We start from the raw sequence: 113,564 nt of genomic DNA, 5'->3' as shown, positions 1-113,564 counted from the left end.
CGAACGGTACGCACGGTGGTGTGAGAGGACGGCGGTTAGTCACCGCCTCCTACTTGATTTTTCAAAACTTTTTTGAAAAACTTTTCTATTCCGTTTGGCAAATTTGCGGCACGTCCGTGGAAGGCAGCCGAAAGGGGATAAATAACCCGCCCCCGGGACGAAAGGGGGTGAGAACATGGATTACCCTAATCGGTTGGAATGGCAGACGAGATGTGAGTTTAACGCGTACTGCAAACACACGCTACGCAACGAACTGATTGACGCCTGCCGGGAAAGCAAAAGTCGGCGAAAGCACGAAGTCAACTTTTCAGACCTTGCCCCGCATGAGGAAAAGCAGCTTTATATCGTTGACAGATATTTTGTCAATGAGGACGAGGACGCTTTTTGTGCGGGCGGTTTGAAGATTACGGCGAAGCTGCTTGCCGAAGCAATGCACTCCCTGCCGGAAGAAAAACGGCAAGCCGTTTTACTGTATTACTTTTTCAGCATGACCGACGCTGAAATCGCGGAGCTTATGAAAGTACCCCGCAGCACAGTACAGTATAGACGGACAAGCTCTTTTGAACTGCTAAAACGATATTTGGAGGAACGCGCTGATGAATGGAACGAATTGTAATGACAATGAGCGCGGCTTATTACCCTACCCGGTCATTTTAGCCGCGACAAAGGGCGACCCCGACGCCATGAAAATTGTGGTGCAGCACTACCAAAGCTACATAGCCCACCTGTCTATGCGGAAAATCCGTGACGAAAGCGGCAATACCTATTACGGCGTAGACGAGGACTTGCGGGAACGGCTGCAAGCAAAGCTCATGCGGGCTGTCCTATCCTTTAAGACAGAGAAGTAAAAACGCGAAGTGTTCCACCCCTTTCCGCTTTGCGTATTCCTGTCTTTTGAACCTTGAAAAAGAAAGCGACGCAAGATAACGGCGACGCAGCATAGGGCAAATCAGATACGTTCCTTTTGCGTCGAGCCATGCGGCGGGTGCGCCATGACGCATTCCCGGCGGGATTTCCCCGCTCCGGATTGCTGAGCGATTAACACCGACACCGGAAAACAGGTAAAGCAGCCTGTCGGCGATAACGCGCAAAATACATAATGATACTCCCTTATCGCCATAGTCCGAGCGTTAGAAGCGTCGCAGGCAATGGGTAGGGCTGCGCGAGAACCGCGCAGGGGTGCAATTCCCGTGAGGTTAAGAAACTAATTGACCGTCTGATTAAAGCTCCTTTATAAATTACCGGGAATAGTGGACTTGCCACTATTCATAAACTGAACTATTAAACGAGCGAAAGAAAGGGGGCTTTTCTTTTGTCGCAAAATCAATCTTCCGTTACCACAACGGAACACAAAATTGGAAAAGTTACTTATCTTGTATGTTCGGCGCAGAGTGAACGAGCGACGGATACACTCGATAAAAAGATAAAAAAGCTCATTCGTAAAGATATGGAGCTAAACGCCGCAAACGCCCGAAAATAGGGCGTTTTTTCATATTTAGGACATGACTTTAGCAGCGGTTCATGGTATAATTTTATCAGTACAAATACCATGCTTGTCTGCTGTCAGAGAGGAGGACAAAATGTTACAGGCAGACAAGATAACCGCTTTATATTGCAGATTAAGTCAAGAGGATATGCAAGCCGGAGAAAGCGAAAGCATACAGAACCAAAAGCTAATTTTACAGAAGTACGCAGACGACCACCATTTTTTCAATACGCGCTTTTTCGTTGATGACGGATTTTCCGGTGTAAGTTTTGAGCGTGAGGGGCTTCAATCCATGCTCCGCGAGGTAGAAGCCGGAAACGTGGCAACGGTCATAACAAAAGACCTCTCCCGTCTTGGACGTAACTATCTTAAAACCGGGGAGCTTATCGAAATTGTTTTCCCGGAATACGAAGTGCGCTATATCGCCATTAACGACGGTGTAGATACAGCAAGGGACGACAACGAATTTACCCCGCTGCGAAACTGGTTTAATGAGTTTTACGCTCGCGATACTTCAAAGAAAATTCGGGCGGTCAAACAGGCAAAGGCGCAGAAAGGCGAGCGCGTCAATGGCGAAGTGCCTTACGGCTACATAGCTGACCCTAACGACCGCAATCATTTATTGCCCGACCCGGAAACAGCACACGTTGTAAAACAGATTTTTGCTATGTATGTGCGCGGCGACCGTATTTGTGAAATACAGAACTGACTGCGAGAGCATGAAATACTGACCGTTTCCGAAATGCGTTATCGTCGTTCCGGGAGCTGCCGCCACCCGCGCCCACACCCGAACTGTATTTACAACTGGCCGGATAAGACGCTGTATGACATTCTTAGCCGTAAGGAATATTTGGGGCATACTATTACAGGCAAAAGCTATAAGGTATCTTACAAATCAAAAAAGACAAAGAAGAACCCGGAAGAAAAGCAATACTTCTTCCCTAACACACATGAACCTTTGATTGATGAAGAAACCTTTGACCTTGCACAGAAACGGATTGCTACCAAACATCGCCCTACGAAAGTAAACGAAATCGACATTTTTTCGGGACTTCTCTTTTGTGGAGATTGCGGCTACAAAATGTATTTGCAGCAGGGAGCCGGAACATTGGAACGCAAACACGCTTACACTTGCGGGAAATACCGAAACCGTATCAGAACCGGGGAGCTTTGCACCACGCATTATATCCGTAAAAGCGTATTGAAAGAACTTGTCCTTGCCGACCTGCAACGGGTACTGTCCTATGTGCAGACCCATGAACAGGCATTTATCCAAACGGCGAATGAGTGCAGCGAGCAAGCCATGAAGAAAACAATGGCGCAGCAGCACAAGGAGCTTGACAAGGCACAGGGCAGAATGAGCGAATTAAACGTCTTATTCCGTAAACTGTATGAGGACAACGCTTTAGGGAAACTCTCTGATGAACAGTTTGCTTTCTTGACTTCCGGCTATGATGAAGAAAAAAAGACGCTGACGCGACGTATCGCGGAATTGACACAGGAGCTTGACACCGCCGCCGAGCGCAGCGCAGACGTGAAAAGGTTTGTTACCCTTGTCCGTAAATATACGGCGATTGAGGAATTGACTTACGAGAACGTCCATGAATTTATCGACCGTATTCTTATTCACGAACTGGATAAGGAAACGAACACCCGAGAAATTGAAATCTTTTATAGCTTTGTCGGCAGAGTTGATACAGGCGACAAGCCAACCGAAAGTATCTCCTATTTCAGACAGATAGGAGCCGACGTAAAGAGTTATGCTATCTAACATATATCAAAAAGAGGTAAGATAACCGCCCCTACAAAAAAGGTTACGTTATCTTACCTCAACAAAGTTACGCCCTGTGTAACCGTCATTTTTCAAAAGATTGTTTGTAAAAAATTTGTAATTCTAAAAATTCATATAAACTGTAATCTATGTTATTCTATAGAAAAGTAAAAATACTGATGAAGAAAGCAGGAGGAAATTTATGAATATTGAATTAAATATTTTGGATTGGATCCAGACGTTGCATACGCCTTTTCTGGATAAAATCATGGTATTTATCACAAGACTTGGGGATGCAGGAATTATATGGATTGTGTTGAGCATAGTATTGCTTCTGATTCCTAAAACGAGAAAAAGCGGTGCGGTTATGGTGGTTGCTTTAGTAGTAGATGTATTACTTTGCAATATTGTCTTGAAAAATCTTGTAGCACGGACAAGACCATATGATGTGAATACAGGTGTACACCTTCTGGTAGCAAAGCTTCATGATTATTCTTTTCCGTCCGGACATACGGCAGCTTCGTTTGCTTCGGTAACAGCTTTGTACCTGGCAGGTGAAAAGAAGCTTTGGAAATTTGCGCTTGTGCTGGCATGTCTGATCGCAATATCGAGGTTATATCTGTATGTACACTATCCGACAGATGTTCTTGGAGGAATTCTGTTCGGTGTGATTTCAGGATATTTGGGATATCGCAAAGTATTGAAATGAAGATGACCAAAGATTACCGACCGGGAATTATATGGAAGTCAGTTGGTATAAGCATCATTTTACATGAATTTTACAAAAACAGTTCTTTAAGAAGGTAGATATGAAAGCGTATTCAGATGTATAATTAATTCTTAAGCGTAGCTATAAAATATTCAAATTAGCAAAAAGAGATAAGTAGACAAATGAAAAAGAAGCAGTTAAAACCAGAACCATATATGATGAACAGGGAACTGTCATGGTTAAAATTTAATGAGAGGGTATTAAATGAAGCAGGGAATCCGAGAGTACCTTTAGCAGAACGACTTACTTTTGCGTCTATTTATCAATCTAATCTGGATGAATTTTATATGGTGCGGGTAGGTACACTGATGGATCAGATGGAATCATCGGAAGTAGTCCGTGAGAATAAAACCAATATGACCAGCAAAGAGCAGGTAAAAGCGATCATTGATGCAACAAGAGAGCTTGATATAAAGAAAGCAGTTATTTACGAGCAGTTAATGGGAGAATTGGAACCGCAGGGAATCCGGATTATCAATTTCAACAAGCTTTCAGGAAAAGAAGGGGAATTACTGGAAACTTACTTTGATAATGAAATTGCACCATATCTGTCTGCAAATATCATCAGCAAACAGCAGCCGTTTCCATTCTTACAGAATAAAGAGATCTATGCGGTTGCACTGCTTGCAACGAAGGGTGGAAAGACAAAAACTGCGATCATTCCGTGTAGCAATAATGTGTTTAAGCGTCTGATCGATATCCCGACCAGACCGGGAACCTTTATGCTTTCGGAAGAACTGATCCTTCATTTTCTGCCGAAATTATTTAAAAAATATGAAATCAAAGAAAAATCTCTCCTGAGAATTACGAGAAATGCGGATATTGATACAGAAACCATTTATGATGAAGATATGGATTACAGAGACGCCATGGAAAATCTGGTAAAGCAGAGAAAACGTATGAATCCTGTCCGCATGGAATTCTCCAGAAAGATTAACAAAAAGCTGATCGCAGAGATCTGCAAATATATTCATATGGATAAAAACCACGTATTTATGTCGAGAGTACCACTTGATTTATCATTTGTATTTGCAATCCAGAATTATCTAAGAATGCAAGGAGCAGAAAAGGAAAAGCTGTTCTATCAGAAGAGGAGTCCGCGAATGACACCGCAGCTGAAAGAAAAAGAAAGTCTGATCGCACAGATTGAGCAGAAAGATGTTCTGTTATCTTATCCATTTGAAAATATTAAATCATTTACCAACCTGCTTTATGAAGCGGCAAGAGACGATTCTGTAGTGTCCATCAAGATGACCTTGTACCGTCTGGCAGTTCGAAGCCAGATCGTAGATGCTTTGGTTGAGGCAGCGGAAAATGGCAAAGAAGTGGTGGTACTGGTTGAACTCCGTGCAAGATTTGATGAAGAAAGTAACATTGAATATTCCAGAAAGCTGGAAGAAGCCGGATGCCGTGTAATTTATGGTTTGAATGGATTCAAGGTACATTCAAAACTTTGCCTGATCACCAGAAAGACAGATAAAGGTCTGGAATATATTACTCAGATCGGAACCGGTAACTATAATGAAAAGACTTCTACTTTATATACAGACCTGTCACTGATCACAGCAAAGCAGGAAATCGGAAAAGAAGCGGCAGAAGTATTTGCATGTCTGCTTCGCGGTGAGACGATAGAGGAAACGTACATCCTGCTGGTTGCACCGAAATGTCTCCAGAATAAAGTACTCGATATGATCGATGAGGAAATACGTCACGCAAAGAACGGGAAAGATGCGTATGTCGGAATCAAGATCAATTCACTGACTGATAAAGTGATCATTGAGAAGCTTGTGGAAGCATCACAGGTAGGTGTGAAGATTGAAATGATCGTCCGTGGAATCTGCTGTATGATTCCTGGTATCAAAGGATACACAGAAAATATTAAAGTAATCAGCATTGTCGGAAGATTTCTGGAGCATTCCCGTATTTATCGTTTCGGAACGCCGGACAGAGAAAAAGTGTATATTGCATCGGCTGATTATATGACGAGAAATACGCTCCGACGTGTGGAGGTTGCAGCTCCGGTTCTGGATGATACGTTGCGTGAAAGACTGGACTGGATGTTTGACACCATGATGAAGGATGATGAAAAAGGAAAAGAACTGACTGCAGACGGCGATTATGTAGATCGTGATATCAATGAAGAAAAGCTGGATTCACAGGAAGTGTTCTATGAGACGGCGTATAAAAATACGGAAAAGAAATAGTAGAGAATATTTGAGCAAAATAAACACAGCTGTAGAAATGATACAGCTGTTATAAAATCAGCAGATACAGTTGACAAAGAGGGACGTTTGTGATATTTTAATTAAGTCGCAAACGTCATATGGGGGATTAGCTCAGTTGGGAGAGCGCCTGCCTTGCAAGCAGGAGGTCACGAGTTCGAATCTCGTATTCTCCACTTTAGTGTATAGTGTAGTAGCATTGCTATTGCACTATTTTTGTGTATTTGACAAATTTATATATGTGCTTTATAATACACTTAACAGGAAAGTCGGAAGGTAACCGCAATTTACCCACTCCGGCGAAAATAATCTAGTTTAGAAAGTAGTCGTCAACTCGCCAAAAGTTTAGGACGGCTACTTTTTATGTGTATAATTAAGTATTGCAACAATAAGTACCGCAACGGATACGATGAGTTGTAATTCTTCATATGTACTCATTAGCACCACCTCCGACAGGCTCGGAGCGGGTGCAGCACGTCCCCCGGATTCCCGGTTAAATGTATTATGTTGATAAATATTATCATTTTTCAACTGCGCAGTAAAGCAAAATATAAAAAAGTTATAACTGAAAAATGTAATTAAAAATGCAGTTCGTGAAGAATTTTCAACCATTTATGCAAGCAGGCTTTTACAGCCTGCTTTCTGTGTTATGCTATTTTCAGCAGGAAAAGAAACAGAGATAGAATAAATAAGGTGGTTTCAAAATGAAAATGAAGTATGAGAATATCATAAAACAAATGACATTAGCAGAAAAAGCACGGATGATGTCAGGTAAAAATACATGGGAGACGGTAGATTTTGAAAAATATGGAATTCCATCGATGACAATGTCAGACGGGCCTCACGGGCTGAGAAGGCAGGCAGGAGCAGGGGATCATCTTGGATTAAACGCCAGCCTTCCGGCGACCTGTTTCCCGACGGCAGCAGGCGTTGCAAACAGCTGGGATGAGGCACTTGGAGAAGAAATCGGAGAGGCACTTGCGGAAGAAGCAGTTACCATGGGGGTCAATGTGATCCTTGGACCGGGACTGAATATCAAGAGAAGTCCACTGTGCGGAAGAAACTTTGAATATTTTTCAGAGGATCCGTATCACGCAGGAAAGATGGCAGCAGCCTATGTGCGTGGAATCCAGAGTAAAGGAATCGCCGCATGTCCAAAGCACTTTGCGGCAAACAGCCAGGAGCTTCGCCGTATGGCGAATAATTCTGTAGTTGATGAAAGAACATTCCGTGAAATCTATACCACCGGATTTGAGATTGCAGTCAAAGAAGGAAAATCAAAATCGATCATGTCTTCTTATAATGAAGTGAATGGTATTTATGCAAATGAAAACAGCCATATGCTACAGGAAATCCTTGTGGATGAATGGGGATTTGATGGCTTTGTAGTTTCTGACTGGGGTGGAAGCAACGATCATGCGCTGGGTGTAAAGAACGGAAGTCATCTGGAAATGCCGGGAACCGGGAAATCCGGTATGCGTGACATTATCCGTGCAGTGGAGAACGGAGATCTGGAAGAATCTGTGCTGGACCAGAGACTGGATGAGCTGTTAAATGTAATCTTTGCAACCCATCAGGCAACTGAGGATGCAAAAGGAAAGCAGTTTGATATAGAAGCACATCATAAGCTCGCAAGAAAAGCAGCGGAGGAAAGCATTGTTCTTCTGAAAAATGAGGATCAGATCCTTCCATTAAAACCGGGGACAAAAGTTGCCGTGATCGGAGATTTTGCAAAGACACCAAGATATCAGGGAGCAGGTTCTTCCCTTGTGAATCCGACCAAACAGCCGGAGGCAATCATGGACGTGATCGGTGAGAGCGGCGTGGATGTCATTGCTTACGAGCAGGGGTATATCCGTAATAGGAAACCGAATAAAAAGCTGATGAAAGCAGCAATTGAAGCGGCAAGAAAGGCAGATGTGGTTCTCTTCTTCGGTGGATTGGATGAGATCAGTGAATCGGAAGGACTTGACCGTACCCATATGGATATGCCATATGCGCAGGATACGCTTCTGGATGAAATAACGACGGTCAATTCTAATGTAATTGTTGTTCTTTCCGCAGGATCTGCAATTGAAATGCCATGGTACTCATATGTAAAAGGAATCGTACATGGATATCTGGGTGGACAGGCAGGCGCCTCTGCGATGATGAATGTGCTGACAGGTAAGATAAATCCGTCCGGAAAGCTGAATGAGACTTATCCGCTTCATTACAAAGATACGCCGGCATATGCTTATTATCCGAGCAAGGAACGGAGCAGTGAATACAGAGAATCCCTTTATGTGGGATACCGTTATTATACAACGGTTGGAAAAATGACACGGTTCCCATTTGGATTTGGACTCAGCTACACGAATTTTGAGTATAAGGATCTGAAGGTATCTTCCGAAGGCGTGAAATTTATTGTTAAGAATACAGGAAATGTGGCAGGAACTGAGATCACACAACTTTATGTAGGAAAGCAATCCGATACCATTTTCCGTCCGGTCCGCGAGCTGAAAGGTTTCAAGCGAGTGGAACTGGAACCGGGAGAGGAAAAAGAAGTCCAGATTTTATTTGATGATAATAGCTTCCGGTTCTATGATACCAGAACGGACAGTTGGGAAATTGAATCCGGAACTTATCAGATCATGATCGGTGAGAACGCTGAACATATGCTTCTGGAAGATACTTTGGATGTAGTGGGAACTGTAGAAAATGGCGGCTACAAAAAAGAAGAAATGCCGGAATATTTCAGTGGACAGATCAAAGACATTTCGGATGAAGAATTTACCCGTCTTTACGGAAGAGAGATTCCGGATGGAAGCTGGAGCGGCGAGATCCGAATGAACGATGCTGTGTGCCAACTGTATTATGGAAAAGGGATTTTTGGAAAGCTGTTCTATGGTGTACTGAGAATCCTGCTGAAGATCAGCGAATGGCAGGGTAAACCAAACTTAAATGTACTGTTTAACTATAATATGCCGATCCGTGGATACGCAAAGATGACCGGTGGATTTGTGACGATGGAAATGGCAGAAGCGTTGACCGAAATGGCGAACGGACACCGGATTAAGGGAACAGGGCATCTGATCCGGGCAGCAGTAAAGCGAGACTAAAAGAAAAAAGTAGAAATAGACAGGGACTTGTACTAAAATAATTTTAAGTGCAAGTCCCCCTTTGGCGTATTTAATGGGAAAGGAGAAGGGAAACCAATGATAAAGATTGCAATCGTAGAAGATGAAGCACTGTATGCGCAGCAGTTACAGGGTTTTCTGCATCAGTATGAAAAAGAGAACGGAGAATTGTTTGATATTACAGTTTACACAGATGGAGACCAGATCGTACACAAATATCAGTCACAGTACGACCTGATCCTGATGGATGTGGAAATGAAATTCATGGATGGTATGTCTGCGGCAGAAGAAATCCGCAAGATGGATACCGAGGTTGTCATTATTTTTATCACGAACATGGCACAGTATGCGATCCGTGGATATGCAGTGGATGCCCTGGATTACGTGTTGAAGCCGGTTTCTTATTTTGCCTTTTCCCAGCGCCTGAACCGGGCGATCGGACGAATGAAGAAGAGAGAACAGAAAGTGATCATGGTGAATATCAAAGGCGGTGCCGTGCGCGTCAATATCGCTAATATTTACTATATCGAAAGTCAGGGACATACTCTGATCTTGCATACGATCCTGGGAGATTATGAGACCAGCGGAACGATGAAGGAAATGGAAGAAAAACTGAAGGGGATGAATTTCTGCCGTGGAAATAAAGGCTATCTGATCAACCTGCAGCATGTGGACGGGATTCAGGATGGATGTGCGACGGTAAAAGGGGAACAGCTGGTGCTGAGCCGTGCCCGGAAAAAAGAATTTATGGAAGAACTGACAAAATACTGGGGAGAGATTGTAAAATGATGGATACGATAATGCCGGATATCCCACGGTTTTATACGGCACTTGCGGAGTGGCTGGCATGTATGATTTTCATTCTGCCACTGAAGAAAAGAATGGCTAAGAAGACGATTCCGCTGATGGCAGGGGCACTGGTGGTTCAGAGCGTGTTCCTTGTTGTGACAGGGAATCTGATGATTTATTTCTGGATTCCGTGTATGGTCATTGCGGTAATTTTGATGATCGGATTTATTTATGGATGCTGTGATATTGGCAGTACAGATGCAATTTACTTTGGGATGATCGCGTTTGTAGTGGCGGAGTTCCTGGCATCAATCGAATGGCAGGTCGTGTGTTTTATCTGGAAGGGACAGATGCCGGCACTTTGGATCCGGGCATTACTGTTGATTGGAATTTATGGATGCATTGCATTTGTTTTGCTGAAAATCATGCAGACACATCTGCCGAAAGACGGGAAAATGAATATCAGTCCGAAAGAATTATTTTCTGCACAGCTGATTGCTATTGCGGTATTTGCAGTGAGTAATTTGAGTTTCCTGACAAGTAATACACCATTTTCCGGAACGTATTCTTTTGAAATCGGAAATATCCGAACTTTAGTCGATATCGGAGGAATTGCGATTCTGTATGCGCATCTGATCCAGTGTGGGGAACTGCGTGTGAAAAAGGAGCTGGAAGCAGTGCAGAATGTCCTTCAGAACCAGTATGTGCAGTATAAGCAGTCCAGAGAAAGCATTGACCTGATCAATTACAAATATCATGATCTGAAACACCAGATCGCAGTACTCAGAAGTGAGGAAGATCCGAAGAAAAGAGAAGAATTCCTGAACCGGATGGAGGAGGAAATCCGCCAGTATGAAGCGCAGAACAAGACGGGAAATAAAGTTCTGGATACGGTACTTACAACGAAAAGCCTGTACTGCAACAAGCATGGGATTATATTCACCTGTGTGGCAGACGGAACACTTCTGGATTTTATGGATGTCATGGATATCTGCAGCATTTTCGGGAATGCACTTGACAATGCGATCGAGTGCGAAATGAAGATCCCGGAAAAGGAGAAACGCCTGATTCATGTGACGGTATCAAGGCAGAAAAGTTTTCTGATTCTCCGGTTTGAGAATTATTATGAAGAGGAATTGCAGTATAAAGAAGGTTCGCTGATCACAACCAAAAAAGAAAAATCATCTCATGGATATGGACTGAAGAGTATTAAGTATACGGTCAATAAATATGAAGGTGCGGTCAGTATTGATACGAAGGATCATTGGTTTGACCTGAAAATTCTGATTCCGATGAAAGAAAATAAAAAAGAGAATTAAAAAAGATTTTGTAAAAAAGCGTCATGGTTATGTGAAAATGCATAAAAACATGGCGCTTATTTTGTGGAAAAGTTATAGCACAGAAACCGTTTGTGCGGAAAAAGTGCAGATTATGCAGATTTTTACCAGGGGAGAAATGATGTGATAGGATAGGAACATAAGATAAATAAAACGGAGGAAAGAGGTTATGAAAACGAAAGAAGAAAGAAAACAGCGAAAAGCGGAAAGAAAAAGAAAACCGCATTTTGTGAGACATTCTTTTGGAATGGCATTTGGAGTGATTTTCCTGGGAGCAGCTATTGTAATTCCACAGATTACAATGCCTTTTAATGGAATGCTCCAGGGATTTATAGGTGATATGGATATTGATATTACAGAAAAAAAGACGCAGGATATCTTAAATCAAGGGAAAGATTTGTCTATGGATATCGAACGGGAAGGAGCAGTACTTCTGAAAAATGAAAATGAAACATTGCCATTAGCGAAAGATGTAAACAAGGTCAATGTATTTGGCTGGGCTTCTACACAATGGCTTGGAGGTGGCTCTGGCTCTGGACAGATTATAAGTACTGATGAAACAATTCTTACAGCGCTTAAAAATTATGGAATTGAATATAATGAAGAACTGGAAAAAATGTATCAGGATTTCTGTGGTGAAAGAGAGTACAAAAATGCACTGTCAAGCAGGCCGAAAGATTTCAGCCGTCTATATGAGCCGGATATCAATGATGGAGAATCCTATACAGAAGAATTATTGCAAAATGCAAAGGATTATTCAGATACAGCAATTGTTGTAATTGGTCGCTCGACTGGTGAGAGTAATGATAATCCGCAGAAGCAGTATAAGATCAATAAAAAGGATGGAGAAGTTGTTGTAGACGATACCAGAACTTCTTTAGATTTATCAACGGAAGAAGAAGCATTACTTACTTATGCAGGAGCGAATTTTGAACATGTGATTGTTGTGTTAAATACCGGAAATGTAATGACGCTTGGACAGATTGAAACGATTGATGGAATTGATGCATGCCTGCTCGCCGGATATACAGGACAGTATGCAGCGAGTGTACTGCCGGAAATCCTGTGGGGAGATGTAAACCCGAGTGGACATACAGCGGATACATGGGCTTATGATTTTAATACAGCAGCCAGTTATGCAAATGCTGGGGAAAATGGTGTAGGAAGTTATTCTAATGGAAAAGGACTTTATCCGTATAATGGAACCAGTAATGGTAACCTTGGAGAAGAATTTCAGTATGATCAGGTATCCTATGAAGATTATGCGGAAGGAATTTATGTTGGATACAAATGGTATGAAACTGCAGATGCAGAAGGCTATTGGAACCAAGTAGAGAATGATCATGGAAAAGGATACGAAGGGGTTGTACAGTATCCGTTTGGATATGGTCTTTCTTATACAACTTTTGACTGGGAGCTGAAAGATCACAGCGTAGAGATAGCTAAAGATGGATCAGTATCGGCTACAGTAAAAGTGACAAATACAGGAGATAAAGCAGGAAAAGATGTTGTAGAATTCTATTATACAGCTCCATATGAGAAGGGCGGAATCGAAAAAAGCGCGGTAGAGCTTGGTGATTATGCAAAAACAAAATTACTTGGACCGGGAGAATCAGAAGAAGTTGTTGTAACTGTATCAGCAGAGGATATGGCAAGTTATGATGCTTATGATAATAATAAGAATGGTTTTGCGGGGTATGAGCTGGATGAGGGTACCTATACTTTTTCTATCAGAACAGATTCCCATACTGTAAAAAATCAGTTTAATATTGATCTTAAGGATAACATTCAATATCAGGAAGACGGAACAACCGGAAATACGGTATCGAATAAATTTACCGGTGCAGACGCAGTAGACGGAGTCAGTCTGGATGGTTCGGAAAGTGAATCAGGAATTATATATTTAACACGTTCGGATTTTGCAGGAACATATCCAAAAGAAAATACCAAAACAAGGGAAATGGCAGAAAATGTCAAAAAACTGAATCTGTATACCGATGAGATGGCAAATGACTGGATCGATGAAAATGATGAGCCGATCACAACAGGTGCAAAGAATAATCTGAAGGTAGAAGAAAACGGTAAGCTTACAGAGCTTGGAATAGAACTTGGATCTGATTATGATGATCCAAAGTGGGAAGATGTATTGGATCAGTTGACAATCAAAGAAATGCAGACAGCTGTAAATTATGCATATGTAAATACAGGGGCATTTGAAAGTGTTGGAAAGCCAATTGCGTTGGATTTTGACGGACCGAACCAGGTTGGATCGTTTACACAGGGAATGAATGCATCAGGAACTGGTTTCGCAAATGCAACAGTACTGGCACAGACATGGAATAAAGATCTGGCATTTAATCAGGGATTACAGATGGGACAGGAAGGAGCAGCCTTTGGATATGGTGGTTTATATGGTCCATCCGTTAATATCCATCGTTCTCCACTTAATGGTAGAAACTATGAATATTTTTCAGAGGATTCAATACTTTCTGGCTTGATGTCCGGAAATGAAGTAAAAGGTGTTATGAGTGCAGGTATGTATGTGTATATAAAACACTTTATCTGTAATGATGGAGAGTCCGGAATTTACCGTGATTCTGTATATCTGTGGATGCCAGAGCAGGCATTACGTGAGGTTTATCTGAAGCCATTCAGAATCCTGGTTGAAGATTATGGCGCAACCGGACTTATGACTTCTTATAATCGTATCGGAGCTGTATGGGCTGGCGGAAGTGAAGCACTTTTGACTGGAATTCTTCGTGATGAATGGGGATTCAAAGGAACGGTTGTCACAGATTTTTCTGACCATGCAGAATATATGAACGGTGGACAGATGCTTCGTGCAGGTGGAGATATCTGGATGAATATGATGAGTCCGATCAATGGAGAAACAGAGTCGGCTTCTTATCAGAAAGCACTTCGTGAAACGGCAAAACATATTATCTATACTTATTTGAATGCTCGTGTGACAAACATGAATTATGCAGAAAAAACAGGAAATACGGATATATTAAGACCGACGATTACAAAGCAGACGAATCTGGTTCAGAAGATTGTAAAGGTACTTTATGTTCTGGCTGCTGTTTTAATTCTCTGGATGGCTTATGCTCTTTGGAAAGATGCGAAAAAGAGAAAAATTTTAAAAGCAGAAGGCTATTATGAAAAGAAGAAACAGGAAAAGCTTGCGAAAAAGAAAAAATAAGAATGTATGAAAGAGGACTGCATATGATAGACAGTATTAAAAATTCATGGCAGCACTTCGCAGACAAGCATCCCGGAGCCTCCAAATGGATCCGGGAGGGCGGTCTGTTCGTGATCGTCAGCAACCTGATCACAGTGCTCAAATATTTACTCTTGTTGTTCCTGCCGTTGGCATTTGCAGGACTTCCAAAAGTAGATTTCGGATTTCCGGGAATTGACATTACTTTATTCGGTGAGACTTTCAAGTGGAACATCATCGGATATGACGCCGCACATGGCGGACTTCCTTATTTTTGTGCGTACATGATCGCGATGGTAGTCGGAGAGTGTATTAACTTTCCGATCCAGAGAAATTTTGTATTCCGCAGTAAAGGAAAAGTATGGTATCAGGCATTCTGGTATCTGATCGCATTCTGTATTGTTACCTGTATCGTAAACTCGATCAACTGTATCTGGGTTGCGGTAGCCGGGATGTTTGTGCCGGGATGGTTATACAATATTGGAACGACAGTGTTGAATGGAGGGGTATCGATGGTGGTATTCTTCTTCGTAAATAAGATTATTTTCCCGGAAGGGGAAGGAAAGTAAGCGTTGTCAGGATTGACGGCGAATAAGAAAATAAAACGGGACAAATCCGTTGCGCAGGGCATTCCGAGAAGCCTCTGAGAGTGAAAATTGTGTCAGCAAAGGCTTCCACAATTTCTGAGTCTTCTCTCCATTGCACAACAATTGGATTTGTCTCGTTTTATTTTCTTATTCGCCTGACAACATTTTCTGCAAAACCCAAAAAAAGTGATAGAATAGAAGTAGTAAATTGTCAGAAAAGGAGAATCATTATCATGAAAGAAAATTTAAAAGTACTTATGATCAACGGAAGCCCGAAAGCAAATGGAAACACAGCCATTGCACTTCACGAGATGGAAAAGATTTTCAAGGAAAATGGTGTAGAAGTAGAAAAGGTTGTAATCGGAAATCAGGCGGTCCGTGGCTGTATCGCCTGTGGTTCCTGCTACGAAAAAGGACAATGTGTTTTTGACGATGTAGTGAATGAGTTAGCTCCGAAGTTTGAAGAAGCAGATGGTCTTGTAATCGCAAGTCCGGTGTACTATGCGTCTGCAAATGCAACTCTGATCGCCTGTCTTGACAGACTGTTCTACAGCAGTCATTTTGATAAAACGATGAAAGTGGGAGCAAGCGTTGCCTGTGCAAGACGTGGCGGATGTTCTGCGACATTTGATGAGCTGAACAAATATTTTACCATTTCCGGAATGCCGGTTGCATCCAGCCAGTACTGGAACAGCATCCATGGGGCAGCACCGGGAGAGGCCGAAAAGGATGAGGAAGGAAGGCAGACGATGCGTACACTTGCAAGAAATATGACTTTCCTTATGAAGAGTATTGCACTTGGAAAAGAGCAGTTTGGACTTCCGGAAAAAGAAGCAAAGATTCCGACAAATTTTATTCGGTAGAACAAGTAAAAGGCAGGGATTTGTGAAATATCACGAATCCCTGCCTTTAGAGTTGACAGCCAAATTTTCTTGTTTTATAGTGGAAGTTGCAATTTGGTAGGAAGTATTTAAAAGAGAGGTTTTGGTCATGGCACTTATAAAATCAATCATTATTTTAATTATAGGGTTTGCTCTATTGATGAAAGGAGCAGATTATTTTGTAGAAGGAAGTTCTTCTGTTGCGAAGCAGCTTCATGTTCCATCGATGATCATCGGTATGACCATCGTTGCAATGGGAACCAGCCTTCCGGAATGTGCGGTCAGTGTAACGGCATCCCTGACAGGAAATAACTCACTTGCGGTAAGTAATGTTGTCGGATCGAATATTTTCAACTTGATGGTTGTTTGTGGAGCCTGTGCGTTATTTGCACCTCTTACGATAAAAAAAGATACATTGAAAAAAGAGTTTCCATTATCAATTATCTGTGCGGCCTTGCTGATGGTGCTTGGATATGTCGGGATGCTTTTAGGACATTTAGATGGCGGTGTATTTCTCCTTATTTTTGCAGCTTATCTGATCTGGATGATTGGTTCTGCCAAGAAAGCAAGAGCAGCACACAAGGAAAGTCAGATGATGCTCGAAGAGGGAGAATTAGTAGACGAAGAAATTCAGATCCTGCCACTTTGGAAATGTGCGTTATTTATTGTTGGCGGCATGATCGCAATCAAGTTTGGCGGTGATTTTGTTGTAGACAGTGCTTCAACACTTGCAAGCGCATTCGGACTCAGTCAGACACTTATCGGACTTACCATCGTTGCGATGGGAACCAGTCTTCCGGAACTTGTAACATCGATTGTTGCGGCAAGAAAGAATGAAGTGGATATGGCACTCGGAAATGTGATCGGTTCTAATATTTTCAATATCCTGTTGGTACTTGGAGTTGCAGCTGCCATCAGTCCAGTGAAATTTCTTACCGATAATATCATTGATACGGTTGTACTGATTGCGATGAGTCTTGTTGTTCTGGTGTTTGCATGGACTTCAAAAATGATCGACCGAAGAGAAGGCGCTACGATGCTTGGAATGTATGCAGTGTATATGGCATATATTTGCATACGATAAAATAAAAGAATCATAAGGAAAAATGGCTGTGGATGAAACCTGCCCCAAAAGTTAGACCTAAATTCTAACGATTGGAAGTCGGTTCAATCCACAGCTATTTTTATTGGGTCAGTGTACATTCTATTTTATACTTCTATAGAAAAAACATTGACATGTCTAACAAAAAGAGGTATAAAAAACGAGAGAATTTTGCGACAAGGAGAAAGGCATAAGATGGGAAAGTACAATTTTGATGAAGTAATCGACAGACATGGAACGGACTGCCTGAAATATGATTTTGGAATGAAACGAAAGGGAAGAGATGATCTGCTTCCGCTCTGGGTGGCAGACATGGATTTTCGTCTTCCGGATGAAATTCTGGATGAATTCCACAAGAGAATTGACCATGGAATCTTTGGTTATACGGATCCGCTGGATGAATATTTTGCAGCAATGAACCATTGGTTCTCCACACGTTATGGATATACGATCGAACCGGAGTGGGTAACACTTGGTGCTGGGATTGTCTATGCACTTGGAACCAGCGTAAGAGCATTTACCGAAGAGGGAGATGCCATGATGGTTATGCAGCCGGTTTACTATCCATTCAGTGAAGTAATAAAAAATGACGGAAGAAGATTGGTAAACTGCCAGCTTCGCTATGAGAATAATCATTATTCAATTGATTTTGAAAAGATGGAAAAAATGATTCAGGAGGAAGGCGTAAAAGCGCTGATCTTCTGTAATCCGCACAACCCGGTCGGCAGGGTCTGGACAAGAGAAGAACTGGAAAGAGTTGCAGAAATCTGTCTGAAATACAATGTAATCTGGATGGTGGATGAAATGCATTGTGATTTCATTTTCCCGGGACATACGTTCACAAGCTGTATGAATCTGGACGAAAAGTACCGTCAGATCCTTGCGCTTTACAGCTCCCCTGGAAAGACATTCAATGTAGCAGGATTTCAGCCGGCAAATATCATCATTCCAAATGAAGAGCTGCGGAAGAAATACCAGTGGGCAAATACACAGGCAGCTTACAGCCAGGGAAGCCTGATGGGACAGCTTGCAGTTAAGGTATGTTATACTAAAGGTGCCGAATGGGTAGATGAACTGGTGCAGTATATTTATGAAAATGTGAAATATATGAGCAAGTTCGTGAAAGAGAATTTCCCGAAAGCGAAGATGGTAGAGCCGGAAGGAACCTATCTGGTATGGGTTGATTTTTCCGGATATGGACTTAGCAATGAAGAGCTGGAGCACCTGATGCTGGAGGAGGCAAAATTGTGGCTGGATTCCGGAATCATCTTCGGACCGGAGACCGCACAGTTTGAAAGATTCAATGTGGCGTGTCCGCGTGCGACGGTAGAGCAGGCACTGACACAGCTGAAAGACGCACTGGATAAGCATCTGGCAGCAAAATAATATAAAAAGAGGATTGAGAGGGAAAAAAGATGGACAAACAAAAGAAAAATATGGGGGCAGTGGCATTTCTTCCACTGATCGTATTTCTGGTATGTTATGTAGGGTGCGGGATTACATTTACCCTGCTTGGAGCAGACGAACCGTTCGGAAAGTTCCCGCGTCACGTCGCACTTCTTGCAGGGTGTGCGGTAGCACTTCTCCTTAACCGTGGCATTGGTGTACAGGATAAGCTGAATATTATGACAACGAGCATGGGAAATTCAGGAGTTATGATGATCGTTCTGATCTATCTGATGGCCGGCGGATTCCAGGGAGCAGCGGCGGCAATGGGAGGAAAAGACTCAGTTGTAAATCTCTGTCTGCATTTTATTCCTGTGAAACTGTTGGTTCCGGGCGTATTTTTGATGTGTTGTTTTATTTCTACATCAATCGGGACATCCATGGGAACGATTGCTGCAATGGCGCCAATTGCTATTAATGTAGCACAGGGTGCACACCTGAATGTGGCAGTCGTCGGTGCAGCAGTTATCGGAGGCTCATATTTTGGTGATAATCTTTCCATGATTTCAGATACAACTATTTCCGCAGCAGAAGGATGTGGTTCTGAGATGAAAGACAAATTTAAAATGAACTTTTTCATTGCTCTTCCGGCGGCAATTGTGGCAATAATCCTGTACTCGATTTTTGGCGGAGTAGGAAGTGGGGCGATTGAAGCAGGAAGTTACAATATTATTGAAGTTCTTCCGTATTTCATAGTTCTCATTGCGGCACTTATGGGAGTTAATGTTGCGGTAGTCCTTTTTGTCGGAATACTTGCATCCGGTATCATTGGACTTTGTGTCGGAAGCTGTGGATTTTTTGAATGGATCCAGGCAATTGGAAGTGGTATGAGTGATATGTTCAGCATCAGTATCGTTGCCATTCTTGTATCCGGTATCATCGGTCTTGTACGTGAATATGGCGGTGTTGAATGGCTGGTGGGCGCGATCAGCAGCAAGATCAAGAGCAGACGTGGTGCGGAATATGGAATCGGACTGATGTCAGGTATCCTTTCCGCAGCTATGGTAAATAATACGATCGCAATCATTGTTACCTGTCCGATTGCAAAAGAAATCGGGGAAAAATATAAGATCGCACCGAAGAGACTTGCCAGTCTGGTGGATATCTTTGCCTGCGCATTTATTGCACTGATGCCACATGATGGTGGTATGCTGATGATTACGGCACTTGCTGATGTATCACCGCTTAATGTACTGAAATATTCGTTCTATATGTTTGGACTGATTATTGCGACCTGCGTTACGATACAGTTCGGATTGATGGACAAGAAAAATTAGACAGGATGAAATTTAAAATATGAAAGATCTAACAAAAGGAAAACCATCCACACTGATATTGGCTTTTGCGCTGCCGATCTTTTTCGCAAATCTTCTGCAGCTTACATACAGTCTTGTGGATACAAGAATTGTCGGAACTTTCCTGGGAGAGGACGCGCTGGCGGCTGTCGGCGCGACCACAACCTTAAGCAATCTGATCATTGGATTTTTGCAAGGGCTTTCCGGAGGATTCGCCATTATCATCGCACAGAAATTCGGTGCAAAGGATTATAAAAATGTGAAGAAATCATTCGCAATGTCGCTGACCATGGGTACAGGAATTGCAATATTTTTTACGGTGTTCGGATTGTTATTTTTACAGCCGATCTTAAATATACTGAATGTTCCGCCAGATCTGATGGCAACGGCAAAAAGCTATATTTTCGTGATCATTGCAGGGCTTGTGGCAACATTTCTTTATGATGCATGTGCGGCAGCACTCCGGTCACTCGGAGATACCGTGACGCCTCTTGTGATCCTGGCAATCTCAGTTGCACTGAATATTGTTGGGGATCTGCTTTTTGTCGTAGTGCTGAAAAGCGGAGTGCGGGGAGCTGCGATCGCAACGGTACTGGCGCAGGCAATCGCCTTTGTTGTGTGCTGGATTTATATGGTAAAGAGATATGAACTGTTAAGACTTAGCCGGGAAGATTTCAAAGATCCGAATCCGGTTATGGTGAAAAATATGCTGGGTGCGGGAATGTCCATGGGATTCATGAGTTCTCTGATCAATATCGGTTCCCTGACGCTTCAGACAGCGATCAATAAACTTGGAAATGATTATATCGTAGCACAGACAGCGGCCCGGAAGCTGACTGAAATGTTCATGATCATGTTTACAGTATTTGGAAATACAATGGCGACCTATTGTGGACAGAACCTTGGAGCAGGAAAGATCGACCGGATCAAAAAAGGGATCTGGCTTGCGATTTTCTATACTTGTATCTGGTGTACACTTGTGATCGTGGCAAGCTACACGATCGGAGACAAGCTGGTCTATCTGGTAACAGGTACACATAATGAAAATGTGATCTTAAATGCGACCAGATATCTGAAATTTGATACATTGTTTTATTATGTAACAGCAGTAATCTGCATTGTGCGAAATGCCATGCAGGGACTGGATGACCATATTACACCGATCGTATCAAGTACACTTGAGATGCTTGGAAAAATTGTGATCGCATTTACACTGGTTCCGCATCTTGGATACACGGGGGTTATCATTGCGGAGCCGATTGTGTGGTTTGTTATGGTGATTCCGCTGATCGTGCAGATTTTCCGGATGCCGGTACTGAAGCAGACAAGCCTTTCTTGACACTATTCATACGCCTGTGCTAGAATAGGCTTGTTTCAGAAAAATAAATACAGATGCGTAAGGTGTCAATCAGACGGAATGTCTGGATTGGTGAAAAGGGAAACAGGTGCAAGTCCTGTATGAACTCGTCACCGTAATTTGCAAGCTTAGGCTGTCATACCACTGGGAGACCGGGAAGGAAAGCCACAAGCGTCTGAGCAATCAGTCGGGAGACCTGCCTTTCGCAGTACAGGAACGGAAAGTTCATGCCACGAGTAACTGGCAGTACGAAAGATAGAAACTTCAGACTGATTTTGCAGAGGGCAAAATGTCAGTTTCTTTTTTGTACGCCCTCGTTAAATTTAGATACGGGGGATTTTTTTGCTTACAAAAAATATGCTGTAAAGTGTAATGAATATCATTCCGATTCCTGAAAGTATGACAAAAAAGTCAGGGAGGATCAAGATGAAGAAACGAGTATTAGTAGCATTATTGGCAACAGCACTTACGGTGTCTATGATGACTGGATGTGGAAGCAAGAAGACAGAGGACACTTCTTCTACAAAGACAGAAGAAACATCCGAAGACAGCGATCAGGAGGCAGCAGACAAAGTGGCAAAGCTGATCGATGACATTTATGTACAGGAAAGAACAGACAAGACAGATGAACAGTGTAAGGCTGCAAAAGAAGCCTGGGATAAGCTTACTGATGCACAGAAAGAACTGGTAGAAGGCGAGAACGCTGATCCGGATTATTTTGGAAGGGATACAGGCGATGCATCGAAAGATGATCCGCTGAACGAAGATAACATCGGAGAAAATGAAATTCTGGTTGTAAGCTTTGGTACATCTTTCAATGACAGCCGTGCAGAGGATATCGGTGGTGTGGAAAAAGCACTTCAGGCGGCATATCCGGACTGGTCTGTAAGAAGAGCATTTACAGCACAGATCATCATCAACCATGTACAGGCCCGTGATGATGAGAAGATCGACAATATGGATCAGGCACTGGAAAGAGCAGTCGACAACGGGGTTAAGAACCTGGTCGTACAGCCGACACATCTGATGCATGGTGCCGAGTATGATGAACTGACAGAAGCAGTTGAGAACTACAAAGATAAATTTGAATCTGTAAAAATTGCAGAACCACTTCTCGGTGAAGTCGGAGCGGATGAAACAGCGATCAATGAGGATAAAGCAGCTGTTGCAGAAGCAATTACAGCAGAAGCTGTAAAGACAGCTGGATTTGACAGCCTGGATGCGGCAAAAGAAGAGGGAACCGCATTTGTATTTATGGGACATGGAACTTCTCATACAGCAAAGATCAGCTATTCTCAGATGCAGGCACAGATGGAACAGCTTGGTTATGAGAATGTATTTATCGGAACCGTAGAAGGCGAACCGGAAGATACCGCTTGTGAAGCAGTAATTGAAAAGCTGAAAGATGCAGGATACAAGAAAGTAATCCTTCGTCCACTGATGGTTGTAGCAGGAGATCATGCAAACAACGATATGGCAGGCGATGATGACGATTCTTGGAAGAGCCAGTTTGAAGCATCCGGAGTATTTGACAGTATTGATACACAGATTGCAGGTCTTGGTGAGATCGATGCGATCCAGCAGCTTTATGTGGCACATACACAGGCTGCAATTGATGCAGAATAAATAAAAAAAGAGGGATTTATAAGATGAAAAAGAAACTGTTAGTATTGGTATTATCCGCTGTAATGGCAGTGGGAATGATGAGCGGATGCGGTGCAAAATCAGACACATCAGATACGAAAGCAAAGACAGCAGAAAGCTCTTCTGCTAAAGAAGAGGAAACAGAGGAACAGACAGAGTGTGAGCTTGAAGACGGAACCTACACAGCAGAGTTCAAGACTGACAGCGGAATGTTTCATGTAAATGAAGCGAATGACGGAAAAGGAACACTTACCGTAAAAGACGGAAAGATGACGATTCATGTCAGTCTGGTTTCTAAGAATATCGTCAACCTGTTTGAAGGAACATCCGAAGATGCACAGAAAGATGGTGCAGAACTTCTGGAACCTACAACAGATACGGTAACCTATAGCGACGGTGCAACAGAAGAAGTTTATGGATTTGATATTCCGGTTCCTGAACTGGATAAAGAATTTGATGTGGCTCTGATCGGAAAAAAAGGAGTCTGGTATGATCATAAGGTAAGTGTGACCAATCCGGTGAAAGTCGAAGAATAAAATAATACAGGAAGAGCTGCCTTTTGAAAAGAAAAGGCGGCTCTTTTTTGCTATAAAGCCTTGTTTGCAATCATTTCAATTAAAAGCTGAACAATGGTAAAAATACCGATCCGTGGGTTGAGAGAACCTTCGTGATAGTTCCAGTCAGTCTCCAGTATTGGCCTGTAAATCAGCAGATCTGCTGTTTCATGGAGTGCCACAAAATCTTGTTGCTCCAAATTATCGCGAAATTGCGGCAGACATGGGATTTTCTTTTATAAAGAAGATAGTGTATACTATAAAAGTAGAAAAGGAAGAAAGGAAGTTAAAATACAATGTACTATGTACCAGACGGCACGAAAGAGTGCGGATTTTATGAATGTAAGAAATGTGGCAATCGCTTTTTGTCTTTACAGACAATGAAAAGAATCCCTTGTCCGGAATGTGAGGCAGAGATCGACTATGAGATCGGACCAGACGAATCCATGGAAGATGCTCTGGACACGGCAGAATTACTGGAAAAGATCATCGGTGAAGAAGAAGTAGAGAAAATGGATGGACTTCTGAGTCTTGCAATTACCGGTGGAGACTGTAACTGGATTTAATTTTCGGTTAAAAGTGTTGAATGGGTGGTTAGAAAAAACAAACGAAGTGTGTTATAATAGAAATATGAGTAAAAGAGGGAGAAAATAGATGGATATTCATGATTTGAAAATATTTCTGACGATCGCACAGGAAGGCAGTGTTTCCAAAGCATCCAAAATCCTTTATATGACACCGCAGGGAACAAGTAAGGTACTGAAGAACCTTGAGACAGAGATGGGATGTCAGTTGTTTATCCGGGATAAGTCCGGGATGCAACTTACGGAAAGCGGAGAGAGATTCCGCGAGTATGCGCTGAAGGATGTAGACGATTATTATCAGGTAAAGAAAGATATTCTGCATATTGAACAGAGACAGAAGAAGGTTGTAGATCTTTTGTCAGCATATGGAATCTTGCGTCTGCTTACGCCGGACTGTCTTGTGGCATTCAGGGAAAAGTATCCGGATATCGAGTTCCATTACCGGGAATACCCGGATCTTCCAGTCGAACAGCTTTTTGCCGGTAATGAAGGAAATGTGGCATTTTCCATCGGAGATTTTGATGAGCATTTATATCAGGTTGTGCCGCTGGAAACATTTCCAATTAGGCTTCTGGTAAATGAAAAGCATCCGCTTGCACAGAAAGAAAGTGTTACGATTGAAGATCTGCAGGGAGAGCCGATGTTTATTGAGAGCAGTCAGTTTCATATCTATCATCTGATCGTAGAAAAATGTGAGAAAGCCGGTTTTGAGCCGGATATTATTTTTCAGACCAGCGGTTTTAGTCTGTGCCACAAGATGGTAAAGGAAAATAAAGGGATTTCTGTGGCAGTAGATTTTATTTATGATGACATGCGGGAAGACGGAATGAAGCTGATCCCGTTTTCTGATGGAAGATATGAATGGAAAGCCTGCATGATCACAAGACGGGATGAAGAAGAGAATGAAGGCGTGCAGTGTTTCCGGAAACACGTGCAGGAATGGCTGCAAAAGATTCGCTCAGGAGAGATTACACGATAAGAAAAAAGTTGATAAGTAGTAACGAAAAGTTGCGGGTAAGTCACAAACTATACAGAATGCATGAAAAAGCGGAGTATAGCTTGTGACTTTTTTATCGACAATTGTATAAAAATAGAGAATAACTATAATAATGGAATATTTATAGAAATAATGAATTTGAATAAAGTGCACAAAAGAATATAATGGTAATACATGGATGTTGGCGGAATATACAAATAATCGCGCCGGCACAAATACAATTTTACAGGAGGTTTTGAAAATGAATATCGGAGTAACAGAAATCAGTCCAAGAGAAGTGCAGAGAAAGGCAGAAAAGTGTTTTAAAGACGGATACTATTGCTGTGAAGCTTTGGTAAGTACGATTCGTGATGAATTTAAACTGGATGTACCGAAAGAAGTTGTAGCTATGGCATCCGGAATGGCTGTGGGAGCAGGAAAATCCGGATGTGTATGTGGTGCATTTAACGGAGGAATCCTTGCACTTGGACTTTTTTTCGGACGTACAGAGCAGGACGGACCTACAAATCCAAAGAGCGTGAAGTGCATGGAACTGACACACGAACTTCATGACTGGTTTAAACGGGCAAATGGTAAAAATGCAATCTGCTGCAGAGTTCTTACAAAGGAATTCAATATGGGACAGGGTGAACACAAAGAACAGTGTATCTATTTTACAGGACTTTGTGCATGGAAGGTAGCGCAGATCGTCTGTCGTGAGCTTGGTATCAAGAATCTGGATGAAATTGATGAACCGTGCGAAAGAAGAAAAATTGCAGATATCTAAATAAAGTGGTAACGACAGCCGCTTGATGAGAGAAAGGGAAAGAAACAATGAAAGACGTAATTAAGAAAGTACCGATTCCGCTTTGCGGAGTCATGCTTGGCGCGGCAGCACTTGGAAATTTACTTCAGAGCTATTCAGAAGGAATCCGTTATGTATGCGGTATATTCGCAGCATTTCTTCTGATACTGGTGCTTTTGAAGCTGATCATGTTCCCGGGAGCAGTGAAAGAAGATATGGGAAATCCGATCATGGCAAGCGTATCAGGAACATTTCCGATGGCACTTATGATTCTCAGCACTTATGTAAAACCGTTTATCGGAAAGGCAGCTTATTACATATGGCTTCTGGCAATCATTCTTCACATCATTCTGATCATATACTTTACGGTGAAGTTTGTTCTGAAACTTCAGATGCCGAAAGTATTTGCAAGCTATTATATTGTATATGTAGGAATTGCTGTAGCGGCTGTTACAGCACCGGCTTATGAGCAACTTGGAATCGGAACCGCAGCATTCTGGTTTGGATTTGTAACACTGATCGTACTTCTTGTACTTGTAACCTATCGTTATGTGAAGTTTAAAGAAGTGCCGGATCCGGCAAAACCGCTGATCTGTATCTACGCAGCACCGACCAGCCTGTGTATTGCAGGTTATGTACAGTCCGTAACACCGAAATCATACGGTTTCCTGATGGCAATGTTTGTAGTTGCAACGGTTATTTATATTTTTGCCCTGGTAAAAGCAGTGGAATATCTGAAGATGCCATTCTTCCCAAGCTATGCAGCCTTCACATTCCCATTTGTTATCAGTGCGATCGCAAGTAAACAAACTATGGCATGTGCAGCAAATATGGGACATCCAATGCCATTCCTTCAGTATGTAGTTCTGATCGAGACAATTATTGCAGCAGCACTTGTTGTTTATACTTATGTTCGTTTTATGGGGGCTATTTTCGGAGGAAAGAAATAAAAGATTTGACCGGACAGATAAAAAAGGGTAAACTTAAATTTATCAAGAATATGTCGGATGAGGGACGTCCTAGACACCGCAAGGGGCCGAAGAAGCAAAGCGTAGGGTAACATCTTCCTTTCGTGGAAACTGACAGGCAAAAAGGAAGGCGACCTGACGAATCTTTGGAGAGTGTGCAAAGAAAGCACCACCTACGAGGCTAGAACCAACTGGTAAAAGGACAGAGAAAACAGATGAACGATTTTTTTCGTGTATCTGTTTTTTTCTGCCCTTTTTATATGGGCACTAATATGAGATGAGACTGTTAGCAGGCAGTACGTGGTGGCATACAAAAGTATTATCCGAGGAAGAAGGGAAAGGGCATTTTTTGAATAAAATTTGACAGAAAAAAAAGAAAAGCAGGAGGAAAAAAAGATGAGAATGATGCTTGTAGGAGCCGGTGCTGTCGGTGAAAGTATTTTAAAAGTAATGCAGTGGAGAGACCCAAAGGGAGAATGGCTGAAATATGTGCTGGTCTGTGACTATGATCTGAAAAGAGCAGAGGAAGTTGTCGGTATGCTGAAGGGGGATTCCCGTTTTGAAGCCTCTAAGATCGACGCGACAAATACAGAGGAAATGGCAGAAATGATCCGGGAGCACAAAATTGATTTTGTGATGGATGCGGCACCGCCCTTTGCAAGTAATATGATTTTTGACGCTGCATTTAAAACGGGTGCAGATTACGGAAGCATGGGAACATGGTCGGTTCCGATGGAAGATCCGGCTTACGGACTTGGTATTGAGAACAGCTATACTGAACCGATGACAAAATACAATTTTGACCGTCATGAAGCCTGGAAGAAGCAGGGGAATATGGCTGTGATCTGTATGGGAATCGATCCGGGTGTTGTAAATGTATTTGCAAAATACGCGGCGACAGAGCTTTTGGATGAAATAACAGAAGTTCATGTAAAAGACGGCGGAAATCTGTCTGTTCCTGGTGCAGATCCGGATGATATCATGTTTGGATTCAACGTGTGGACAGTGCTGGATGAGGTGATGAATCCGAATGTGGAGTATGATAAAGATAAGGGTGGATTTATCGTAGAAAAAGCATTTGCAGGACAGGAAGTTTACGAGATGCCGGAAGGAGTAGGAAAGAATACTCTGGTAAAGGTAGAGCATGAGGAAGTCGTGACGATGGCACGCTACTTAAGTCAGTATGGATTAAAGAAGGCAACTTTCAAGATCAGCCTTGATGAAAATCTGATCACGGCACTTAAGGTGCTGGATAAGCTGGGACTTCGCAGTATCAAGCCGGTGCAGGTAGGAGATGTGAAAGTAGTTCCAAGAGATGTGGTTGCAGCCTGTGCACCGCAGCCAAAAGATATCGGAGATGAGATGACCGGAAAAATGCTGGTCGGAGTACATTGTGTCGGAAAGAAAGACGGAAAGGAAAAAGAATATTTCTTGTATCAGCCATTTGATAATCAGGAGTCTATCGAAAGATGGGGAACCCAGGCTGTTACCGCCCAGACAGGATTTGGAGCAGCACTTGCACTGGAGCTGATCGGAAGAGGAATCTGGAAAGAAGCTGGAGTCTATGCACCGGAATATTTTGATCCGAAACCATACCTTGAATTAATGAAAGAAAGTGGTTATAAATACGGAATTATAGAGAAATAATCTGGATGCGCTCAGAGATGGTCTGAGAAAATAAACAAAATAAAGTTACGCGCAGAAACGGTACAAAGTCATAGAAGAACTTTGTGCCGTTTTGTGTGTGACAGGAAATCAGATCAACTTACACTCTTTGGCCCATTTGGTGACATAGGTAAGAAACTTATCAAGTGCAGGAGAGAGTTCAGGTGTATCCAGATAGGCTACGGACAGATTCCTGCGGAAGTGTTCGGTAAAGGAACGGACACAGACGTTGAATGGAATATTATGAAGCAGAAGTTTGGGAAGTACAGTGATGCCAAAGCCCTGTTCCACCATTTTGATCGCAGTATAGTCCTCATTGATCCGGAATCTTACGTTAGGCGTGATATGATTTAAGCGAAATAATTTTCCGGTTTCATAATCAAAATCATCGGCGGAGAGAACAAAATCCTGTCCGTCAATATCGGCAAAAGATACCGTCAGCTGATCGGCAAGAGGATGGTCCAGGGAAGTAACCAGAACCAGTTCGTCGGTGCCGACAGGAAGATTTTGGAAATCCTTTGCGACATATTGCGAAACAAAGATACAGTCCAGTTCTTTTTTGCGAAGCTTTTCCGTCAGGTTCTGAAATCCGTCAACATAGAGCCGAAAGGTGATATTCGGGTATTCGGCAGAAAAATTTTTCAGTACTCCGGGGAGCCAGTTATAGGCAATGCTCTGCACCGTTCCGATGCGGATAAAGCCACTGTCCAGATTATTGATATTTGATACAATTTGATTGATCCGTGTATTGGCGGAGCGGATATGCATAAGCTCCTCAAAGATGGGTTCTGTCCCGGGAAGCGCTTCCATTCCGTTTTTTGAACGCTTGAACAGCTTAAGACCAATCTCTTTTTCATAATTGCGGATAGTCTGGCTGACAGCTGACTGTGTGTAGTTGTGTTTTTGAGCAGCTTTTGAGATGCTCTGATTCTCATAGACATCAAGAATCACATCGTATTTAGACATGATGAAACCTCCCGTGGTGTTGATAAACAATGCTCTTTTACTATCTTACTTAATATAAGGAAGATAATCAATATCCGTGGGATTTTATTATAAATTTGTAACTGTTCAGAGCCAAGCAAAATTTCATAAAACAGGTGTAAAATGCTTGCATTTTTAAGACTGTTTTTGAAATTTTATTTGGCGGATACGCCACACCGACGAAATGCGTAGCATTTTGGAGGTTGGCTCTGAACAGTTACATAAATTTTTTTAAAATCAAACATAAGAAAAAGTGAAAATATAAGCGCAAATCAAAGAGTTAACAATGTATTAAGAAAAAGTGAAGTCTGATATCAGTTTTACAGACTTTTCAATGACCGGAAACTGGAATAGCATAGAAGCAGGGGAATGAAATTCAAAGGAGTTTAAGTGTATTATGAATTAAAGGAGAAGAATAATGGGATACAATTACTGGAACGGAACAGAAGCGGCACACCGCCGTGTTATGATGAAGGCGGCAGGATATTCGGATGAAGATATCCGTCAGAAACCGCATATCGGAATACCGAATTCTTACATGGCAGGTTCTCCAGGAACTGCGCATCTTCGCCAGGTGACAGAAGCTGTAAAAGAGGGAATCTGGGCAGCAGGAGGAATCCCGGTAGAATTCGGAATCCCGGCTACTTGCGGAAATGTGGCAAATGGTGCGGATGAGATGAAGTATGAGCAGGTAGGAAGAGATATCGTGGCAATGTCCATCGAATTTGTATCCAGAATACATAATTTCGATGCGATCTGCTGTGTGGCATCCTGTGATCTGATCATTGCCGGATGTTATCTGGCAGCGTGCAGACTGGATATTCCGGCTCTGGTAGTGACCGGGGGATCAATGCAGGCCGGAAATTACTGTGGGAAGACAGTTGTAGAGGCAGATCTGGATGCGGCAAGATTCTCAGGTGCTTCCGAAGCTGAGTTATTTGAAATGGAAGAAAGTGTCTGCCCGTCTTTTGGTGCATGCCCTTCTATGGGAACAGCCAACACGATGCAGATGTTAGGTGAAGTATTGAACCTTGTTATGCCGGGAACATCTACGATTCCTGCATCAGATAATGCAAGACTTCGTGCTGCAAGAACAGCAGGAAAATACATGGTACAGCTTGCCAGATCCGGAAAGACACCAAAAGATCTGATCACCAAAGATGTTCTGGAAAATGCGATCATGTTTGATATGGCAGTTGCAGGATCAACCAATGCGGTACTGCATATCCTGGCATACGCATATGAACTTGGTATCAAGCTTACACTGGCAGATTTTGAAAAGTATGCGAAGGAAATTTACTGCATCAATGCAGTGATTCCAAGCGGACCGTATACAGTTGTAGATTTTCATTATGCCGGCGGTGTAAAGCAGGTCATGAAGCAGCTTGCCGGTAAAATCCATACCGATGCGCCGACGATTTACGGGGATACAACTTGGGGTGAACTCCTCGATTCTGTGAAAAGCGCGCCAAATAAAGTCATTCATTCGCTGGAAGATCCTGTAGCAAAAGAACCGGGACTTAAAATCATGCGGGGAAATATTTCTCCGGCAGGAGCGATCGTACGTCCGACAGCAGTATATGAAGAAGTAAAATACATCAAAGGTGCGGCAAAAGTGTATGAATGCGATCAGGATGCATATAGAGCCATTATGGCAGGCGAGATTGTTGCGGGGGACATTCTTGTTATTCGCTATGAAGGCTGTAAAGGAGCACCGGGTATGAAAGAGCTGATGCTTAGTATCGATGCGCTGATCGGACTTGGACTTGATAAAAAGGTCGGGCTTATCACAGACGCGCGTTTCTCTGGATTCAACTACGGAGCAATCGTCGGACATGTTTCTCCGGAAGCTTATGACGGCGGTGTGATCGCTTTGATCGAAAATGGTGATGAAATTGAGATGGACATTGCAGGGGGAACCGTCAATCTTCTCGTATCCGATGAGATTTTAGCAGAAAGAAGAAAATCCTGGGTACGTCCGCCGCTTAAGCAGCAGAAGGGTGTTTTAAATATTTACGCACAGAACTGCAGACCGGCAGAAGAAGGCGGTGCAATGCAGCCATGGGCACTGGATGCAGACTACGGATATCATCACGAATAAAAGTATTGGTATGGATAAGGAGAGAACGGGTATGTTATTGCTTTCAAAAGAGGATATTAAATGTGTAATTACAATGAAAGATATGATCGAAGCGGATAAGCAGGCATTTAAGATGGTTGTCGATGGCACGGTAGATACACCGCTTCGTACAGTCATCAATGGAAAATATGACGGCGCATTTCTGTTTATGCCGGCCTATGCTCCGGAATTAGATGCAGCAGCCATGAAGGTGATCAACATTTTTCCACACAATATCGATAACAATCTGATGACATCACCGGCGCAGACTATGCTGATCGATGGAAAGACAGGATATGTGATCGCGATGCTGGATGGAACTTATGTGACACAGCTTCGTACGGGGGCTTCTTCCGGTGCAGCATTCGATCTGCTTGGAAAAAAGGAATGTAAAAAAGGTGCAATGATCGGTACAGGGGGACAGGCAGCAGCTCAGCTTGAGGCAATGCTCGCAGCAAGAAAGCTGGAAGAAGTAAAGATCTTTGACCTGAATGAAGAAAGATGCAAAGCATTTGCCGAAGAAATGCAGAAGGAACTGGCTAAATACGGTGCAACAATCATACCGGCCAAGGATTCGGATGACTGTATTGAAGATGCAGATCTGATCATCACAGTGACGCCTTCGGCAAAACCGGTATTTGACGGGACAAAGGTAAAAGTCGGTGCAACCATCAGCTGCGTGGGTACCTATGAGCCGCACAAGCATGAGCTGGATCCGGCTGTTCTGCCGAGAGCATCTAAGATCATTTGTGATTCAAAAGAGGCGGCACTTTCAGAAACGGGGGATCTTCTGATTCCGATCGCAGACGGAATCATTACAGAAGAGGATGTGCTTGGAAGTCTTGGAGATGTGATCAATGGAAAGATCAAAGGACGTGAAAATGACGAAGAAATTATCGTATATGAAACTGTAGGAGTTGCTGCGCAGGATCTGGTAGCAGCAAAAGTGATTTATGATAAGGCAGTAGAAGCCGGAAAAGGACTTCGCTGGGGAGAATAATCTAAAAAGAGGATGTAAATACAAAAAACACGGAATATTTCCGTGTTTTTTGTATTTTAAAGAATAGCTTTGTGATAAGATAAACGAGAACAATAATTTAAAGAAAAGGAAACAAGAGAAATGATAACTACATGGATTCAGGCAGTATACCAATTTTTATGGGGAGATCTTTTAAGGATACCACTTCCGGGAGGCTCCTCTTTTGGTGTGTCACTGCTTATTATTTTACTGATTCCCACAGGAATCTATTTTACGATCAGAACAAGATTTTTGCCGGTTCGTCTTTTTGGAGATATGGTTCGCGCGCTTACCGGGAAAAAGAAGGAAGATGGCAGTCTGTCGACTTTTCAGACACTGATCGTCTCAACTGCAACAAGAGTCGGAATGGGAAATCTGGTAGGAGTAGTCGCTGCCGTTTCCGCAGGCGGTGCCGGTGCGGTATTCTGGATGTGGATCACAGCAGTCATCGGTTCTTCAACTGCATTTATCGAGGCAACGCTTGCACAGCTTTATAAAGAGAAAGATCCGCTTTACGGAGGCTACCGCGGAGGTCCGGCATATTATATGCATCATTATGTAGAGAGACGGACAGGAAAGACAAAGAAACATGTCTGTATTGCGGTGCTCTTTGCAATCTCAGGGCTTATCTGCTGGGCCGGGATCAGTCAGGTGATCAGTAATTCGGTTGCATCTTCTTTTGAAAATGCATTTGGGATTCCGCCAATTTTTACGACGGTGATTCTGGTAGTCGTTGCTGCAGTGATCGTACTGCGAAAAAATGCCACAGTAAAGGTGTTGGATATTCTGGTTCCAATCATGGCAGTCTGCTATTTTGTGATTACAATAGTCATTATCTTGTTGAATATCCGAAGCCTTCCGGGTGTATTTGAGCGGATTATCCAGGAAGCGTTTGGGATCCGTCAGGCAGCAGCCGGAGGGTTCGGAGCAGTTCTTATGAATGGTGTAAAAAGAGGGTTATTTTCCAACGAAGCGGGTTCGGGATCAGCACCATGCGCAGCTGCGGCTGCAGAATGTGATACGCCTGTAAAAGCAGGATTTATACAGGCATTGGGTGTATTTATAGATACAATTGTGATCTGCAGCTGTACGGCGATGATCATGCTTCTTGTACCGGAAAAGATGATAGCAGGACTGGAAGGAATGGAGCTTTTGCAGACAGCAATGAATTATCATCTCGGTAAATTTGGCGTGATCTTTATTGCGGTTACGTTGTTCCTTTTCAGCTTTTCAACGTTTCTTGGAATCCTGTTTTATGCAAGAGGAAATGTGGCATATCTTTTAGGGGATAAGTGGTGCTGGCAGACAGCATATAAAATCCTCGCACTTGTGATGCTCTTTATCGGAGGAATTGCGGCTTATCATATTGTATGGGATCTTGGCGATGTGGGAATCGGACTTATGACGATTTTTAATATTGTGACTTTGTATCCTATGGGTGGAGAGGCACTGAAGGAATTGAGGAAGTACGAAAAAAATAAACAGTAGGAGGAACTGGAGAATGTCAAAAGATGAATATTTAATTACAGATGCGCCTCTTAAAGCATTAACTGTTTTTGCAATGCCTATGATTTTAGGCAGCTTTTTTCAACAAGTATATAATATGGCTGATTCTATTATCGTAGGTCAGTTTGTTGGTTCGTCTGCACTGGCGGCAGTCGGTGCCTGCGCTGCACTTACGAATGTCTTCATTTGTATAGCATTGGGTGCCGGTGTAGGTGCAGGAGTGCTCGTGAGCCGTTATTTTGGAGCCAGAGATTATAGTAAAATGAAAACAATCGTGTCAACATCATTGATCAGCTTCCTGATTCTAAGCGTACTTCTGGGCATATTTGGCTTTTGTTTTTCCCATTCGATGATGAGTTTATTACAGACACCTGCTGATATACTGGATGAAGCAGTACTGTACCTTCGTGTTTATTTTGTGGGATTTCCGTTTCTGTTTATGTATAACATCCTTTCAACGATGTTTACCTCGATCGGTGAATCAAAGATTCCATTGGGACTGTTGATATTTTCTTCTATTTTGAATATTTTTATGGATCTCTGGATGGTGGCCGGACTTGGTTTGGGGGTATTTGGTGCAGCTCTTGCAACCCTCATTGCGCAGGGGATTTCGGCAGTGTTTTCACTTTTGATTTTCTTTAGCCGGATGCGTCGATATAAAAGTCATTTTGACTGGTTTGATGGGAAGGAATTGCATTCCATGCTTCGGATCGCTGTGCCATCTGTTCTTCAGCAGTCTACAGTGTCAATTGGCATGATGATCGTACAGGCAGTTGTAAATCCATTCGGTACACAGGCACTTGCCGGTTATTCGGCAACGATGCGGGTAGAGAACGTTTTTTCACTGATTTTTGTATCCATTGGAAATGCAGTTTCACCGTATGTTTCCCAGAATTTTGGCGCAAAGAAAATGGAACGTATCAAAAAAGGATATCATGCGGCACTGGTATTGGATTTATGTTTTGCAGTTCTTGCTTTTATAGTCATTGAAACGCTGCATACCCAGATTTCCTCGTTATTCCTGGGGAAAGACGGAACCGCCCTGGCATATCAGGTGTCCGGGGATTATATGAGATGGCTTGGTTACTTTTTCATTTTTATGGGTATCAAGATGGCAACAGATGGAGTCCTCCGTGGACTTGGTGTCATGCGCCCGTTTCTCGTTGCCAATATGGTAAACCTTGCAATCCGCCTGGCAGTTGCTTTGATTTTTGCACCTCGTTTTGGTATCGAATTTGTCTGGCTTGCCGTACCGGCTGGCTGGTTTGCCAATTTTGTGATTTCCTATGTGGCACTTAGAAAATCGTGGCCAACTGATAAAGCAGCTTCAGTTTGCTAACTGTCTGTTTATTCCGGAAATAGAATTACCCGCACCAACGGTGCGGGTAATAGCATAAGTCAGCAAGAATATAAAATCAGAAATATAATGCCGAAAATCCTTATGGAAGCGGATGACCTGCAGCCAGGTACAGCTCATACCATTCTTCGCGAGTCAGTGTTATCTCACATGCTGCGATAATTTCTTTCAGGCGGCTTTCGCTTGCAGTTCCGGTAATGATTTGCATATTTGCCGGGTGGCGTAAAATCCACGCAGCCGCAATGGTAGTGTCGCTGACATTATATTTTTCAGCCAGTACATGAAGCTTTTGATTCAGTTCCGGGTATTCGTCACTTCCGAGAAAGCATCCTTTCCATGCCGGCATCTGAAATGGTGACCAGGCCTGGAGGGTGATATCGTGGAGGCGGCAGTAGTCGAGCAGACTTCCGTCGTGGTCAATTGAACCGGGGGTTTCCATATTGACTTCCATGCCATTTGCAACAAGATTGGAAACCGGAATGCTGAATTGAACCTGGTTGACAACGAGCGGTTGGCAGACATACTTCTGCAGCAGTGCAATCTGCATCGGTTTGTGGTTTGAAACACCAAAATGGCGGACCTTTCCGCTCTCAAACAGAACATCAAATGCGGCAGCAACCTCTTCCGGTTCTACGAGTGCATCCGGACGGTGAAGCAGCAGAAGATCGAGATAATCTGTCTGAAGCCGTTTTAAAATACCATCGACGGATTTCAAAATGTGCTCTTTTGAGAGATCATAATAACCTTGCCGGATGCCGCATTTTGACTGCAGGTAAATATCTTCCCGTTTCAGGGATGGATCGCCGGCAAAGGCTTCGCCGAACACAGTCTCGCTCATACCGCCGCCATAGATATCCGCATGATCGAAGAAATATGCGCCCTGTTCCAATGCAGAGTGAATGAAATGGTTCATTTCCTCCTTCGATTTTTCAGAAAGTCGCATGCATCCGACTGCAATGGAAGGAATTTTTTGCAGATGATTGCCTAAAATAGTTTCTCTCATGATAAAAATCTCCTTTGTAATGATTTGATATTCGCGGAATTTTTCCGTAAAGCAAGTATGGAAGAAGTCCGGAAGTAAAGAAATAATAATTGTTATACTTTTGACCATGGTATCATCATATCATAGAAGCGCACTCGAGAGTCAATGAAAATTTCTTGAGATAGCTATTAAATTTGAGTAAGAGATAGAAGAGCAGATATTATATCTTGAAAAAAGTACGTTCCATTGGTTCCGTTGAAGTCAATAGATTCCTCTTTACTTTCCCGACACAACTGCTATAATATATCAGACAGCAAGTAAAGGCAAAACAGAGAGGAATTCTATAATGGACATTATACAAAAATTTGGTAACGCAGTGAGCAGTATGTCTCTGGAGGATCCCGGGAAGGCGCGCAGGCTTCTTCTTACAGGATATCGACTTCAGGAGAAACGACTGCTCTTTTTTTCAGATAAAAAGCTGCCCAAGTCGGGACAGTATGTAGCAAGAATTGTTATGAAAAATATCATCCAGGCACTTTCAAAGCCTGAAAATTCAGCGATGGTCAGCATCTTTGTTCCGGGAGAGCTTTTGACGGCGGCAGGGCTGACTCCGTATTCGGTAGAAGCAATGTCCTGCTTTATCGCAGGAACAAGATGTGAGCAGACATTTTTGAGAAAAACAGAAGAAGAGGGATTTCCGGAAACGATGTGCTCCTATCACAGAGTTTTCCTTGGAGCGGCACTATCCGGACTTGTGCCAAAGCCAAAATGTATGATCTACACAAATCTGGCATGTGACAGCAATATGATGACCTTCCCGTATCTGAAGCAGAAAAATATGCTTCCGGGATTTTTTATAGATGTACCGTATGACAAGAACGAAGATTCTGTAAAATATGTGGCAGATCAGCTCCGGGAGTTGAAAGCATTTTTAGAAGATGTTACTGGAAAGAAGATTTCCGAAGAGGCAGTACGGCAGGCGGTCAATAACAGCAACCAGGCAGCCGCATATTATCATGAACAGCTGGCACTGCGCAAAGAACATGATCCGGTCACGAGCCTGACCAATGAGCTGTACGCGATTTTCATGTGCCACCTCATGGCGGGTTCGCAGGAGGCAGTCAAGTATACGAAATTGCTTCTGGAAGATGTGAAAAAGGCACCGAAGAGCGAAGGTCTGCATATTCTCTGGATGCATATGATGCCATTTTTGCAGGAACCGGTAAAGGATATTTTCAATTACAGTGACCAGATTCATATCAGTGCCTGTGACTTTGTGGCAGACGGACTTCAGAAGACACATTATGAAGATCCGTATGAGTCCATGGCAGAAAAGATGGTGAACTGCATTTACAATGGAAGCGTCAAGCAGAGAATCCAGAAGGCAAAAGAGCTTGCGGCGCAGACAAATGTGGATGGAGGAATCCTTTTTACACATTGGGGATGCAAAGGTACGATCGGAGCTTCCAGTCTGATCAAAGGATCGCTTGAGGAAGCAGGGATCCCGACCATGATCCTTGATGGAGATGGATGTAATCCGGCAAACAGCAGTGATGGACAGATTTCTACAAGACTTCAGGCTTATATGGAGATGCTGAAGGTAAATAAAGCAGAAAAATATGCCGCAAATCACGGAAAGGGGGCTGGGTCAGATGATACATTATGTCTGTAAATATACGCCGGTAGAGTTATTGAATGCATTTGGAGAAGAGTGTGCCGTACTGGAGGAAATGCCGGAGAACTTTGAAATGTCGGATCAGATCGCACACGCAAATCTGTGCGGTTTTGGGAAATCTGTGATTCAGGCAGTTCTGGAAGGAAAGGTTAAGCAGCTTGTACTTGTGAACTGCTGTGATTCTGCCCGGAGAGTTTATGATATTGTAGAGAGTACCGGAAAATGCAATTTTTTATATATGCTGGATCTTCCGCATGAGGATAATGAATGTGAGAAGGTAAAGTATGCACAGGCAATCATGCGCCTGAAAAAAGCATACGAAAAATTTTCCGGAAAAACATTTGATAAGGAAGCATTTTTAAATTCATTTACAGAAAATGAGACAGAAATGAAGCCATACATTGGTCTGATGGGTGTGCGTGTAACGGGTATTCTTGAAAAAATGATCCGGGATAATATTCAGATGGACGTGGACAATCTTACCTGCACCGGTGGAAGACAGCTTGCAGTTGTTCCGGAGCAGATGAGACAGATGGATGAAGAAAAAATGTTTCTGGCTTATGCGGATGCCCTGCTTTGCCAAATCCCATGTTTCCGAATGAATAACAACACTCGGAGAAATCAGCTGTATCTGGATCCAAACTTGAAGGGAATTATTTATCATACGATCAAATTCTGTGATTATTATGGATTTGAATATGCGAGCATTAAAAAGAATATCAAAGTACCGCTTCTGAAAATCGAGACGGATTTTACAAGTCAGAGCGCTGGACAGTTACTGACGAGAATCCAGGCATTTGCAGAAACGATTGAAGGATCGGAAGACATGGATCCGGGAAAAGGAATCAGTGAGGAGGCAAGAAAAAAGATGGAGTCAGGAATATATTATGTAGCAGGGATCGACAGTGGCTCTACAAGTACAGACGTTGTGATTCTGGATCAGGACGGAAAAATTAAATCTACGATGATCATTCCGACAGGCGGCGGAGCGATGATGAGTGCGGAGAAAAGCCTGGATCTTGCCGTAGAGAAGGCAGGAATTAAGAAAGAAGAAATTGTCAGAATTGTCACGACGGGATATGGACGTGCTTATATTGAAAGCGGGGATGACAGTATTACAGAGATCACCTGTCATGCCAAAGGTGCGCATTACCTGAACCCGAATGTGCGGACGGTGATCGATATCGGCGGACAGGATATCAAGGCGATCAGCATCGATGAAAATGGCGCAGTAAAGAATTTCCTGATGAATGACAAATGTGCGGCAGGAACCGGAAGGTTTCTGGAAATGATGGCACGGACTTTGGGACTTTCTCTTGAAGAGATGAGTACAAAAGGATTGGAATGGAAGGAAAATATTGTGATTTCCAGTATGTGTACGGTGTTCGCTGAGTCAGAGGTGGTATCACTTGTGGCTCAGAATAAAGATGTGGCAGATATCATCCATGGTCTGAATGTGTCGGTTGCTTCGAAAGTAGGAGCACTGGCGGCACGTCTTGGGAAAAAGAATCCGGGAGAATATATGATGACAGGCGGAGTGGCAAAGAATCCTGGAATCATCAAAGCACTGGAAGAAAAGCTGGATGCAAAATTGTATATTTGCGACGAGGCACAGCTTTGTGGTGCGCTTGGAGCTGCATTGTTTGCATATGAGAAGTGCAGTGTGTAGAGGCTGTGTTTGTAATCACCGGACATTATTTTATATTGCATAAAAAAGAGAAACCTTACCAATTTAGTGCGACAGCCCCTTATTTTACCAGAACAATTTGGCGTTCGCGTTTGTGACGGTTTTTTCTATATTCTGTAGGAGAAATTCCGTGGTATTCTTTAAATATTTTTGAAAAATAAGAAGGCGAACTGAATCCACAGATCTGACTGATATAGTCCACGGACCAGTCAGAAGTAAAAAGAAATTCTTCACTCTGGGTGATGCGAAAATCCAGTATATATTTTTTCAATGGAACACCCATCTGCTTTGAAAAGATTTCTGAGAGATAGGATCGATTCAGATTCAGTTTGTCTGCAATATACTGAACTGTCAGGTCTCGTCCGTAGAAATCTTCTACAATAGAAATTGCTCGCTGTACATGACTTTCTGAATTCTGACGACTTTTTTTTCGGGAAACTCTTTGGAGTTCTCGATAAAAGTACCAACTTTTGAAAGAAGAAGGAGAAGAATGCCATTGGTATACAGATCATTTTTTGTACTATCATTTTTTATGGAAATCAGAATCTCAAGGAGATCCTTGATTTCCTCAAAGACTTCTGTAGAAAGTCCTTTTGTGAGGGACGGATAACCGAATCCAAGACGATGCATGAAGTATGGAGCGAGTTCGCCATTGAAGCCAACCCACGAATAAGTCCATGGATTCTCCTTATCGGCCTGATAGAAGACCATCTGATCCGGTTCAATCAAAAAAATCTGTTTTTCTTCAATAAGATATTCTGTTTTATTAACAACAAGACGTCCCTTCCCGGAAAGAACAAAATGCATGAGATAATAGGGTCTTGTTCCAGGTCCGTAGTAATGAAGAGGCAGACATTCTGAATGACCGCAGAAACGAAGTTTTATATCATTCCAGCTGGTGTCTCTGTACAGATTTAATTTTTCTAATTCCATAGGATCTCCTTTCGGTAATTTGTATATTTATATTCGATAGATACAAAATTTTTGCTTTTATTAAACTACAATTTCCGACAAAATTTATAAGTTATCCAACAAAAGTGACTAACATGGTAATAAGATTATAGTATATGATATCAATGTAGACAAGAGAAAGAAAAGAAAAAAATAATCTAAAAATTCAGACAGGAAACGAATCGATTCAAATTCACAGAAAAGTAAAAAGCTATAGTTATTAGAAGAAAGAAGTCAGTTTGTAAAAGGTGACCTGTATTTTGTGCACCCTAAAATAAAATGGAAAGGTAAGGAAAGAGATATGTTAGAATTTGCAAAAACACCACCAAAAGGATGGAACAGCTGGGATGTATATGGAGCGTCTGTTACAGAAGAAGAAGTAAAAAGAAATGCAGATATTATGGCTGAAAAGCTTAAGAAATATGGATGGAACTATGTGGTTGTAGATATTCAGTGGTACGAGCCAGGAGCTGAGTCAGCAGCATATCGCAAGTTTGCGGATTTGAAGATAGATGAATATAGTCGTGTGCTTCCGGCTGAAAATCGTTTTCCAAGTTCAGCAGATGGAGTTGGGTTTGCACCACTTGCTGAATATGTACACCAATTAGGGTTGAAATTCGGTATTCACATTTTAAGGGGAATACCAAGACAGGCTGTTCATGGAAGAATGCATATCAAAGGAACGGATAAGACAGCAGATCAGATTGCTGTTAACAGCATTTGTCCATGGAATTCAGATATGTATGGAGTGGATATGTCAATTCCGGAAGGACAGTTATATTATGATTCTCTTATGGAACTGTATGCTTCATGGGGAGTTGATTTCATTAAGGTAGATGACATTGCATATTCAACGATTTACAGAGATTCTCATAGAAAAGAGATTGAAGGTATTCGAAAGGCCATTGATAAAACGGGACGGGAGATTGTACTTTCCCTTTCACCGGGACCGGCAAGACTTCAGGATGGAAGCTTTCTCCAAAAGAATGCCAATATGTGGAGACTTACAGACGATTTCTGGGATGAGTGGGAATTGCTCTATGATATGTTCGATCGTTGTAATTATTGGTCGCCATTTATCCGTAAAGGAAACTGGCCTGATTGCGATATGCTTCCGCTTGGACATATTGGAATCCGTTCCGGTGAGCGTGGAAAGGCAGACCGTATGACTTGCTTTACGAAACCGGAACAAAAGACAATGATTACATTATGGTCTATCTTCCAGTCGCCACTAATGTATGGCGGGGAACTGGATGATCTGGATGCCTGGACTCTTTCACTGCTGACGAATACAGAGGTAAATGAAATGCATCGCACATTGGAAGGACAAAGACAGGAGTACAGAGATGATGAATGGATCGTCTGGTCAGGTGAAAATAAGGAAAGTACATATATTGCAATCTTTAACGTATCAGATGAAAAGAAAGAAATTCCAGGTAAATTGACAGAGCGATATCTTCGAAAAGATGCAAAAGAAATCTGGTCAGGAAAAAAGGTAACAGAAGGAACAGAAGGAACAGAAGAAGTAGAAAGCCATGGCTGTGTACTGTATCAGATGAAAAGAATATGATGAACGTTAGATAGGAGGAATGAAGTGATGGACACAATAGGGAAGAAACTTGGTCTGAAAGAGAAGATGGCCTATGGCTGTGGTGATGCGGCAAGTAATATTATCTGGGCATCTACGGGAACGTTCTTAATGTTCTATTACACTGATGTGGTAAATATCAATGCGGCAACAATTGGAGTCATTTTTCTGATTGCCAGGGTGATCAACGCAGTTGTTGCACTTCTTACCGGATGGCTGATCGATAATACGCATTCCAAATACGGAAAGGCAAGGCCATGGCTTTTGTGGTTTGCTGTTCCGTTTGGAATCGTAACATTTGCAATATTTGCAGTTCCGGATGTAGCAAAGCTGTACCAGATTATTTATGTATTCATTGCATATAATGCAATGATGAGCGTCTATTCTCTGATTAATATTCCATATGGATCTATGGCTACAATGATGACCAAAGACCAGTATCAGAGAACACTGTTGAATATCTTCCGTCAGTTGTTTGCACAGATTGCGAGTCTTCTTGTTACAGCAGGAACTCTTCCACTGGTAGACTTTATAACGGAATATGTGGGGGCGAGAAAAGCATGGAGTATCGTATACGGAATATTTGGTGTCATTGCGGCAATTCTGTTCTTCTTATGCTTTGCAGGATGTAAAGAGAGAATTCATGAAAATGAAGAGACGAAGACAGAAAAGATTCGTGTTGTTGACGGAGTAAAAGCAGTGTTGAAAAACAAATACTGGCACATGCTGATGGTGATATCCATTTGTATCAATATCTTCTTTCAGGCCATCAGTACGGTAAACACATATTATAGTAAAGCGGTTCTTCATAATAGCAGTATGATCAGCATATTGAATACGGCTTATATCGTTCCTGCAATTGCAACCTTTTTCTTTGTACATCTGGTTGTGAAGAAGTATGGAAAAGGAAAGACTACGATGTTTGGATGGATGATTATCTGTGTCAGCTATGTGATACTTTTACCATTTACAGAAAATACAACAGTACTGATAATCACAGCTGCTATGCGTGGCGTGGGATATTGCTTCCTACTTGCAGTGTCTTCTGCAATGGTAAGTGATGCAGTTGAATATGGAGAATGGAAAACGAAAATTCGTGTCGAAGGGCTGACATTCAGTATGCAGGGATTTGTAGGAACAATTGCGGCAGGTATTGTTACGGCAGTCATCGGATGGGTACTCAATTTCAGTAAATATGATGGAACACTTTCATTTGCTGATACACAGGCAGGATCTGCAGTACTTGCAATTAAACTGTTGTTTATCGCAGTTCCGTTTGTTGTCGGAGTATTGAATATTATATTGTTAAAATTTTACAAACTTGATAAAATGTATCCGCAGATTATTGAGGATTTAAATAAGCGGAATGGAAAATAAGTGGGGAATGTATATGAAGACAAGCATATCAGAAAAAATAGCTTATGGTATGGGAGATGTTGCATGTAATGTAGTATATGCACTTACATCTGGTCTTATCGTATATTTTTATACAAATGTAATCGGAGTATCAGCAGGAGTAGTAGGTACGATCCTGCTGGTATCTAGAGTGTTTGACGGTGTCTCAGATCTTTTGATTGCCCAATTGATGGATAAGATTAATTCCAGACATGGAAAAGCAAGAGCGTGGATTCTGTGGATGGCCGCGCCGTATGCGGTTTCAGCTACGGCACTATTTGCAGTCCCATCGCATGCGGGCAAAATGGTACAGGCAATCTATATCTTTGTTACTTATAATTTGTGTACGACAGTTGTCTACACGGCATTAAATCTTCCATATTCGGCAATGGCGCCGTTGATGACAAATGATGAAGAGGATCTGGCTAAATTAAATATTTTCAGAATGTCTATGTCGCCTGTCAGCAACATGATTGTAACCGCCTTATCACTGCCACTGATTAACTTTCTTGGTGGAGATCAGAGGGCATGGATTATAGTAACGGCGGTATATGGAATTATTGCGTTTGGAATGCTAATGTGGACCTTTTTAGGAACAAAGGAACGTTTTCATACGGAAGCGGCAGCAGAAGCAGAAAATCTTCCATTTCGAGTTCGTCTGAAAGCTGCTGCACAGAATAAATATTTTATCATTATGTTCTTGATGGTAATGGCACTTGCTCTGTATCAGAATGTCAATGGAACAGTATCTACTTATTATGCGCAGTATGTGCTTGGAAATGCAGAAATTATGGGGGTTATGCAGACGTGTGAAAAAATTCCGTGGATTCTTGGAATCATCTGTATGGCGCCATTGATTAAGAAGTTTGGAAAGCGTAATCTGGTCTTGGGAGGAGCCATCATATGTATTGCTGCGCAGATTATTCTAATGATTAATCCGGAAAATATGAAGTTGGTTTTAGCTGCTTCCATTATTCGAGGACTCGGAGAGGCTCCGATTAACGGACTCACTTTTACCATGCTGGCAGATGTAATTAATTATGGACATTGGAAAACTGGCATTCGTGTACATGCGCTGATATTTTCCACCTTTACGGTCGGACAAAAATTTGGTGGGGGTGTGGCAGGCTGGGCAATCGGCCAGTTAATGCAGTTATCCGGATTTACCGGAAGTGTTACAGAGACAGTGGAAGCTGTCGCAATGATTAAAAATTTGTATATTTACGGAGTGATATTGGCATGGGGATTAATTGCAATCTGTATGTTGGCATATCATCTGGACAAGGAATATGATCAGGTGCTGGCAGAATTGAAATGAAAAACCAGTTGGAATGGGGCTGTTGAACTGAACTGCTCCCCGTCAAGTAGACAATTGAAAAAATATAAATTTTTCCTGCCAGTAGAAATTATCTGCTGGCAGTTTTATGCAGCTTGCAAGTAAATTTTGTGTTTTTCCATTGATCCATTGTCGATACATTTAGCAACTCGCGACATGCTTTGCGTTATTCCAGCATTTATAAGTTTTGTATGAAATATCCTGTTTGTATATTGAAATCCCCTGTCACTGTGAAACAGTGGCTGCGCACCAGGATTTCTAAGTAAAGCACTGTCTACCGTATCAAACACCAAAGTATTGTTGTTCTTATCACGAATAGCATACGAAACAATCCGTCTATCATATAGATCCAGTATTGCACTTAGATAAAGTTTACGTTTTTCCATCCCCATATAATAATGGAATTCTGTCACATCAGTGAGCCATTTCTCGTTTGGTGCTTTGGCAGTGAACTCGCGATTAAGTATGTTTTCAGCTATATACTGAGGGTTTGCAGCCTGTCTTGTGCACCCGTTGTTAGAATACTTGATAGTTGATTTTATATTAAGTTTACGGCAAATGCGTAGCACACGTTTATCGTTTACATCAATACCATGATATCGTTCCAGATCATCTCTGATCTTTCGATAGCCTTTATCCGGTGACTCTGTATGAATCTTTTCTATCTCATCAGCAATAAGTCTATTCTTTTGTTCACTTTCAGGAATTTCTCTATGTAACCATTTATAGTAAGAGGCTTTGGAAACTCTGCCAAGTTTACAAAGTGCAGCGATTGGATAATTATGTTCTTTGTGTTCTTCTTTGATTGCCTGATATATATGTTCATGACGAATCAGGCTTAGCCCCGCCTCCTCTCTATTTCTTCGAGTTTTTTTAAGAAAGATGTAAAAACTGAAAACCGGTAAGGTTTTTTACGCATATCGCCATGCAATATGCAATTATCTTTTATTTCATTGCATCTTTAATTGCGCCAAGCAGCTCTTTATAGGTTTCATAGGCCGGGATCTGCGGATAATCCGCTTTGATCTTGTCGGTTGAACGGAATAAGAATCCTGCCTTACTTGCCTGGATCATACCCAGATCGTTGTAAGAATCCCCACTTGCAATTGTTTCAAATCCGATGGACTGCAGTGCCTTCACGGTTGTTAGTTTGGAATTTTCCACACGCATCTTGAAGTCTGTGATCTCACCATTTTCCGCAATTTCCAGACTGTTGCAGAAAAGTGTCGGATGATCAAGCTTTTCCATGAGCGGCATTGCAAATTCGGTGAAGGTATCACTGAGAAGGATTACTTGGGTGAAGGAACGTAGCTCATCCAGGAAGTCTTTTGCGCCCGGAAGCGGATCAATCTTGGAAATTGTTTCCTGAATTTCTTTGATTCCGAGACCATGCGCTTTTAAAGTATCCAGTCTCCAACGCATCAGTTTGTTATAATCAGGTTCATCTCTTGTGGTTCTTTTCAGTTCTGGAATTCCACTTGCTTCTGCAAATGCAACCCAGATTTCCGGTACAAGTACTCCTTCGACATCCAGACATGTAATATACATATGTTAACCCTCCTGTACTTTCTGTTTTTTGCTTTCTATCATATCATATATCTGTTTATTTTGCATGCTTTTTTGAAATTGAATAAAAACTGCTGGAGAGAAACCTGTATAAACTACATGATGGCATGGAAAACCATGTAAAGAAGTTATTCGGGAAAATTGCGGGTTCCATTTTGGAATGTGCGCAAACCGGAAAGATGTTGACGATAAATTTTTTCAGGGACTATAATATAAGTATCTGTGGCAAAAGAGGGATGTTTCGGAATGGATCATTGAAAAAAGAAAATCTGCCGAAACATATTTTGCTTAAATTACATAAAGGAGAAAAAGGATGAATAACTTTATTTTTGAAAATAAAACGAAAGTATATTTCGGGAAAGGATGTGTCGGTGAGTATCTGCCGAAAATCGCTGCGGTGCATGGGGATAAGGTTCTGCTTGCCTATGGCGGCGGCTCGATCAAGAAAAATGGAGTTTATGAGGAAGTCATAGCAGCACTTGAAAAAGCCGGGAAAACGATCATTGAATTTCCGGGGATCATGGAAAATCCGACTTATAAGAAGGTGCTTGAAGGCACAAAGCTGGTAAAGGAAAAACAGGTGGACTGGATCCTTGCAGTCGGCGGCGGTTCGGTTATGGACTGTAGCAAGGCAATTTCCATGGCAGCGGTCAGCGAGAAAGATGTGTGGGATGAGTACTGGGCGAAGAAGGGTGTTGTGGATTTTGAACCGATGCCACTTGGCGTGATCGTAACAGCGTCCGGAACAGGCAGTGAGTGCAACGGGGGAGCAGTTATTACCAATGAAGAGGTCATGATCAAGACAGACCGGGATTATCCGAAATGCAATCCGGAATTTGCATTAATGGATCCGACTTACACTTATACTGTTCCGACAAAACAGATGGTGGCAGGAAGCTTTGATATCCTGTCTCACGTTATGGAGACTTATTTCAGTGAGCCGGACGAGGATAACGTATCAGATGATATTTCGGAAGCTCTGATGCGCGGCGTGATAACAAGTCTTCGTGCGGCATTGGTAAATCCGGAGAATTATACAGCAAGAAGTAATCTGATGTGGCTGTCTACCATGGCGGAGAACCGGATCATCAAGCTCGGCAAAAAATGTGATTTTGAATGCCATCAGATGGAGCATCAGATCAGTGCTTATACCAACTGCAGTCATGGATGTGGACTTGCTGTGCTGCATCCGGTTTATTATCGGCATATCTGTCAGGCAGGCGCAAAGAAATTTACCCGGTTTGCGGAAAATGTATGGAGAATTCCGAGAAATGGACGTACCGATGAAGAGATGGCTGAAGCTGGCGTAGAGGCATTGGCTGATTTTATCAGAGAGATCGGACTTCCGACAACACTTCGGGAAGTAGGCGTGGAGAAAAAAGAGGATCTGAAAGAAATTGCGGATTCTTGTTATCTGGTGGATGGAAATTATAAGAAGATGACACATGAGGAGATTCTGGAAATATTTTTGGAGTGCTTCTAGCTAATTGGAATGGAACTGAAAGAGATTAAAGAGATCCCTGTGCCGTAAATGGTGCAGGGATCTCTTGCTGTCGTGATCTGGTATGCAGGAAAATTTCTATACTGGATGGATCTCTTGGTTAAGGTGATCTGAAGTGTTTTGAGGATTTGTTTCCTCCGAGTGTTCATTCACCGGAAGATATTCATACTTCGGAATGAAATCCCGTTTATCGTACAGTTTATAATACTGAATGAAAATACGGTCCATAACTTTTGGAATCTGACTTTCATCTGATTCAAATAAAATGATCAGATACTGCATGGCACTATACCGTGTACACACGTCAATCCTACGGATCTTGTGACGGATCGCTTCCTCCATGTATTCCAGTGCCTGTTCAATATTTTCAATATACATCATAGAATCCGGAGCGGTTTCCATTGTGACCATGACCAGGAAACAATGGTATTTATGTCGTTCTCCAAGTTGGTTGATGTACTCATAAATCTTAGAAAATTCACGGTAATTAAGATTAAGTGCTCCGGAATAGTTTCCGCTGTTGCGAAGTGCTTTTGCCACAAGGGAAAGATCTTTTGCTACGCTGGAAACCGGGAATACGGTATTGTCCATCTGTTGATAGAAAAAGAAATTGTGTTTTCCGTTTTGCTTGACATAATAGAGTGCTTTATCTGCTTTGGAAGAACACTCGTCAAAGGAATCTCCCTTGGTACACATGCAAAGTCCGGCAGAAATGGATGCAACACGGATCTCAAAATCTTTTTTCTTTTCAGAATCAAAGCGGGAAAACAGAGTTTCCATAAGCTCGGATATTTCATTTTTACCGGCATCCGGTACAAAAAGAAGGAATTCATCGCCACCAAACCTGCAGCCAACCGAATTTCCGATATGCTCGGAGAGGAGAGCTCCAAGTGCTTTCAGTGCACGGTCGCCGGCTTTATGACCGTAGATATCATTTATCTTTTTCAGATTATCCATATCCATAAAGATCAGACAGCCATTGTGTTCCTGCATCAGCTGTGCGATCATTTTCTGACCGGTATTTCGCATAGGGAGTCCGGTAAGAAGATCAAAATTTTCTACTTCCTCCTGGCTCTTCATCGTATTCATAACATTGGAAATGAAGTTGCTGATTTCAAATTCCATGCCAGGAAGAGCTGGCTCGTCATCAATTTCCAGATAAGTATCTGTGATCGTCAGACGATTCTCATCCATCAGTCTGAGAAAAATATCTGCGATTTCCGGATCGAACTGAGTTCCTCTGTTTTTGCGTATTTCTTCATAAATTGTTTCTTTTGGAAGAGAATTACGGTAAATACGGCGGGAATTCATTGCGTCATAGCTGTCAGCAACAGCAACGATTCGCGCATGGATCGGAATTTCTTCACCTTTTAGACCGTCCGGATAACCATGGCCATCATAACGCTCATGATGAGATCGGGCAACTTCGGTTACATGATTGATGATCGAAACATTTTTCAAAATCTCAGCACCAATAACCGTATGTTCCTTAATAACAGCGTACTCTTCGTTTGTCAGTCTGGATGGCTTGTTTAAAATAATATCAGGGATGCCGACTTTTCCGATATCATGCAGATGAGCTGCATGTCGGAGATTGACGATTTCAGAGCGATTCCAACCCATTTCCTGCGCAATCAGTGCAGAGTATTCCGCAACACGATGGGAGTGCCCTCTGGTGTATTCGTCCTTGGCCTCGATGGTCGTAGAGAGAGTCTGCATCATCTGTAAGGAAATTTTTTCCATCTGCCGTTTACGTTTCAAAAGCTCCTCTTTTTGACGATGCATTTCAATGGTATGCACATTCTTTATTGTACGGATAATGTTAATGAAAAGAAGGATCAACATACCGACACCAATAAAAAGACCGGAAATCAAAACTACAAAATATGTAGAAATGGATTCGATGGCGATGGCAAGCATTGCAATGATCAGACCAATCAGCACCAATTTGTTTTTTCGGTATTCTTTCTTTCGCATATCCAGACAGAAAGTCAGGAAAATCAGAAAGAAGGTGACTGCAAGAATCACGTGGGCGCCCGGCAGAGTTTCAATAAAATCAGCAATGCCAGTCAGATGAAGAACCAGACAGATCAAAAAGTTACCAAATGCCGCACAGCCAAGGTAAAAGTAAGGCTTTTTATAACGCCCCTGTTGAATGAGATCTGCATAAAAAAGTACCGGGATCGGAACGAGCATGATCATCACAAAGCATAAAGTCCCCAGTGCAGATGGATTCGGAACTATAAGCTGTCTGAGCTTGGATTCGCCGAGCATCCATGTGGCTCCCATGGTCATGCACCATCCAAGATATTCCATATCGAATTTTCTGTTATAGACAATTCCGAGTGCGATACTGAAAAGGATGGTAATGATACCAGCGAACAAGATAAAGAAAGCAATAATAGTCTCAAGCCCGTAAGATTCAAAAATATATTCCCAGATATCACTCTTGTCTCCGAAATAGATCTCATTGACTACACCGGAATAGTTAGAGGTATTGGTAGTCAGCTCAATACGGAGTTCTTTTCCTGCATCTGCTGCTGAAGTAGGACAGAAAACATAACAGCTGGCAGAATTTTTCCCAGTCAGTCGATGGTCTTTGGTTGAGTATTCAGTGCGAAGCACTCCGTCAATATAGAAACGGATATCCTGCAGAGAGGAACGTATAGCAAGTGAACTTTGCGTATAATTTTCAGGAAGTGTTGTGGTAATGACCATAGTCTCTTTCTTTAGATAACTATAAAACAACGAAGCCCGTTAGCCCTTGTGGTTAGCGGGTTTTCGCTGTTCTGTACTTGTTGCAAAATCCGCTTCGGTCAAATCTCGGTCAAATAATTTTCTAAAGAAATGTTGCACCTTTTCTATTCTCTTTCTTATTCTTGTTCTGATTATATGATTTCCTTATACAAATTCTGTAATTTATCCATTTCCGATTTTGCTTTATCATCTGTGACGTGCGTATACAAATCCAGTGTGATTGCTATGGAATAATGTCCGAGGAATCCTTGTACTACCTTTGCGTCAATCCCGGCTTCAAAACAACGCGTTGCAAAAGTATGACGAAGTGCATGTGGATAAAAATGCGGAATCGGTATAAACACTGTCTTGTTTTTCTCTGCCTGCTTTTTTCGTTCCTTATTGATAGATTTTTCTATCCAGTCTAACGTCACTTGAAAGGTGTGTTCTGTAATCGGTTTTCCGTTCTTTCCAACAAACACAAGATTTTCAAATCCCTCTAATGGTTGCCATTCACTAGCTGACAACTGCATTTCTTTCAACTGAATCCACTGACGTTTTAAAGCCTTATACACACTGTCCTGCATGGGAATCGTCCGTATACTGTTCTTTGTCTTTGGTGTCTGGTACTTGAATACATACTTCTTTGTTTCCTTATCTTTGATATACACCAACGTTTTATTTACAGAAATTTCCCGTTTCCGAAAATCTACATCATCCCATGTAAGCCCAAGCAGTTCTCCGCCACGCATTCCCGTTCCGAGTGCTACCTGTATGAGATTCTCGTGTATTCTCTCCTTTGCGTGTTCCAATACTTCCCGTTGTTCTTTCACAGTCAGTACCCGTATCTGTTTTGTCTTTGTTTTGGGAACTTCCACTCCTGCACATGGGTTGAATGTAAGAATCCTGTTATGCACTGCATATTTGAACATAGCATTGAGAATATTATACACATCCCGTATAGTCTTTGTGCTGTAATCATCATCTGCCATATTCTGAAGCAGACGTTCCAAAATAATCGGATTAAAATCTGCCACACGTTGTTTTCCTATCTGCTTCTTTATGTAACGTCTGTAAAAATCATCATAACGTACTTGTGTACTCTCCTTGATAGTCCGCTTCTTATGGGTATTCAGCCAGATATCAAACCATGTATCCAGAGTGATATTATCGCCCTTTCCTTTCAACCCATGCTTGACTTCATAGCGTAAATCTTCCATTTCTTGAACTAACTTTTTTAAGTCCGCATTATCTTTTGTATACGTTTCTCCTTTGTAATAAAACCGCCCTCTGTAAATTCCGCTTTTTCTCTGCATAATTCCCGGCGGTAATGGATTTCCTTTTAAGTCCTTGCCCAATCTGCACGCTCCTTTCCGTGCAAGGACTATCAGAACTGGTCTGACAGTATTATATGCTTATTTGTGTTTATACTGCAATTACTTCATATTTATTTTTCAGATTATGCCCTTCGTTTTTCTTCAAAAACTGGTCTAAAACCTCAGAGCGTATAAGAATCTTATTTCCAATCCTTATGACCGGAATCTTCTGCCATGTAATCAGCTTTCGCAGATTATTTCTTCCAATTCCCGTATACTCTGACGCTTCATTCACTGTAAGGGCTTTCTTTGTCTGTATCGTTTTCTGTGTATGTTCTGTCAAAGATTCTCCTTTCTTCTTCCCTCAAAAGGAAAGATTTTTTATAGTCCTCATATATGCGTTGTTGTTCTTCGTTCATCTGCCCCCGTTCTATTAGCTGGCGGATATAATCTCTGTTATCCAGTTTTCCGATTTTATCCATTAGCTTTAAAGAGGGCGAAACTGCTACGTTCAGCCACTGCCATGTTCGTTCCAGTGTCTTTTTCTCTGGATTCATGGTCAACTTTATCTTCCCTACATCCTGCATGAGTTCTTCCCACGGGGGATAAGTAGGATAAAGCCGTTTTCTTGTAACCGTGCTGTTTTCCGGCTTCTGTAAAAACCGCACTTTCTCGTTTAATACAGACAACGCAATCCGTGCCACATCCCTGTCTTTCAGAAGTTCTTCTACTAATCTGACCGCTTTTTTGTGCCGGAATCGAAGTTCATATCTGTTCCAGTCCGGGTTGAGTTCTTTTCCGAACTTTTCTGCCTGTTCATATCCCTTTTCATAGAATGTAATCCGAAAATCACTGTGTTTACTGCCGAGATATAGTGTTTTTCCCTGCGCTTCTATTTCATCCTCTTTCAGTCTATCAGAACGATTCTCTGCTGTATCACGCAACTGACTAGATATCAGCCCCTCGTTTTTCAGACGAATCAATTCCGGGATAGACAGATAAGGCTTTGTATCGTCGATTGCCAAGTCTATCCTCGGAAAATTCACCGGGTATCTGCAAACTCTTTCCAGAAAATCAAACCATGTTTCCTTATTCATCATAAGGAAATTTTCATAATTCCTGCACCCCGAACCACTCATAAGAATCTGAAATCCCTCATACTGTGCATTTCCTGTCGGTTTCAGAATCTTGATATTGTCAAATCTTGCTATCAGTTCGTGTCCAGCAATTCCTTTTTCCTTACCATGCAGTTCCATAAAACTCAGTGGAATCCGCAAGATATCTTCTATGATTATGAACACGTCTACACCTTTGACAGTAATCTGACACCAGTCAATCAGTGCTGTCAAATCTTCTTTCTGACGAGTTACCCCCCTGTTAGTATAGGGGGGTTCTGAAATTTTCATTACCTCTGTTATCATCATCCCTGCCTTTCGTAGTATGCCGTGGCTTTCGCCACGTTCCCGGAACTTCTCTACTCCCTTTGCTCCTTTCACGCTGTACGGAGCAGTCCGCAGAGAATTTCCGGGAACAGTCTCTACACGTTTCCTTTTCCGGTAACAACACGGATACCCTTGCAGGAGATTCTGTCCACCAATACCGGGAAGTTTCCTCTCTGCACATAAGGGGCATATACCGCTTCTTCTAGTTCTACCACTGTGTAAGGCTCTACCTTTGGAAGTTCTGTTGCTTCCAGACGGATATCTACGCTGTTTCCAAGTTTCATGCTTCCGAGGTGAAGTTTCAATGCTTCCACTTCCTCGGTTTTCTTCCGGGTTTCCTTATCATACTTGTAGCAGTAGTCTGCTCCCATGTAACGGAGTTCCCCGAACGCTTCTCTGACCTGTTCTTTTGTCAATGTAATCTGCATGCTACATTTCTCCTTTTTTGAAATCATGGTGAATGAGTGTCTGGTAAGTGTGACAAGTCCTTTTCATATCCACGTCTATATTTATTTCATTACTTTTCTCCTTACCTCTTAACCTCATCATAGACCTGTTTTTTCTTCTTGTCAACAATTATTTTACTTTTTCCCTTACTTTTTATTTTTGTATTTCAAACGCTTAACTATATCTTTTTATAACTTATTATAATTTTACCCTTACATTTATCCTTATCTTGTGTTATGATGAAAACAGAAACGAGGTGTGCATATGTTTGTGAATAAAGAAGCAGTAGGAAAACGAATTTTACAGATACGCAAGAAATACGGTTACAGTATGCAGAAGTTTGGGGAAATCATAGATAATGCCCCGAAAGGCTCTGTAAACAGTTGGGAAAAGGGTGTGAATCTTCCCAATGAGAAACGCTTGAAGCAGATTGCCACGTTGGGCAATATGACGCTGAATGAACTTCTGTATGGTTCATTTAAAGAATATGTAGATATGCTTATCACAGAAAAACTGGGGATTGAACTGCCGGAAGAATTTACCAGAACTTTCTATTCTCTTTTAGAGCAGAACGGATTTACCTACGGGGATGATATCGAGATTGTCCGGCTTGTAAACGGCTTTCTGACTTATCATAACCTTACAACAAAAGAAACCGCCATTTTCTATCAGCCAACTGCATACTCCGGCGATTATTTTGACGGTATCATACAAAAAGCGGATTCTTCCGTTCTGGTCTGCCGGGCATATGCAGATAAGGCAAACAACACCTTACATATCATTCCGGCTTTTGAGAATGGACAGACTGAGGAAGTAGCAGACTTCTTTCATGCACTGAAAAGCATAACCGCTCCACACAACAACAATTATTTCACTTCCGGCTTTCTGACACTCGGACTGGCATTGAGAGATTCCAAAGTAATTATCTATGGAATTGATGAAAAACAGGGAACAGCACAGGTAATCCCTTACGAATATGATTGCGAATCAGACGCTTATATCCAGAATGAACATCTGTCATATACCAGACAGGATAGCTTTTTCCGAGAAGCCACGAAAGAAGCGGTCTATTGGAAAATGCAATCCGACAGAAGTAACCCATAAGATAAACAAGAGGACTTGCAAGGTTTGTGACCTTTCAAGTCCTCTTATGTATCATGATGGTATTGGCTGTGTCCGTTCCGTAAAGGACTGCCCTACGGCGTCTCGGCTTCGCCTTGTTCCTTTACCTCACTAATAATAATGTTCTGATAGCAGAACTCTTACTTATACTTTTATCTTACTATTCTTTCAATTTTTACCGTTTCACCATCAATATTATACTTAAAAAAATAAAATTTAATAACATTTCCTTCTGATACTTGTTCTAGATCACCTTTACACTTAGTACAATCTAAACTAACTTTTGTCGTATCAAAAAATAGACTACTTTCTTCCTTCTCATTTAGTTCTATTAAAAGTGTATCAAAAGTTTTCTCTACAACAACCCCACTCAAATGAAACCAATGAGAATTATCATCTCCACTAGAACGCAACTCCATATTTTGACGATTCTCCTTAAAAACATTTCCTTTTACGCCAAGCACAATTAATACTATTGCAAGCAAAAGTATGATTAACAAAATCAATCGTTTCTTATCCATTAAATGTAGTCCCCGATATGTCTGTCCAACTATCAAAATCAAAATTCAAATAACGTACTGTATCCCCCCATCCATCAAATACCATCAATGTATGTACTGTATTTCCAGAATTATATGCTCGCAAAGTTGCATATCCCTCTGCTGCCATTGAATGCCCCGCACGTTCTCCAGTATCACTGCTAATTATACCACAATGGACAACTGCTATATCTCCTCTATCAATGCAATTAGTGAAAAAATTATAATTGGGACTATAGTCAGTATTTTGTGTTACAGAAACATTCTTTCCAGCACAAAAGTCCACAAATCCAGGTCCAATATTGCCAATAGTTGTTGAACCATATGTTATTCCTCCACTCTCCGATGAAACTGTCGTTCCTGTTGAATCCCAAATATCCATATAATCACCTGCAATATCTGTATAATCAACAGCATTATAATATGCACCACATGCTAATAATGCACTAACTGCACATGCATAATGTCCTGTTACACTTTCTATATACGGCTCATTAAAGGAAATAAATTCTTGAAGATGATTTGTTGAAACAAGCGTGTAGTTTTCATAAACTTCATCAATATCTAGCAAAACCTCATCCCAAGTAGCTGGGTCTTTTCCCCTACTCTCATTCAAGGACAGTACTGTTTTTTCTAATGTTTCACCATAATTCGTTCTAATCTTTCCCAAATTATCAACAATACCATATTCAAACGGAGCTATTTTATATATTTCAGAGGTATTTGCTTTTTCACTAAATACATTTGCTTCACTTTGATAAATCACCTCATATGGATTTGCTGAATTATTACCAAATGAGTATTCTGATATCAAAGATTCACACGTAGTATCAAAAACTACATATCCATATGGTTTGTTTTCTAAATTGTAATTTACAATATATCCAATAGCTTGACCTGTTGTATCATAAAATTTTCTCGGATTATTAGCAACAATATTGCTATTTTCTCCTATTCCCTTTGCAAAACGTTCTGCCATCTGTATCGCCAAATCATCCGTAACATTTACAACAGAAGTATTCTCCGATGCATGGACAGGAACTATTGACATAATAGTCAATATAAAGATTGTCAAAAGTGAAGCAAATCGTTTAAAAATTTTTCTCATAAATATCCTTCCTCCTTAGATTATATATTTACTTTAATATTATATCTTATTCCCTATTTTGTCTATATTTTTTTATGTTTATTTCAAATATTTCATTCTATTTTATTTTTATCAAACTATTTTCAAACAAATCCAAACAAAGAATCTCGGGGCAAATTTCGGTCAAATCAGGATAAATAAATATAACACTTTATATGTAAGTCAATTTTAAAAAAGCCTGTAATTCCGGGCTTTACAACACTTTGTAACACAATATAAACCAGTTCGATAATCCCTCTTTTGCAGGAACATTGTAATGTCCGGGGACGGCAATCTGTTCTTTGCTTCCATCGGAGTGAATCCAGGTAAAAGTACCACGATATGTGATGTCGCTGGATTGGATTCTGGCATTGTGATTGTTAATTCCTGTGAATTGTATTACCAGAAACCAGATAAGTATCAGGAACATCAGAAGATAGTAAAATCCGATCTGGATTTTGCTTATTTTATAGTTTTCTTTTGTCAAAACAGAGACTCCTTATCTACAATTTTGGTCTATTTGAAGATATTATACGATGTGAGTGTCAAAAGTGAATTTTGCCACTTACTGATGTAACCGGATTGCTCCATTGCTACGCAATTCCCACAATCTTTAAACATCATTATACTATTTGCGGACAATATTTGCAATTAAAGAGAAGGAGGAATGGTGGAAAAAGACAGGTCATGGTAGTTGAGAAATACCAGAAGATAGATTATAATTTTCATAAAATATTTTGTGTATGAAAGGGAACGTAAAATGGTAAAATTAAGCACACTTTGTTATATTGAGCAGGATGGAAAATATCTGATGCTTCACCGGACTGTCAAAGAAAATGATATCAATAAAGACAAGTGGATCGGAGTAGGCGGTCATTTTGAAAAAGGGGAAAGCCCGGAGGAATGTCTTCTTCGTGAGGTGTGGGAAGAGACGGGATACACGCTGACATCCTGGAGATATCGTGGGATTGTAACCTTTGTATATGGCGAAGATGTAGTAGAATATATGTCGCTTTATACGGCAGATGGTTTTACAGGAACGCCGATTGCGTGTGATGAAGGAGAACTGGAATGGGTAGAAAAGTCTAAGATCGGAGAACTGGAATTGTGGGAAGGGGATCGGATCTTTTTTGAACTCCTTGAAAATGAGCAGCCGTTTTTCTCATTAAAGCTTGTATATAACACAGATGATGTTCTGGAATATGCAGCGTTAGATGGAAAAGAGATGAAAGATTTCAGAAGAAGAGAGTGTTAAAGTGGAATGTCGAATAGTGTGAAAAAGTTACGAAAGTAATGTTTTGGCATGGAATGTTGAGTCTGCTCATTTGGATAGTGTATGATGATAAAGATTCTCATTAAATGAAGGGGGAAAAGAGAATGTATAGTGAGTTGACAAAGATGGAAGGGAAAAGGATTGTAATCCGCACATTCGGTTATTTTGATATTTTTGTGGATGGGGAAACGATTCCTTTTTCATGTAAGAAAGCCAAAGAACTGTTGGCACTTCTGGTTGACAGAAGAGGAGGATTTGTGACGACGGGGGATGCGATCAGTTATTTATGGGAGGATGAATGTACAGAAAAAAGAATAAAAGATAAATTCCGCAAAGTGATAAAAGAACTTCGGAGAACGTTAAATGCATACGGAATCGAAAGAGTCCTGCATCGGGTAAATCAGGAGAGCCGTATCCGCACAGAGCATGTGGAGTGTGATCTGTATGACTACCTGGAGGATGAGGAAAAACATAAAAAGCTGTTCAAAGGAGTGTATATGACGAATTACAGCTGGGCGGAAAACACTTTGGGAACGTTGTTGAATCAAAAAGAATAATGGGGAATATAGCAAAAATCGGGAGACTGTTATCAGACAGCCTCCCGATTTTTTTTGAAGAGATTTTATTGGACTACACATTCTTTGTACAGTTTTTTGATTGTGAATGTCTGCTGTAAAAGGAATAAAAAATAGATGGTTCAAAAGATTTTGTAAAAGAAACGAAAAAAGGATGAAAAAGAAACGGTTTCTGGACGGAAAAGAAACGGAAATCGGTTGTATGGATGTGTAAAATGAGGAAAGGATCCGAAAATAAAAAGAAAGAGAGGAAAAAGAATGAGACAATTGAGACGGCTGTTATCCGTTTTGGTAATGGCAGTAACGATCGTGGGGATGTCGATGACGGCATTTGCACAGGAAAAAGATTCAGGGGTAGGAGGACTTGGAAGCCTGACGATAGCGAATGCATCAAAAGGAGTGGTGTATTCTGTTTACAAGGTGTTTGATGCGAAAGTAAATGCTGATGGAACTTCAGTGGCGTATACCAAAAAGAATCTTGCTGATAATCCATATTTTGAGAAAGATTCAGCAGGGAATGTATTTACAAAAGAGGAAGCTTATCGACCAGAGTCAAAAGAACAATTATCCGAAGGTGCAATTGAATGGATTAAGAAGAATAGTACAGAAATATCGAGTATGACATCCGATGGCTCTATATTAAAATTTACCGGTCTTCCATACGGCTACTATTATGTCACCAGCACTTTAAAAGATGGCGGTATGATCATGGTAACGAGTGTTGCAAAAGACGCGCAGATCGTGGACAAAAACAGTAAGGAGCCGCAGTGGACTCCGGGGAATGACGGGAATGCCGGAGGGAAAAGTATTGTACTTGACGATGGTAAACAGGTAAAGGAAAATAATGTCAGTATCGGTGAAACGGTTCATTTCCGTTTACAGATCAACACCTCGAATTATGTTGCAGACAAGCAGATCAAGGAATTCATTATTGAAGATACTCTTCCGACCGGATTTGATGCAGCAAAGATCACATCTGTGATGATTGAAGAAGAACCGCTGGAACAGTTTGAAAATACAACTTTCCCGGTTACGATCCCTTGGGCAGCGGATGAAGGAGAAAATGGCTGGAAAAATCTTTATGATACCGGGGCAAGAATTACCATTGATTATACGGCTGCGTTAAACGATAAAGCAGTGATCGACGGTGAAGGAAATAAGAACAGTGCCAGATTTTCATGGAATTATACGACAGAGGAACCGGGAAAAAGCTCGATAGAGGATTCTACAACAACAGATACCTATGCGGTTGTGATCCAGAAGGTCAATGAAAAAGGAGAGGCACTTACTGGAGTGGAATTTGAAGTGCCGTTCCCGGTTCAGGCAGAAGAAGAAAGCGGTGTGTATACTGTAAAAGGCGGACAGACCGGAAACGGAAAGGTGAAAGCCGGAAGTGATGGAGCTGTGGTGATCAAAGGTCTGAAGATGGGTGATTACAGAGTTACAGAAACAAAAGCACCAGAAGGATATAACAAGCTGACGGAGTCATTTCTGGTAAGTGCCGAAAAGATCAGGGCGACAAGGACGGACGCCAGCACATATCTTGATGAAAACGGAAATGTTACAGAAAGCGAGACTGAGACAAAGGTAACTTATACAAATGCAGATTTTGCAGCAAAGGTAAAAGTTGTTGTAAATAAATCAGGAAAACTTCTTCCGGGGACAGGTGGAACAGGTGAAATGATCTTTACGGTCAGTGGAGTACTGATTGCAATTGTTGCAGGAGTTGTCCTGTTGAATACAAAAAGACGAAAACGAATTGTATGATAGTGAATGAGCCGGAACGAAGGGGAAGACTTTTCTTTTTTATATGGACAGGAATCCTTCTTGTGGGAATCGCGGTCATGCTCTATCCAAAAGTCGGAAAGATCTGGAATGCCGGTCGGCAAAGCAGGGTGGTAGATGGATATGAAAGGACAGTGGAGAAGCTGGATGCCAAGAAGGAAGAGAAAATGATCGCACAGACAAGAGCGTATAATGTGATGCTTCTGGAACAGAATAACCCAGTGCCGAATGACAAAAATGCTGATAGTTATGGAGCACTTTTGAATATGACATCTGACGGTGTGATGGGATATCTGGAAATTCCGGAAATCCGGGTGAAACTTCCGATTTACCATGGAACGGGTGATTTTGCAATCTGCAATGGCGCAGGACATGTGGAAGGAAGCAGTTTCCCGATAGGCGGAAAGGGAACACATGCGGTGCTTTCTTCCCACAGAGGACTGCCGGGGGCGAAACTTTTCTCGGATCTGGACAAGCTGAAGGTGGGAGACTATTTTACAATTACAGTGCTCCGGCAGACGATTTTCTATCAAATCGATCGGATCGATATTGTAGAACCGGAGGAAACGGGACTGCTTGCCCTGGATAAGGAGAAGGATTACTGCACATTACTGACATGTACGCCTTACGGTATCAATACCAAACGGCTTCTGGTGCGGGGCGTACGCTGTGAGGTGACGGAGAGAGCGGAGCCAATCCGGACAGGCGAGAAGACGTATCGGAGATGGTACGCTGTGATCGGACTGAATCTGTTTGTGGCAGGCGTGATCTTGTGCTGGAAAAGGAAGAAAAAAAGAAGAGGATAAATATAAATGAGGGGGATAAAAATGCAGACAGTATTTGCTGAAAAAACAGAAGACCGGTCGCTGGATGATAACAGACATATCGGGGAGCTTTTCTTTATCCGGATGTACTGGGAAAAAGGGAGGATTCCGTCTGGAAATATTCTGTACTGGAAGGATGCCAAAAGAGAGGATGCACAGATCAATTTCACAGGATTTGACGGGCTTTTGCTGTATCTGGATGAAACTTGCGAGCAGAATGGTGTATTACTGAGGAAAGCACAGGTCAGAAGAAATCAGAAAAGAAGACGGTATCTTGAAGCGGGAAAGGAACTGGAGTTGGTAAAAAAATCGGAGCATGCAGCTGTTTTCTGGTTAAAAGTAATGGGACGGGAGTTCGCATCTTTTCAGGGGATAGTGCATATCTGGGGAAGAGATTATCCGTACCGGAGCGGATTTGAACTGATTATACTGCTGAAAGATATTGTAGGATTTACAGAGAGAAGGAGTGTAAGGAAAAACTGGAAGGCAGAGAGAAACTGACGATAAAGGATTGTGAAGTTCTGAAAGACATATTATAATGACATAAGAAACTACAGACAAGAAGAACAGGAGATGCAGACAATGGAATTATGGGATATTTATGATGCAGATAAGAAACCAACAGGAAGAACGATGAAGCGCAATGACTGGTGTCTGAAGAACGGGGAGTATCACCTTACTGTTCTTGGCGTTGTAGCAAGACCGGACGGGGAATTTCTGATCACTAAAAGGGTAATGACGAAAGCCTGGGCACCAGGCTGGTGGGAGGTATCCGGCGGTGCTGCGCAGGCGGGAGAAGCGTCTTACGATGCTGTATTAAGAGAAGTCAGAGAAGAAACAGGACTGGATGTAAGCCGGGCAGACGGAGGTTATCTTTTCACTTACAAGAGAGAGAATCCAGGGGAAGGAGATAATTATTTCGTAGATGTGTATCGTTTTGTGATGGATATTGATGAAAAAGATCTCCATCTTCAGGAGGCAGAGACAGATGGTTATATGTTTGCAACATTAGATGAAATTAAGGCATTTGCGGCAGAAGGAAAGTTTCTGCATTATGACAGTATAAAGAAAGCATTTGAGATGTAAGTAAAATAAAAATCGGATTATCGGGGAAATGACAGATCGCCTGATAATCCGATTTTTTATAAAACAGAAACTCTGAAAAAATATGCAATACATAGCGAGTATCTGTTTCTTTCTGCTACTTGCAATATGATGCAATCACTTTCAACACCTTATCCATTTCCAGTGGCTTTGCGAGATGCTCATTGATTCCGGCATTCTTTGACTTCTGGATATCTTCCGCAAAAGCATTGGCGCTGAGGGCAATGATTGGAACCGTTGGGGCATCAGGGCGGGAAAGTCCGCGGATCGCCTTTGCGGCATCCAGACCATTCATAACCGGCATCATAATATCCATAAGAATGATGTCGTATTCATATGGCTTTGATTTTTCAAAAAGCCGGACGGCTTCCAGTCCGTTGATGGCTGTGGATATATTAAGTCCTGCGGCTTCCAGAGAGAAAACAGCAATCTCAAGGTTCAGTTCATTATCCTCTACAACAAGAATATGAAGATCCGTAAGATCTGCCGGAGTATCAGTGGCAGTTTCCGCAGAGGCGGAAGGTTGATGCTCGTCAATGGTAAATGGCAGAATCAGAGTAAAAGTTGAGCCGACATTTTTTTCACTTTTCAACTGGATCGTACCGCCCATTTCCTGTACCAGTCTGTGAACGATCGCCATACCGAGCCCGGTCCCTTTGTAAATCGTCCGGGCACCGGTATCTTCCTGTGCAAAAGGTTCAAAAATATGCTTCTGAAATTCCGGACTGATACCGATACCGGTATCAGAAATTATAAATTTGTAAATAACATTCTGATGTACCTGCCCGATGATCTTTGCGTGTACAGAGATCGAACCACCGGGCTTATTGTATTTAATTGCATTGCTTAAAAGATTCATGAAAATCTGACGGATATGTAATGGACTTCCGATCAGATAAGGATATTTTAAACTGCCCGGTTTTATTTTTTTCAGAGTGATATCAAGCCGGGAAGCCTGTGCCTCCAGCATACTCCAGCAATTGTCAAGGATCTCGCGGATGTCGAATGGTATCTGTTCAAGGAAGAATCGGTCTGTTTCCATCCGCTGCATATCCAGGACATCGTTGACAAGAGCTTTTAAGTGAAAAGCAGCAGTACGCATTTTCTCATGACACTCCAGCAGTGCTTTGGGATTTGTTTCATTTTTCTGTGCAATATCAAGCATTCCAAGAATTCCGTTAAGAGGGGTGCGGATATCATGTGACATCCGGTTGAGGAAGTCGGTCTTGGCTGTATTTGCCTGATTTGCGGATTTGACCGCCTTAACCAGCTCCTGCTGGTAAGCCAGTTCTTTCTGCTTGTAATCATCGATGATCTGGGTTACATAAAGAATTTCTGTAACATCGTCATCAGTGTCGCGGTTCTGGACGATAAAGGTGGCACGGCGCCAGATCCCCTGTGGAGATGGATACTCCCGGCTTATAAAAAGCTTTCCGTGCAGCCGGTCATTTACCGTTGTCAGATCAAAGAAATACTGCATGATCTCGTGATGTGACGGTGCAACCAGTTTCTCAAGGATATCATTTAACTGCGCAGTGGCGGAAGTGACAACTCCGGTCGGTGTATAGTTCTGGTTGGCACCGGCAAGCTTTTCAATCCGGTCTTGAATCAGATCGATATGGTAAATTGCATGATAAATCTGGCTGGTTGCAGCGGTCAGGTTCTGATATTTACGTTCATTTTCGATATTACGGGTGACATCCTGATGGTATCCACGGATGCATATTCCATTTCCCTGATAATCCGGATAGAGGATACCGCCACATCGTATCCAGATCTGTCCAAGTAACGGATGATTCCATGGGTATGTGATTTCTGAATAACTTTCGTGAATGACCTTCTGTATATAATCAAGCACCGGGGTTACGTATTTGGGAGGAAGCCGGTGATACCAGAACTGATAAACTTCTTCAGGAGACATCTCTTGTGACACACCAAGAAGAGTACACATTGTAGGATTTGGGTGCAGCCGGGGAGCTTTAACGCCATCCATCTCAAGCGTCCAGATACCGATCTGTGCGCCACGAAGAATTTCGTCCATCTCCAGCTGATAATCCAGACGGGATTTGGAGGCAACAACCTCCAGGCGCATCTGCTCATTCTTATGATCTTTGATCATGGTTCCGACATATTTTCCAAGAAGGGACAGCAGGCGGTGGAGCAGGTTGGATTTCTCCATATCCGGATTATCTACGCCAACGAAACCAATCAGCTTTTCGTGTACAGAAATAGGAAAGGCGATCAGGGTAGAAACGTTCTGAACTTTTAACAGTTCATATTCCAGAGGCATAGATTCACGGTAAGCCTCCAGATCTTCGATCAGAATATTTTCACCATGAAGAAAAACCTCGATCCATTTTGGCATGCTTTCAAAAGGAATATCATGCAGATTCCGGATCTGCGGGGTGACTCCTGCGGCGCACCACTCATAAGTATTGGTAGAAGTATGATTTTCACTGGTTTCAAATACATAAGCACGGTCGGCGTCTGTAAATTCTCCGAGCGATTTGAGCATAAAATTGATACCGTCAGCCAGATCCTCTGCTTCATGAAGCAGGGAAATCTGATCTGTCATAAAACGTTCGGCTTCCAGCTCAGCATATAAAGTTGCATTATCCTTGTCATTATTCATAAGGAAATCCCTCTCAAGTAAAGTGTAAAGTTTATAAAATTACTTTACCTTGTTTTTACGAATTCGTCCACGAAAAATTTAAAATATAAACAAATTGTCTGGTGGTTGAAAAAAAGAAGGAATGATTCTATAATTTCAATTAGACGAAAAGATTTTGTCAGGAGATAACAGGAGGAAGATAAAATGGCTTGTACAACAATACTGGTTGGAAAAAAGGCATCGTATGACGGCTCCACGATGATCGCAAGGAATGATGATTCACCGTCAGGCGCTTATATGCCGAAAAAATTTGTGGTGATCCATCCGGAAGATCAGCCGAAGGTATATGAATCGGTGATTTCGCATGTGAAAATAGAATTACCGGAGAATCCGATGCGTTATACCGCCATGCCGAACGCAGTCAAGGGGGAAGGAATCTGGGCGGCAAGCGGGGTAAATGAAGCGCAGGTAGGAATGACGGCAACCGAAACGATCACATCCAATCCACGTGTGCTTGGAGCGGATCCGCTGGTTACATATCAGCCGAAGTCAGACGACCAGGAAGAAATTGCAGGTGGAATCGGGGAAGAGGACATTGTATATATCGTGCTTCCTTATATCTACAGCGCAAGAGAAGGCGTGCAGAGACTTGGAAGTATTCTCGAGAAATACGGTACTTATGAGATGAATGGAATTGCATTCGAGGATGTAAATGAGATCTGGTGGCTGGAAACAATCGGTGGACATCACTGGATTGCCAGAAAAGTGCCGGATGAGGTTTATGTGGTGATGCCGAACCAGCTTGGAATGGATGAATTTGATCTGGAAGATGCACTTGGTGAGCAGAAAAATTATATGTGTTCTCCGGATATGAAGGAATTCATTGAGAAATATCATCTGAACCCGTCCATGGATGGAACCTTAAATCCAAGAGATGCTTTTGGAAGCCATGATGACTCGGATCATGTATACAATACACCGAGAGCCTGGTTTATGGAACGTTACCTGAATCCAAATTCATACAGCTGGGACGGACCGGATGCAGATTATACACCAGTATCCGATGATATTCCGTGGTGTATGGTTCCGGAAAAGAAGGTTACAGTAGAAGATGTAAAATATGTTCTGTCTTCACATTATCAGGGAACACCTTATGATCCGTATGGAGCTTACGGGGACAAATCAATGAATGGTGCTTATCGTTCCATTGGTATCAATCGAAATGATTTTATGTCTTTGATCCAGATGAGACCGGATCAGCCGGAAGATTCCCGCGCAATTGAATGGGTGGCATTTGCATCAAATGCATTTAATGTAATGGCTCCATTCTATGCAGATATTGATGAAACACCGGAATATTTTGCAAATACGACAGGGGAAGTTTCAACAGAGAACTTCTACTGGTCAAGCAGAATGATCGCTGCGATGGCAGATGCTTCTTATAAAAAGTCTATTTTCCATATTGAGCGTTACCAGGAACATGTGATGGCAAAGGCACATCAGATCATAAACCGGTATGATGACGATCTTACGAAAGAAAGTGATATAGCAAAGCGTATGCAGATCAAACGGGAAGCGAACCGGGAGATTGCGAAGATGGTGAAGAAGGAAACTTCGGATACACTGTCTAAGGTTTTGTACGAACTGAGCAATCAGATGAAGAATTCTTATGCGAGATCGGATGCATAAATAAAATACGAGTGGGGAAAGAAGCAGAAAAATTATAAAATGATGTAAGTATTAAAAATAAGAAAAAAGCTGATAAAAAAATAATTTTATAAACAGAAAGGTTTGAATTTTGTAGACTAAGGTATTATAATAGCGTAGGAAGTTGAAAACTTCTTAATCAAATTCAAACAAAAGGCAGGTGAACAGAATGGACAGTTGTGATAGTCATGGGCGAAGTATATACGCAGGATGGGAAAATGGCAGCAGTTCATTCTGTTTGTTCGTATAGCATTTCTTATCCTGTTTTCCCGTATTGACATTCATAATTGAATATTGGATGAAAGACAGAAATGTGGAGAATTTTAGACTTTGATTCTGCATGTTTTTGTGCTGGAAAAAGGATAAGGAGGGCGAAAGTTATGGAAAATACACAGGATTATCAGGACTACCAGGACTACAGAGCTGAGATCCTGGGCATTGTAAGAAGCAATGCCTCTCCGGGAATTATGAGAAACAAACTGGAAGACTACCATGAAAATGACCTTGCAGATGTATTCCCGGATCTCTCCGTTGCAGAGCGGCGGAAATTGTGCCGGATTCTGAATCTGGACATGCTTGCGGATATCTTCGAGTATATCGATGAAAAGCAGGCTGCTGAATATCTGGATGAGATGGATGTGCGGAAAGCAGCAGCAATTCTTTCCAGAATGGAAACAGATGCGGTTGTAGATGTACTGCGGATGATTCCAAAAGAAAAGAGAGCTCTTTTGTTAGAGCTGATGGATGATGAAGCCAGAAAGGATATGGCAGTTATTGCTGCATTCGATGATGAAGAGATCGGTTCAAGAATGACCACGAATTACATTGAGATCAGAGAGAATCTTACTGTAAAGCAGGCGATGACCGAACTTGTCAGTCAGGCAGCAAAAAATGACAATATTTCTACAATTTTTATGGTGACAGCGGATCACACCTTCTACGGTGCGATGGATCTGAAGGATCTGATCACGGCAAGACAGGATACACGTCTTGAGGATCTGATCGTGACATCATATCCATATGTATACGGTCACGAGCTGATCGATGACTGTATCGAAAAATTGAAAGATTATTCGGAAAATTCTATTCCGATCCTGGATAACGATAATAAACTTCTCGGTGTTATCACATCCCAGAGCATTGTAGATCTGGTCGATGATGAGATGGGTGAAGATTATGCGATGTTCGCTGGTCTGACTGCAGAAGAAGATTTGAAAGAGCCACTCAAAGAGAGTATGAAAAAACGTCTCCCTTGGCTGCTTGTTCTGCTGGCACTGGGAACAGTTGTATCTTCTGTTGTAGGTGTATTTGAGCAGGTAGTAAGTCAGCTGACGATCATTATGTGTTTCCAGTCACTGATCCTGGACATGGCAGGTAACGTCGGTACCCAGTCACTGGCGGTAACGATCCGTGTTCTGATGGATGAATCACTGACAGGAAAGCAGAAAGTAGAACTGGTATTCAAAGAGATGCGGATCGCATTTTCAAATGGTGCGATTCTTGGAATTTTGTCATTTCTCGTATTAGGACTTTATATTGCACTTTTCAAAGGAAAGACCTGGACATTCGCGTATGCGGTATCCGGCTGTATCGGTCTGTCTCTGATGGTGGCAATGGTAATTTCCGGTGCGGTGGGTACACTGATTCCTCTGTTCTTCAAGAAGATCAATATCGACCCGGCGGTAGCATCCGGACCACTTATTACGACCATCAACGACCTTGTTGCGGTTGTAGCTTACTATGGACTGTGTGGTATTCTGCTGATCGGAGTGCTTCATCTGGCAGGATAATTATAAAAGAGAGTAAAACGAAGTGCGTGTAGGATATAAATGCTTTTACTGAATAAAACGGTAAAGACAGTACAGTATCCCACATGCATTTCTTTTATAGAAAATAAAAATAAAAAAATAGATAAAAACTATAGGAATGATTATCTATAGAGAAAAACAATTTGAAAATTAAAATATCTGGTGCTAGAATGTAAAAAGCATGTCGGAATAATATCAGAGATATGTTAAAGGGAGGAACATTATGAAAAAAATGAAAAAATTTGCAGCTCTTCTCCTTGCAGTATCAATGGCAGCAGGTATGGTAGCCTGTGGAAGCTCAGATAAAAAGGAAGAGACTACAAAAAAAGAAGAAACCAAGAAAGACGACAAAGAGACAAAGAAACTGGAAGGAACTCTGAAGGTTGTTACAACAGGTGATGCTTATCAGCCATTATTTGATAAGTTTACAGAAGAAGTAGGACCGAAGGTAGAATTTATTTCCATGTCTTCTGGAGAAGTATTGTCAAAGCTCAAAGCAGAAGGTGGAACACCGGCAGCTGATCTGTGGTTCGGGGGCGGAATCGATGCATTTATGGATGCAAAAGATAATAACCTTCTTGAAAAGGTAGATTTTGATGCAGCAGATGATCTTGCACCGGAATATAAGGACAGTGATAATTACTGGTTCTCTAAAGGTGTTACAGTTGTAGGATTTATTGTTAACAATGATATTTTAAAAGAAAAAGGACTTGAAGCTCCAAAGTCCTGGGATGATCTTACAAAAGAAGAATATCAGGGTGAAGTTCTGATGTCTAACCCGGCTATTTCAGGAACAAACTACGCAGTAGTAAATGCACTTCTTCAGACAAAGGGAGAAGAAGAAGGCTGGAAATACTTTGAAGATCTGAATAAGAATGTAGATTATTACTCAAAACGTGGTTCTGATCCGAGCACTAAGACTGCAGCCGGTGAAGTTGGAATCGGTATTACTTATATTGATGGAACTTTAGATGAACTGAAAGAACAGGCAGATGTTGAAGTTGTATATCCGACAGATGGAATGCCATATGTTCCGGAAGGTGTTGCAGCATTTGCAAATGCAGAAAACACAGAAGCAGCAAAAGCATTTATCAAATGGTTCTTCTCAGATGATGAAAATATGAAGATGCTTGCAGAAATCGATCATAAAAATACTTGTTTATTAGTAAAACCAAGTATAGAAGGACTTGAACTCGATTTTGACCAGAGCAAACTGATGAAAGAAGATCTTTCACTTTTTGGAGCAGAAAGAACTACAATTCTTGATAAGTGGAATACTTTGATGGGAGATAAAGGTGAAGAATAGAAAACCTAGAGAAAAACGGGCATCATTTTATGATGCCCATTTTTATAATATATTGGATTATTTCATATTGGCAGTACTGGTAGCAGGTGTATTGCTTTTTATTCTGTATCCACTTCTTTGTATGATCAGACAGAGTTTTGTGGGAGAAGAAGGATTTTCGACAGAAGTTTACAAAAGTATTTTCAGTGACAATCTGCTGCTTGTAAAAAACAGTGTTTTTGTAGGTGTATTATCTGCATTCTTTTCAACGATTCTGGGCCTGTTCGTATCCATTTGCGTATGGACAGCAGGGAAGAAAGCCGGCAAATTTCTGGAAGCCATTTTGCTTATCAGTATGGTTTCGCCGCCGTTTATAGCCTCGCTCGCTTATATCCAGCTTTTCGGAAGGAACGGTCTGATCACAAAAGGCGTTTTCGGTCTTTCGCTGAACCCGTATGGATGGCTTGGCGTTGTCGTAATGCAGACATTATTCTTTTCTTCGTTAAATGCACTGATGATAATCGGAATGCTTCGGAAGATGGATATGTCGCTTGTACGGGCATCCTTTGACCTTGGAGCGTCCTCCGGTTATACATTATGGAGAATTGTTGTGCCATTATTGAAACCGGTACTGCTCAGCTGCTTTTTGCTTTCGTTTATCCGGTCAATCGCTGATTTCGGAACGCCTGTTGTAATAGGTGGGCGTTTTGAAACAGTTTCGACCGAAATTTATATGCAGGTAATCGGATATTCCAGACTGGATAAGAGTGCGGCACTTAATGTACTGCTTCTGATCCCGACAATTCTTGTTTTTATCCTGTACCGCTATCTAATGCAGAAAAATGAAAAAGTCATCAGCGGAAACAGTAATAAGACGGTAGAAGCGGGAGATACATTCCGGGTTCGTGGGCTGTCAGCGGTGATTGTATGGCTGGGCGCAGGTATCTTTTTTGTAATGATGGCGCTTGAATACGGATCCATTTTTCTAAACAGTTTCAGTAGAAATTTACGTGGGAAAATCACATTTACAACGATGTATCTGGACGCACTTCTGGAACGGAATATGGATACATTTATCCGAAGTGTGGAATATGCGCTTATTGTAGCAATAGTCGGCAGTCTGATCGGTATTTTACTTTCGTATTATATTGAAAGACGAAAGATAAAATTTGGCGGAGTACTGGACTTTATTATTACACTTCCGTATATGCTTCCAGGAAGTTGTTTTGGAATCGGATATATTCTGGCATTTAATCATGAACCGTTAAAACTTACCGGAACAGCGGTCATTGTTATCTTGAATATGATCTATAAACAGATGTCAATTACAACGAAGGCTTCGGCATCCTCCCTTTTGCAGATCAGTACAGAGCTTGATGCAGCAGCGCGGGATCTTGGAGCGAATAAATTTCTGGTAATGAAAGATGTCATTCTTCCGAATGTAAAGCAGGCATTTGCAACGGGATTTATCAATAATTTTACAAGTGCGATGGTTACAGCAGGAGCAGTTATTTTCCTGGTGACACCGGGACAGAAGATTGCAGTATTTACATTATTTGATTGCATTAACACAGGTCGGTATGGAGAAGCATCTATGATTGCGACATTTATTATTGTGATCACAATTTCAGTAAATGTGCTGTTTTCAATAATTGTTGCATGGAAAGGGAAAAAGAAACGTGTATTTAGAACTGAAAAACATAAGTAAAAGTTTTGGTGAAAAAGAAGTAGTAAAAGATTTATCACTCTCCCTTCCAAAGGGAGAACTGTTGTGTCTTCTGGGAGCATCCGGCTGTGGAAAAACGACAACACTCAAAATGATAAGTGGATTTTTAAAAACAGATAAAGGGCAGATCCTGGTTGATGGCCAGGATATCACCACACTGGCTCCGGAGAAGCGTCCGGTATCGACTGTTTTTCAGTCTTATGCATTATTTCCACATATGAGTGTTCTGGAAAATGTGATCTATGGTCTGAAGTTCCGTGGCATCCGAAAAAAAGAAGCCAGAGAAATGGGTATGGAATATCTGAAAATCGTAGATATGGAAGAATATGCCGGGTCATCGATTGGGGAAATTTCCGGAGGACAGCAGCAGAGAGTAGCACTGGTCAGATCTCTGATCACAAAACCGAAGGTGCTTCTTCTGGATGAACCGCTTAGTAATCTGGATGCGAAACTCCGGGTAAAAATGAGAGAAGAAATCCGTGAAATCCAGAAGAAATATGAAATTACAATGGTTTTTGTAACGCATGACCAGGAAGAGGCAATGGTACTTGGAGATCAGATCGCTATTATGGATCAGGGAAAGTTGGTTCAGATTGGAAAGCCGGAAGAGGTGTATCTGCATCCACAGAATGATTTTGCAAGAGATTTCCTTGGAATATCCAACCGTTTTGCTGATATCCATGGAAATACAATATGCTGCAGACCGGAGGAACTGGAATTTGCAGCAGAAGGTTCGGTGAAAGGAATTGTAAGACAGGAAGAATTTCTTGGGTTTTACAGACAGTATTATGTTGAAACAATGAATCATGAACATATTATTGTACGGACAGACAGAAATATAAAAGTAGAAGAAGGCAAAGAAGTGCAACTTCGGGTGAAATAAAAAAGACACTGTGCAAGGTGACAATATCAGTTTGATATGCTACCCTGCATAGTGCCTTTTTTATTTTGAGGAATGACCGGTCAGACGTGCATCATCCCTGACATCACACAACCTCCTGCAGCACCGGCATTTTTCAGTTCGTGCAGTTGTGCTTCATCAATTTTGATTCCGCCAATGCCATAAACCGGAATCTGCACAGCTTGGCATACATTCTGCAGAAATGGAAGTCCCCGTGGCGGGAGCCCTTTCTTGCAGTCGGTAACATAAATATGTCCTGCTGTGAGATAGGAAGTCCCCAGCTTTTCCGCTTCGACTGCTTCAGAAACAGAATGGATGGAAGTTCCAACTGTATGAAAATCGGAAACCACTTTCGGATTTTCAAGCAAAAGTGGCAGTGGTAAATGTAGCCTGTCGCAGCCGAGTTCTCTCGCAACGGCTGGATAAAAATGCGGAATAAACGGAACTTTAAACTGTTCACAGATTTCCTTCACCTGCCGGGCAAGAGAAAAATATTCCTCTTCCGGCAGATCTTTTTCACGCAGGATCAGAGCTTTCGGATGCAGCTTGCAGACACGGGTAATCTGTTCTGTAAAAGGACGGGAACAGAGATGGCGGTTTGTTATGGCAATAAGATCTCTATACATAGATATAATCACTCATAACCGGCTGCATATTGTTGGAAAGAAGTGCCTGATAAACCTCATCTACGGAACGTCCGTCAGAAATCTCGAACTGGTCATCTCCCTTATCCTCAATATCATCCACATGGCTTCCGATTCCGGTGCTGACTCCGGCAGAGATTTTTGTTGCAGAAATCTGTACCAGATTGTCTCTTACACGCGCACATTCTCTTGTGGATACCGTAATGCTTGCAAATGGCATAAACAGACGATAAGCGCAGACTACCTGAAGGAGCTGTGGCTCATGGACGTCCATCGGATTGATCCGGTCGTTGTTGATGATCGGACGAAGTCTCGGACAGGAGAAGGCGATTTCGGCATGTGGGTATTTTCTCTGCAGGAGATAAGCATGGTATCCGGTTGCAAAGGCATCCTTGCGGAAATCATCAAGTCCGAGAAGTGCTCCGAATCCGACACCGCGCATGCCGCCCATCAGTGCACGTTCCTGGGCATTGACACGGTATGGGAAGATCCGTTTGTGTCCGGCAAGATGCAGGGTTTCATATTTGTCAGAATTGTAAGTCTCCTGGAATACGGTTACATAATCGGCACCGCACTCGTGGAGGAATGCGTATTCGTCCGAGTTGACCGGATAAATCTCAAGTCCGATGACTTTAAAATATTTACGGGCGATCTTGCAGGCATTTCCGATATATTCCACCGTGGATTTGCTACGGCTTTCACCGGTCAGGATCAGGATCTCCTGAAGACCTGTTTTGGCGATGGCTGCCATTTCTTTTTCAATTTCTTCCTCATTTAATTGTGCACGGTTGATCTTGTTGTGGCAGTTGAAACCACAGTAAATACAATAGTTTTCGCAGTAGTTTGCAATGTAGATCGGAGTAAACATGTAGACGCTGTTTCCGAAATGTTTTCGTGTCTCTGCCTGTGCAGCCTGTGCGATCTCCTCAAGAAGAGGAAGTGCGGCAGGTGAGAGAAGTGCAGCGAAATCCTCCGGTGTACGGATGTCATGCGCAATGGCGCGTCTTACGTCAGCTTCGGTATATTTTTCATAATCATAAGCGTTCATGGCACTTATGACCTGATCCATTACGTCAGATCCGATATCTTCCATTCCCGGAAGGTAAGTCATATGATCAATGCGGTTTTTCTTCTGGTCTTCCAGAATTTCTTCACTTAAAATACTTTCGTTGATATGTGAATTTTCCATTTTGACTGCCTCCTAATTCTCTAAGAATCCTGTCAGAGGTGAGGATGCGCTTGCACCTCTTTCGATGGTGCGTCCCAGTCCGGAAAGATAAGCACTGCGTCCGGCTTCAATGGCTTTTTTGAAAGCTTCTGCCATGGCAGGAACATCTCCTGCAGTTGCGATAGCAGTATTTGCCATGACAGCGGAAGCACCCATTTCCATGGCTGCACAAGCCTGGGAAGGGCGACCGATTCCGGCGTCAACGATGATCGGCAGATCGATCTCATCAATCAGGATCTGGATGAAATCCTTTGTGCTGAGCCCTTTGTTGGAACCGATTGGAGAGCCGAGCGGCATAATGCAGGCAGCTCCGGCATCAGCAAGTGCTCTTGCAGCATTCAGATCCGGGTACATATACGGCATGACAACAAAGCCTTCTTTTGCAAGGATTTCTGTTGCTTTGATGGTTTCGTAGTTGTCCGGAAGCAAGTATTTGGAATCATGAACGACTTCGATCTTTACAAAGTCGCCGCATCCGACTTCACGGGAAAGTCTGGCGATACGGACTGCCTCCTCAGCATTACGTGCACCGGATGTATTTGGAAGCAGGGTTACATTGTCCGGAATATAGTCCAGGATATTTGCAAGACCGCCTTCATTTGCGCGACGCAGGGCAAGTGTGATGATCTGAGCTTCTGCTTTTTCGATACAGGCTTTTACAAGATCCAGAGAAAATTTACCGGATCCGAGAATAAAACGGGAAGTGAATTCATGACCTCCCAGGATAAATTTATCTTCATTTGTACTCATAATAAAGTTCCTTCTTTCTTATATTTTTAAATTTCTTCTTCACCGAGGATCAGCCGCGTGATCATGTTGGCTTCATGTGCGGCACAGATGGCAACACGCGGCGCCATCAGTCCATGACCGTAAGTTGGTGCTGTCACGCCATCACCACACAGATAAAAGTTTTTCATGATCCGTTTTGTGATAATGGTATTGCTACTTCCATAGCCGGCCATTCCGGTTGCGGATACGAGCTTTTTCTCTGGGAAATGTTCCAGAATTCCATTGACCAGCATTGCTTTGGCTTCCGGATTATCAAAAGCTTCGCAGACAATTGTGGCATCTGCAAATAATTCCTGCAGATTATCGTCCGTAACTTTTACACAGTCCGTGCGGATATCCAGATACGGATTGATCTTCAGAAGCAGGGATTTCAGGGCATCGGTCTTGTACATTCCGATATGCTCCATGAAATATTGCTGGCGGTTCAGATTGGTAATGTCAACTACGTCAAAATCAATCAGGTGAAGATGACCGACACCGATCCGTGCAAGCGCATAAGCAACATTAGAGCCAAGGCCGCCAAGCCCTGCGATCGCTACATTTCCTGCCGAGAGAAGCTTCTGCGTCTCCGGTGAATGTCGCTCGTCAAGGGCGGTGTAGATTTCTTCTTTTGTAAGTGTATGATACATGATTTCTTAGCCTCCTCCTACAAAACTTACAACCTCCAGACGGTCCCCGTCTTTGAGCATGGTGTCAGAATAGCTGTATTTTGGTAAAATATCACCATTCATTTCAACGGCGATTCGTTTGATCTGATAATTGTTTTGTTCCAGATAATCCGCAACACTGAGCGGTCCGGTCAGAGTAACTTCTTTACCATTAACTGTAATCATGGAAAAACCTCCTTTCAAAACGGAAAAGTTCTTGAAAATGAAAAAAGAGTCCACAAAGAATTACACCCGTGGTGGTGTACCCCTTCATGAACTCTCGCCCAATCTCAACTTTACCTTATTCATTTTCGTGTAAACCCTGGTTGAATGTGGAATTTCATGATGTTGGGGTCAAAAGGTATTTTGACCCCTTTGATACCAGATTGCTACGTGCTTTGCACTCTCGCAATCCTCAAAAACATCCGTAATCCGCTCACTTTTCCTTGAAAAATGGCTACTTACTCATGTTTTTGGCGGGTCAAGAGGTCAAAAATCCTCTTGCAAGCAAGCTTGCATCAGCTTTCTGACCTTTTGACCCTGGTATCATTTCATATTATTATAAGAAATCCTGTTTCTCAAATATCATCAGAGTATGCTGATGGTATTTGACGCCGTATATCAAAAAAAGAGAGATACCAATGTATCTCCCGTTATCATCAAAATATACGTTCCTACGTTGGCATTATCCAAATCAGGTATATGGGTCGAAGTTCTGAACTTCCTCTCAGCCTGTCAAACAAGCTCCCCGTTTCATTTACAAAATTCAGTATAATTCGGTTGAGAAAAAATGTCAATATCAATATAAAAATATATCCGGTCATATTCTGGAGTCTCATATTCTGGAGTCAGATGCAGGTGTCATGGACAAATTGTATATTACAGTAATGCTTTCGAGAAACGGTCATATGTTTTTGTAACGCGGAGTATGGAAAAATGCACAAAAAAACAGAGCATACTCTAAAAAATCATGTGAACGTGCCGAAATTGCGAGAAGTCCATTGACAAAAGGACTTTAAAGAGTTAAAACACCACTATAATAATTTGATAAAATTTTTATTTATCTTATTAAAACTTAATTATTTTAACTGGAAGAGAAAGAGAGGGATTAGTATGAATACATTAGTTATCGTATTGATCGCAGCAGTACTTCTTAGCTGTGCATATGTATTCTATGGTCGCTGGCTCGCTAATAAGTGGGGAATCGATCCCAAAGCAGAGACTCCGGCAAAGAAATTTGAAGATGGAAAGGATTATGTTCCGACAGACGGATGGACCGTATTCAGTCATCAGTTTTCGTCAATTGCAGGTGCAGGTCCTGTTACCGGTGCAATTCAGGCGGCGGTATTTGGATGGGTTCCGGTATTCCTGTGGATCATCGTTGGAGGTATTTTCTTCGGTGCTGTTACAGACTTTGGTGCACTGTATGCCAGTGTAAAGAACGAAGGAAAGTCTATGGGACTTCTGATCGAAAAGTATATCGGTAAATTCGGACGAAAAGTATTCCTGCTTTTCTGCTGGCTGTTTACACTTCTTGTAATTGCAGCATTCGCAGATATGGTTGCAGGTACATTTAACGCTTACACAGAAGTAGACGGTGTCGTAAAACTTGCAGATGCAGCAAAGACAAACGGAGCTGCAGGAACCATTTCCCTGCTGTTTATCGTATTTGCTATGATCTTTGGTCTGGTACAGAAAAAATTCCGGTTTCACGGATGGAAAGAAACAGTTGTCGGTCTTGTATTTACAGTAGCTGCTCTTGGTCTTGGTATGTTAGTACCGATCACAGCAACAAAAGATACATGGACTTACATTACATTTGTATATATCTTCTTTACAGCAGTACTTCCGATGTGGATCTTAAAGCAGCCTCGTGATACCATGACAACTTATATGTTCATCGGTATGATCGCAGGAGCTGCACTGGGACTTCTGGTTGCACATCCAACCATGAACCTTCCGGTATTTACAGGCTTCCACAATGATACACTTGGAGATATGTTCCCAATCCTGTTCGTTACCGTGGCATGCGGTGCTGTATCAGGTTTCCACAGCCTTGTTTCATCAGGTACATCATCTAAGACTGTATCCAATGAAAAGGATATGCTGAAGGTTGGATACGGAGCAATGGTTCTGGAAAGTCTTCTTGCAATTATCGCACTTTGCGTAGCTGGTGCAGCTGCAGCAGCAGACGGAACACCGGCAGCCGGAACACCATTCCAGGTATTCTCAAGCGGTGTTGCAGGATTCTTTGAAATGTTCGGTATTCCGGTTTACATCGCACAGTGCTTCATGACCATGTGTGTATCTGCACTTGCACTTACCAGTCTGGATGCTGTTTCACGTATCGGACGTATGAGTTTCCAGGAACTTTTCAGTGTAGATGATATGGAACATGCAGAAGGATGGAGAAAACTCCTTTGCAATACATATTTCTCAACAATCGTGACTCTGTTATGTGCTTACGTTCTGACACGTATCGGATATGCAAATATCTGGCCACTGTTCGGATCAGCAAACCAGTTACTGTCAGCACTTGTACTTGTAACACTTTGTGTATTCATGAAGGTAACAGGAAGAAGCAACAAGATGCTGTTCGCACCGCTGATTATCATGCTTTGTGTAACAGGAACCGCACTGGTAGAGAGAACCATCGGACTTGTAAAAGCATATGCAGCAGGTTCCGCTACTTTCCTTGTAGAAGGACTGCAGCTGATCATCGCAGTTCTGCTGATGGCACTCGGACTTGTTATTGTGATCAATTCTCTGAAGGCTTACTTTGGAGCTAAGAAAGAGTCTGAAGCGTAGGATTTATAAAATATGACGAAAAGGGATGGCTTGTCAAAATGATGGGCTGTCTCTTTTTTTGATTGACTTTTTTTAAAATCTGCCCTAAAATACTTAGGAAACGAAGTATTTAATGCAAAAAATGATAAAGTAAAATATCATAAGTGCAAGGGAGGTTATCATGCAGACAGGAAAGAAGATCAATCAGATTTCCAACCGTCTCCGTAGACGGTCCAGGGCAATCCAGGAAACAATCGGGATCAGCGGTGCACAGGGGAATATTTTAAATTATATTTTAGTAGAATCTCAGAACAGGTCTGTCTATCAGAAGGATATTGAACAGGAATTCGGACTTCGTCCTTCCACGGCAACAGAGACACTGAAATCTTTGGAGAAAAATGGACTGATAAAAAGAGAGACTGATCCAAATGATGGAAGATATAAGAAAATCGTATTTACTGAAAAAGCAGAGCAGATAGAAGCTGTGCTTAAGAGTGAGATCGAAGAGTCAGAAATGATTTTGCTGCAGGGAGTGACAGAAGAAGAACGGCAGGAATTTCTGCGGATCGCAGAGAAAATGTTGCAGAATCTGGATACTTTTCCTGTGAATACGGTAAAGAAAAACGCAGGCAGAAAAAAACAGCAGGGGGGACGGACAGATGAATGAAAATGAACTGATGGGAAGTATGAAGGTGTCAAAAGCCGTTGCGAAGATGGCAATACCAAGCGTGATCAGCAGTCTGGTCACGGTTGTCTACAATATGGCAGATACCTTTTTTGTTGGACAGACTGGGGATCCACTGCAGGTAGCAGCGGTCAGTCTGACCAATCCGATATTTATTTTACTGATGGCATTTGCAAATATGTTTGGTATGGGTGGAAGTGCCGTTGCATCTATGGCGATGGGAGAAAAAAATGAGAAACGGGTAAAGAATACATCGGCATTTGTAACCTATGCATCACTGATCGTCGGGATTTTATTTGCTTTGATCCTGATTTTCTTTATGAAACCGATCCTTTACACATTTGGTGCGAACAGTCAGACTTATGAGATGGCAAAAGGTTATACATTTCACGTTTCCTATGGTGCACCATTTATCATCTGGTCAGCAGCGGCAAGCTTTATCGTTCGTGCGGAAGGTGCAAGCAGTGAGGCGATGATCGGAAGTATGATCGGTACAGTTGTCAACATTGTTCTGGATCCGGTATTTATCAGCGGACTTGGAATGGGGGCGGCAGGGGCTGCGATTGCGACAACAATCGGCAATATTCTGGCAAGCATTTATTATCTCTGGTATTTCGTGAAAAAGAGTAAAAGCTTTTCTGTCAGCCCGAAGTATTTTAAATGCGGAGAGCAGATTTTATCAAGGGTATGTTCGATCGGTTTTCCGACCGCAATTTTTTCAGCACTGATGAGTGTATCAACGATCGTGCTGAATCAGATTCTGGTCAAGTACGGAAATGCACCGGTGGCGGCGATTGGAATTGTATTCAAGGCAAATATGTTTATTACCTTCCTTCAAATGGGACTTGCCAACGGCGTGCAGCCGCTGATGGGGTACAATTTTGGGGCAGGCAATCAGAAACGTTTTATGGAAGTGGACTGTTTTACGAAAAAATGCTGTCTGGTCGTTGGAATCCTGGCGACGGCATTATTTTTCTTTTTTCGAGAACCAATTATCCACCTGTTCATTAACGATAAAGACGTTATATATTATGGCGTGAAAATGCTGGTCGCATATATGGTTTCCGGACCGTTTATCGGAATCCTTTTTGTAAATATGAACTGCATGCAGTCTACTGGAGATGCACTTCCTGCAACGATTCTGTCGGTGCTCCGACAGGGACTTCTGCTGATTCCCTTACTGTATCTGTTGAATGCAGTATTCGGATTAAACGGAGTCATTTACGGACAGGCACTTACGGATTGCGTGGCGATTGTACTGTCCATGTATATCTGGGGAAGAAAGAAGAGAAAATTAAAGAGTGAATAAGTGAGAGAAAATCAGGTGTCGGGGGTGAGACCTGATTTTTTCTTGCTTATAAATATAACGTGCAAAGTGGAAAGAATCATTGCGGACACGCATATAATAGTCAGGTACAGGAAATAATTCATCTGAATAAATGTAAGAAAGAGAGGCTGTTTATGGAAGAGCGAGATGATCTGGAACAGATGGCATTTATACAGAAGTGGAATGACGGAAAGGCAGAACGGGAGAAAAAGCGGGAGCAAATGTGGAATGGGATTCTGGAGAAGGCTGGGATAAAGAAAGAAGAAAAGTAAAAAAGAAAAATGATTTTTAGAAAAATGAAAAGAACTCAAATAGGAACTCAAAATTTAAGCTTCTGTTTGAGTTCTTTATTTGAGTTCCTTTAAGAAACAAAAAAAATATGCTATTATCTTAAAAGAAGTAAAAAATCAAAGGGGAAAATTAGCGATGGTAAAAATAGATTTGATCACCGGTTTCTTAGGTTCCGGCAAGACAACGTTTATTAAAAAATATGCAAAATATCTTCTGGATAAAGGAATGAACATCGGCATCCTTGAGAATGATTTTGGTGCGGTAAATGTAGATATGCTTCTTTTACAGGACCTGATGGGAGATAACTGTGAGCTTGAAATGATTTCCGGTGGGTGCGACAAAGAAACGCATAGAAGACGTTTTCGGACAAAACTGATCGCAATGGGAATGTGCGGATATGACAGAGTAATTGTTGAACCGTCCGGGATTTATGATGTAGACGAATTTTTTGACGTTCTTCACGATGAACCACTGGATAAGTGGTATGAGATTGGCAATGTGGTTACGATCGTTGACGCAAAACTGGAGTCGGGATTGTCAGAAGAAGCAGACTATCTGCTTGCGTCCGAGGCTGCAAATGCAGGAAGCATTATCCTCAGCAGGGCAGAAGAAGCAACAAAAGAACAGATTGAAAATACAATTGAACATTTGAACAGAGCGCTTGAACAGGTTCAGTGCAAGCGAAGGCTGGATCAGGAAATCATGAGAAAAGATGGAGCAGAGCTTTCGGAAGAGGATTTTGATAAGATCTTAAAGAGCGGTTATGTTGCAGAAAATTATCGGAAGATGGATATAGATGAGAAAAAAGGTTTTGATTCGTTGTATTTTATGGAATTAAAAATTTCTGCAGATGAATTGAAGACGCAGGTTGCGAAGATGATGCAGGATCCGGAATGTGGCGGTATTTTCCGGGTGAAGGGATTTGTGAAAGATGATGCAGGAAGCTGGATGCAGCTGAATGCAACCGGTCATGAGATCAGTATGAAGCCGATCGGAGACGGGCAGGAGGTTGTGATCGTGATTGGGGAACAGTTGAAGGAAGATCGGATACGGAAGTATCTGGAGAATTAGAAAGTGTAAAAGAGCACATCAAAAGCGATGTGATCCGGTCAGTATGCTGAAAACAGTTTTGTTTGTGTAATACAGCTGTTATTGTATCCATAAGCAACAGGACGCATGAAAAAGCTTTCGCTTTTTCATGCGTCCTGTTAATTTATTGTTTTTGATAAATGATATGTTTTACACGACCGCCATCCATAATGATGGTATCATTTTCAGCTTTTACATACATTACAAGATTTGCATCCATTCGGAAGATAATACTTCCTGATGCTGATTGGTAAAGTGTTGTTTTCCCATAACGACGCATATGGATTTCGCATGTATTTTCAACTTTCACTAATTTCATGAAGGAATCGGTTTCATCGTTGTAATATGTTCCTTCCTGGAAAAGTGCCGGATCTGCAGGCTTGGCAGGGGTCAATGTAAGTACACGGGCAGGAAGTCGATAAAGGATTTCCTTATCTGTGAAGTAGATCTTTTCGTCTAATGAACCAATGCGATAACCGCCATCCTCTTCTTTTACCAGTTCTGTGCGGCACCATTCTCTTTGCATATAGAAAGTACCGTTTTGCTCTGTGATATCAACAAACATTGGATCATCCGGAAGTGCTGTCAGGAATACACCGCTGTGAGCAGGTGCATTTTCATGTTCCGGCACGGCTGGTTCGGTACAATCCGGTAATCCGAGTACGATGCAGGCGGCTTTATCGGCAAGCTTAGACATTGCGTAAGTTGTGGTGTTACTGATCAGTACAAGCTCCAGTTCTTTTTCCGGAATGCAAATAATTTCACCACGGTATGCAGCATCGGCACCGCCGTGTCCGAATACATCCAGACCATGAAGCTTATGGGTGATCAGTCCGCCGCAGTATTCAGCCGTTTTGCCATTGCTGAGAAGGGCAGGTTTCTTCATAAGCTCGATAATTTCACGATCGATCACATTTGGATGAATGTACTCATCTAATACTTTGCAGAGATCGGAAGCACAGGTATTTACAGAGGTTGGTCCGTAAAGTGCATAGTTCAGTGGATTGTAGTAGAATGTATCATCACCTTCGTCCTGGTAAGAGTAAGTAAGATCCGGAACAATCTGTGTAAAGCTTTCGCGGACAAAAGAATGTGTCATTCCGAGTGGAGTGAAAATACGTTCTTTTACAAATTGTGGGAAGCTCATTTGCGACAGCTTTTCAACGATAAGTGCCAATAAATGGAAACCGGTGTTACTGTATAAATACTGTGACTGTGGTTCAAAGTTCAGCGATTTCTGAAGAGATATCGTTGTATTGATATCATCCATGTCAATCTGATCGTTGATCTTGATACCGCGTAAAAATAAGAGTTCCCATTGGTCGCGAAGTCCGCTGACATTATTCATCATCTGGCGGATCGTAATCGGTGTTTCAATGTTGATATATTCATCTAAATATTTTCTGATGTTGTCATCTAAATCAAGTTTTCCTTCTTTCCAGAGAAGAAGAATAGACATAACAGTAAATTCTTTGGAAATCGATGCGACATGGAAAATACTTTCTTTATGGATTTTTAATTTATTTTCAAGATTTCCATATCCAAAACATTTTTCGTAAAGAGTTTTACCGTGCTGGCGAATCAATACCTGAGCGCCAGGGCAAAGACCGCGATCCCACATACGGAAAAGCTGATCTAATTGTTCTGTCATATTTGAATTCATTACAAAAATACTCCTTCTGATAAACTATTTTTTTAGGATTTTTTCGAATGCATAAAGCCAGTTTTTGCCTGCAAGCAGAGAAATCCGTTCATCTGAATAATTATGTTCTTTCATATCCAGCAGGAAATCCGGAATGTCTGCGTGACCGCCGGACAGAATATCGAAAGGATACTCCGGCATCAGAGATAAGTCTTGTGCGGAACTGTTCTTTAAGAAGAGATCGCAAAAGTCAAATCCGAAACCGACATGCTGTTCTCCCATTACCTCAATCATGTAATCTAAGTGTCTAAGCATTTGCCGGCGATCAGCTGTGCTGCCGGCATCTGCGTTAATGATACTGCAGGCATTCAGTCCTACCACACCTCCGCGTCTGGAAATTTCTGCTAAATGCTCGTCTTTTAAATTTCTGTTGTTATGAGCAACTGCCCGTGCATTGGAATGCGATGCGATTAGTGGGCAGGAGGTAATGGATAAGACATCATCCACGCCCTCGTCACTTAAATGACTGAGATCAATGATCATGTTTAAGGATTCAGCTTCTTTTACAAGCATTTTTCCAAAGTCGGTCAGACCACCTTTTTTGGCGTTCCCGGTAAAATCACAGCCGTCAGCTGCCATATTTCTGCGGCTCCAGGTAAGTCCCAGTCCTCTTACGCCTGCGGCGTAGAAAGCATGTAACATGAGGCAGGAGCTTATCGGTTCTGCTCCTTCAAACGAGAGAAGGATACCGACTTTATTTTCCGAAGCAGCTTTTACAAAGTCATCTGCGCTCGTGCAAAGCATAAGAAGGTCCGGACTTTCGCTTATCTCACAGTGGAGAGCGGCAATCTGTTCCATAGCGATTGAAATACCTCCATAAGGTAGGTACTGGCTATCTACAAAGAGGGAGGCAACGACTCCCGTCACGTTTCCTTTTTTAAAAGCTGGATAGTATAATCTTTCAATGACCTTATGCTCGCCGTTTTTGCGGCGTACAGCGACATCACTGAGTAAGTCAAAATGTCCATCAATAATATATTTCATAATCGTGTTTTCCTTAATAAACTAATTGTGAAAAGTAAACAATTATAGTAGCTTCTTTATCTGATGTATTCATGTAGTTATGTAAACAATTTTTAGGAATATAGAAACTGTCACCCTCGTGGATTACATAAGTACTGTTATCCATACGGAGTTCCAGTTCCCCTTTCAGGAGCAGGAGACTCTCGTCATAATTACCATGTGAAATCATCTGCTCAGTCACCCAGGTGTTAGGGTTTAATCTCACAATAAGTCCGGTCATTTGTGCTTCTTTTGAGTCCGGAAGTTTAGAAGGTGTAAAAATGGAGTAGGAAACATCGATTTCCGGGATTTTCATTGGAATTCGTTTTTCTTTTCTCACTAAATAAGTTTCTTTTGAATTATTTTTCTCTTCAGATGACTCAACAGAGAGTTCAGAGTCACCCATGATTAACCATACTTCTGAACAATCTAAGCAGGCTGCAATTTTTCTAAGTGCTACGAGTGAAGGAGATTTTAGATCTCTTTCAATTTGTGATATATGACCTATTGTGTATCCGGTAGCATCAGCTACCGCTTTGAGCGTGAGTCCTCTTTTCTTTCGCATTTCGCGAATGCGGCTTCCATACATGATCCCGCTCCTCCTTTCGCAATTCAAGTATAAAAACTAGCGGTTTTTGATTGCTTTTTCAATACGGGTAAGAGCTTCCTGAAGTTGCGCGCGTGGGCAGCCAATGTTTAATCGCATATAAGTGCTGCACTGGGCACCGAAACGATATCCAGGATTCATTTTTACCTTTGCTTTTTCTAAGAAAAATTGATTTAACTCGTCATTTTCCAGATTAAGTTTTGAACAATCAAGCCACAGAAGATATGTTCCTTCAGGTGACCAGACGCTGATTTCCGGAATATTTTCTCTGATATATTCCACGGTGAAATCTCTGTTAGCTTCGAGATATTGAAGCATTTCTGTAAGCCATTCCTCGCCTTTTGTATATGCGGCAGTCAACGCTGTCATACCGAAAACATTATCTCCTAGATCAAACGCATTATAGGTCGCGTCGTACGCATTATATAATTTCTTATTCGGAATAACAACATAAGATTGACAAAGACCGGCAACATTAAAGGTTTTACTCGGTGCAAAAGCTGTGATTGTATGTTCCATGGCATAGTCCGATACAGATGCCATCGGAGTATGGTGTTTTCCGCCATATACGAAATCTGCATGGATCTCATCGGAAATAATATACAGCTCATGGCGTTCGGCGATTTTAGCAACTTCCAAAAGCTCTTCTTTTGTCCATACACGACCAGCCGGATTATGAGGATTACACATCATGATCGCTTTGCAGCGGTTGTCGATCTGTGCTTCCAGACGCTCGAAGTTAATGGAATAATATCCGTTTTTATCACAATCTAACTGGTGATTAATGATAACACGTCCATTTTCTTCAATCGAAGAGTAGAATGGATGATAGACAGGTGTCATGATCACAATACGATCCCCAGGTGTTGTTAAGGATAAAAGACTCATAACAAGAGCAGGAACAACGCCTGGACTGAAGCCTAACCATTCACTCTGGATATTCCAGTGATAACGTCTTCCTACCCAGGATACGATGGCATCTTTTAATTCTTTGCTGTGATGAGTATATCCATAAACAGGATGATCTAAACGTTTCTGCATTGCTTCGCGAATTTCCGGAGCTGCTGCAAAATCCATGTCTGCTACCCACATCGGAACGACATCTTCCGGAACATTGTATTCCCATTTATTACAAGATGTGCCGCGTCTGTCGATGATTTCATCAAAATTATATTTTCCCATTTTCTTTTTCTCCTTCGAAATTTTTAGTTAGCTGTTCCTGCAAGACCGGTAATTGCAGAGATGCCACATTCTAATTCATGCATGTTATCGCATGTGATTTCTACTTCTGTACCGCTTAAGCGTTTCATGCGAGGAATTTGTGCAACAGTGTCGGCCATTGCTGTTGATTTAAATTCAAATCCCAGCTTGATCGGAGTCGCAACTTCGTATAAAGGAATTTTGCTTAAATCGGAATCAAGAACTTCTTTTACTGCAGAAATCGTATTTTCCCTGAGAACTTTTTGTGGTGGGAATTTTGCTGCATAGCGTGACAGAGCTTCTTTAGTTGTTACGAATTTTACCCATGGCATCATTTCTTTGTCTATAAGCTGTTTGCGAAGACCGGAATCACCGATGATAAGCCCTACCGGAACCTTATAAGAAGCAGCAAGTGCTGCGTTCGTTGTACTTTCGTTCATATAGGCTCCGTTAATCTTAAGGCTGGAAACAACTCTTCCGTAGAAGCTGTGATCCATATTGGCGAAATCTTCTCCCGGACCGGCATGATATCCGGCCAGAAATACAACATCGTAGGTTTCATCCAGGCAAGACATCATGTACTGTCTTCTTGGAGAACCGCTTACTAAGCTGATACGTTCATCCATCTGGCAAAGTTCATCATAAGAAAGGTTCGTTCCGCTTCCATGAGAATCAGAAATGGTGATTTCCCCGATTTCATCATTTCTGGAGGAAGCATGAATTCCTTCGATGATCCAGCGTACCTGATTGTGTAAAGCGCGGCGGAAGGAAGGAACCTCATCGCGTTCCTGAGATGGAGAAGTGATACCTGCCATTCCTTCCATGTCTACAGAAATGTAGATTTTTAGTGCTTTCTTCATAAGAAAATCCTCCTTTATGTAATTTATTTGTTTCCTTATAGAAAAACAAAACATACAGTTGTTAAAATATTATAAAACAATAAAAGAATTGTGTCAATATCTTGACATAATATACAAAAAGAATTATACTGTCAGTAATATTTATACTGTGAGTAAAAAACACAGAAAAAATCTTTTTCGTAAAACGAAACTCAAAAAAGGATGTAAAGGAGGAGAAATGTATGAAAAAGAAAAAATTAGCGTTGTTTTTAGCACTGACGATGGTTGTCGCTAGTTTTGCGGGGTGCGGTGGCAAAAAAGAAAAAGCTTCTGACAATGGATCAGCAAAACAGGAAGCAGAAACGGAAACTGAAGGATCAGAAGAGGGAAGATACCTTATGTGGAGATTGTATTCTGAACCAAAGCAGTGGGACCCAACGAACAACTCTGAATCTGTATCAGATGCGATTTGTAAGCAGTTGTTTGAAGGCCTCACCGTATCAACATCCGATGGCTTTAAACCGGGTATCGCGGAAAAATGGGATGTTTCAGAGGACGGAAAAACATATACATTCCATTTAAGAAAAGATGCGAAATGGTCAGACGGAAGTCCGGTGACAGCAAAAGACTTCGAATATTCCTGGAGAAGAATTTGTGATCCGGATTTTGCATCTGAAGCACTTCAGGCTATCACAGATTATGTTGTAGGTGCTACTGAATATTTTGAAGGAACAGGTGAGTATGATGATATCAAAGCAACAGCAATTGATGATTATACATTTGAAGTTGTTTTGAAGAATGCAACACCGTTCTTCCCGCAGTTAGTTGCCAATGACGTTTATCTTCCTATTAAAAAAGAAGCAGTGGAAGCAGCAGGTGAAGGATGGGAGAAGAAACCGGAATCAGCAATCAGTAACGGAGCATTCTACTTAGAAGAATATCAGGTTGGATCTCATTTATTACTGAAAAAGAATCCTTACTACTATGCAGCAGACGAAGTAAAACTTCCTGGTATCAAAGCAGTATTTATTACAGATGATAATACCGCATATCAGGCATATCAGGCAGGTGAGATCGATGTTATGGATCACCTTCCGGCAGAACAGATTCCACAGATTGTTGCTGAAGATCCATATGTAATTGTCAGTGCCGATACAGGAGCACAGTTCCTGAATTTCAACGTAGATAAAGCACCATTTGATAATGTTCATGTAAGAAAAGCAGTTGCCAAGGCAATCGACAGAAAGCAGATCACAGAACAGGTATTAAAAGATGGTTCTATCCCGGCAAGTAACTTTATCGCTCCGACATGTCAGAAAACAGATGGAACACATTTTCGTGAACTTGAAGCAGATGGATATCCGGCAGAAGAATATGGAATCGATCCGCGTCAGGCTAAGGTAGAAGATGCGCAGGCAGAACTTGCGGAAGCAGGTTATCCAAACGGAGAGGGCTTTCCGGAGGTGGAAATCACATATGCGAATACTGAAAAGAACAAGAGACTTTGTGAAGCAATTCAGCAGATGCTGGAAACAAATTTAAATATCAAAGTTAAACTCCGCGCAGAAGAATCAAGTGTATTCAGCTCTACAAAGAGTAAAGGTGATTATCAGATGGCTCCTGGTGGCTGGACAAATAACCCATACGATGCAAGTGGACTTATTAAACTTTTCTATTCTCAGAATGGTAATAATACATGCCAGTGGAGATGGAGAGAATACAAAGGCGCTCCGAACGATACAACATTAAATCCTGGTAACAAAGCATTTGATGAAGCATTTGATAAAGCAATGGCTTCATTAGGCGAAGAAAGAGATGCAGCCTGGGAAGAAGCGAATAAAGCACTTATGGATGATATGCCGATCACAGCACTTTATTATCCGTCATTTGTGGCTCTTGTAAATGAAGATCAGGTAGAAAACGTTGAACTTACATTGGGCAATTCATTTATGTTCAGCCATGCTGAAATCGTTGAGTAGTTGTTGACTTTAGGAAGACCGAAAAGTACCTTGCTTTTCGGTCTCCCTATTATTAGAGGAGAAGTAATATGCTGAGATATATAGCGAAAAGAGTACTTTCTGCGATTATTACGATCTGGTTCATTATGACACTGACATTTATATTAATGAATGCAATTCCAGGTGACCCATTTGCCAGCGAGAAAATGAACGATCCGGTAATTATTGCAAATATGAAAGCAAAATATGGTCTTGATAAACCGTTTATTGAACAATATGGAACATATATGCGGAACTATATGCATGGGGATTTTGGTATTTCCTTTATGAAAAAAGGAATCACAACCAATGATATTATTTCAGCAGGATTTCCATATTCTTTAGCAATCGGTATTTGGGCTTCGTTAGTTATTTTAGGTTTCGGAATATTTTTTGGTATTATTGCCGCATTGAGGCAAAATAAATTTGTAGATCGAGTCTTGATGGTGCTATCAACCCTAGGGGCGACAATCCCAAGCTTTGTATTTGCAACAGGATTCTTATATCTGTTTAGCAAGATTTTAGGATGGGTACCATCGTTTGGTGTGAATAGCTGGAAGGGATATATTGGACCGGTTATAGTCAGTGCATTATTCTCACTTGCGTATGTTGTACGACTGACAAGAACTTCCACATTAGATGTTTTGAATCAGGATTATATTCGTACAGCAAGGGCAAAGGGACTTCCTGAATGGAAGGTACTTGGAAAACATGCATTAAGAAATGCATTGCTTCCGGTTGTAACTTATATCGGACCGATGTTTGCTGCATTGATTACAGGATCTTTCGTAGTAGAAAAGGTATTTGGTATTCCTGGAATCGGAAACTTATTTACAAACAGTATCCTTAACCGAGACTATACATTGATTATGGGTATTACTGTATTTTTCTCAGTTATTCTTGTAATCTGCATTTTAGTAGTCGATATTCTGTATGTATTAATTGACCCACGTATTAAATATCAGTAAAACAGGTGAGAAAATATGAGCGAAAAAAATAACGTTATCTCTCCGGAATTATGGGCACCGTTGGAACAGGAAGAAAAAAATGCTGAGAAAATGGAAAGGCCTAGTCTTACTTTTTTACAAGACGGATGGAGAAGATTAAAATCCAATAAAATAGCGATCTTTTCTTTGATCGTAATTGCTTTGATTACAATCGGAGCTATTTTTATCCCAATGTTTTGGAAATATGATTATAAGACACAGAATCTGGAATTAGCGAATATTCCGGATGTAATGAAAGTATATCCGCTTGACAACGGAAAAAATATTTATGTAACACCACAGTATACAGTTGTTGTGGTTGACAAAAAAGGAAATCTTGAAGGACTTGCAGAAGTAAAGAATAAAGATGTCAATGGAAAGAAAAATTTCTTTACGGTCGGAAACAGTGAAATCTGTGTTGATTATAGTGGTTATTCAGATGCAAGTAAAGAGTATAAAAAATTAGAAAAGAAAGCAGCAAAAAAAGATTTAGATACAGTAGCGATCAAAGGAATTAAATATCTTGAAAACTATTATGCAGGAAGCGATGTGACAGAGGTTACAATTGAAGAAGCCAAAAGTATTTTGGAAAACAAGATAGAAAGAACAGTGATCACTTGTGATGGTGAGAAGCTCACAAAGCAGGAGAAGATAAAAAATAAAACTTATCTGCTTGGAACAGATGGTCTTGGGAGAGATTTGTTTATCCGTATTGTATATGGTGCACGTATTTCTCTTTTGGTTGGTCTGTTTGCGGCATTTATCAACTTTGTGGTTGGTGTATTCTACGGCGCGATTGCGGGTTACTGCGGTGGAACAGTTGATAATATCATGATGCGTATTATTGACGTTCTGGACTCCATTCCGATGACGCTGTATGTTATTTTGATCATGGTTGTAGTAGGACCTGGTATTTCTTCCATCATTATTGCATTAGGTTTGACATTCTGGGTTAAAATGGCCCGTATCGTCAGAGGGCAGGTTCTGACGCTGAAACAGCAGGAATTTGTTAAAGCTGCCATCGTAACAGGAGCAGATACAAAGAGAATTATTGTGAAACACCTAATCCCGAATATGATGGGACCTATCATGGTAAATATGGCAATGCAGATTCCAAGTGCAATTTTCAATGAAGCATTCCTGAGCTTCGTAGGTCTTGGTATTTCTGCACCGATGGCTTCCTGGGGTACTTTGTGTAATGACGCTTTAGCAGGAATTTATGTATATCCATATCAGATGGTATATCCGGCGATTGCCATTTCAGTTACAATCCTTACATTCAACTTATTAAGTGATGGTTTAAGAGATGCATTCGATCCAAAACAGCGTAAATAAGGAGGAAAAAGCAAATGAGTGAAAAATTATTAGATGTAAAAAATTTACATACCTCTTTCTTTACGCATTTAGGAGAGGTGCAGGCAATCCGTGATGTCAGTTTTGGATTAGACAAAGGTGAGATCATTGGTATTGTAGGTGAATCGGGCAGTGGGAAGAGTGTTACATCACTTTCTATTATGGGATTGCTTGCATATCCTGGAAGAGTAAAGAAAGGGGAGATTCTCTTTAACGGAGAAGATCTTTTGAAAAAGAAAAAAAGTGAGATGCGTAAGATTCAAGGGGATCACATTGCTATGATCTTCCAGGATCCGATGACATCTTTGAATCCATTATTTAAGATTGGTGATCAGATTACAGAAGCTATTCTGACACACCATAAAATTAAAAAGGAAGATGCAAAAAAACGTGCACTTGAAATGTTGAAACTGGTAGGTATTCCTTCACCGGAAAAAAGATTTCATTCCTACCCACATGAGTTTTCAGGCGGTATGAGACAGAGAGCAATGATTGCGATGGCACTTTCTTGTGAGCCAGAGCTTCTGATTGCGGATGAGCCGACAACGGCACTGGATGTTACCATTCAGGCACAGGTACTGTCTCTTATGAAAGAATTAAATGAAAGACTGGGAACAGCTACTATTTTGATCACACATAACTTAGGATGTGCATCAAGTATCTGCGATAGAATCATCGTTATGTATGGTGGAAAGATTATGGAGGAAGGAACAACGGAAGAAATTTTCTATGAACCGCATCATCCATATACGATGGGACTTTTGAACTCTGTACCAAAAGTAACCGGAGAAGCATCAAAAGAAAGACTGGTTCCGATTCTTGGAACACCGCCGGATATGCTTCATCCACCGACAGGATGTCCGTTTTATCCGCGCTGCAAATATGCAATGAAAGTATGTGCATCTATGCCGGTGCCGGAACAGTATATCAGTGATACACATCGTGTAAGCTGTTTTATGTGCCATCCGCAGGCACCTCGGAATGAAGAGTATGAAAGTCAGAAAGGAGGAATCCGACATGCCAAATAATACACTTTTGGAAGTAAAAGACCTGAAAATGTATTTCGAGAATAAAAAAGGATTTTTAGGTAAAAAAATCGAGTATGTAAAAGCAGTGGACGGAGTTTCCTTCAAAATACAAAAGGGAGAAACAATCGGACTGGTAGGAGAGTCCGGATGTGGAAAATCTACAACCGGATATTCCATCATGCGTCTCTATAAACCGACAGCAGGAGAAATCATATTCGACGGGAAAGATATTGCACAGTTAAGTGCAGCTGAAGTATGGCCATACAGAAAAAGAATGCAGATGATCTTTCAGGATCCATATGCATCCCTGAATCCTCGTATGACGGTTTCAGATATTATCGGTGAGCCACTGGATATTTATCATCTTTATGAAGGTAAGGAAAGACAGGAACGCATCTATGAATTGTTGAATACAGTTGGTCTTGGAAAAGACCATGCCAGCCGTTATCCTCATGAATTTTCAGGTGGACAAAGGCAGCGTGTCGGGATTGCAAGAGCACTTGCGGTAAATCCGGATTTTGTAGTCTGCGATGAGCCTATTTCGGCACTTGATGTCAGTATTCAGGCACAGGTAGTAAATATGCTTGAAGATCTGCAGGCAAGTCTTGGACTTACTTATTTGTTTATTGCACATGATCTTTCTATGGTCAGACATATTTCCCAAAAAGTAGGTGTTATGTATCTTGGATCTCTGGTAGAATTTGCGGAGACAGAAGAATTGTACGAACAGACACTGCACCCATATACAAAAGCATTGATGTCAGCGGTTCCTGAACTTGATCCTGCGATCAGTAAAACTAAGAAACCGGTTATGCTGCAAGGGGATGTCCCAAGTCCGATTGATACACCGGTTGGATGTAAATTTGCATCCAGATGCCCATATGCTACCAAACGCTGTCATGAAGAAAGACCAATCTTCAGAAACGTTGGAAATGAACATTATGTAGCCTGTCATCTGGTAGAATAATGCATAATTAAAGAGGAAATGAAAATATGAAATACAATTTTGATGAGCCTGTTGACAGAAGCAAAAACCGTTCTGCAAAATATGATGAAAGGGTAAAGAATTTTGGGACAGATGATGTGATTCCGCTTTGGATCGCAGATATGGATTTCAAAACAGCACAGCCTATCATTGATGCATGTAAAAAGAAAGCGGAAGAAGGAATCTGGGGGTATACTTCTCGCCCAGACAGTTATTTTAAGGCGTATGCCGACTGGCAGTTAAGAAGAAACGGATGGGCACTTGATACAAACTTATGTAGCTGGTGCTTAGGTGTGGTTCCGGCTCTTGCAGCGATCATTAAGCTATTTACAAAGAAAGAAGAAAAGGTTTTAATTCAGCCACCGGTTTATCCGGAATTTTTCGAGATCACAGAAAATACGGGGAGAGAACTTGTACAAAATAACTTTCTTGAGCATGACGGGGTGTGGGAAGTAGATTTTGAAGATTTTGAAAAGCAGGTAAAAGATCCCGCAGTGAAACTCTTCATTTTATGTAATCCACATAATCCGCTTGGACGCGTATGGTCCCAAGATGAGCTGTCTAAAATGCTGACACTTTGCTTTGAAAATGATGTTCAGGTAGTTTCGGATGAAATTCATTCGGATCTCATATTTCATGGAAAAAAACATATTCCGGCAGCAATTGTTGTCCCAGAAGCAGCTGATAAGGTGATCACATGTATTTCCGTGACAAAAACATTTAACCTGGCAGGACTTCAGGCATCAACCACAGTATTCCCAAATCTGGAGATGAAGAAAAAGTTCGACGGATATTGGGGTGGAATGGATATACATAGAAACAATGCGTTTAGTTCTGTTGCAATGGAAGCAGCATTGAATGAGGGCGAAGAGTGGTTGGAACAACTCCTTGCGTATATTTCTGGAAATCTTGATTATATATGTGATTATTTTGAAAAAAAGATTCCTCTGATCAAAGCAAATATGCCGGATGCAACCTATCTTGTGTGGCTGGACTGCAGAGCACTGCATATGGATAATGAAGAATTAAAGGATTTTATGATTCATAAGGCAGGGCTTGGATTAAATGACGGTTCGTCTTTTACAAGGACAATGAACGGGTTTATGCGGTTGAATGCAGCCTGTCCGAGATCTGTTCTAGAGAAAGCATTGAAGCAATTAGAGGATGCGGTTAATAGTCTGAATAATTGATTGGAGGAAAAAGAAATGCATGAATTAACACAATTAATTAAAGAGGATATGCGTCCGGCTCTTGGGGTAACAGAGCCGGGAGCGATCGCGTATGCGGTTTCAAAGGCAAAATCTTATGTTCCGGGAGAACTGGAACAGGTTACGCTTTTACTAAATAGTGGAATGTATAAAAATGCATATACATGTGGTATTCCGAACAGTCATTTTTACGGAAATGAATACGCAGCAGCTTTAGGGGCGGTAGCAGGAAAACCGGAAAAAGAGCTGGAGAGCCTTGCTAATGTAACAGAAGCCGACAATGTGGCAGCAGAGCAATTGGTAAAAGACGGAAAAATCGTTGTGAAAATGAGCGAGATTACGAGTCGTATTTTTATCGAAGCCCGCGTAAAGACAACAGGCGGAGAGGCTATGGTTCGGATCCGCGATGCTCATACGAATATTGTTCGCATTGAGGCAAATGGAGAGGTGGTTCTGGAGAAGAAAGAAGCTTCCGAAGAATGTGCTCATGAAGAGAAACCACTGATCCATAATTATACACTAAAACAGATTTACGAATATGCAAAAGAAGTTCCGGCAGAGGAAATTGAATTTATCAAGGCTGCCTATGATATGAACTATGCCTTGTTCGAAGAAGGGATTCAGAATCCAAGAACGACATATGCACGTTATCTGCTTGAGAAAAATGGTGGAAAGATTATTTCTGATAATGAGTTAAATACAGCATCCTTACTTTGTAATGCAGCAATTGAGGCGCGGGTAATCGGTCTTGACAGACCTGCTATGAGTATCACCGGTTCTGGTGCCCATGGAATCATTGCAACCATGCCACTTTACGGTGTTTGCAAGATCCGGGGCTTAAGTGATGAAACCTTATATCGTGCGACCGCATTAAGTTATCTTATCTGTATGTATATCAAAGAGTATTCCGGAAAACTTTCTGCTTTTTGCGGCTGTGGTATTGCGGCCGGCACCGGAATGGCCTGTGCATTGGTTTTTCTTAACGGTGGCGATGAAAATGCAATGGCAAGAACGATCAACAATATGTCCAGCAGTATTACGGGTATGATCTGTCACGGCGGAAACAAAGGATGTACGATGAAAGGTGTTGTGGCAGTGAACGCTGCATTCCAATCAGCAGACTTTGCGATGCATGATATTTTTATTGATGATATTCATGGAATCAATGGTTTTACACCAGAAGATACGATGCGGCATATGGGAGAAATCGCTTCGCCAGGCATGATTGGAACTGAGAAGACAATCGTGGATATTCTGCAGGAAAAAGGAGAATAGAAGATAGAAAAAGAAAAAGCCTTTGAATTGTGAACTGCTTCCCGTCAAGTAGACAATTAAAAAAATAAAATTTATTTCTGCCACTAGATGAAAAACTGGTGGCAGTTTTTATGCTGCCAATATATATTGTTCATGCTTTTCCATTGGGGTTAAAACTCTAAGATTCCTTTGTAATCGTCTATTGTTGTAATATTCCATGTAGCTTTCAATCATGCCCACAAGTGCTGTACGACTCGTAAATCTTTTCCCATAATAACGTTCTCTTTTTATAATCCCCCAGAATCCTTCCATCGGACCATTATCAATACATTTTGCAACCCTGGACATGCTTTGCGTCATTCCGGCAGCTTCCAGTTTATTGTGGAAGCTTCGATTTGTATATTGAAATCCTCTGTCACTATGACACAGCGGGCGTGCATCTGGATTACTGGCAATGGCATTGTCGAAAGTATCAAAGACCAATGCGTTATTATTGTTATCTCGAATTACATAGGACACAATCCGTCTATCATACAAATCTAGTATTGCACTAAGATATACCTTATGTTTTTCCAAACCGATGTAATATTTAAATTCCGTCACATCTGTAAGCCATTTCTGATTAGGTGCATCTGCAAAAAACTCTCGGTTTAATACATTTTCCGCTATGTATTGTGGATTTGCGGATTGACGTGTGCATCCATTGTTAGCATATTTAATTGTGGATTTAATATTTTTCTTTCTGCAAATACGAAGAACCCGTTTGTCATTTACCTTTATTCCATAATAGCGTTCCAGATCATCTCGTATTCTTCGATAGCCTTTGTCAGGAGAATCCGTGTGTATCTTTTCGATTGCATCTGAAATACGCAAGTTTTTAATTTCATTAGCTGGAATCTCTCTATGAAGCCATTTATAATAAGCAGATCTGCTTACATTTCCAAGTTTGCAAAGTGCACTGATTGGGTAACCGTATGTTTCGTTTTCCTCTTTAATTGCCTGATAAATCTGCCCTTGCCTCAACAGGCTTAACCCCGCCTCCTCTCTATTTCGTCGAGTTTTTTTAGGAATGATGCCTCCATTTCAGCTTTTTTCCGCTTGGCTTTTTCCATCTTCAATTCTGCTTGAAGTTTTTCAATTTCTGAAAGAGAATTCTCCGATTTCCTTTTGCCACGATTGTCTTGTAGTGCATTAATTCCACCGTTTTCATATTTAACCGTATAGTTTCGTGCCTGCTGATAAGAAACTTTAAATTTTTCAGATGTTTCAGTGTAATTATGATCATGGCTAATGCAATATGCCGCAATTTCTACCCGTTCATTAAATGTCGTTTTTCTTCCTTTGGTCATGATGCCTGTATCTCCCATTCTGGAAGCTTTTAGCTCCTCATGACCATTATACTTCTTAATCCAGCTTCTGAGTTGACTGGTCGAAAGAATTTTGAACTTTTGACAAATTTCTATATGAGAACCTTCGCCGGCTAAATATGCTGCGACTGCTTGCTCTTTTTCTGTTTTGGAATAATGTTTGTTATGATTGGTTTTAAACGCATCTATTCCCATCGCTTCATAGTTTTTTTACCCATTGTTTGAATGATTGAAAGGCTATACCTAAACGTTGTGCAATCGTCTTCATACTGCCTTTTCCATCTAAATATTCTTGAACTGCACTTATCTTTTCTTCAGCACTGTATCTTGCTTTTCTTCCCAATAAAAATACCCCCTTTCAGGTAACAAGTTTTATATTATTTTACTTGTCTACCTAAAAGGGAGCATATCACAGTTTGAAGGCTTTTGTTTTCTTTGAAGAACATCATGAAGAACTATCCTACTGTGCAAAACATTGTTTAGTAAAACTGTAAATTGTGCAACGTGTCGGAAAAAAGTTTCGTTTACATGAGGTATTGCAAAGAAATGCACAAAATGATAAGCTTGAAACATACAAAACGAGTTTACTAAAGACTTTAGATAAAACCAGGTGAGAAAAATGAATATACGAGATATTGCCAATTTGGCAGGTGTGTCAGCTTCGACGGTATCGAAGGTAATGAATGGGAAAGATAAGGATATTAGCGAAGAAACAAGAAAAAAGGTTTTGGAGGTAATAGAACGAGAACATTATGTTCCATATTTTAAATTTCTTGATAAAGCCGGTATGAAAAATCGACTTGTTGGTTTGATTTTGCAAAAAAATAATCAGGAAAAAGAAAGATACATAGCAGTTGCTGAAAGAATAGCACGTGAAAATAATTATGGTCTTGTTATTGGATATTCGGAAGATGAGAATGATACAAAAATATTGTGTCAGGACATGATTTTGAAAAAGGTATCAGGAATTTTAACAGAAGATTTTGTAAACATAGCGGATAAGAGAGAAAAGGGGGTTATCGTTAATTACAATGATACCAGTGGATTAAATGAACTGAATGAAACGATTTTTTATTATAAAATATCTGAAGCAGTAGAACTGGCAGTAGAAAATTTTGTTCAAGAAGGACATCAGAAAATAGCTTGTATTGTGAATAAGAGCCAGATTGGACTTTTAAAAGATTATAAATTGGCAATGCAAAATAAGAATATGCAAATAAACCCAGCATGGATGTATATTTATGAAGAAATAGAAGAGTTTGGGATATCACAGTTTATTGGAGAAAGCGAAACAGCTATTATTTGTGGTACTCCTGAAATAGCATGTCGTGTAGCAGGAATTTTAGAAAAAAGAAAAACAAATATTCCAGAGGAGCTATCAATTATCGCTATAGGCGAAGGAAAAGAACTACAGTATGTTAGTGGAGGGATTACAGCTATAGATTTCCCAATTGAAGAGATGGTTAGTGAGGGAACAAAATGTTTATTCGAAATGGATAAAACAGGACAAAAAACGGATACGGTTAGAATGTGTTCGCCTCAAATCATACATCGTAATAGTGTTGCACCACCGTTGAGAGAGAAACAAGGAGAGAAGATTATCGTAGTGGGAAGTATGAACATAGATGTTACGATAGAAGCTGATAAAATTCCAGGAGAAGGGGAAAATCAGATGGCAAGTAAAGTGTATGTTTTCCCTGGTGGCAAAGGTGCAAATCAAGCTGTGGGTGTTGGTAAATTAGGTGGTCAGGTGTATATGATCGGTTGCTTGGGAAATGATATAGATGGGAAAAGAATATACACAAATTTGATTGAAAATCATGTTCATATGGAGGGGGTACGATTTGATTCGGTTTTGCCAAGTGGAAAAGCCTATATCCATGTGGATAAAAGAGGAGAAAGTGCTATTACGGTTTATGCCGGTGCGAATACAAATTTAAGTATTAAACATCTAAAAAAATATGAATATATATTTGAAAAAGCAAAATATTGCCTGATATCTACAGAAATACCGGAATCTATTATAGAATATACGGTCGGATATTGCGAAGAAAATGAAATAAAAATCATACTTAAACCAACTTCAAAGGTAAAGGATGAAATTTTAAATAAAATTGATTATTTTGTACCTAATAAAAAAGAATTATTTACTTTAGTTCCAGAAGGTACAACGATTGAAAAAAAGGCTGAAATATTAAGAAATAAAGGGATACAAAACGTAATTGTTACATTGGGAGAAGAAGGGTGTTATTTAAAGAATGACGAGTATTCACTCTTTTTTGAAGGAACAGGATTTGAGGCCGTAGATACAACGGGAGGGGCTGATTCATTTATTAGTGCACTTGCAGTTTATTTAAGTGAAGGTCATAAATTAATAGAATCTATTGATTTTGCAATTTATGCATCAGGAATCAGCGTTACACGTTATGGTGTACAGCCGGCTTTGCCAGATAGAAAGTCGGTAGATATATATGAAGGAGAAATTCATAAAAAGTATAACGATAGAAGGAGGATGAAAAAAGAGTAATGAGACGAATATTGGTAGTTGGAAGTTTAAACATGGATATTGTTATAGAAACTCCGTGTATGCCGAAAGCTGGTGAAACTATTGCAGGGAAAAGTATTGCCCAGATACCAGGTGGAAAAGGTGCCAATCAAGCATTTGCAGCAGGTAAATTGGGCGGAAACATTGCCATGATGGGAGCCGTCGGTAATGATGAAAAAGGTGAAAAACTTCTTGAAAGCTTAAAAGGTGTTGGAGTAGATATTTCCAGAATAGAAGTAATGAATGATATTCCAACAGGACAAGCTTTTATTACAGTAGATGACCAGGGAGAAAATGCAATTATAATTATTGCCGGTGCTAATGGTAAAGTCACAAAAGAGCTGATTGACAGTAATCTGGATTTGATTAAACAAAGTGATATTATAATTATGCAATTAGAAATTCCATTAGAGATAGTTGGATATGTGAAAAAAATAGTGGAAGAGGATGGAAAAATTGTAATTTTAGATCCGGCACCAGCGATAAAAGATATTCCTGAAAATATACTGAAAGGTATTGACTATATTAAGCCTAATGAAACTGAGTTACAGATATTGACAGGAATGGAAGTGAAGAACAGAAAAGATATAACTGAAGCAGCAAAGATATTAATAAAGAAAGGAGTAAAAAATGTAATCGTTACTATGGGTGGAGATGGCTGTTTGTATATCAATAAAGATATAGAAGAATTTTTTCCGGCATATCCGGTAAAAGCCATAGATACAACGGCAGCAGGTGATTGCTTTACAGCAGCATTTGCACTGGCTTTAAGTCAAAACAAAAATTGGAAAGAAGCAATTGAATTTGGACAAAAAGCTTCTTCCATAGCAGTAACAAGAAAAGGTGCACAAACATCAATTCCGACTCGTGAAGAGGTAGATGAAATGAAAGGAGGAAAAATGTAAGGTGGAAAAGGAAAAAATTATTATTGATTGTGATCCGGGTTCAGATGACGCACTGGCTATTATACTGGCGTTATACTCAGGAAAATTAGATTTAAAAGCAGTATGTAGCGTTACCGGAAATGGAGCATTGGATACAACGACAAGGAATGGATTGAATATTCTATCTTTGTGTGGCAGAGAGGATATTCCGTTATATCGGGGATCTGCGGTTGCATTAGACCAGAAGCAGCCGGAAACAGTGAGTGCATTTGGAGATGATGGTTTAGGCGGTTTTGCCCATACTATCGCTTCGGATAAAAAAGAAGAGGATCAGAATGCAGTTGATTTTCTTGTGGAATATGTAAATGGGCATCCGAAAGAGATTACACTTTTTGCCATAGGACCATGTACCAATATCGCACATGCAATTCGTAAATCGCCTGATTTTGCCGGAAATCTAAAACGATTAATTATTATGGGTGGGGCAAAATATACAGGAAATATGAGTCCTGTGGCAGAGTATAATTTCTGGGCAGACCCAATGGCAGCACATGAAGTCCTGATGTCTGGTATTCAGGATGTGACAATGATTGGACTTGATGTTACAAATAAAATTGCTTTAGATGGCAGTATGCGAGAAATATTAAGAATGTTAAATACTAAATTGTCAACATTTGTATATAATATTACGCAAGAAGGAATGGATGAAAACTGGAGATCAAGAAGAAAAGCAGTTTCACCGATGCATGATGTATTAACGGTGGCATATTTCTTGGACAATTCTATTGTAAAGCTAAAACCGGCATATATTGATGTGGTGACAGAAGGAATTGCCAGAGGTCAGTCAATTGTAGATATTGGTGGACACTGGAACGAAAACAAATGCAATGCAAAATATGCATATGATGTTGATGTAGTTAAGTTTTATAAGTTATTTTATAAGGAAATATTTAACGAAGATATTACAGATTTAGTTGAGGGAAAATAGGAGGAATAAAAATGAGGAAAAAGAATGAAACATTTTCAATGATGGTAATTTTATTAATTCCGGTAGCGATTGCAATTAATATTGTCGGAGGGCAGATGACCTCGATATTAAAAATACCGGTAGATTTGGATATGATAGGTGTTATTTTAGTCGGTGCATTGGCTGGGCCACTTCCGGCAGCTGTTACGGGTGTATTAACAAACTTAATTAACGGTATTTTTGATCCAACATGGATTCCATATGCTTTCTGTGCATTCTTTATTGGAATTTCATCAGGATTGTTATCAAAATATAATATGATGACAAAGGTTTGGAAATTAGTTATTTCAGGAATTATCATTGCATTAGTAGGAACTATTACAGCAACACCGATCACTGTATTTTTCTTTGGAGGAGCAACTGGTGGTGGTGCTTCCATGTTAGCAGCAGGATTAATGGCAACCGGAAAACAGATTTTAGAGTCAGTTTTATCAGTTTATATTGTAACAGAAAGTGTCGGTAAATTAATTTCAGTCTTTATTGCATATTTTATCATTAAAGCAATACCGGAAAGATCTCTCGTTAAATACAAATATGGAGAAAAATTCATTAAAACAAAGAGTAACTAGTACATATTTTAAGGAGAATGAATAATGAAGCAAGAGAATAAAATTGTCGGGCTCTACCCGTTAACAAAATTTTATTTAGCAATAGTTCTGGTTGTTTTAGATATCATTATGCCGGGGATTTTAAGTAAGTTGGTTGTGTTTGTAATTGTTAATATCATAGCTGCACTAAGTGATGTCTGGAAGAGCTTCATCCGTAAAGTGAGAAATTCAGTCGGTGTTCTATTTGTGATATTGTTGTTTATACAGACATTTTTTTACCCAAGAGGGGAAGTAATATTTTCTTTTTGGATATTTAATGCAAAGTTAGAAGGAATTCTATTTGCTTTAAAACTTGGAATTACATTAATGGGAGTAGGCGGTAGCTTGATCTGGTTTTTTTCGGTTACACAGGAAAAGGATTTTGTATTAGCTTTGGAAAAGAGCGGAATGAGCGCAAAAGCTTCTTATGTGGTTCTATCAACACTTCAAATGGTTCCTGTTTTAAAGAAAAAATCACAGACAATTATGAATGCACAAAAAGCAAGAGGAGTAGAAACGGAAGGAAATCTTTTAGTAAGAGCAAAGGTTTTTGTGCCGACGATTATTCCACTTGTATTAAGCTCGATAGCCGGAACAGAAGAAAGAGCATTGACATTAGAGGCAAGAGGATTTTCATCTGGGATAAAGCCAACACATTTATATGATATAGAAAAAACAGAAGCAGATAAAAAAGCAGTTGTAATAATTACTTTATTAGGAGTTTTAGGTATTGCAGGGAGGGTTGCTTTATGGCTTATATAGATATACAGAATGTTACATATACATATCCTTTGACTAAAACCCCGAGTATTGCTGATGTAAATTTATCTTTTGAAAGAGGGAAATTTTATGCGATATTAGGTGCAAATGGTAGTGGAAAAACAACATTGTGTAATATTATAAGAGGTTTTATTCCTAATTTTTTCCAAGGAGAAATGAAAGGAAAGGTTATTATTGACGGAAAGAATCTCGAAGAATATGAGATGGGAGAAATAGCATCTAAGATAGGATATGTATTTCAAAATCCGTTTAACCAGATTACAGGAGCCAGGGATACTGTCTATGGAGAAATTGCATATGGATTAGAAAATTTTGGAGTGCCTGTAGAGGAGATAAAGACGCGTGTAGAAAAAATCATGGAAATTACCAATACAACGTACTTGCAGGAAAAAAATCCATTTGAATTATCTGGTGGACAGCAGCAGAGAGTTGCACTGGCATCCGTATTGGTTTTGGAACCGGATATTTTAGTAATAGATGAACCGACATCTCAGCTTGATCCACAGGAAACAGAGCGTGTTTTTGAAATCATCAAAACAATGAAAAAAATGGGGAAGACAATCATTCTGGTCGAACATAAAATGGAATTAGTGGCTGAATATTGTGATGAAGTAGTGGTTCTGCATCAGGGGAAAGTAATTCGTCATGGTGATAAACATGACGTTTTATCCGAGATTGAATTGGAAAAATTTGGAGTTATGTTGCCGTTAACAGTTTATCTCGCAAATGAATTGAAAAACCATGGAGTAAGAATGAAAGATAACATTATTACTTCAGACGAAATGGCTGATCAGCTTCAAAAAATAGGAAAGAAGGAGTAGCAACATGGGGATTATTGAATTCAAAGATGTGAGTTTTCAGTATCCGAATGGTTTTTCCGCTGTTGAAAACGTTAGTTTTGAAATTAATGAAGGAGAAGCAATCGCTATTATAGGTCAGAACGGTGCTGGAAAGACAACAACTGTAAAAATGATAAATGGATTATTAAAGCCAACGCATGGAACGGTTTTGATTGATGGAATGGATACAAAAGATTATACAACAGCACAACTGTCAAAAATCGCAGGATATGTATTCCAAAATCCGGATGATCAGATTTTTCATAATAATGTCGAAGATGAAATTAGATTTGGACCTAAAAAACAAGGATTATCAGAAGAAGAAATTGTGAAGAAAACGGAATGGGCAGCTAAGTTATGTGGATTATCAGAACAAATGCAGGAAAATCCGTATAATCTTCCACTTTCAATTCGTAAATTTGTTTCTATTGCATCTGTATTGGCAATGGATGATAAAATATTGATTTTAGATGAACCAACTGCCGGACAAGATTTAATTGGAATTAAGAGATTGGAAAATATTCTTACAGAGCTGAAAAAAGAGAATAAAACAGTGGTTACTATAACACATGATATGGAGTTCGCAGTAAATAATTTTAAAAAAATATTTGTAATGTCACGTAAAAACCTGCTAAGAGTAGGAAATGCAAAAGAAATCTTTTCAGATGATGAATTATTAAAAGACAGCATGCTAAAAAAGACTTATATGGGAAATCTGTGTGATAAATTAAAATTAGATGAGACCGCAGTTACAATTGAGGAATTTTTAAAACATTTTGTTTAAAAGAATATAGGGTATTAAAAGTTCATGAGAATTAGTAAGGGTTAGCCGAAATGACTAGCCCTTTTTAGATAATCTAATGTGTAAAAGCTAATTGATGGGTTGAAAGATTTTTATAGAATTTGCATGAAAAAGAATTGTAGTATATTATAGAACTGTATTGTAATAGAAAGGAGCAATCAAAACATGGATTTCAAATACTGCAAACTGGAAATTTTCATTCCGGAAACGCACCTGCCGACATTACAAAGAGCTTTGCAGGAAGTAGATGCAGGACATATCGGTAACTACGATTCTTGTATGTCATCGAGCGAGGTAACCGGGTATTGGCGTCCGCTGGAAGGATGTAATCCGTATATCGGAAACACCGGTGAGATCAGTAAAGAGCCTGAAGTGAAAGTGGAGGTAACAGTGTTTACCGAAGAAGTTGACAAGACAATTGAAGCAGTCAAAAAGGTTCATCCGTATGAAGAACCGGTGATCAATGCGATTCCGATTTTGCGGACTTCATTCTAAGTTTTTGTTTTAACAATATTGTCAATAAGGTAACGAAAAAGTTGCATAAAGAAAAACAATTTAAATTAAATAACAGCCCTGTTTATGATATGAAAAATTGTAGAAATTATACAAAAAGTATATTTTTTGAAAAAATAATTGAAAAAATTTATGCAATATGATATAGTAAAGCCAGTTGAGGAAGTAATTGAATTGAAAAGAGATGCCGTGACAGGAGAGCGAATGTAAGAGAGACAGCCGGAAGGCTGGTGGTAGGCAACGCTCTTTTTTTGTACTCTAAAAGCGGCAAAAGGGTGATATGATGAGCAGATTTTTTTATGAAGCAGTAGAAGAAAATCCGATCATTGCAGCAGTAAAGAACATGGATGATTTAAAAATCTGCTGTTCTTTGGAAGATATCCGGGTTGTGTTTATTTTATTTGGAGATGTCTGTTCGATCCGTGAGATCGTCCAACAGATAAAAGATTCCGGGAAGGTTGCGATGGTTCATGTAGATCTGATAAGCGGTCTTAGCAGTAAGGAAATTGTCGTAGATTTTATCCGGAAAAATACAGAAGCAGATGGAATAATTTCCACAAAAGCTGCATTGATTAAAAGGGGGAAGGAACTTAAGATGTTCACAGTCCTAAGATATTTCCTTCTGGATTCGATGGCATATGAGAATATCAGGCAGCAACAGCACGCCGTGAAGCCTGATTATATCGAAGTACTTCCGGGGGTGATGCCGAAGGTGATCGGAAAAGTCTGTAAAATGTCAAAGACGCCGATCATTGCAGGCGGTCTGATCTCGGACAAAGAATCTGTGATGGCGGCACTTTCAGCTGGAGCGATCGCAGTTTCATCTACGAATCACGAAGTCTGGAAAATGTAAAACAAAAGTAACAGGAGTAATGTATTTAAACAAAGTACAGGTATTTGAGGATGAGTAAGTAGCGAAGCGGCATAGAATATCCGCTTTACTATAAAACATGCAAAGCAACGATTTTTATTTTAAAGGAGGAAAAAAGAGTATGGCTAAGTATGTAATGGCACTGGATGCGGGAACAACAAGTAACAGATGTATCCTGTTCAATGAAAAAGGAGAAATGTGCAGCGTTGCACAGAGGGAATTCACACAGTATTTCCCGAAACCGGGCTGGGTTGAACATGATGCAGATGAGATCTGGGCAAGTATGCTTGGTGTAGCCGTTGAAGCAATGAACATGATTGGGGCAGAAGCAGAGGACATTGCAGCAATTGGTATTACGAACCAGAGAGAGACAACCATCGTCTGGGACAAAGAGACAGGAGAGCCGATCCATCATGCAATCGTATGGCAGTGCCGCAGAACTTCTGAGTATTGTGACAGCCTGAAGGAAAAAGGACTTACCGATAAATTCAGAGAAAAAACAGGACTTGTTATCGACGCGTATTTCTCAGGAACAAAGGTAAAATGGCTTCTTGATAATGTGCCGGGAGCAAGAGAGAGAGCAGAAAAGGGAGAATTATTATTCGGTACAGTTGAGACATGGCTGATCTGGAAACTGACAAAAGGTGCAGTTCATGTAACGGATTATTCAAACGCTTCCCGCACGATGCTGTTCAATATCAATACACTTGAATGGGATGATGAGATTCTTGCAGAGCTGAACATTCCGAAATGCATGCTTCCAGAACCAAAACCGTCAAGCTGTGTATATGGAGAAGCAGATCCTTCTTACCTTGGTGGACCGATTCCAATCGCAGGAGCAGCAGGAGACCAGCAGTCCGCACTGTTTGGACAGACATGCTTCAATGCAGGCGAAGCAAAGAATACATATGGAACCGGATGTTTCATGCTAATGAATACCGGTGAGAAACCGATCTTCTCAAAGAACGGACTGGTAACAACCATCGCATGGGGACTGGATGGAAAAGTAAATTACGCACTGGAAGGTTCAATTTTCGTGGCAGGAGCTGCAATTCAGTGGCTGAGAGATGAACTTCGTATTATTGATTCCGCACCGGATTCAGAATACATGGCTAAGAAAGTAAAAGATACAAACGGATGCTATGTAGTACCTGCATTTACCGGACTTGGAGCACCGCACTGGGATCAGTATGCAAGGGGAACGATCGTAGGAATTACACGTGGCGTTAATAAATATCACATTATCCGCGCAACTCTGGAATCCCTTGCTTATCAGGTAAATGATGTTCTGGAAGCAATGAAAGCTGACTCTGGAATTGAACTTGCAGCACTTAAGGTTGACGGTGGAGCAAGTGCAAATGATTTTCTGATGCAGACACAGTCTGACATCATCAATGCACCGGTTAACCGTCCGCAGTGTGTAGAGACAACCGCAATGGGAGCTGCTTATCTTGCAGGTCTTGCAGTTGGATACTGGGCAAGTAAAGAGGATGTTATTAAGAACTGGGCAATTGATAAGACATTCGAGCCAAAGATTGCAGATGAAGAAAGAGAAAAACGGATCAAAGGCTGGAATAAGGCTGTCAAATATGCTTACGGATGGGCAAAAGAAGATTAGATTTTGACAGTAAAAAGGAAATGAAAACAGGACATTGAATAGGGAAAAGGGGGACTTATTATGTTACCTTATATAGCAGAGTTTCTTGGAACAATGATACTTATTATTCTTGGAGATGGAGTAGTAGCAAATGTGAACCTTAACAAATCCGGTATGAAAGGTGCCGGTGCGGTTCAGATTACATTTGCCTGGGGTCTTGCAGTTCTGCTTCCGGCATTTATTTTCGGAGAGGCTTCAGGAGCTTCCTTTAATCCGGCACTTACGATTGCACTTGCAGTGGACGGAAGTTTTGCATGGTCGATGGTTCCTGGATATATCATCGCTCAGATTGCAGGAGCATTCGTAGGAGGATGTATCGTTTATTTACTTTTCAAAGGACAGTTTGACGCAACAGAAGATCCGGGAACAAAGCTTGGTGTATTCTGTACAGGACCTTCGATCGCAAACACAGGACTGAATATTTTCAGTGAGGCAGTTGGAACATTTATCCTTGTATTTGCGATCAAGGGAATTGGAAACGTGACAGGACTTTCCACAGGCGTTGACAAATTATTTGTATTCGGAATTATCGTATCAGTAGGTATGTCACTTGGCGGACTGACCGGTTATGCGATCAACCCGGCAAGAGATCTTGGACCAAGACTTGCACACGCAGTACTTCCAATTAAGGGAAAAGGTGATTCAAACTTCGGATACGGTCTGGTTGTACCGATCATCGGACCAATCATCGGAGCAATCGCAGCAGTATTACTGTATGGGGCAATTCCGTGGTAAAAATTCAGAATTGAAAATGGTAATGGCATGAGATGAGAGAGCCTGACAGGATAACCGCATAGGGAAATGCGTTTACTTGGCAGGCTCTTTTTCATAAGCAGGAAGTTCAGGAAGAAAAAACAGTTATTAAGGAGTGATCTGGGAATGTATGATGTAATAATTATCGGAGCTGGAGTATCCGGTGCGGCAACAGCAAGAGAGCTGTCACGTTATAAAGTGAAGGCATGTGTAATCGAGAAAGAAGAGGATGTATGCTGTGGTACTTCCAAGGCAAACAGTGCAATTGTCCATGCCGGTTATGATGCGGCAGAAGGATCGCTGATGGCAAAACTGAATGTCAGGGGAAATCAGATGATGGAACAGCTTTCAAAGGATCTGGATTTCCCATTTAAGAAAAATGGCTCGCTGGTTGTATGTCTGCATGAAGAGGATATGCCGAATCTTCAGGCACTGTATGACCGAGGCGTTGCAAATGGTGTTAAGGAGTTAAGAATTCTTAACCGTGAGGAATTGAAAGAAATGGAACCGAATATTTCCGATCAGGCGTATGCCGCACTTTATGCACCGACAGCCGGAATTGTATGTCCGTTTAATCTGAACATTGCAATGGCTGAGAATGCAAATGTAAATGGTGTGGAGTTCAAATTTGATACGGAAGTTACGGATCTTAAACCAATAGATGAGGGATGGGAGATCCATACAAATAACGGGGTTTTCCAGACAAGGTACGTGGTAAATGCGGCCGGAGTCTATGCAGACAAGTTTCATAATATGGTAAGTGAGAAGAAGATCCATATTACCCCTAGAAGAGGGGATTACTGCCTGCTTGATAAGAGTGCGGGAAGTCATGTGAGCAAGACGATTTTTGCACTTCCGGGAAAATATGGAAAAGGTATTCTGGTTGCACCGACGGTTCACGGTAATCTGATCCTTGGACCAACGGCGATCGATATCGAAGATAAAGAAGGAACCAATACAACAAGAGAAGGTCTGGATCAGGTGATCGAAAGAGCAGAGATGAATGTGAAAAATATTCCGCTCCGTCAGGTGATTACTTCTTTTGCAGGACTTCGTGCACATGAGGACGGACATGAGTTCCTGATCGGGGAAGTGGAGGATGCAAAAGGATTTATCGACTGTGCGGGCATTGAATCACCGGGACTTACCAGTGCACCGGCAATCGGAGAAATGGTGGCGCAGATCCTCAAGGATAAAATGAATCTGGAAGAAAAAGAAGATTTTATCGCAACAAGAAAGGGCGTTCTGGATCCGAATACACTCAGCAAGGAAGAAAGAATGGAACTGATCAAAGAGAAACCGGAATACGGAAATATTATCTGCCGTTGTGAAATGGTTACAGAAGGCGAGATCATGGATGCGATCAACAGACCGCTCGGCGCCAAATCTCTGGATGGGGTAAAACGCAGGACAAGAGCCGGAATGGGACGCTGTCAGGCAGGATTCTGTTCACCGAGAACGATGGAGATCCTGGCGAGAGAACGCCATGTGAGTATGTTCGAGATCACAAAATCCGGTGGAGATTCTAAAATAATCACAGGTACTAATAAGGATTCGTTATAAAAGGGAGGCATTGCATCATGAGAGCTTATGATATTGTTATCATTGGAGGAGGACCGGCGGGACTTGCGGCTGCAATTTCGGCAAAGAGAAGCGGAGTGGACAGTGTCCTGATCCTGGAAAGAGATAAAGAACTTGGCGGTATCCTGAATCAGTGCATCCACAACGGATTCGGACTCCATACATTTAAGGAAGAACTGACCGGACCGGAATATGCAGGACGTTTTATTGATCAGGCGAAAGAACTGAATATTGAATACAAGCTGAATACAATGGTTATGGATATCAGTCCACAGAAGGTTGTCACCGCAATGAACCGGGAGGAAGGTCTTTTCGAGATTCAGGCAAAGGCAGTTGTTCTGGCAATGGGGTGCCGTGAGCGTTCCAGAGGTGCACTTAATATTCCGGGCTATCGTCCGGCAGGTATTTTCTCGGCAGGTACGGCACAGAGACTGGTCAATATCGAAGGCTATATGCCGGGGCGGGAGGTTGTGATCCTTGGTTCCGGCGACATCGGATTGATCATGGCGAGACGAATGACATTTGAAGGCGCAAAGGTTAAGGTTGTTGCAGAGCTGATGCCGTATTCCGGAGGACTGAAGAGAAATATCGTACAGTGTCTGGATGATTATGACATTCCGCTGAAGCTGAGCCATACGGTTGTTGATATCAAAGGAAAAGAGCGTCTGGAAGGCATTACACTGGCACAGGTGGACGGTCACGGAAAACCGATTCCTGGAACCGAAGAAGAATACAGTTGTGATACCCTCCTCCTTTCCGTAGGCTTGATTCCGGAAAATGAAATTTCAAGAGGTATGGGCGTGGATATGAACCCTGTCACATCAGGACCGAAGGTAAATGAGAGCCTGGAGACAAACATCGAAGGCGTATTTGCCTGTGGAAATGTCCTGCATGTGCATGACCTGGTTGACTTTGTATCGGAAGAAGCCGGAACTGCAGGAAGAAATGCTGCGGAATACGTCAAACAGGGAGAAGAACGCAGACAAGGCGGAAAAGAGATTAAAATGAATCCAGTCGAAGGTGTCCGTTATACAGTTCCGGGAACGATTAACGTAGACCGGATGGATGAAAATCTGATCGTGCGTTTCCGTGTGGGCGGTGTCTATAAGAATTGTTATATCAGTGCATATTTTGATGATGAAAGAGTGATCCACAGAAAACGTCCGGTTGTTGCACCAGGTGAGATGGAAGAGATTAAGCTGACAAAAGAGCAGCTTCTGAAATATCCGGATCTGCAGACCATCACAGTAAAGATTGAGGAGGCGTAGACGATGGAAGAGAGGAAATTGACATGTATCGGCTGTCCGATGGGCTGCCCTCTTACAGTTGTAATGAATGGGGAAGAAGTAGTGAGCGTCACGGGAAATACCTGTAAACGCGGTGATGTATACGCAAGAAAAGAAGTGACGAATCCAACGAGAATCGTAACTTCGACCGTGCGGGTGTCCGGCGGAAGCATCGATATGGTATCGGTGAAGACGAAAGAAGATATCCCAAAGGGCAAGATCTTTGAATGTGTGAAGGCGCTCAAAGGAATTGAAGTCCCGGCTCCGGTTCATATTGGGGATGTGATTCTTGAAAATGTGGCGGACACGGGCGTGGATATTGTTGCGACGAAGAATGTTGAATAAAAGGAAAAGAAGGAGAAGTCCTGTATGGTGACGGAAAGGGTTGCCATATGGGACTTTTTTATATTGTATTCTGGAGAAACATTTTGTGATTTCGTGAAAATCTAAGTATAAACATTTCTGTTTTTCGTTAAGAAAGTGGTATAAACATTTTTTGTTTTCGTTAAGAACTCTATGAAAACATTTCTGTTTTTCGTTAAAAAGTAGGTATAAACATTTTATGATTTCGTGAAAAATGGTATAATTAAGGCGGAAATATGCTATAATACTACCAAGTAAAATGAAATGAGGAATGCGAAATGATTTTTAAAAGAAAAGTTTATGACAAACTGATTGAGTGGAAAACATTGGCAGCAGGCACATCAGCAGTATTGCTTGAAGGAGCCAGACGTATTGGAAAAAGTACCATTGTAGAGGATTTCGCAAAAAATGAATATGATGATTATATGATTCTTGATTTTGCAAGAGAAAGCATAGATGTTAAAAATAATTTTGTCGAGAATATGAATGATTTGGATACGTTTTTCAGAAATCTGTTTCTCCTAAAAGGAAAAAGTTTAAAAGGGAAGAATTGTGTGATTATTTTCGATGAGGTACAGCTGTTTCCACAGGCACGGCAGGCGATAAAATATCTTGTTGCGGATGGACGGTATGAGTATATTGAGACAGGATCACTGATCTCAATTCGGAAAAATGTAAAGGATATACTGATTCCTTCAGAAGAATACCGGATTAAGATGTACCCGATGGATTTTGAAGAATATTTATGGGCAATCAATGATGAGGTTACGATTCCTACAATCAGAGAAGCTTTTGAAAAAAGAAAGCCACTTGGAGATGCGATTCATCGGAGAATCATGAAAAGTTTCCGTACGTATATGGTTGTAGGTGGGATGCCACAAGCGGTAGATGCTTATGTTTCAGGAAAAAGTTATGCGCAGATTGATTTTGTAAAGAGGAATATTCTGAGCCTTTATGAAGAAGATCTGGCAAAATATGATACAGAAAATCGGGAAAAAGCGTCAGTTATTTATCGTACAATACCAGAGCAGCTGGAGAATAAAAATTCGCATTTCAAACTTTCTATGGTGGATAAAAATGCACGTTACCAAAATTATATAGATGCAGTAAGCTTTATTTCAGAAGCAATGATCGGAAATGAGTGTATTAATGTTACAAAGCCGGAAGTTGCATTAGAATTATTTGCAGACAGAAGTAATTTTAAATTATATATGGGTGATACCGGATTACTGGTTACACAGATTATGAAGAACCGGGATAATACAGATGAGGATTTATATAAGGCTCTGATTATAGATAATCTTGGGATAAATCAGGGAATGATTATTGAAAATATTGTAGCACAGATGCTCAGAACGGCAGGTCATGAGTTGTATTTTCATGAATATTTGTATACACCAGAAGGGACGACCAGGGAAAAGAAATATGAGATCGATTTTATGATTGTGAAAAAAAAGAAGATCTGTCCGATTGAAGTAAAATCTTCAAATTA

The 113,564-nt window shown here is 41.2% G+C and carries 100 protein-coding genes, 1 tRNA gene, 1 pseudogene and 2 riboswitches (1 of these 104 cut by a window edge); of the genes and pseudogenes, 73 read left to right on the top strand and 29 right to left on the bottom strand.

The window, feature by feature from the left end; genetic code table 11:
- Positions 1-175 precede the first annotated feature (175 nt).
- The 19 genes and pseudogenes from PGQ33_RS06155 (at position 176) to PGQ33_RS06070 (ending at position 23,561) form a co-directional block, all read left to right on the top strand.
- Positions 176-616, top strand: coding sequence for an RNA polymerase sigma factor (locus PGQ33_RS06155; protein ID WP_270205458.1), 441 nt, complete (start codon positions 176-178; stop codon positions 614-616).
- Positions 597-848, top strand: coding sequence for a helix-turn-helix domain-containing protein (locus PGQ33_RS06150; protein WP_144210461.1), 252 nt, complete (start codon positions 597-599; stop codon positions 846-848). The genes PGQ33_RS06155 and PGQ33_RS06150 overlap by 20 nt, the downstream gene beginning before the upstream one ends.
- A 464-nt stretch (positions 849-1,312) precedes the next feature.
- Positions 1,313-1,480, top strand: a complete 168-nt coding sequence (locus PGQ33_RS17140) for a transposon-encoded TnpW family protein (RefSeq protein ID WP_118592106.1) — start codon at positions 1,313-1,315, stop codon at positions 1,478-1,480.
- 100 nt (positions 1,481-1,580) lie between these two features.
- Positions 1,581-3,257 (top strand): annotated as a pseudogene (locus PGQ33_RS06145) (recombinase family protein).
- A gap of 202 nt (positions 3,258-3,459) precedes the next feature.
- On the top strand, positions 3,460-3,966 hold the full coding sequence (locus PGQ33_RS06140) for a phosphatase PAP2 family protein (protein ID WP_270205457.1): 507 nt from the start codon (positions 3,460-3,462) through the stop codon (positions 3,964-3,966).
- Between the two features lie 182 nt (positions 3,967-4,148).
- Entirely contained in the window at positions 4,149-6,230 is a 2,082-nt protein-coding gene (gene ppk1 / locus PGQ33_RS06135; protein WP_270205456.1) for a polyphosphate kinase 1, read from the top strand.
- Between the two features lie 121 nt (positions 6,231-6,351).
- A tRNA-Ala gene (locus tag PGQ33_RS06130) sits at positions 6,352-6,424 on the top strand.
- A 528-nt stretch (positions 6,425-6,952) separates the two neighbouring features.
- Positions 6,953-9,349: a glycoside hydrolase family 3 C-terminal domain-containing protein gene (locus PGQ33_RS06125; RefSeq protein WP_270205455.1), complete on the top strand. Its 2,397-nt coding sequence runs from the start codon at positions 6,953-6,955 to the stop codon at positions 9,347-9,349.
- Between the two features lie 96 nt (positions 9,350-9,445).
- Positions 9,446-10,156 (top strand): LytR/AlgR family response regulator transcription factor, encoded by a 711-nt coding sequence (locus PGQ33_RS06120; RefSeq protein ID WP_117557884.1) that lies wholly within the window; start codon positions 9,446-9,448, stop codon positions 10,154-10,156.
- Entirely contained in the window at positions 10,153-11,475 is a 1,323-nt protein-coding gene (locus tag PGQ33_RS06115) for an ATP-binding protein (protein ID WP_173825934.1), read from the top strand. The genes PGQ33_RS06120 and PGQ33_RS06115 overlap by 4 nt, the downstream gene beginning before the upstream one ends.
- Before the next feature lie 187 nt (positions 11,476-11,662).
- On the top strand, positions 11,663-14,695 hold the full coding sequence (locus PGQ33_RS06110) for a glycoside hydrolase family 3 N-terminal domain-containing protein (RefSeq protein ID WP_270205454.1): 3,033 nt from the start codon (positions 11,663-11,665) through the stop codon (positions 14,693-14,695).
- A 26-nt stretch (positions 14,696-14,721) separates the two neighbouring features.
- Positions 14,722-15,282: a GtrA family protein gene (locus PGQ33_RS06105; RefSeq protein WP_117835221.1), complete on the top strand. Its 561-nt coding sequence runs from the start codon at positions 14,722-14,724 to the stop codon at positions 15,280-15,282.
- Between the two features lie 251 nt (positions 15,283-15,533).
- Complete coding sequence (locus tag PGQ33_RS06100) at positions 15,534-16,163, top strand: flavodoxin family protein (protein WP_270205453.1); 630 nt, start codon at positions 15,534-15,536, stop codon at positions 16,161-16,163.
- Positions 16,164-16,290: 127 nt separating this feature from the next.
- Positions 16,291-17,265 carry a calcium/sodium antiporter gene (locus PGQ33_RS06095; protein WP_118219379.1) on the top strand — a complete coding sequence of 325 codons (975 nt, stop codon included), beginning with the start codon at positions 16,291-16,293 and terminating at the stop codon, positions 17,263-17,265.
- Between the two features lie 213 nt (positions 17,266-17,478).
- Positions 17,479-18,669: a MalY/PatB family protein gene (locus PGQ33_RS06090; protein WP_270205452.1), complete on the top strand. Its 1,191-nt coding sequence runs from the start codon at positions 17,479-17,481 to the stop codon at positions 18,667-18,669.
- A 29-nt stretch (positions 18,670-18,698) separates the two neighbouring features.
- Complete coding sequence (locus PGQ33_RS06085) at positions 18,699-20,006, top strand: Na+/H+ antiporter NhaC family protein (RefSeq protein WP_117557874.1); 1,308 nt, start codon at positions 18,699-18,701, stop codon at positions 20,004-20,006.
- Positions 20,007-20,025: 19 nt separating this feature from the next.
- Entirely contained in the window at positions 20,026-21,363 is a 1,338-nt protein-coding gene (locus tag PGQ33_RS06080; protein WP_270205451.1) for an MATE family efflux transporter, read from the top strand.
- Between the two features lie 43 nt (positions 21,364-21,406).
- A riboswitch (cobalamin riboswitch) is annotated at positions 21,407-21,599 on the top strand.
- 208 nt (positions 21,600-21,807) lie between these two features.
- Positions 21,808-23,007: a sirohydrochlorin cobaltochelatase gene (locus tag PGQ33_RS06075; RefSeq protein WP_215633580.1), complete on the top strand. Its 1,200-nt coding sequence runs from the start codon at positions 21,808-21,810 to the stop codon at positions 23,005-23,007.
- A gap of 23 nt (positions 23,008-23,030) precedes the next feature.
- Positions 23,031-23,561, top strand: coding sequence for a hypothetical protein (locus PGQ33_RS06070; protein WP_118198603.1), 531 nt, complete (start codon positions 23,031-23,033; stop codon positions 23,559-23,561).
- 50 nt (positions 23,562-23,611) lie between these two features.
- Here PGQ33_RS06070 and PGQ33_RS06065 read toward each other — a convergent pair whose 3' ends face one another.
- Entirely contained in the window at positions 23,612-23,761 is a 150-nt protein-coding gene (locus PGQ33_RS06065) for a hypothetical protein (RefSeq protein ID WP_270205450.1), read from the bottom strand.
- Between the two features lie 114 nt (positions 23,762-23,875).
- Between PGQ33_RS06065 and PGQ33_RS06060 the strand changes: the two genes are divergently transcribed.
- The 5 genes from PGQ33_RS06060 (at position 23,876) to PGQ33_RS06040 (ending at position 28,559) form a co-directional block, all read left to right on the top strand.
- Positions 23,876-24,145: a hypothetical protein gene (locus tag PGQ33_RS06060; RefSeq protein WP_227119778.1), complete on the top strand. Its 270-nt coding sequence runs from the start codon at positions 23,876-23,878 to the stop codon at positions 24,143-24,145.
- Between the two features lie 88 nt (positions 24,146-24,233).
- Positions 24,234-25,142 carry a LysR family transcriptional regulator gene (locus tag PGQ33_RS06055; protein ID WP_270205449.1) on the top strand — a complete coding sequence of 303 codons (909 nt, stop codon included), beginning with the start codon at positions 24,234-24,236 and terminating at the stop codon, positions 25,140-25,142.
- Positions 25,143-25,401: 259 nt separating this feature from the next.
- Positions 25,402-25,926: a C-GCAxxG-C-C family protein gene (locus PGQ33_RS06050; protein ID WP_117557864.1), complete on the top strand. Its 525-nt coding sequence runs from the start codon at positions 25,402-25,404 to the stop codon at positions 25,924-25,926.
- A gap of 47 nt (positions 25,927-25,973) precedes the next feature.
- Positions 25,974-26,894, top strand: coding sequence for a TDT family transporter (locus PGQ33_RS06045; RefSeq protein ID WP_117557862.1), 921 nt, complete (start codon positions 25,974-25,976; stop codon positions 26,892-26,894).
- A gap of 414 nt (positions 26,895-27,308) precedes the next feature.
- Entirely contained in the window at positions 27,309-28,559 is a 1,251-nt protein-coding gene (locus PGQ33_RS06040; protein ID WP_270205448.1) for a saccharopine dehydrogenase family protein, read from the top strand.
- A gap of 108 nt (positions 28,560-28,667) precedes the next feature.
- Here PGQ33_RS06040 and PGQ33_RS06035 read toward each other — a convergent pair whose 3' ends face one another.
- Positions 28,668-29,543, bottom strand: coding sequence for a LysR family transcriptional regulator (locus PGQ33_RS06035; RefSeq protein WP_270205447.1), 876 nt, complete (start codon positions 29,541-29,543; stop codon positions 28,668-28,670).
- Between the two features lie 436 nt (positions 29,544-29,979).
- Here PGQ33_RS06035 and ilvD point away from each other — a divergent pair, with 436 nt between their 5' ends.
- The 4 genes from ilvD to PGQ33_RS06015 all read left to right on the top strand — a co-directional run bounded on the left by ilvD (position 29,980) and on the right by PGQ33_RS06015 (position 35,543).
- A complete protein-coding gene (gene ilvD / locus PGQ33_RS06030; protein WP_008368759.1) occupies positions 29,980-31,662 on the top strand; it encodes a dihydroxy-acid dehydratase in 1,683 nt (560 codons plus the stop codon).
- 31 nt (positions 31,663-31,693) lie between these two features.
- Positions 31,694-32,680, top strand: a complete 987-nt coding sequence (locus PGQ33_RS06025) for an ornithine cyclodeaminase family protein (RefSeq protein ID WP_270205446.1) — start codon at positions 31,694-31,696, stop codon at positions 32,678-32,680.
- Positions 32,681-32,800: 120 nt separating this feature from the next.
- On the top strand, positions 32,801-34,186 hold the full coding sequence (locus PGQ33_RS06020; RefSeq protein WP_270205445.1) for an alanine/glycine:cation symporter family protein: 1,386 nt from the start codon (positions 32,801-32,803) through the stop codon (positions 34,184-34,186).
- 13 nt (positions 34,187-34,199) lie between these two features.
- On the top strand, positions 34,200-35,543 hold the full coding sequence (locus PGQ33_RS06015; RefSeq protein WP_055296536.1) for an MATE family efflux transporter: 1,344 nt from the start codon (positions 34,200-34,202) through the stop codon (positions 35,541-35,543).
- 100 nt (positions 35,544-35,643) lie between these two features.
- Here the strand turns inward: PGQ33_RS06015 and PGQ33_RS06010 are convergent, their stop codons facing one another.
- Positions 35,644-36,564, bottom strand: coding sequence for an aldo/keto reductase (locus PGQ33_RS06010; protein WP_270205444.1), 921 nt, complete (start codon positions 36,562-36,564; stop codon positions 35,644-35,646).
- A 325-nt stretch (positions 36,565-36,889) separates the two neighbouring features.
- On the opposite strand from PGQ33_RS06010, the gene PGQ33_RS06005 reads away from it, so the two are divergent.
- Entirely contained in the window at positions 36,890-38,215 is a 1,326-nt protein-coding gene (locus PGQ33_RS06005) for a 2-hydroxyacyl-CoA dehydratase subunit D (RefSeq protein ID WP_270205443.1), read from the top strand.
- Positions 38,196-39,887: an acyl-CoA dehydratase activase gene (locus PGQ33_RS06000; RefSeq protein ID WP_117557852.1), complete on the top strand. Its 1,692-nt coding sequence runs from the start codon at positions 38,196-38,198 to the stop codon at positions 39,885-39,887. The genes PGQ33_RS06005 and PGQ33_RS06000 overlap by 20 nt, the downstream gene beginning before the upstream one ends.
- 79 nt (positions 39,888-39,966) lie before the next feature.
- Here PGQ33_RS06000 and PGQ33_RS17135 read toward each other — a convergent pair whose 3' ends face one another.
- Positions 39,967-40,233 (bottom strand): helix-turn-helix domain-containing protein, encoded by a 267-nt coding sequence (locus tag PGQ33_RS17135; protein WP_442872454.1) that lies wholly within the window; start codon positions 40,231-40,233, stop codon positions 39,967-39,969.
- A gap of 47 nt (positions 40,234-40,280) precedes the next feature.
- Positions 40,281-40,838: an AraC family ligand binding domain-containing protein gene (locus PGQ33_RS05995; RefSeq protein WP_270205442.1), complete on the bottom strand. Its 558-nt coding sequence runs from the start codon at positions 40,836-40,838 to the stop codon at positions 40,281-40,283.
- 319 nt (positions 40,839-41,157) lie between these two features.
- Here PGQ33_RS05995 and PGQ33_RS05990 point away from each other — a divergent pair, with 319 nt between their 5' ends.
- From PGQ33_RS05990 to PGQ33_RS05980, 3 genes are read left to right on the top strand one after another with little or no spacing between them, the layout of a single operon-like run.
- On the top strand, positions 41,158-42,426 hold the full coding sequence (locus PGQ33_RS05990; RefSeq protein ID WP_270205441.1) for a glycoside hydrolase family 27 protein: 1,269 nt from the start codon (positions 41,158-41,160) through the stop codon (positions 42,424-42,426).
- Positions 42,427-42,453: 27 nt separating this feature from the next.
- Positions 42,454-43,821, top strand: coding sequence for an MFS transporter (locus PGQ33_RS05985; RefSeq protein ID WP_055296558.1), 1,368 nt, complete (start codon positions 42,454-42,456; stop codon positions 43,819-43,821).
- Between the two features lie 13 nt (positions 43,822-43,834).
- Positions 43,835-45,157 carry an MFS transporter gene (locus PGQ33_RS05980; protein ID WP_172679828.1) on the top strand — a complete coding sequence of 441 codons (1,323 nt, stop codon included), beginning with the start codon at positions 43,835-43,837 and terminating at the stop codon, positions 45,155-45,157.
- Positions 45,158-45,261: 104 nt separating this feature from the next.
- On the opposite strand, the gene PGQ33_RS16955 is transcribed toward PGQ33_RS05980, so the two are convergent.
- Together PGQ33_RS16955 and thrH are read right to left on the bottom strand one after the other, a co-directional pair.
- A complete protein-coding gene (locus PGQ33_RS16955) occupies positions 45,262-46,008 on the bottom strand; it encodes an IS3 family transposase (RefSeq protein WP_334303945.1) in 747 nt (248 codons plus the stop codon).
- Positions 46,009-46,120: 112 nt separating this feature from the next.
- Complete coding sequence (thrH, locus tag PGQ33_RS05975) at positions 46,121-46,723, bottom strand: bifunctional phosphoserine phosphatase/homoserine phosphotransferase ThrH (RefSeq protein ID WP_118198611.1); 603 nt, start codon at positions 46,721-46,723, stop codon at positions 46,121-46,123.
- Between the two features lie 331 nt (positions 46,724-47,054).
- Here thrH and PGQ33_RS05970 point away from each other — a divergent pair, with 331 nt between their 5' ends.
- Entirely contained in the window at positions 47,055-48,224 is a 1,170-nt protein-coding gene (locus tag PGQ33_RS05970; RefSeq protein WP_270205440.1) for an iron-containing alcohol dehydrogenase, read from the top strand.
- 96 nt (positions 48,225-48,320) lie between these two features.
- Here PGQ33_RS05970 and PGQ33_RS05965 read toward each other — a convergent pair whose 3' ends face one another.
- The 5 genes from PGQ33_RS05965 to PGQ33_RS05945 form a co-directional block, all read right to left on the bottom strand.
- Complete coding sequence (locus PGQ33_RS05965) at positions 48,321-50,960, bottom strand: HD domain-containing phosphohydrolase (protein WP_270205439.1); 2,640 nt, start codon at positions 50,958-50,960, stop codon at positions 48,321-48,323.
- A 170-nt stretch (positions 50,961-51,130) separates the two neighbouring features.
- A complete protein-coding gene (locus PGQ33_RS05960; protein WP_009244191.1) occupies positions 51,131-52,336 on the bottom strand; it encodes a tyrosine-type recombinase/integrase in 1,206 nt (401 codons plus the stop codon).
- A 67-nt stretch (positions 52,337-52,403) separates the two neighbouring features.
- Complete coding sequence (locus PGQ33_RS05955; protein WP_009244192.1) at positions 52,404-52,637, bottom strand: helix-turn-helix domain-containing protein; 234 nt, start codon at positions 52,635-52,637, stop codon at positions 52,404-52,406.
- A complete protein-coding gene (locus PGQ33_RS05950; RefSeq protein ID WP_242853877.1) occupies positions 52,582-53,700 on the bottom strand; it encodes a replication initiation factor domain-containing protein in 1,119 nt (372 codons plus the stop codon). The genes PGQ33_RS05955 and PGQ33_RS05950 overlap by 56 nt, the downstream gene beginning before the upstream one ends.
- A gap of 131 nt (positions 53,701-53,831) precedes the next feature.
- Positions 53,832-54,164, bottom strand: a complete 333-nt coding sequence (locus tag PGQ33_RS05945; RefSeq protein WP_009244196.1) for a hypothetical protein — start codon at positions 54,162-54,164, stop codon at positions 53,832-53,834.
- 283 nt (positions 54,165-54,447) lie between these two features.
- Between PGQ33_RS05945 and PGQ33_RS05940 the strand changes: the two genes are divergently transcribed.
- On the top strand, positions 54,448-55,287 hold the full coding sequence (locus PGQ33_RS05940) for a helix-turn-helix domain-containing protein (protein ID WP_004844111.1): 840 nt from the start codon (positions 54,448-54,450) through the stop codon (positions 55,285-55,287).
- A gap of 170 nt (positions 55,288-55,457) precedes the next feature.
- Here PGQ33_RS05940 and PGQ33_RS05935 read toward each other — a convergent pair whose 3' ends face one another.
- The 3 genes from PGQ33_RS05935 to PGQ33_RS05925 all read right to left on the bottom strand — a co-directional run bounded on the left by PGQ33_RS05935 (position 55,458) and on the right by PGQ33_RS05925 (position 57,457).
- Positions 55,458-55,826 carry a hypothetical protein gene (locus tag PGQ33_RS05935; protein WP_004844112.1) on the bottom strand — a complete coding sequence of 123 codons (369 nt, stop codon included), beginning with the start codon at positions 55,824-55,826 and terminating at the stop codon, positions 55,458-55,460.
- Positions 55,819-56,952 carry a hypothetical protein gene (locus PGQ33_RS05930; RefSeq protein WP_004844113.1) on the bottom strand — a complete coding sequence of 378 codons (1,134 nt, stop codon included), beginning with the start codon at positions 56,950-56,952 and terminating at the stop codon, positions 55,819-55,821. The genes PGQ33_RS05935 and PGQ33_RS05930 overlap by 8 nt, the downstream gene beginning before the upstream one ends.
- A 232-nt stretch (positions 56,953-57,184) precedes the next feature.
- A complete protein-coding gene (locus PGQ33_RS05925; protein WP_270205438.1) occupies positions 57,185-57,457 on the bottom strand; it encodes a hypothetical protein in 273 nt (90 codons plus the stop codon).
- 273 nt (positions 57,458-57,730) lie between these two features.
- Here PGQ33_RS05925 and PGQ33_RS05920 point away from each other — a divergent pair, with 273 nt between their 5' ends.
- The 6 genes from PGQ33_RS05920 (at position 57,731) to PGQ33_RS05895 (ending at position 62,513) form a co-directional block, all read left to right on the top strand.
- Positions 57,731-58,225: an NUDIX hydrolase gene (locus tag PGQ33_RS05920; protein WP_008368677.1), complete on the top strand. Its 495-nt coding sequence runs from the start codon at positions 57,731-57,733 to the stop codon at positions 58,223-58,225.
- A 122-nt stretch (positions 58,226-58,347) separates the two neighbouring features.
- On the top strand, positions 58,348-58,800 hold the full coding sequence (locus tag PGQ33_RS05915) for an AfsR/SARP family transcriptional regulator (RefSeq protein WP_118198615.1): 453 nt from the start codon (positions 58,348-58,350) through the stop codon (positions 58,798-58,800).
- Positions 58,801-59,076: 276 nt separating this feature from the next.
- Complete coding sequence (locus PGQ33_RS05910; protein ID WP_270205437.1) at positions 59,077-60,585, top strand: SpaA isopeptide-forming pilin-related protein; 1,509 nt, start codon at positions 59,077-59,079, stop codon at positions 60,583-60,585.
- A complete protein-coding gene (locus PGQ33_RS05905) occupies positions 60,582-61,409 on the top strand; it encodes a class C sortase (protein ID WP_270205436.1) in 828 nt (275 codons plus the stop codon). Before PGQ33_RS05910 ends, PGQ33_RS05905 begins: the two co-directional genes overlap by 4 nt.
- 21 nt (positions 61,410-61,430) lie before the next feature.
- The gene (locus tag PGQ33_RS05900; RefSeq protein WP_117557271.1) at positions 61,431-61,928 is read left to right on the top strand and encodes a hypothetical protein; all 498 of its coding nucleotides are present in this window, start codon (positions 61,431-61,433) and stop codon (positions 61,926-61,928) included.
- A gap of 81 nt (positions 61,929-62,009) precedes the next feature.
- Positions 62,010-62,513: an NUDIX hydrolase gene (locus tag PGQ33_RS05895; protein ID WP_117824422.1), complete on the top strand. Its 504-nt coding sequence runs from the start codon at positions 62,010-62,012 to the stop codon at positions 62,511-62,513.
- A gap of 115 nt (positions 62,514-62,628) precedes the next feature.
- Here PGQ33_RS05895 and PGQ33_RS05890 read toward each other — a convergent pair whose 3' ends face one another.
- A complete protein-coding gene (locus tag PGQ33_RS05890) occupies positions 62,629-65,163 on the bottom strand; it encodes a GAF domain-containing hybrid sensor histidine kinase/response regulator (protein WP_270205435.1) in 2,535 nt (844 codons plus the stop codon).
- 183 nt (positions 65,164-65,346) lie between these two features.
- Here PGQ33_RS05890 and PGQ33_RS05885 point away from each other — a divergent pair, with 183 nt between their 5' ends.
- From PGQ33_RS05885 to PGQ33_RS05865, 5 genes are all read left to right on the top strand, one after another.
- On the top strand, positions 65,347-66,831 hold the full coding sequence (locus PGQ33_RS05885; RefSeq protein ID WP_270205434.1) for a C69 family dipeptidase: 1,485 nt from the start codon (positions 65,347-65,349) through the stop codon (positions 66,829-66,831).
- A gap of 398 nt (positions 66,832-67,229) precedes the next feature.
- The gene (gene mgtE / locus PGQ33_RS05880) at positions 67,230-68,639 is read left to right on the top strand and encodes a magnesium transporter (RefSeq protein WP_022219946.1); all 1,410 of its coding nucleotides are present in this window, start codon (positions 67,230-67,232) and stop codon (positions 68,637-68,639) included.
- A 250-nt stretch (positions 68,640-68,889) separates the two neighbouring features.
- Complete coding sequence (locus PGQ33_RS05875; RefSeq protein ID WP_055296616.1) at positions 68,890-69,963, top strand: ABC transporter substrate-binding protein; 1,074 nt, start codon at positions 68,890-68,892, stop codon at positions 69,961-69,963.
- Positions 69,953-71,650, top strand: coding sequence for an ABC transporter permease (locus tag PGQ33_RS05870; RefSeq protein ID WP_195250499.1), 1,698 nt, complete (start codon positions 69,953-69,955; stop codon positions 71,648-71,650). Before PGQ33_RS05875 ends, PGQ33_RS05870 begins: the two co-directional genes overlap by 11 nt.
- The gene (locus PGQ33_RS05865; protein ID WP_117824431.1) at positions 71,622-72,551 is read left to right on the top strand and encodes an ABC transporter ATP-binding protein; all 930 of its coding nucleotides are present in this window, start codon (positions 71,622-71,624) and stop codon (positions 72,549-72,551) included. The genes PGQ33_RS05870 and PGQ33_RS05865 overlap by 29 nt, the downstream gene beginning before the upstream one ends.
- An 80-nt stretch (positions 72,552-72,631) precedes the next feature.
- Here PGQ33_RS05865 and PGQ33_RS05860 read toward each other — a convergent pair whose 3' ends face one another.
- Genes PGQ33_RS05860 through thiS form a run of 5 tightly spaced genes read right to left on the bottom strand, consistent with a single transcriptional unit; the run spans position 72,632 to position 76,063 of the window.
- Entirely contained in the window at positions 72,632-73,195 is a 564-nt protein-coding gene (locus tag PGQ33_RS05860; protein ID WP_117824432.1) for a thiamine phosphate synthase, read from the bottom strand.
- A complete protein-coding gene (gene thiH, locus PGQ33_RS05855; protein ID WP_022219951.1) occupies positions 73,188-74,402 on the bottom strand; it encodes a 2-iminoacetate synthase ThiH in 1,215 nt (404 codons plus the stop codon). The genes PGQ33_RS05860 and thiH overlap by 8 nt, the downstream gene beginning before the upstream one ends.
- A gap of 12 nt (positions 74,403-74,414) precedes the next feature.
- Positions 74,415-75,191, bottom strand: coding sequence for a thiazole synthase (locus PGQ33_RS05850; protein ID WP_117824433.1), 777 nt, complete (start codon positions 75,189-75,191; stop codon positions 74,415-74,417).
- A 26-nt stretch (positions 75,192-75,217) separates the two neighbouring features.
- Positions 75,218-75,859 (bottom strand): sulfur carrier protein ThiS adenylyltransferase ThiF, encoded by a 642-nt coding sequence (thiF, locus tag PGQ33_RS05845; protein WP_008368611.1) that lies wholly within the window; start codon positions 75,857-75,859, stop codon positions 75,218-75,220.
- 6 nt (positions 75,860-75,865) lie between these two features.
- Positions 75,866-76,063 (bottom strand): sulfur carrier protein ThiS, encoded by a 198-nt coding sequence (gene thiS, locus PGQ33_RS05840; protein WP_008368609.1) that lies wholly within the window; start codon positions 76,061-76,063, stop codon positions 75,866-75,868.
- A gap of 468 nt (positions 76,064-76,531) precedes the next feature.
- A riboswitch (TPP riboswitch) is annotated at positions 76,532-76,636 on the bottom strand.
- Positions 76,637-76,990: 354 nt separating this feature from the next.
- Between thiS and PGQ33_RS05835 the strand changes: the two genes are divergently transcribed.
- The 5 genes from PGQ33_RS05835 to PGQ33_RS05815 all read left to right on the top strand — a co-directional run bounded on the left by PGQ33_RS05835 (position 76,991) and on the right by PGQ33_RS05815 (position 82,038).
- A complete protein-coding gene (locus PGQ33_RS05835) occupies positions 76,991-78,685 on the top strand; it encodes a carbon starvation CstA family protein (RefSeq protein WP_118218589.1) in 1,695 nt (564 codons plus the stop codon).
- Positions 78,686-78,845: 160 nt separating this feature from the next.
- Complete coding sequence (locus tag PGQ33_RS05830; RefSeq protein WP_270205433.1) at positions 78,846-79,331, top strand: MarR family winged helix-turn-helix transcriptional regulator; 486 nt, start codon at positions 78,846-78,848, stop codon at positions 79,329-79,331.
- Positions 79,324-80,658, top strand: coding sequence for an MATE family efflux transporter (locus tag PGQ33_RS05825; RefSeq protein ID WP_270205432.1), 1,335 nt, complete (start codon positions 79,324-79,326; stop codon positions 80,656-80,658). The genes PGQ33_RS05830 and PGQ33_RS05825 overlap by 8 nt, the downstream gene beginning before the upstream one ends.
- Positions 80,659-80,810: 152 nt before the next feature.
- Positions 80,811-80,948, top strand: coding sequence for a hypothetical protein (locus tag PGQ33_RS05820; RefSeq protein WP_022219980.1), 138 nt, complete (start codon positions 80,811-80,813; stop codon positions 80,946-80,948).
- Positions 80,949-81,102: 154 nt separating this feature from the next.
- Positions 81,103-82,038, top strand: a complete 936-nt coding sequence (locus PGQ33_RS05815) for a GTP-binding protein (protein ID WP_117557299.1) — start codon at positions 81,103-81,105, stop codon at positions 82,036-82,038.
- A gap of 142 nt (positions 82,039-82,180) precedes the next feature.
- Here the strand turns inward: PGQ33_RS05815 and PGQ33_RS05810 are convergent, their stop codons facing one another.
- From PGQ33_RS05810 to PGQ33_RS05790, 5 genes are read right to left on the bottom strand one after another with little or no spacing between them, the layout of a single operon-like run.
- On the bottom strand, positions 82,181-83,719 hold the full coding sequence (locus tag PGQ33_RS05810; RefSeq protein WP_270205431.1) for a serine hydrolase domain-containing protein: 1,539 nt from the start codon (positions 83,717-83,719) through the stop codon (positions 82,181-82,183).
- Between the two features lie 24 nt (positions 83,720-83,743).
- Positions 83,744-84,742 (bottom strand): dipeptidase, encoded by a 999-nt coding sequence (locus PGQ33_RS05805; RefSeq protein WP_270205430.1) that lies wholly within the window; start codon positions 84,740-84,742, stop codon positions 83,744-83,746.
- A gap of 13 nt (positions 84,743-84,755) precedes the next feature.
- Positions 84,756-85,349 (bottom strand): XRE family transcriptional regulator, encoded by a 594-nt coding sequence (locus tag PGQ33_RS05800; protein WP_270205429.1) that lies wholly within the window; start codon positions 85,347-85,349, stop codon positions 84,756-84,758.
- A gap of 36 nt (positions 85,350-85,385) precedes the next feature.
- Complete coding sequence (locus PGQ33_RS05795) at positions 85,386-86,549, bottom strand: MalY/PatB family protein (RefSeq protein WP_270205428.1); 1,164 nt, start codon at positions 86,547-86,549, stop codon at positions 85,386-85,388.
- 23 nt (positions 86,550-86,572) lie between these two features.
- A complete protein-coding gene (locus tag PGQ33_RS05790) occupies positions 86,573-87,427 on the bottom strand; it encodes a M55 family metallopeptidase (protein WP_243000077.1) in 855 nt (284 codons plus the stop codon).
- A gap of 221 nt (positions 87,428-87,648) precedes the next feature.
- Here PGQ33_RS05790 and PGQ33_RS05785 point away from each other — a divergent pair, with 221 nt between their 5' ends.
- The 7 genes from PGQ33_RS05785 to PGQ33_RS05755 all read left to right on the top strand — a co-directional run bounded on the left by PGQ33_RS05785 (position 87,649) and on the right by PGQ33_RS05755 (position 96,238).
- Positions 87,649-89,385 carry a peptide ABC transporter substrate-binding protein gene (locus tag PGQ33_RS05785; protein WP_117824448.1) on the top strand — a complete coding sequence of 579 codons (1,737 nt, stop codon included), beginning with the start codon at positions 87,649-87,651 and terminating at the stop codon, positions 89,383-89,385.
- Between the two features lie 68 nt (positions 89,386-89,453).
- The gene (locus tag PGQ33_RS05780; protein WP_055155474.1) at positions 89,454-90,371 is read left to right on the top strand and encodes an ABC transporter permease; all 918 of its coding nucleotides are present in this window, start codon (positions 89,454-89,456) and stop codon (positions 90,369-90,371) included.
- A 15-nt stretch (positions 90,372-90,386) separates the two neighbouring features.
- Positions 90,387-91,724 carry an ABC transporter permease gene (locus PGQ33_RS05775; protein ID WP_270205427.1) on the top strand — a complete coding sequence of 446 codons (1,338 nt, stop codon included), beginning with the start codon at positions 90,387-90,389 and terminating at the stop codon, positions 91,722-91,724.
- A gap of 14 nt (positions 91,725-91,738) precedes the next feature.
- A complete protein-coding gene (locus tag PGQ33_RS05770) occupies positions 91,739-92,770 on the top strand; it encodes an ABC transporter ATP-binding protein (protein WP_270205426.1) in 1,032 nt (343 codons plus the stop codon).
- Positions 92,760-93,737, top strand: a complete 978-nt coding sequence (locus tag PGQ33_RS05765) for an ABC transporter ATP-binding protein (protein ID WP_008373311.1) — start codon at positions 92,760-92,762, stop codon at positions 93,735-93,737. The genes PGQ33_RS05770 and PGQ33_RS05765 overlap by 11 nt, the downstream gene beginning before the upstream one ends.
- Positions 93,738-93,763: 26 nt before the next feature.
- Entirely contained in the window at positions 93,764-94,945 is a 1,182-nt protein-coding gene (locus PGQ33_RS05760) for a MalY/PatB family protein (protein ID WP_173825207.1), read from the top strand.
- Positions 94,946-94,960: 15 nt separating this feature from the next.
- Positions 94,961-96,238, top strand: a complete 1,278-nt coding sequence (locus PGQ33_RS05755) for an L-cysteine desulfidase family protein (RefSeq protein ID WP_117824453.1) — start codon at positions 94,961-94,963, stop codon at positions 96,236-96,238.
- 108 nt (positions 96,239-96,346) lie between these two features.
- Here the strand turns inward: PGQ33_RS05755 and PGQ33_RS05750 are convergent, their stop codons facing one another.
- The 3 genes from PGQ33_RS05750 to PGQ33_RS05740 are packed head-to-tail and all read right to left on the bottom strand — an operon-like array spanning position 96,347 to position 97,927.
- A complete protein-coding gene (locus tag PGQ33_RS05750; RefSeq protein WP_270205425.1) occupies positions 96,347-97,240 on the bottom strand; it encodes an IS3 family transposase in 894 nt (297 codons plus the stop codon).
- 5 nt (positions 97,241-97,245) lie between these two features.
- A complete protein-coding gene (locus PGQ33_RS05745; protein ID WP_270205424.1) occupies positions 97,246-97,779 on the bottom strand; it encodes a transposase in 534 nt (177 codons plus the stop codon).
- 4 nt (positions 97,780-97,783) lie between these two features.
- Positions 97,784-97,927, bottom strand: coding sequence for a transposase (locus tag PGQ33_RS05740; RefSeq protein ID WP_270205423.1), 144 nt, complete (start codon positions 97,925-97,927; stop codon positions 97,784-97,786).
- A 276-nt stretch (positions 97,928-98,203) separates the two neighbouring features.
- On the opposite strand from PGQ33_RS05740, the gene PGQ33_RS05735 reads away from it, so the two are divergent.
- The 15 genes from PGQ33_RS05735 to PGQ33_RS05665 all read left to right on the top strand — a co-directional run.
- Positions 98,204-100,111: a PfkB family carbohydrate kinase gene (locus tag PGQ33_RS05735; RefSeq protein WP_270205422.1), complete on the top strand. Its 1,908-nt coding sequence runs from the start codon at positions 98,204-98,206 to the stop codon at positions 100,109-100,111.
- Complete coding sequence (gene rbsK / locus PGQ33_RS05730) at positions 100,111-101,034, top strand: ribokinase (protein ID WP_270205421.1); 924 nt, start codon at positions 100,111-100,113, stop codon at positions 101,032-101,034. Before PGQ33_RS05735 ends, rbsK begins: the two co-directional genes overlap by 1 nt.
- 1 nt (position 101,035) lies before the next feature.
- On the top strand, positions 101,036-102,001 hold the full coding sequence (locus PGQ33_RS05725) for a nucleoside hydrolase (protein ID WP_117824694.1): 966 nt from the start codon (positions 101,036-101,038) through the stop codon (positions 101,999-102,001).
- An 11-nt stretch (positions 102,002-102,012) separates the two neighbouring features.
- Positions 102,013-102,609 carry an ECF transporter S component gene (locus PGQ33_RS05720; protein WP_270205420.1) on the top strand — a complete coding sequence of 199 codons (597 nt, stop codon included), beginning with the start codon at positions 102,013-102,015 and terminating at the stop codon, positions 102,607-102,609.
- Between the two features lie 24 nt (positions 102,610-102,633).
- Positions 102,634-103,389: an energy-coupling factor transporter transmembrane component T gene (locus tag PGQ33_RS05715; protein WP_270205419.1), complete on the top strand. Its 756-nt coding sequence runs from the start codon at positions 102,634-102,636 to the stop codon at positions 103,387-103,389.
- Entirely contained in the window at positions 103,377-104,228 is an 852-nt protein-coding gene (locus PGQ33_RS05710; protein ID WP_055260337.1) for an energy-coupling factor ABC transporter ATP-binding protein, read from the top strand. Before PGQ33_RS05715 ends, PGQ33_RS05710 begins: the two co-directional genes overlap by 13 nt.
- 4 nt (positions 104,229-104,232) lie before the next feature.
- Entirely contained in the window at positions 104,233-105,030 is a 798-nt protein-coding gene (locus PGQ33_RS05705; RefSeq protein ID WP_270205418.1) for an energy-coupling factor ABC transporter ATP-binding protein, read from the top strand.
- Positions 105,031-105,213: 183 nt separating this feature from the next.
- Positions 105,214-105,543, top strand: a complete 330-nt coding sequence (gene cutA, locus PGQ33_RS05700; RefSeq protein ID WP_270205417.1) for a divalent cation tolerance protein CutA — start codon at positions 105,214-105,216, stop codon at positions 105,541-105,543.
- A gap of 301 nt (positions 105,544-105,844) precedes the next feature.
- On the top strand, positions 105,845-106,414 hold the full coding sequence (locus PGQ33_RS05695; RefSeq protein ID WP_117557314.1) for a glycerol-3-phosphate responsive antiterminator: 570 nt from the start codon (positions 105,845-105,847) through the stop codon (positions 106,412-106,414).
- 139 nt (positions 106,415-106,553) lie between these two features.
- Positions 106,554-108,050 (top strand): glycerol kinase GlpK, encoded by a 1,497-nt coding sequence (gene glpK / locus PGQ33_RS05690; protein WP_008373317.1) that lies wholly within the window; start codon positions 106,554-106,556, stop codon positions 108,048-108,050.
- Positions 108,051-108,110: 60 nt separating this feature from the next.
- The gene (locus PGQ33_RS05685) at positions 108,111-108,824 is read left to right on the top strand and encodes an MIP/aquaporin family protein (RefSeq protein WP_022220047.1); all 714 of its coding nucleotides are present in this window, start codon (positions 108,111-108,113) and stop codon (positions 108,822-108,824) included.
- Positions 108,825-108,968: 144 nt separating this feature from the next.
- Positions 108,969-110,405 (top strand): NAD(P)/FAD-dependent oxidoreductase, encoded by a 1,437-nt coding sequence (locus PGQ33_RS05680; RefSeq protein ID WP_117557316.1) that lies wholly within the window; start codon positions 108,969-108,971, stop codon positions 110,403-110,405.
- 17 nt (positions 110,406-110,422) lie between these two features.
- Positions 110,423-111,691 (top strand): NAD(P)/FAD-dependent oxidoreductase, encoded by a 1,269-nt coding sequence (locus PGQ33_RS05675; RefSeq protein WP_270205416.1) that lies wholly within the window; start codon positions 110,423-110,425, stop codon positions 111,689-111,691.
- A gap of 3 nt (positions 111,692-111,694) precedes the next feature.
- A complete protein-coding gene (locus PGQ33_RS05670; protein ID WP_055260332.1) occupies positions 111,695-112,054 on the top strand; it encodes a DUF1667 domain-containing protein in 360 nt (119 codons plus the stop codon).
- Positions 112,055-112,350: 296 nt separating this feature from the next.
- A protein-coding gene (locus tag PGQ33_RS05665) for an ATP-binding protein (RefSeq protein ID WP_117557319.1) crosses the window boundary here: on the top strand, positions 112,351-113,564 show its 5' portion. The gene runs 139 nt beyond the window's last position; 1,214 of the gene's 1,353 nt are visible here — the first part of the coding sequence; it begins with the start codon at positions 112,351-112,353; its stop codon lies beyond the right edge, outside the window.

Origin of the sequence: Coprococcus sp. AM100_B19A, from assembly GCF_027662015.1 — a bacterium.
Lineage (GTDB): Bacteria > Bacillota > Clostridia > Lachnospirales > Lachnospiraceae > Allocoprococcus > Allocoprococcus comes.
Note: the sequence above shows the minus strand (reverse complement) of the source record. Positions and strands in the feature narration are given on the sequence as shown.

Coding starts and splice junctions, on each gene's coding strand:
- PGQ33_RS06155 (WP_270205458.1), top strand. CDS start 176: ATGGATTACCCTAATCGGTTGGAATGGCAGACGAGATGTGAGTTTAAC.
- PGQ33_RS06150 (WP_144210461.1), top strand. CDS start 597: ATGAATGGAACGAATTGTAATGACAATGAGCGCGGCTTATTACCCTAC.
- PGQ33_RS06140 (WP_270205457.1), top strand. CDS start 3,460: ATGAATATTGAATTAAATATTTTGGATTGGATCCAGACGTTGCATACG.
- ppk1 (WP_270205456.1), top strand. CDS start 4,149: ATGAAAAAGAAGCAGTTAAAACCAGAACCATATATGATGAACAGGGAA.
- PGQ33_RS06125 (WP_270205455.1), top strand. CDS start 6,953: ATGAAAATGAAGTATGAGAATATCATAAAACAAATGACATTAGCAGAA.
- PGQ33_RS06120 (WP_117557884.1), top strand. CDS start 9,446: ATGATAAAGATTGCAATCGTAGAAGATGAAGCACTGTATGCGCAGCAG.
- PGQ33_RS06115 (WP_173825934.1), top strand. CDS start 10,153: ATGATGGATACGATAATGCCGGATATCCCACGGTTTTATACGGCACTT.
- PGQ33_RS06110 (WP_270205454.1), top strand. CDS start 11,663: ATGAAAACGAAAGAAGAAAGAAAACAGCGAAAAGCGGAAAGAAAAAGA.
- PGQ33_RS06100 (WP_270205453.1), top strand. CDS start 15,534: ATGAAAGAAAATTTAAAAGTACTTATGATCAACGGAAGCCCGAAAGCA.
- PGQ33_RS06095 (WP_118219379.1), top strand. CDS start 16,291: ATGGCACTTATAAAATCAATCATTATTTTAATTATAGGGTTTGCTCTA.
- PGQ33_RS06090 (WP_270205452.1), top strand. CDS start 17,479: ATGGGAAAGTACAATTTTGATGAAGTAATCGACAGACATGGAACGGAC.
- PGQ33_RS06085 (WP_117557874.1), top strand. CDS start 18,699: ATGGACAAACAAAAGAAAAATATGGGGGCAGTGGCATTTCTTCCACTG.
- PGQ33_RS06080 (WP_270205451.1), top strand. CDS start 20,026: ATGAAAGATCTAACAAAAGGAAAACCATCCACACTGATATTGGCTTTT.
- PGQ33_RS06075 (WP_215633580.1), top strand. CDS start 21,808: ATGAAGAAACGAGTATTAGTAGCATTATTGGCAACAGCACTTACGGTG.
- PGQ33_RS06070 (WP_118198603.1), top strand. CDS start 23,031: ATGAAAAAGAAACTGTTAGTATTGGTATTATCCGCTGTAATGGCAGTG.
- PGQ33_RS06060 (WP_227119778.1), top strand. CDS start 23,876: ATGTACTATGTACCAGACGGCACGAAAGAGTGCGGATTTTATGAATGT.
- PGQ33_RS06055 (WP_270205449.1), top strand. CDS start 24,234: ATGGATATTCATGATTTGAAAATATTTCTGACGATCGCACAGGAAGGC.
- PGQ33_RS06050 (WP_117557864.1), top strand. CDS start 25,402: ATGAATATCGGAGTAACAGAAATCAGTCCAAGAGAAGTGCAGAGAAAG.
- PGQ33_RS06045 (WP_117557862.1), top strand. CDS start 25,974: ATGAAAGACGTAATTAAGAAAGTACCGATTCCGCTTTGCGGAGTCATG.
- PGQ33_RS06040 (WP_270205448.1), top strand. CDS start 27,309: ATGAGAATGATGCTTGTAGGAGCCGGTGCTGTCGGTGAAAGTATTTTA.
- PGQ33_RS06035 (WP_270205447.1), bottom strand. CDS start 29,543: ATGTCTAAATACGATGTGATTCTTGATGTCTATGAGAATCAGAGCATC.
- ilvD (WP_008368759.1), top strand. CDS start 29,980: ATGGGATACAATTACTGGAACGGAACAGAAGCGGCACACCGCCGTGTT.
- PGQ33_RS06025 (WP_270205446.1), top strand. CDS start 31,694: ATGTTATTGCTTTCAAAAGAGGATATTAAATGTGTAATTACAATGAAA.
- PGQ33_RS06020 (WP_270205445.1), top strand. CDS start 32,801: ATGATAACTACATGGATTCAGGCAGTATACCAATTTTTATGGGGAGAT.
- PGQ33_RS06015 (WP_055296536.1), top strand. CDS start 34,200: ATGTCAAAAGATGAATATTTAATTACAGATGCGCCTCTTAAAGCATTA.
- PGQ33_RS06010 (WP_270205444.1), bottom strand. CDS start 36,564: ATGAGAGAAACTATTTTAGGCAATCATCTGCAAAAAATTCCTTCCATT.
- PGQ33_RS06005 (WP_270205443.1), top strand. CDS start 36,890: ATGGACATTATACAAAAATTTGGTAACGCAGTGAGCAGTATGTCTCTG.
- PGQ33_RS06000 (WP_117557852.1), top strand. CDS start 38,196: ATGATACATTATGTCTGTAAATATACGCCGGTAGAGTTATTGAATGCA.
- PGQ33_RS05995 (WP_270205442.1), bottom strand. CDS start 40,838: ATGGAATTAGAAAAATTAAATCTGTACAGAGACACCAGCTGGAATGAT.
- PGQ33_RS05990 (WP_270205441.1), top strand. CDS start 41,158: ATGTTAGAATTTGCAAAAACACCACCAAAAGGATGGAACAGCTGGGAT.
- PGQ33_RS05985 (WP_055296558.1), top strand. CDS start 42,454: ATGGACACAATAGGGAAGAAACTTGGTCTGAAAGAGAAGATGGCCTAT.
- PGQ33_RS05980 (WP_172679828.1), top strand. CDS start 43,835: ATGAAGACAAGCATATCAGAAAAAATAGCTTATGGTATGGGAGATGTT.
- thrH (WP_118198611.1), bottom strand. CDS start 46,723: ATGTATATTACATGTCTGGATGTCGAAGGAGTACTTGTACCGGAAATC.
- PGQ33_RS05970 (WP_270205440.1), top strand. CDS start 47,055: ATGAATAACTTTATTTTTGAAAATAAAACGAAAGTATATTTCGGGAAA.
- PGQ33_RS05965 (WP_270205439.1), bottom strand. CDS start 50,960: ATGGTCATTACCACAACACTTCCTGAAAATTATACGCAAAGTTCACTT.
- PGQ33_RS05950 (WP_242853877.1), bottom strand. CDS start 53,700: ATGAAAATTTCAGAACCCCCCTATACTAACAGGGGGGTAACTCGTCAG.
- PGQ33_RS05945 (WP_009244196.1), bottom strand. CDS start 54,164: ATGCAGATTACATTGACAAAAGAACAGGTCAGAGAAGCGTTCGGGGAA.
- PGQ33_RS05940 (WP_004844111.1), top strand. CDS start 54,448: ATGTTTGTGAATAAAGAAGCAGTAGGAAAACGAATTTTACAGATACGC.
- PGQ33_RS05935 (WP_004844112.1), bottom strand. CDS start 55,826: ATGGATAAGAAACGATTGATTTTGTTAATCATACTTTTGCTTGCAATA.
- PGQ33_RS05930 (WP_004844113.1), bottom strand. CDS start 56,952: ATGAGAAAAATTTTTAAACGATTTGCTTCACTTTTGACAATCTTTATA.
- PGQ33_RS05920 (WP_008368677.1), top strand. CDS start 57,731: ATGGTAAAATTAAGCACACTTTGTTATATTGAGCAGGATGGAAAATAT.
- PGQ33_RS05915 (WP_118198615.1), top strand. CDS start 58,348: ATGTATAGTGAGTTGACAAAGATGGAAGGGAAAAGGATTGTAATCCGC.
- PGQ33_RS05910 (WP_270205437.1), top strand. CDS start 59,077: ATGAGACAATTGAGACGGCTGTTATCCGTTTTGGTAATGGCAGTAACG.
- PGQ33_RS05905 (WP_270205436.1), top strand. CDS start 60,582: ATGATAGTGAATGAGCCGGAACGAAGGGGAAGACTTTTCTTTTTTATA.
- PGQ33_RS05900 (WP_117557271.1), top strand. CDS start 61,431: ATGCAGACAGTATTTGCTGAAAAAACAGAAGACCGGTCGCTGGATGAT.
- PGQ33_RS05895 (WP_117824422.1), top strand. CDS start 62,010: ATGGAATTATGGGATATTTATGATGCAGATAAGAAACCAACAGGAAGA.
- PGQ33_RS05890 (WP_270205435.1), bottom strand. CDS start 65,163: ATGAATAATGACAAGGATAATGCAACTTTATATGCTGAGCTGGAAGCC.
- PGQ33_RS05885 (WP_270205434.1), top strand. CDS start 65,347: ATGGCTTGTACAACAATACTGGTTGGAAAAAAGGCATCGTATGACGGC.
- mgtE (WP_022219946.1), top strand. CDS start 67,230: ATGGAAAATACACAGGATTATCAGGACTACCAGGACTACAGAGCTGAG.
- PGQ33_RS05875 (WP_055296616.1), top strand. CDS start 68,890: ATGAAAAAATTTGCAGCTCTTCTCCTTGCAGTATCAATGGCAGCAGGT.
- PGQ33_RS05860 (WP_117824432.1), bottom strand. CDS start 73,195: ATGTATAGAGATCTTATTGCCATAACAAACCGCCATCTCTGTTCCCGT.
- thiH (WP_022219951.1), bottom strand. CDS start 74,402: ATGGAAAATTCACATATCAACGAAAGTATTTTAAGTGAAGAAATTCTG.
- PGQ33_RS05850 (WP_117824433.1), bottom strand. CDS start 75,191: ATGAGTACAAATGAAGATAAATTTATCCTGGGAGGTCATGAATTCACT.
- thiF (WP_008368611.1), bottom strand. CDS start 75,859: ATGTATCATACACTTACAAAAGAAGAAATCTACACCGCCCTTGACGAG.
- thiS (WP_008368609.1), bottom strand. CDS start 76,063: ATGATTACAGTTAATGGTAAAGAAGTTACTCTGACCGGACCGCTCAGT.
- PGQ33_RS05835 (WP_118218589.1), top strand. CDS start 76,991: ATGAATACATTAGTTATCGTATTGATCGCAGCAGTACTTCTTAGCTGT.
- PGQ33_RS05830 (WP_270205433.1), top strand. CDS start 78,846: ATGCAGACAGGAAAGAAGATCAATCAGATTTCCAACCGTCTCCGTAGA.
- PGQ33_RS05825 (WP_270205432.1), top strand. CDS start 79,324: ATGAATGAAAATGAACTGATGGGAAGTATGAAGGTGTCAAAAGCCGTT.
- PGQ33_RS05820 (WP_022219980.1), top strand. CDS start 80,811: ATGGAAGAGCGAGATGATCTGGAACAGATGGCATTTATACAGAAGTGG.
- PGQ33_RS05815 (WP_117557299.1), top strand. CDS start 81,103: ATGGTAAAAATAGATTTGATCACCGGTTTCTTAGGTTCCGGCAAGACA.
- PGQ33_RS05810 (WP_270205431.1), bottom strand. CDS start 83,719: ATGAATTCAAATATGACAGAACAATTAGATCAGCTTTTCCGTATGTGG.
- PGQ33_RS05805 (WP_270205430.1), bottom strand. CDS start 84,742: ATGAAATATATTATTGATGGACATTTTGACTTACTCAGTGATGTCGCT.
- PGQ33_RS05800 (WP_270205429.1), bottom strand. CDS start 85,349: ATGTATGGAAGCCGCATTCGCGAAATGCGAAAGAAAAGAGGACTCACG.
- PGQ33_RS05795 (WP_270205428.1), bottom strand. CDS start 86,549: ATGGGAAAATATAATTTTGATGAAATCATCGACAGACGCGGCACATCT.
- PGQ33_RS05790 (WP_243000077.1), bottom strand. CDS start 87,427: ATGAAGAAAGCACTAAAAATCTACATTTCTGTAGACATGGAAGGAATG.
- PGQ33_RS05785 (WP_117824448.1), top strand. CDS start 87,649: ATGAAAAAGAAAAAATTAGCGTTGTTTTTAGCACTGACGATGGTTGTC.
- PGQ33_RS05780 (WP_055155474.1), top strand. CDS start 89,454: ATGCTGAGATATATAGCGAAAAGAGTACTTTCTGCGATTATTACGATC.
- PGQ33_RS05775 (WP_270205427.1), top strand. CDS start 90,387: ATGAGCGAAAAAAATAACGTTATCTCTCCGGAATTATGGGCACCGTTG.
- PGQ33_RS05770 (WP_270205426.1), top strand. CDS start 91,739: ATGAGTGAAAAATTATTAGATGTAAAAAATTTACATACCTCTTTCTTT.
- PGQ33_RS05765 (WP_008373311.1), top strand. CDS start 92,760: ATGCCAAATAATACACTTTTGGAAGTAAAAGACCTGAAAATGTATTTC.
- PGQ33_RS05760 (WP_173825207.1), top strand. CDS start 93,764: ATGAAATACAATTTTGATGAGCCTGTTGACAGAAGCAAAAACCGTTCT.
- PGQ33_RS05755 (WP_117824453.1), top strand. CDS start 94,961: ATGCATGAATTAACACAATTAATTAAAGAGGATATGCGTCCGGCTCTT.
- PGQ33_RS05745 (WP_270205424.1), bottom strand. CDS start 97,779: ATGGGAATAGATGCGTTTAAAACCAATCATAACAAACATTATTCCAAA.
- PGQ33_RS05735 (WP_270205422.1), top strand. CDS start 98,204: ATGAATATACGAGATATTGCCAATTTGGCAGGTGTGTCAGCTTCGACG.
- rbsK (WP_270205421.1), top strand. CDS start 100,111: ATGAGACGAATATTGGTAGTTGGAAGTTTAAACATGGATATTGTTATA.
- PGQ33_RS05720 (WP_270205420.1), top strand. CDS start 102,013: ATGAGGAAAAAGAATGAAACATTTTCAATGATGGTAATTTTATTAATT.
- PGQ33_RS05715 (WP_270205419.1), top strand. CDS start 102,634: ATGAAGCAAGAGAATAAAATTGTCGGGCTCTACCCGTTAACAAAATTT.
- PGQ33_RS05710 (WP_055260337.1), top strand. CDS start 103,377: ATGGCTTATATAGATATACAGAATGTTACATATACATATCCTTTGACT.
- PGQ33_RS05705 (WP_270205418.1), top strand. CDS start 104,233: ATGGGGATTATTGAATTCAAAGATGTGAGTTTTCAGTATCCGAATGGT.
- cutA (WP_270205417.1), top strand. CDS start 105,214: ATGGATTTCAAATACTGCAAACTGGAAATTTTCATTCCGGAAACGCAC.
- PGQ33_RS05695 (WP_117557314.1), top strand. CDS start 105,845: ATGAGCAGATTTTTTTATGAAGCAGTAGAAGAAAATCCGATCATTGCA.
- glpK (WP_008373317.1), top strand. CDS start 106,554: ATGGCTAAGTATGTAATGGCACTGGATGCGGGAACAACAAGTAACAGA.
- PGQ33_RS05685 (WP_022220047.1), top strand. CDS start 108,111: ATGTTACCTTATATAGCAGAGTTTCTTGGAACAATGATACTTATTATT.
- PGQ33_RS05680 (WP_117557316.1), top strand. CDS start 108,969: ATGTATGATGTAATAATTATCGGAGCTGGAGTATCCGGTGCGGCAACA.
- PGQ33_RS05675 (WP_270205416.1), top strand. CDS start 110,423: ATGAGAGCTTATGATATTGTTATCATTGGAGGAGGACCGGCGGGACTT.
- PGQ33_RS05670 (WP_055260332.1), top strand. CDS start 111,695: ATGGAAGAGAGGAAATTGACATGTATCGGCTGTCCGATGGGCTGCCCT.